This is a genomic window from Halomonas sp. hl-4 (assembly GCF_900215475.1).
GTDB lineage: Bacteria > Pseudomonadota > Gammaproteobacteria > Pseudomonadales > Halomonadaceae > Vreelandella.
Genome location: NZ_LT907845.1, coordinates 109,158 through 224,185 on the forward strand (window position 1 = coordinate 109,158; position 115,028 = coordinate 224,185).

The 115,028-nt window shown below is 56.4% G+C and carries 104 protein-coding genes, 3 rRNA genes and 1 pseudogene (2 of these 108 cut by a window edge); 58 read left to right on the forward strand and 50 right to left on the reverse strand.

Annotated features, from left to right (window positions below; all coding sequences use genetic code 11):
* From CPH17_RS00635 to rlmM, 4 genes are all read left to right on the forward strand, one after another.
* A 16S ribosomal RNA gene (locus tag CPH17_RS00635) occupies positions 1-701 on the forward strand; it begins 832 nt to the left of the window's first position.
* A gap of 310 nt (positions 702-1,011) precedes the next feature.
* Positions 1,012-3,903, forward strand: a 23S ribosomal RNA gene (locus tag CPH17_RS00640).
* A 136-nt stretch (positions 3,904-4,039) separates the two neighbouring features.
* Positions 4,040-4,155: ribosomal RNA gene (gene rrf / locus CPH17_RS00645) — 5S ribosomal RNA — on the forward strand.
* The 16S, 23S and 5S rRNA genes sit together here, the layout of an rRNA operon.
* Before the next feature lie 239 nt (positions 4,156-4,394).
* Complete coding sequence (gene rlmM, locus CPH17_RS00650; RefSeq protein WP_172822095.1) at positions 4,395-5,465, forward strand: 23S rRNA (cytidine(2498)-2'-O)-methyltransferase RlmM; 1,071 nt, start codon at positions 4,395-4,397, stop codon at positions 5,463-5,465.
* A gap of 2 nt (positions 5,466-5,467) precedes the next feature.
* Here the strand turns inward: rlmM and CPH17_RS00655 are convergent, their stop codons facing one another.
* Complete coding sequence (locus tag CPH17_RS00655; RefSeq protein ID WP_074395956.1) at positions 5,468-5,755, reverse strand: antibiotic biosynthesis monooxygenase family protein; 288 nt, start codon at positions 5,753-5,755, stop codon at positions 5,468-5,470.
* A gap of 28 nt (positions 5,756-5,783) precedes the next feature.
* On the opposite strand from CPH17_RS00655, the gene tusA reads away from it, so the two are divergent.
* On the forward strand, positions 5,784-6,035 hold the full coding sequence (gene tusA, locus CPH17_RS00660) for a sulfurtransferase TusA (RefSeq protein ID WP_096297817.1): 252 nt from the start codon (positions 5,784-5,786) through the stop codon (positions 6,033-6,035).
* Between the two features lie 46 nt (positions 6,036-6,081).
* On the opposite strand, the gene CPH17_RS00665 is transcribed toward tusA, so the two are convergent.
* The 3 genes from CPH17_RS00665 to CPH17_RS00675 all read right to left on the reverse strand — a co-directional run bounded on the left by CPH17_RS00665 (position 6,082) and on the right by CPH17_RS00675 (position 9,324).
* A complete protein-coding gene (locus CPH17_RS00665) occupies positions 6,082-6,777 on the reverse strand; it encodes a hypothetical protein (protein WP_074395958.1) in 696 nt (231 codons plus the stop codon).
* A 115-nt stretch (positions 6,778-6,892) separates the two neighbouring features.
* A complete protein-coding gene (locus CPH17_RS00670; RefSeq protein WP_074395959.1) occupies positions 6,893-7,888 on the reverse strand; it encodes a DUF3080 family protein in 996 nt (331 codons plus the stop codon).
* Positions 7,885-9,324, reverse strand: coding sequence for an MATE family efflux transporter (locus tag CPH17_RS00675; RefSeq protein ID WP_096297819.1), 1,440 nt, complete (start codon positions 9,322-9,324; stop codon positions 7,885-7,887). Before CPH17_RS00675 ends, CPH17_RS00670 begins: the two co-directional genes overlap by 4 nt.
* A gap of 85 nt (positions 9,325-9,409) precedes the next feature.
* Here CPH17_RS00675 and CPH17_RS00680 point away from each other — a divergent pair, with 85 nt between their 5' ends.
* Positions 9,410-9,985, forward strand: a complete 576-nt coding sequence (locus CPH17_RS00680) for an elongation factor P hydroxylase (RefSeq protein ID WP_074395961.1) — start codon at positions 9,410-9,412, stop codon at positions 9,983-9,985.
* Positions 9,986-10,101: 116 nt separating this feature from the next.
* On the opposite strand, the gene CPH17_RS00685 is transcribed toward CPH17_RS00680, so the two are convergent.
* From CPH17_RS00685 to CPH17_RS00695, 3 genes are all read right to left on the reverse strand, one after another.
* Complete coding sequence (locus CPH17_RS00685) at positions 10,102-11,097, reverse strand: DUF2795 domain-containing protein (RefSeq protein WP_082934212.1); 996 nt, start codon at positions 11,095-11,097, stop codon at positions 10,102-10,104.
* A gap of 148 nt (positions 11,098-11,245) precedes the next feature.
* Entirely contained in the window at positions 11,246-11,725 is a 480-nt protein-coding gene (locus CPH17_RS00690; RefSeq protein ID WP_074395962.1) for a hypothetical protein, read from the reverse strand.
* A 4-nt stretch (positions 11,726-11,729) separates the two neighbouring features.
* A complete protein-coding gene (locus CPH17_RS00695; RefSeq protein WP_096297821.1) occupies positions 11,730-12,590 on the reverse strand; it encodes a TatD family hydrolase in 861 nt (286 codons plus the stop codon).
* Positions 12,591-12,693: 103 nt separating this feature from the next.
* On the opposite strand from CPH17_RS00695, the gene bktB reads away from it, so the two are divergent.
* Complete coding sequence (bktB, locus tag CPH17_RS00700) at positions 12,694-13,881, forward strand: beta-ketothiolase BktB (RefSeq protein ID WP_096297823.1); 1,188 nt, start codon at positions 12,694-12,696, stop codon at positions 13,879-13,881.
* A gap of 170 nt (positions 13,882-14,051) precedes the next feature.
* On the forward strand, positions 14,052-15,971 hold the full coding sequence (locus CPH17_RS00705) for an ATP-binding cassette domain-containing protein (protein ID WP_096297825.1): 1,920 nt from the start codon (positions 14,052-14,054) through the stop codon (positions 15,969-15,971).
* 51 nt (positions 15,972-16,022) lie between these two features.
* Here the strand turns inward: CPH17_RS00705 and CPH17_RS00710 are convergent, their stop codons facing one another.
* On the reverse strand, positions 16,023-16,475 hold the full coding sequence (locus CPH17_RS00710) for a universal stress protein (protein WP_074395966.1): 453 nt from the start codon (positions 16,473-16,475) through the stop codon (positions 16,023-16,025).
* 146 nt (positions 16,476-16,621) lie between these two features.
* Here CPH17_RS00710 and CPH17_RS00715 point away from each other — a divergent pair, with 146 nt between their 5' ends.
* Positions 16,622-17,152 carry a preprotein translocase subunit YajC gene (locus tag CPH17_RS00715; RefSeq protein ID WP_096297828.1) on the forward strand — a complete coding sequence of 177 codons (531 nt, stop codon included), beginning with the start codon at positions 16,622-16,624 and terminating at the stop codon, positions 17,150-17,152.
* On the opposite strand, the gene slyA is transcribed toward CPH17_RS00715, so the two are convergent.
* Both slyA and CPH17_RS00725 read right to left on the reverse strand, forming a co-directional pair.
* A complete protein-coding gene (gene slyA, locus CPH17_RS00720; RefSeq protein ID WP_074395968.1) occupies positions 17,132-17,584 on the reverse strand; it encodes a transcriptional regulator SlyA in 453 nt (150 codons plus the stop codon). The two genes, CPH17_RS00715 and slyA, sit on opposite strands and share 21 nt — an antisense overlap.
* A 73-nt stretch (positions 17,585-17,657) precedes the next feature.
* Complete coding sequence (locus CPH17_RS00725) at positions 17,658-18,812, reverse strand: DUF5924 family protein (RefSeq protein WP_096297830.1); 1,155 nt, start codon at positions 18,810-18,812, stop codon at positions 17,658-17,660.
* 210 nt (positions 18,813-19,022) lie between these two features.
* On the opposite strand from CPH17_RS00725, the gene fadB reads away from it, so the two are divergent.
* Both fadB and fadA read left to right on the forward strand, forming a co-directional pair.
* On the forward strand, positions 19,023-21,200 hold the full coding sequence (fadB, locus tag CPH17_RS00730) for a fatty acid oxidation complex subunit alpha FadB (RefSeq protein WP_096297832.1): 2,178 nt from the start codon (positions 19,023-19,025) through the stop codon (positions 21,198-21,200).
* A 24-nt stretch (positions 21,201-21,224) separates the two neighbouring features.
* Complete coding sequence (gene fadA / locus CPH17_RS00735; protein ID WP_096297834.1) at positions 21,225-22,403, forward strand: acetyl-CoA C-acyltransferase FadA; 1,179 nt, start codon at positions 21,225-21,227, stop codon at positions 22,401-22,403.
* A gap of 80 nt (positions 22,404-22,483) precedes the next feature.
* Here the strand turns inward: fadA and CPH17_RS00740 are convergent, their stop codons facing one another.
* Both CPH17_RS00740 and CPH17_RS00745 read right to left on the reverse strand, forming a co-directional pair.
* Positions 22,484-23,572, reverse strand: coding sequence for a histone deacetylase family protein (locus tag CPH17_RS00740; protein WP_096297836.1), 1,089 nt, complete (start codon positions 23,570-23,572; stop codon positions 22,484-22,486).
* 111 nt (positions 23,573-23,683) lie between these two features.
* Positions 23,684-24,145 (reverse strand): flavodoxin family protein, encoded by a 462-nt coding sequence (locus CPH17_RS00745; RefSeq protein WP_096297839.1) that lies wholly within the window; start codon positions 24,143-24,145, stop codon positions 23,684-23,686.
* An 81-nt stretch (positions 24,146-24,226) separates the two neighbouring features.
* Here CPH17_RS00745 and CPH17_RS00750 point away from each other — a divergent pair, with 81 nt between their 5' ends.
* The 9 genes from CPH17_RS00750 (at position 24,227) to CPH17_RS00790 (ending at position 32,173) form a co-directional block, all read left to right on the forward strand.
* Positions 24,227-24,604, forward strand: coding sequence for a thiol-disulfide oxidoreductase DCC family protein (locus tag CPH17_RS00750; protein WP_074395974.1), 378 nt, complete (start codon positions 24,227-24,229; stop codon positions 24,602-24,604).
* 105 nt (positions 24,605-24,709) lie between these two features.
* Positions 24,710-25,186 carry a YbhB/YbcL family Raf kinase inhibitor-like protein gene (locus tag CPH17_RS00755; RefSeq protein WP_096297841.1) on the forward strand — a complete coding sequence of 159 codons (477 nt, stop codon included), beginning with the start codon at positions 24,710-24,712 and terminating at the stop codon, positions 25,184-25,186.
* Positions 25,187-25,466: 280 nt separating this feature from the next.
* The gene (locus CPH17_RS00760; RefSeq protein WP_074395976.1) at positions 25,467-25,931 is read left to right on the forward strand and encodes an SUF system Fe-S cluster assembly regulator; all 465 of its coding nucleotides are present in this window, start codon (positions 25,467-25,469) and stop codon (positions 25,929-25,931) included.
* An 80-nt stretch (positions 25,932-26,011) separates the two neighbouring features.
* Positions 26,012-27,454, forward strand: a complete 1,443-nt coding sequence (sufB, locus tag CPH17_RS00765; RefSeq protein ID WP_096300868.1) for a Fe-S cluster assembly protein SufB — start codon at positions 26,012-26,014, stop codon at positions 27,452-27,454.
* A gap of 74 nt (positions 27,455-27,528) precedes the next feature.
* A complete protein-coding gene (sufC, locus tag CPH17_RS00770) occupies positions 27,529-28,278 on the forward strand; it encodes a Fe-S cluster assembly ATPase SufC (protein ID WP_096297843.1) in 750 nt (249 codons plus the stop codon).
* Positions 28,275-29,615 carry a Fe-S cluster assembly protein SufD gene (gene sufD / locus CPH17_RS00775; RefSeq protein ID WP_074395978.1) on the forward strand — a complete coding sequence of 447 codons (1,341 nt, stop codon included), beginning with the start codon at positions 28,275-28,277 and terminating at the stop codon, positions 29,613-29,615. The genes sufC and sufD overlap by 4 nt, the downstream gene beginning before the upstream one ends.
* Before the next feature lie 14 nt (positions 29,616-29,629).
* Positions 29,630-30,895, forward strand: coding sequence for an aminotransferase class V-fold PLP-dependent enzyme (locus CPH17_RS00780; protein ID WP_074395979.1), 1,266 nt, complete (start codon positions 29,630-29,632; stop codon positions 30,893-30,895).
* 8 nt (positions 30,896-30,903) lie between these two features.
* Positions 30,904-31,473, forward strand: a complete 570-nt coding sequence (gene sufT / locus CPH17_RS00785; RefSeq protein WP_074395980.1) for a putative Fe-S cluster assembly protein SufT — start codon at positions 30,904-30,906, stop codon at positions 31,471-31,473.
* A gap of 19 nt (positions 31,474-31,492) precedes the next feature.
* The gene (locus tag CPH17_RS00790) at positions 31,493-32,173 is read left to right on the forward strand and encodes a SanA/YdcF family protein (protein WP_074395981.1); all 681 of its coding nucleotides are present in this window, start codon (positions 31,493-31,495) and stop codon (positions 32,171-32,173) included.
* Here CPH17_RS00790 and CPH17_RS00795 read toward each other — a convergent pair.
* From CPH17_RS00795 to CPH17_RS00810, 4 genes are all read right to left on the reverse strand, one after another.
* On the reverse strand, positions 32,170-32,616 hold the full coding sequence (locus tag CPH17_RS00795; RefSeq protein WP_074395982.1) for a hypothetical protein: 447 nt from the start codon (positions 32,614-32,616) through the stop codon (positions 32,170-32,172). The two genes, CPH17_RS00790 and CPH17_RS00795, sit on opposite strands and share 4 nt — an antisense overlap.
* An 88-nt stretch (positions 32,617-32,704) precedes the next feature.
* Positions 32,705-33,613 (reverse strand): 30S ribosomal protein S6--L-glutamate ligase, encoded by a 909-nt coding sequence (gene rimK, locus CPH17_RS00800; RefSeq protein WP_074395983.1) that lies wholly within the window; start codon positions 33,611-33,613, stop codon positions 32,705-32,707.
* Between the two features lie 63 nt (positions 33,614-33,676).
* Entirely contained in the window at positions 33,677-34,117 is a 441-nt protein-coding gene (locus CPH17_RS00805) for an ATP-dependent zinc protease family protein (protein ID WP_074395984.1), read from the reverse strand.
* Positions 34,118-34,193: 76 nt separating this feature from the next.
* Complete coding sequence (locus tag CPH17_RS00810) at positions 34,194-35,240, reverse strand: DUF3549 family protein (RefSeq protein ID WP_074395985.1); 1,047 nt, start codon at positions 35,238-35,240, stop codon at positions 34,194-34,196.
* Positions 35,241-35,529: 289 nt separating this feature from the next.
* On the opposite strand from CPH17_RS00810, the gene CPH17_RS00815 reads away from it, so the two are divergent.
* Entirely contained in the window at positions 35,530-35,862 is a 333-nt protein-coding gene (locus tag CPH17_RS00815; RefSeq protein WP_074395986.1) for a YqcC family protein, read from the forward strand.
* 64 nt (positions 35,863-35,926) lie between these two features.
* Here CPH17_RS00815 and CPH17_RS00820 read toward each other — a convergent pair whose 3' ends face one another.
* The 6 genes from CPH17_RS00820 to CPH17_RS00845 all read right to left on the reverse strand — a co-directional run bounded on the left by CPH17_RS00820 (position 35,927) and on the right by CPH17_RS00845 (position 43,894).
* Positions 35,927-36,553: an OmpW/AlkL family protein gene (locus CPH17_RS00820; RefSeq protein ID WP_074395987.1), complete on the reverse strand. Its 627-nt coding sequence runs from the start codon at positions 36,551-36,553 to the stop codon at positions 35,927-35,929.
* A 340-nt stretch (positions 36,554-36,893) separates the two neighbouring features.
* The gene (putP, locus tag CPH17_RS00825) at positions 36,894-38,384 is read right to left on the reverse strand and encodes a sodium/proline symporter PutP (RefSeq protein ID WP_074395988.1); all 1,491 of its coding nucleotides are present in this window, start codon (positions 38,382-38,384) and stop codon (positions 36,894-36,896) included.
* A 283-nt stretch (positions 38,385-38,667) separates the two neighbouring features.
* On the reverse strand, positions 38,668-41,859 hold the full coding sequence (gene putA / locus CPH17_RS00830; RefSeq protein ID WP_074395989.1) for a bifunctional proline dehydrogenase/L-glutamate gamma-semialdehyde dehydrogenase PutA: 3,192 nt from the start codon (positions 41,857-41,859) through the stop codon (positions 38,668-38,670).
* Between the two features lie 144 nt (positions 41,860-42,003).
* Positions 42,004-42,831, reverse strand: coding sequence for an AraC family transcriptional regulator (locus CPH17_RS00835; protein ID WP_074395990.1), 828 nt, complete (start codon positions 42,829-42,831; stop codon positions 42,004-42,006).
* A 23-nt stretch (positions 42,832-42,854) separates the two neighbouring features.
* Positions 42,855-43,214 carry a hypothetical protein gene (locus tag CPH17_RS00840; protein WP_074395991.1) on the reverse strand — a complete coding sequence of 120 codons (360 nt, stop codon included), beginning with the start codon at positions 43,212-43,214 and terminating at the stop codon, positions 42,855-42,857.
* A 272-nt stretch (positions 43,215-43,486) separates the two neighbouring features.
* A complete protein-coding gene (locus CPH17_RS00845; RefSeq protein ID WP_074395992.1) occupies positions 43,487-43,894 on the reverse strand; it encodes a CBS domain-containing protein in 408 nt (135 codons plus the stop codon).
* 203 nt (positions 43,895-44,097) lie between these two features.
* Between CPH17_RS00845 and CPH17_RS00850 the strand changes: the two genes are divergently transcribed.
* The 8 genes from CPH17_RS00850 to CPH17_RS00885 all read left to right on the forward strand — a co-directional run bounded on the left by CPH17_RS00850 (position 44,098) and on the right by CPH17_RS00885 (position 50,335).
* Positions 44,098-44,622, forward strand: coding sequence for a YqaE/Pmp3 family membrane protein (locus tag CPH17_RS00850; RefSeq protein ID WP_074395993.1), 525 nt, complete (start codon positions 44,098-44,100; stop codon positions 44,620-44,622).
* Between the two features lie 118 nt (positions 44,623-44,740).
* The gene (locus CPH17_RS00855) at positions 44,741-45,610 is read left to right on the forward strand and encodes a carboxylate/amino acid/amine transporter (RefSeq protein ID WP_096297845.1); all 870 of its coding nucleotides are present in this window, start codon (positions 44,741-44,743) and stop codon (positions 45,608-45,610) included.
* Positions 45,611-45,672: 62 nt separating this feature from the next.
* Entirely contained in the window at positions 45,673-46,608 is a 936-nt protein-coding gene (locus CPH17_RS00860; RefSeq protein ID WP_074395995.1) for an NAD(+) kinase, read from the forward strand.
* A gap of 2 nt (positions 46,609-46,610) precedes the next feature.
* A complete protein-coding gene (locus CPH17_RS00865; protein WP_096297847.1) occupies positions 46,611-47,627 on the forward strand; it encodes a metallophosphoesterase in 1,017 nt (338 codons plus the stop codon).
* 229 nt (positions 47,628-47,856) lie between these two features.
* Entirely contained in the window at positions 47,857-48,702 is an 846-nt protein-coding gene (locus CPH17_RS00870) for a rhomboid family intramembrane serine protease (RefSeq protein ID WP_096297849.1), read from the forward strand.
* A 14-nt stretch (positions 48,703-48,716) separates the two neighbouring features.
* Positions 48,717-49,001, forward strand: a complete 285-nt coding sequence (locus tag CPH17_RS00875; RefSeq protein ID WP_074395998.1) for a YeaC family protein — start codon at positions 48,717-48,719, stop codon at positions 48,999-49,001.
* Positions 48,985-49,830 (forward strand): DUF2797 domain-containing protein, encoded by an 846-nt coding sequence (locus tag CPH17_RS00880; RefSeq protein ID WP_096297851.1) that lies wholly within the window; start codon positions 48,985-48,987, stop codon positions 49,828-49,830. Before CPH17_RS00875 ends, CPH17_RS00880 begins: the two co-directional genes overlap by 17 nt.
* A gap of 79 nt (positions 49,831-49,909) precedes the next feature.
* Positions 49,910-50,335 (forward strand): CopD family protein, encoded by a 426-nt coding sequence (locus CPH17_RS00885; RefSeq protein ID WP_074396000.1) that lies wholly within the window; start codon positions 49,910-49,912, stop codon positions 50,333-50,335.
* A gap of 10 nt (positions 50,336-50,345) precedes the next feature.
* Here the strand turns inward: CPH17_RS00885 and CPH17_RS00890 are convergent, their stop codons facing one another.
* The gene (locus tag CPH17_RS00890) at positions 50,346-50,807 is read right to left on the reverse strand and encodes a DUF2231 domain-containing protein (RefSeq protein WP_074396001.1); all 462 of its coding nucleotides are present in this window, start codon (positions 50,805-50,807) and stop codon (positions 50,346-50,348) included.
* A gap of 105 nt (positions 50,808-50,912) precedes the next feature.
* Here CPH17_RS00890 and coxB point away from each other — a divergent pair, with 105 nt between their 5' ends.
* The 6 genes and pseudogenes from coxB to CPH17_RS20460 all read left to right on the forward strand — a co-directional run.
* Positions 50,913-51,887 carry a cytochrome c oxidase subunit II gene (gene coxB / locus CPH17_RS00895; protein WP_231898056.1) on the forward strand — a complete coding sequence of 325 codons (975 nt, stop codon included), beginning with the start codon at positions 50,913-50,915 and terminating at the stop codon, positions 51,885-51,887.
* Positions 51,884-54,424, forward strand: a complete 2,541-nt coding sequence (gene ctaD, locus CPH17_RS00900) for a cytochrome c oxidase subunit I (protein ID WP_096297855.1) — start codon at positions 51,884-51,886, stop codon at positions 54,422-54,424. Before coxB ends, ctaD begins: the two co-directional genes overlap by 4 nt.
* A 5-nt stretch (positions 54,425-54,429) precedes the next feature.
* Entirely contained in the window at positions 54,430-54,786 is a 357-nt protein-coding gene (locus CPH17_RS00905; protein WP_096297857.1) for a hypothetical protein, read from the forward strand.
* Positions 54,777-56,975 carry a heavy metal translocating P-type ATPase gene (locus tag CPH17_RS00910; RefSeq protein WP_172898681.1) on the forward strand — a complete coding sequence of 733 codons (2,199 nt, stop codon included), beginning with the start codon at positions 54,777-54,779 and terminating at the stop codon, positions 56,973-56,975. The genes CPH17_RS00905 and CPH17_RS00910 overlap by 10 nt, the downstream gene beginning before the upstream one ends.
* 181 nt (positions 56,976-57,156) lie before the next feature.
* Entirely contained in the window at positions 57,157-57,504 is a 348-nt protein-coding gene (locus tag CPH17_RS00915; RefSeq protein ID WP_096297859.1) for a hypothetical protein, read from the forward strand.
* A gap of 87 nt (positions 57,505-57,591) precedes the next feature.
* A pseudogene (locus CPH17_RS20460) lies at positions 57,592-57,696 on the forward strand (IS30 family transposase); the annotation flags it as partial.
* A 77-nt stretch (positions 57,697-57,773) separates the two neighbouring features.
* On the opposite strand, the gene CPH17_RS00925 reads toward CPH17_RS20460, so the two are convergent.
* Both CPH17_RS00925 and CPH17_RS00930 read right to left on the reverse strand, forming a co-directional pair.
* On the reverse strand, positions 57,774-58,073 hold the full coding sequence (locus CPH17_RS00925) for a winged helix-turn-helix domain-containing protein (RefSeq protein WP_096297861.1): 300 nt from the start codon (positions 58,071-58,073) through the stop codon (positions 57,774-57,776).
* 39 nt (positions 58,074-58,112) lie between these two features.
* Entirely contained in the window at positions 58,113-59,195 is a 1,083-nt protein-coding gene (locus CPH17_RS00930) for a PA0069 family radical SAM protein (protein ID WP_096297863.1), read from the reverse strand.
* A 171-nt stretch (positions 59,196-59,366) separates the two neighbouring features.
* Between CPH17_RS00930 and CPH17_RS00935 the strand changes: the two genes are divergently transcribed.
* Both CPH17_RS00935 and CPH17_RS00940 read left to right on the forward strand, forming a co-directional pair.
* Positions 59,367-60,098, forward strand: a complete 732-nt coding sequence (locus CPH17_RS00935) for an SDR family oxidoreductase (RefSeq protein ID WP_074396006.1) — start codon at positions 59,367-59,369, stop codon at positions 60,096-60,098.
* A gap of 68 nt (positions 60,099-60,166) precedes the next feature.
* The gene (locus tag CPH17_RS00940; protein ID WP_074396007.1) at positions 60,167-60,712 is read left to right on the forward strand and encodes a DinB family protein; all 546 of its coding nucleotides are present in this window, start codon (positions 60,167-60,169) and stop codon (positions 60,710-60,712) included.
* Between the two features lie 134 nt (positions 60,713-60,846).
* Here CPH17_RS00940 and pgi read toward each other — a convergent pair whose 3' ends face one another.
* The 4 genes from pgi to ptsP form a co-directional block, all read right to left on the reverse strand.
* Positions 60,847-62,514, reverse strand: a complete 1,668-nt coding sequence (pgi, locus tag CPH17_RS00945; RefSeq protein WP_074396008.1) for a glucose-6-phosphate isomerase — start codon at positions 62,512-62,514, stop codon at positions 60,847-60,849.
* A gap of 168 nt (positions 62,515-62,682) precedes the next feature.
* Positions 62,683-64,425: a PTS fructose-like transporter subunit IIB gene (locus tag CPH17_RS00950; RefSeq protein ID WP_074396009.1), complete on the reverse strand. Its 1,743-nt coding sequence runs from the start codon at positions 64,423-64,425 to the stop codon at positions 62,683-62,685.
* The gene (pfkB, locus tag CPH17_RS00955; protein WP_074396010.1) at positions 64,422-65,393 is read right to left on the reverse strand and encodes a 1-phosphofructokinase; all 972 of its coding nucleotides are present in this window, start codon (positions 65,391-65,393) and stop codon (positions 64,422-64,424) included. The genes CPH17_RS00950 and pfkB overlap by 4 nt, the downstream gene beginning before the upstream one ends.
* Entirely contained in the window at positions 65,393-68,266 is a 2,874-nt protein-coding gene (gene ptsP / locus CPH17_RS00960; protein ID WP_074396011.1) for a phosphoenolpyruvate--protein phosphotransferase, read from the reverse strand. The genes pfkB and ptsP overlap by 1 nt, the downstream gene beginning before the upstream one ends.
* 180 nt (positions 68,267-68,446) lie before the next feature.
* On the opposite strand from ptsP, the gene cra reads away from it, so the two are divergent.
* Positions 68,447-69,448 carry a catabolite repressor/activator gene (cra, locus tag CPH17_RS00965; protein ID WP_074396012.1) on the forward strand — a complete coding sequence of 334 codons (1,002 nt, stop codon included), beginning with the start codon at positions 68,447-68,449 and terminating at the stop codon, positions 69,446-69,448.
* Positions 69,449-69,470: 22 nt separating this feature from the next.
* Here the strand turns inward: cra and CPH17_RS00970 are convergent, their stop codons facing one another.
* Together CPH17_RS00970 and pyk are read right to left on the reverse strand one after the other, a co-directional pair.
* Positions 69,471-69,947: a methylglyoxal synthase gene (locus CPH17_RS00970; protein ID WP_074396013.1), complete on the reverse strand. Its 477-nt coding sequence runs from the start codon at positions 69,945-69,947 to the stop codon at positions 69,471-69,473.
* A 45-nt stretch (positions 69,948-69,992) separates the two neighbouring features.
* Entirely contained in the window at positions 69,993-71,459 is a 1,467-nt protein-coding gene (gene pyk / locus CPH17_RS00975) for a pyruvate kinase (protein ID WP_074396014.1), read from the reverse strand.
* A 266-nt stretch (positions 71,460-71,725) separates the two neighbouring features.
* Here pyk and gap point away from each other — a divergent pair, with 266 nt between their 5' ends.
* On the forward strand, positions 71,726-72,733 hold the full coding sequence (gene gap, locus CPH17_RS00980; protein ID WP_074396015.1) for a type I glyceraldehyde-3-phosphate dehydrogenase: 1,008 nt from the start codon (positions 71,726-71,728) through the stop codon (positions 72,731-72,733).
* Positions 72,734-72,742: 9 nt separating this feature from the next.
* Here the strand turns inward: gap and CPH17_RS00985 are convergent, their stop codons facing one another.
* The 6 genes from CPH17_RS00985 to CPH17_RS01010 form a co-directional block, all read right to left on the reverse strand.
* Positions 72,743-73,792 carry a LacI family DNA-binding transcriptional regulator gene (locus CPH17_RS00985; protein WP_231898057.1) on the reverse strand — a complete coding sequence of 350 codons (1,050 nt, stop codon included), beginning with the start codon at positions 73,790-73,792 and terminating at the stop codon, positions 72,743-72,745.
* Positions 73,793-73,925: 133 nt separating this feature from the next.
* Entirely contained in the window at positions 73,926-75,032 is a 1,107-nt protein-coding gene (locus CPH17_RS00990; protein WP_096297867.1) for an ABC transporter ATP-binding protein, read from the reverse strand.
* A 56-nt stretch (positions 75,033-75,088) separates the two neighbouring features.
* Positions 75,089-76,729 (reverse strand): alpha-glucosidase family protein, encoded by a 1,641-nt coding sequence (locus tag CPH17_RS00995; protein WP_096300870.1) that lies wholly within the window; start codon positions 76,727-76,729, stop codon positions 75,089-75,091.
* Positions 76,730-76,759: 30 nt separating this feature from the next.
* A complete protein-coding gene (locus tag CPH17_RS01000; RefSeq protein WP_096297869.1) occupies positions 76,760-77,602 on the reverse strand; it encodes a carbohydrate ABC transporter permease in 843 nt (280 codons plus the stop codon).
* On the reverse strand, positions 77,599-78,588 hold the full coding sequence (locus CPH17_RS01005; RefSeq protein ID WP_096297871.1) for a carbohydrate ABC transporter permease: 990 nt from the start codon (positions 78,586-78,588) through the stop codon (positions 77,599-77,601). Before CPH17_RS01005 ends, CPH17_RS01000 begins: the two co-directional genes overlap by 4 nt.
* Before the next feature lie 14 nt (positions 78,589-78,602).
* The gene (locus CPH17_RS01010; RefSeq protein WP_096297873.1) at positions 78,603-79,874 is read right to left on the reverse strand and encodes an ABC transporter substrate-binding protein; all 1,272 of its coding nucleotides are present in this window, start codon (positions 79,872-79,874) and stop codon (positions 78,603-78,605) included.
* A 389-nt stretch (positions 79,875-80,263) separates the two neighbouring features.
* Here CPH17_RS01010 and CPH17_RS01015 point away from each other — a divergent pair, with 389 nt between their 5' ends.
* From CPH17_RS01015 to CPH17_RS01030, 4 genes are all read left to right on the forward strand, one after another.
* Positions 80,264-81,775 (forward strand): carbohydrate porin, encoded by a 1,512-nt coding sequence (locus CPH17_RS01015; protein ID WP_096297875.1) that lies wholly within the window; start codon positions 80,264-80,266, stop codon positions 81,773-81,775.
* A 192-nt stretch (positions 81,776-81,967) separates the two neighbouring features.
* A complete protein-coding gene (locus CPH17_RS01020; RefSeq protein ID WP_074396022.1) occupies positions 81,968-82,489 on the forward strand; it encodes a DUF3455 domain-containing protein in 522 nt (173 codons plus the stop codon).
* Positions 82,490-82,505: 16 nt separating this feature from the next.
* Entirely contained in the window at positions 82,506-83,162 is a 657-nt protein-coding gene (locus CPH17_RS01025; protein ID WP_231898058.1) for a sigma-70 family RNA polymerase sigma factor, read from the forward strand.
* Positions 83,159-83,890 carry an anti-sigma factor gene (locus CPH17_RS01030; protein ID WP_074396024.1) on the forward strand — a complete coding sequence of 244 codons (732 nt, stop codon included), beginning with the start codon at positions 83,159-83,161 and terminating at the stop codon, positions 83,888-83,890. Before CPH17_RS01025 ends, CPH17_RS01030 begins: the two co-directional genes overlap by 4 nt.
* Positions 83,891-83,922: 32 nt before the next feature.
* Here CPH17_RS01030 and trkA read toward each other — a convergent pair whose 3' ends face one another.
* From trkA to CPH17_RS01050, 4 genes are read right to left on the reverse strand one after another with little or no spacing between them, the layout of a single operon-like run.
* Positions 83,923-85,296, reverse strand: coding sequence for a Trk system potassium transporter TrkA (gene trkA, locus CPH17_RS01035; RefSeq protein ID WP_074396025.1), 1,374 nt, complete (start codon positions 85,294-85,296; stop codon positions 83,923-83,925).
* On the reverse strand, positions 85,293-86,012 hold the full coding sequence (locus tag CPH17_RS01040) for a response regulator transcription factor (protein ID WP_096297877.1): 720 nt from the start codon (positions 86,010-86,012) through the stop codon (positions 85,293-85,295). Before CPH17_RS01040 ends, trkA begins: the two co-directional genes overlap by 4 nt.
* Entirely contained in the window at positions 86,002-87,132 is a 1,131-nt protein-coding gene (locus CPH17_RS01045) for a sensor histidine kinase (protein ID WP_096297879.1), read from the reverse strand. The genes CPH17_RS01040 and CPH17_RS01045 overlap by 11 nt, the downstream gene beginning before the upstream one ends.
* A gap of 23 nt (positions 87,133-87,155) precedes the next feature.
* Complete coding sequence (locus CPH17_RS01050; protein WP_074396028.1) at positions 87,156-88,646, reverse strand: TrkH family potassium uptake protein; 1,491 nt, start codon at positions 88,644-88,646, stop codon at positions 87,156-87,158.
* 457 nt (positions 88,647-89,103) lie between these two features.
* Here CPH17_RS01050 and zwf point away from each other — a divergent pair, with 457 nt between their 5' ends.
* From zwf to CPH17_RS01065, 3 genes are read left to right on the forward strand one after another with little or no spacing between them, the layout of a single operon-like run.
* Complete coding sequence (gene zwf, locus CPH17_RS01055; RefSeq protein ID WP_096297881.1) at positions 89,104-90,609, forward strand: glucose-6-phosphate dehydrogenase; 1,506 nt, start codon at positions 89,104-89,106, stop codon at positions 90,607-90,609.
* A 1-nt stretch (position 90,610) separates the two neighbouring features.
* Positions 90,611-91,276, forward strand: a complete 666-nt coding sequence (gene pgl, locus CPH17_RS01060; protein WP_096297883.1) for a 6-phosphogluconolactonase — start codon at positions 90,611-90,613, stop codon at positions 91,274-91,276.
* A 40-nt stretch (positions 91,277-91,316) separates the two neighbouring features.
* Positions 91,317-91,979 carry a bifunctional 4-hydroxy-2-oxoglutarate aldolase/2-dehydro-3-deoxy-phosphogluconate aldolase gene (locus CPH17_RS01065; protein WP_096297885.1) on the forward strand — a complete coding sequence of 221 codons (663 nt, stop codon included), beginning with the start codon at positions 91,317-91,319 and terminating at the stop codon, positions 91,977-91,979.
* Between the two features lie 106 nt (positions 91,980-92,085).
* Here the strand turns inward: CPH17_RS01065 and CPH17_RS01070 are convergent, their stop codons facing one another.
* The 9 genes from CPH17_RS01070 to edd all read right to left on the reverse strand — a co-directional run bounded on the left by CPH17_RS01070 (position 92,086) and on the right by edd (position 101,357).
* Entirely contained in the window at positions 92,086-92,958 is an 873-nt protein-coding gene (locus tag CPH17_RS01070) for an SMP-30/gluconolactonase/LRE family protein (RefSeq protein WP_096297888.1), read from the reverse strand.
* Between the two features lie 2 nt (positions 92,959-92,960).
* On the reverse strand, positions 92,961-93,566 hold the full coding sequence (locus CPH17_RS01075) for a 2-dehydro-3-deoxy-6-phosphogalactonate aldolase (RefSeq protein WP_096297890.1): 606 nt from the start codon (positions 93,564-93,566) through the stop codon (positions 92,961-92,963).
* Between the two features lie 28 nt (positions 93,567-93,594).
* Positions 93,595-94,554 (reverse strand): 2-dehydro-3-deoxygalactonokinase, encoded by a 960-nt coding sequence (locus CPH17_RS01080; RefSeq protein WP_231898059.1) that lies wholly within the window; start codon positions 94,552-94,554, stop codon positions 93,595-93,597.
* A 40-nt stretch (positions 94,555-94,594) separates the two neighbouring features.
* Positions 94,595-95,743: a galactonate dehydratase gene (gene dgoD, locus CPH17_RS01085; RefSeq protein ID WP_027336061.1), complete on the reverse strand. Its 1,149-nt coding sequence runs from the start codon at positions 95,741-95,743 to the stop codon at positions 94,595-94,597.
* Positions 95,744-95,758: 15 nt separating this feature from the next.
* Positions 95,759-96,478, reverse strand: coding sequence for a FadR/GntR family transcriptional regulator (locus CPH17_RS01090; RefSeq protein ID WP_096297894.1), 720 nt, complete (start codon positions 96,476-96,478; stop codon positions 95,759-95,761).
* 125 nt (positions 96,479-96,603) lie between these two features.
* The gene (locus CPH17_RS01095) at positions 96,604-97,569 is read right to left on the reverse strand and encodes a carbohydrate kinase family protein (RefSeq protein WP_096297896.1); all 966 of its coding nucleotides are present in this window, start codon (positions 97,567-97,569) and stop codon (positions 96,604-96,606) included.
* A 41-nt stretch (positions 97,570-97,610) separates the two neighbouring features.
* Complete coding sequence (locus CPH17_RS01100; protein ID WP_096297898.1) at positions 97,611-98,480, reverse strand: aldo/keto reductase; 870 nt, start codon at positions 98,478-98,480, stop codon at positions 97,611-97,613.
* A gap of 22 nt (positions 98,481-98,502) precedes the next feature.
* Complete coding sequence (gene glk, locus CPH17_RS01105) at positions 98,503-99,468, reverse strand: glucokinase (protein WP_074396037.1); 966 nt, start codon at positions 99,466-99,468, stop codon at positions 98,503-98,505.
* Complete coding sequence (gene edd, locus CPH17_RS01110) at positions 99,468-101,357, reverse strand: phosphogluconate dehydratase (protein ID WP_096297900.1); 1,890 nt, start codon at positions 101,355-101,357, stop codon at positions 99,468-99,470. Before edd ends, glk begins: the two co-directional genes overlap by 1 nt.
* 266 nt (positions 101,358-101,623) lie before the next feature.
* On the opposite strand from edd, the gene cobT reads away from it, so the two are divergent.
* From cobT to CPH17_RS01170, 12 genes are all read left to right on the forward strand, one after another.
* A complete protein-coding gene (cobT, locus tag CPH17_RS01115) occupies positions 101,624-102,688 on the forward strand; it encodes a nicotinate-nucleotide--dimethylbenzimidazole phosphoribosyltransferase (protein WP_096297902.1) in 1,065 nt (354 codons plus the stop codon).
* Complete coding sequence (gene cbiB, locus CPH17_RS01120) at positions 102,685-103,695, forward strand: adenosylcobinamide-phosphate synthase CbiB (protein ID WP_096297904.1); 1,011 nt, start codon at positions 102,685-102,687, stop codon at positions 103,693-103,695. The genes cobT and cbiB overlap by 4 nt, the downstream gene beginning before the upstream one ends.
* Complete coding sequence (cobD, locus tag CPH17_RS01125) at positions 103,692-104,810, forward strand: threonine-phosphate decarboxylase CobD (RefSeq protein WP_074396041.1); 1,119 nt, start codon at positions 103,692-103,694, stop codon at positions 104,808-104,810. The genes cbiB and cobD overlap by 4 nt, the downstream gene beginning before the upstream one ends.
* Positions 104,807-105,391 (forward strand): bifunctional adenosylcobinamide kinase/adenosylcobinamide-phosphate guanylyltransferase, encoded by a 585-nt coding sequence (locus CPH17_RS01130; protein WP_096297906.1) that lies wholly within the window; start codon positions 104,807-104,809, stop codon positions 105,389-105,391. The genes cobD and CPH17_RS01130 overlap by 4 nt, the downstream gene beginning before the upstream one ends.
* The gene (gene cobS / locus CPH17_RS01135; RefSeq protein ID WP_096297908.1) at positions 105,388-106,158 is read left to right on the forward strand and encodes an adenosylcobinamide-GDP ribazoletransferase; all 771 of its coding nucleotides are present in this window, start codon (positions 105,388-105,390) and stop codon (positions 106,156-106,158) included. Before CPH17_RS01130 ends, cobS begins: the two co-directional genes overlap by 4 nt.
* Complete coding sequence (locus CPH17_RS01140) at positions 106,095-106,748, forward strand: histidine phosphatase family protein (protein WP_096300871.1); 654 nt, start codon at positions 106,095-106,097, stop codon at positions 106,746-106,748. The genes cobS and CPH17_RS01140 overlap by 64 nt, the downstream gene beginning before the upstream one ends.
* Positions 106,700-107,125, forward strand: coding sequence for a bifunctional adenosylcobinamide kinase/adenosylcobinamide-phosphate guanylyltransferase (locus CPH17_RS01145; RefSeq protein ID WP_096297910.1), 426 nt, complete (start codon positions 106,700-106,702; stop codon positions 107,123-107,125). Before CPH17_RS01140 ends, CPH17_RS01145 begins: the two co-directional genes overlap by 49 nt.
* Before the next feature lie 171 nt (positions 107,126-107,296).
* Positions 107,297-109,408 carry a type VI secretion system Vgr family protein gene (locus CPH17_RS01150; protein WP_231898060.1) on the forward strand — a complete coding sequence of 704 codons (2,112 nt, stop codon included), beginning with the start codon at positions 107,297-107,299 and terminating at the stop codon, positions 109,406-109,408.
* Positions 109,408-110,166, forward strand: coding sequence for a DUF4123 domain-containing protein (locus CPH17_RS01155; RefSeq protein WP_096297912.1), 759 nt, complete (start codon positions 109,408-109,410; stop codon positions 110,164-110,166). Before CPH17_RS01150 ends, CPH17_RS01155 begins: the two co-directional genes overlap by 1 nt.
* Positions 110,163-113,708, forward strand: a complete 3,546-nt coding sequence (locus CPH17_RS20150; RefSeq protein WP_231898061.1) for a toxin VasX — start codon at positions 110,163-110,165, stop codon at positions 113,706-113,708. The genes CPH17_RS01155 and CPH17_RS20150 overlap by 4 nt, the downstream gene beginning before the upstream one ends.
* Positions 113,701-114,693: a hypothetical protein gene (locus tag CPH17_RS01165; protein ID WP_096297914.1), complete on the forward strand. Its 993-nt coding sequence runs from the start codon at positions 113,701-113,703 to the stop codon at positions 114,691-114,693. The genes CPH17_RS20150 and CPH17_RS01165 overlap by 8 nt, the downstream gene beginning before the upstream one ends.
* Positions 114,694-114,812: 119 nt before the next feature.
* A protein-coding gene (locus tag CPH17_RS01170) for a hypothetical protein (RefSeq protein WP_096297916.1) crosses the window boundary here: on the forward strand, positions 114,813-115,028 show its 5' portion. It continues 960 nt past the right edge of the window; the window shows 216 of its 1,176 coding nt (coding positions 1-216); the start codon lies at positions 114,813-114,815; its stop codon lies off the right edge, out of view.

Sequence of the window (115,028 nt, forward strand, 5' to 3'; positions counted from 1 at the left end):
CTAGCGCACTTTGTGGCGAAGTTAACGCGATAAGTCGACCGCCTGGGGAGTACGGCCGCAAGGTTAAAACTCAAATGAATTGACGGGGGCCCGCACAAGCGGTGGAGCATGTGGTTTAATTCGATGCAACGCGAAGAACCTTACCTACCCTTGACATCTACAGAAGCCGAGAGAGATCTTGGTGTGCCTTCGGGAACTGTAAGACAGGTGCTGCATGGCTGTCGTCAGCTCGTGTTGTGAAATGTTGGGTTAAGTCCCGTAACGAGCGCAACCCTTGTCCTTATTTGCCAGCGGGTAATGCCGGGAACTCTAAGGAGACTGCCGGTGACAAACCGGAGGAAGGTGGGGACGACGTCAAGTCATCATGGCCCTTACGGGTAGGGCTACACACGTGCTACAATGGCCGGTACAGAGGGCTGCGAGCTCGCGAGAGTCAGCGAATCCCTTAAAGCCGGTCTCAGTCCGGATCGGAGTCTGCAACTCGACTCCGTGAAGTCGGAATCGCTAGTAATCGTGAATCAGAATGTCACGGTGAATACGTTCCCGGGCCTTGTACACACCGCCCGTCACACCATGGGAGTGGACTGCACCAGAAGTGGTTAGCCTAACTTTGGAGGGCGATCACCACGGTGTGGTTCATGACTGGGGTGAAGTCGTAACAAGGTAGCCGTAGGGGAACCTGCGGCTGGATCACCTCCTTAAACGATGCATTATCCTCGCGGTAAGCGCTCACAATGAATTACCTGATCAAGAAACTGCCGATACGCAGTGATAAGCGTTGTCTTCACATTGAAAAAAGAAAAAAGACCTTTTTTTAAAGACCTTTCTTTTTCTTTTAAAGTGAAAAAAGCATCCGCTTATCACTGCGCATAGCAGTCGCTCTTTAACAATGTATATCATGCTGACAGGAACGTGTTTTGAACACGTTCCTACGTAATTGTTTTGTGATACGTCTCAAGCGTATCCGGCAATCGTTATCATTGCGAGATACCAGACTCCTTCGGGTTATAGGGTCAAGCAATGAAGCGCACACGGTGGATGCCTAGGCAGCCAGAGGCGATGAAAGACGTGGAAGCCTGCGATAAGGCTCGGCGAGGTGGCAAACAACCTGTGACCCGGGCATTTCTGAATGGGGAAACCCACCGATCACAAGATCGGTATCCTGTCCTGAATCTATAGGGCCAGGAGGCGAACCAGGGGAACTGAAACATCTAAGTACCCTGAGGAAAAGAAATCAACCGAGATTCCCCCAGTAGCGGCGAGCGAACGGGGACCAGCCCTTAAGCATGTGACTGATTAGGCGAATGCGTTGGGAAGCGCGGCCGTAGCGGGTGATAGCCCCGTAGTCGAAAATCTGATCATGTGAAATCGAGTAGGTCGGGGCACGAGAAACCTTGACTGAAGACGGGGGGACCATCCTCCAAGGCTAAATACTCCTGGCTGACCGATAGTGAACCAGTACCGTGAGGGAAAGGCGAAAAGAACCCCGGAGAGGGGAGTGAAATAGATCCTGAAACCGTGTGCGTACAAGCAGTAGGAGCCCACTTGTTGGGTGACTGCGTACCTTTTGTATAATGGGTCAGCGACTTATATTCAGTGGCGAGGTTAACCGTATAGGGGAGCCGTAGGGAAACCGAGTCTTAACTGGGCGACACAGTCGCTGGATATAGACCCGAAACCGAGCGATCTATCCATGAGCAGGGTGAAGATTGAGTAACATCAATTGGAGGCCCGAACCAGGATCTGTTGAAAAAGATTTGGATGACTTGTGGATCGGAGTGAAAGGCTAATCAAGCTCGGAGATAGCTGGTTCTCCTCGAAAGCTATTTAGGTAGCGCCTCACGTATCACCGCCGGGGGTAGAGCACTGTTTCGGCTAGGGGGTCATCCCGACTTACCAACCCGAGGCAAACTCCGAATACCGGTGAGTGCGAGCGTGGGAGACACACAGCGGGTGCTAACGTCCGTTGTGAAAAGGGAAACAACCCAGACCGTCAGCTAAGGTCCCGAAATCCTGGTTAAGTGGGAAACGATGTGGGAAGGCTCAGACAGCTAGGAGGTTGGCTTAGAAGCAGCCATCCTTTAAAGAAAGCGTAATAGCTCACTAGTCGAGTCGGCCTGCGCGGAAGATGTAACGGGGCTAAACCAGGTACCGAAGCTACGGGTGCGTTCTTAGGAATGCGCGGTAGAGGAGCGTCGTGTACGCCGATGAAGGTGGATTGAGAAGTCTGCTGGAGGTATCACGAGTGCGAATGCTGACATGAGTAACGATAAAGGGAGTGAAAAACTCCCTCGCCGGAAGACCAAGGGTTTCTGTTCGACGCTAATCGGAGCAGAGTGAGTCGGCCCCTAAGGCGAGGCCGAAAGGCGTAGTCGATGGGAAACGGGTCAATATTCCCGTACCGGACATGGTTGCGATGGGGGGACGAAGAAGGCTAGATGAGCCAGGCGTTGGTAGTCCTGGTGAAAGTCCGTAGGCTGAGGGTTTAGGTAAATCCGGACCCTTAAGGCCGAGAGACGAGACGAAGACACTAAGGTGTTGAAGTCATCGATGCCACGCTTCCAGGAAAAGCCTCTAAGCTTCAGATCATGTGCGACCGTACCCCAAACCGACACAGGTGGTCAGGGTGAGAATCCCAAGGCGCTTGAGAGAACTCGGGTGAAGGAACTAGGCAAAATGGTGCCGTAACTTCGGGAGAAGGCACGCCGGCGTATTGTGAGAGCCCTCGCGGCTTAAGCGAGAACCGGTCGAAGATACCAGGTGGCTGCAACTGTTTATTAAAAACACAGCACTCTGCTAACGCGCAAGCGGACGTATAGGGTGTGACGCCTGCCCGGTGCCGGAAGGTTAAATGATGGTGTTAGGATTCGTCCGAAGCTCTTGATTGAAGCCCCGGTAAACGGCGGCCGTAACTATAACGGTCCTAAGGTAGCGAAATTCCTTGTCGGGTAAGTTCCGACCTGCACGAATGGCGTAATGATGGCCACGCTGTCTCCACCCGAGACTCAGTGAAATTGAAATCGCCGTGAAGATGCGGTGTACCCGCGGCTAGACGGAAAGACCCCGTGAACCTTTACTATAGCTTCACACTGGACGCTGATGTTGCCTGTGTAGGATAGCTGGGAGGCTTTGAACTTTGGACGCCAGTTCGAAGGGAGCCAACCTTGAAATACCAGCCTGGCATCATTGGCGTTCTCACTCAGGTCCGTTATCCGGATCGAGGACAGTGTGTGGTGGGTAGTTTGACTGGGGCGGTCTCCTCCCAAAGCGTAACGGAGGAGCACGAAGGTACCCTCAGCACGGTCGGACATCGTGCAATGAGTGCAAGAGCATAAGGGTGCTTGACTGCGAGACAGACACGTCGAGCAGGTGCGAAAGCAGGTTCTAGTGATCCGGTGGTTCTGTATGGAAGGGCCATCGCTCAACGGATAAAAGGTACTCCGGGGATAACAGGCTGATACCGCCCAAGAGTTCACATCGACGGCGGTGTTTGGCACCTCGATGTCGGCTCATCACATCCTGGGGCTGAAGTCGGTCCCAAGGGTATGGCTGTTCGCCATTTAAAGTGGTACGCGAGCTGGGTTTAGAACGTCGTGAGACAGTTCGGTCCCTATCTGCCGTGGGCGTTGGATGTTTGAGAAGGGCTGCTCCTAGTACGAGAGGACCGGAGTGGACGCACCTCTGGTGTTCCGGTTGTCACGCCAGTGGCATTGCCGGGTAGCTATGTGCGGACGGGATAACCGCTGAAAGCATCTAAGCGGGAAGCCCCCTTCAAGATGAGACATCCCTGAGGCCACGAGCCTCCTGAAGGGCCCAGCGAGACCAGCTGGTTGATAGGCACGGTGTGGAAGCGCTGCAAGGTGTTGAGCTAACGTGTACTAATGGCCCGTGAGGCTTGACCCTATAACACCCAAGGGGTCTGGTCGTGATGATAACGAGAGAACCGGATACGCGCACTGAGCCGACTGTTGACGACACAGGGCTTGGTAAGAGAGACGCCACAAAACACCGTACAGCATGATAGACATTTAAAGTTACGCCTGACGACCATAGCAAGCGTGAACCACCTGATCCCATGCCGAACTCAGCAGTGAAACCGCTTCGCGCCGATGGTAGTGTGGGGTCTCCCCATGCGAGAGTAGGTCATCGTCAGGCACTTATTTAGCGAAGCCCCGGCCGTTTGGTCGGGGCTTTGTGTTTAGGGGTCTCCCCATGAAGAGTATCGGAGCGCCGACCGGGTAACCGTCAGGTACTTATTTAGAAAAGCCCCGAGCACAGTGTGTTCGGGGCTTTTTGTTGCGCGGAAGAAAATAAATAACGCAGCATAAGTGATATCATGCGGGCCAATTAATTAGGCGGCTATCACCGTTGGTGATGGACATAATCGAGGTGAAGTGGTGAGTGAAATAGTACCCACGTCGTGGCTAGTTTACTGCCGTCCAGGGTTCGAAAGCGATGCCCTGGCAGAAATGCAGTATCACGCAGCACTACATGACGTGATCTGTGAGCCGTCTTACGGCGAGGGTTGGGTAAGCTTAACGCGAGTCGATGGCGAGCCGGTGAATGATTTGCACCGCCACGCAGCGTTTAAGAAACTAATTTTCGCACGTCAAAGCCTGGCTGCTTTACCTGCCCTCACTCTGTCACGTGATGATCGCCTTACCGCTATATTGGAGCAGGTTAAAGCCAGCCGCTGGAATTTCGAACAGATTTGGCACGAAACGCCGGATACCAATGACGGTAAAGCGCTGGTCGGGCTGATCAAAGCGCTTACAAAACCGTTGGAAAGTATGCTGAAAAAGCGTGGGGCTTTAAGGCGTAGCGCGGGCGCACGACGCTTACATATTTTCTGGACTGACGGTGATAAAGTTCAGCTGGCGATGAGCTTCCCAGGCAATCGTAGCGATCTAATTAATGGCATTCGACGTCTTCGTTCCCCATCACGAGCTCCCAGCCGTTCAACGCTTAAGTTAGAAGAGGCGTGGCATGAGTTTATACCGCGAGAAGAATGGGACAAACGCCTAGCGGACAACATGCAGGCGGCTGACTTGGGGGCGGCACCCGGAGGCTGGACATGGCAGTTAGTCCAGCGAGGGATGTATGTATATGCGATCGACAATGGTCCCATGGATTCACAGCTGATGCGAACGGGGCAAATTGATCATCTAAAAGCAGATGGCTTCACTTGGGAGCCGCCGCAGCGTTTGGATTGGCTGGTCTGCGACATTGTTGATAAACCCGTGCGTGTGCTAGCCATGGTTGAGCGATGGTTGATTCGAAAGTGGTGCAGAGAAGCTATTTTTAACCTTAAGTTACCCATGAAAAAACGCTGGGAAGAGGTATCACGTTGTTTGGCAATGTTAGAGAGTTCGTTATCCGAAGCAAACGTGTCTGCAGACATTGCGTGTCGTCATCTTTATCATGATCGTGAAGAGGTGACCGTACATGTAAGATTGAAGCACTAAGCTTAATAGCTGGCTTCATAAATTCGGATTGTTTCTTCTTCTGTTAAAAGCGGTAGAATTTGCTGCATTGCGTTGGCCCGCGCTTCGCTATGATGCCATTCATTCCAAGCGCGTAGGTTGCGCCATTTGGTAATCATTAAACGACGGTCAGTGTGGCCAAGTTCAACAAGGCTCTCGCCGCCGACAAAGCCGCGAGCGCCTAATGAAACACGCATGGCTTCACGAGCGGCTTGTTCATATTCTTCTTCAAGACCGGGCATAATACGCCGTTCAATGATGATTTTGATCATAGATTAAGTCTCAGCTCTGAGGGTATCGATGTCTGACATTATAAAGGATGCGCCACACTATGATGTGCTACTGGATACCAGTGGCCTTTATTGTCCTGAACCGATTATGCTGATGCATAATAAAGTCCGTGATATGGCTTCTGGCGATGTACTAAAGGTCATTGCTACAGACCCTGCTACTACTCGCGATGTGCCTAAATTTTGCCAGTTTCTAGGCCATGAATTGCTGCAGCAATATTCAGAGTCTGACCAGTATTGGTATTTTATACGTTTGGCATAGATGTTGTTAAGTCAACACGGGTTACCTTGATAACCCGTGCGATTCCTTATTCCTGCGGCAAAACTACAATGGCTAGTGCGTCAAGAGTGGCTGGGTCTTCCTCTAAAATGCGATTGGCAATATGGCGCTGAAAAAAGTAGACGCTTTGATGTATCGACTTTGCGCTGTACAGGCAGTCATCTCCCAACAAGATAGGTGTCATTTTGGCTTTATCTTCATCAGCAAGCAGGGCATCAATGCTGCCATCGCTATACAACCGCCAGCCGTAAACAGGCTTCATCTGCCATGGGCTATCGGGCCGGTTCATGCATAACGCATGAGTGCCTAACGTATCGGGTAATTGCTGGATAAGTGTGATGCCACCAGAGGATTCGTATTCAAAATATTCAGCGGCGGAGGCAAGCTCATCGGCTTTATGGTCGGGTGGGACGTCGAAAATTTCTTCCGTTTCAGGATCTCTATAGCCAATAAATCGACCGTCTTCATAGCGGTGAAGCTCGTGACAATCGGTTAGCTGTTCCATCCAGGGCACTAACCCAACGACGTGGCCGTCTTCTCTAAGTCCCCATGCAAGCAGGGGCATCCCGTAGTAGCTGTCCGGATCCGACGCCAACTGATATACCATTTCCAATCCATCCAGCTCTGGCGCTAAACGCACAAGCGTTTTACGCGCCTGATGACGCTGACGTACAGAATCCAGGTCGATGACCTGGGCAGAGCGGGGTGACAGGGGTGCGCCCATAGTGTCCCTCCTTCATGCTGCGTGGCCACGACATTGGCAAATCAGTGAGTTTCTGTTTGCCGCATATCTCACCAATAGCACAGGTTGGCCTGAAGGTTAAGGGAAAATTAGCGTTTTAATCAGTCGCGCAATGGGCAAACCGGGATCTGGCACGGTCGTGGGTATCTATCGCCGCTTGAAACTGCTGCCAGGGTGAATTGCGCGCCGCCAATGATAGCCACGTTGACTGATACGCTTGCAGAGCCTCTGGCGCAACGATGGGGTGGCGATTGATTAAGTTATTAACGGCGGTTAACCAGCGTTTGGCGGAGTGAGAAAACGTGGTTAAGCGTTGCTGATCCCACATCGGTAAGCACGTCTCGTTCGGCGCGGCGTATTGATTTAGATATTCGCTAGCGTCGTTAAGCCGCTGAGTCGCTAGCATAAGCGTGCGCAGTATTTCGGCGGTTAAAGGGCGTGCCCGAAGCGTGTTTAGGTGTTGCTCCAGCCTCGATGAATCTTGGTGCCACGCAAGGCTGAATTGATGCTCAACCATTTGCTGTAAGTAATGCACTGCGTCTAGCTGAGACTCAATATCCGGCATAGCACCGATCTTCAAAGGGTGGCTGGCCCGAGCAAAACTGGCGATCCATTCATCTGAGTCAAATAGTGCATTCCAACTGACATAGGGCAGTTGAGACGTTTTAGTACCCGTTAAGCGTCGCAGTCGTTCGCGGCTTTCTTCACTTAATTCCTTGGGAACATTGCTTGTCCAGCAGAGCGTCAAGCGCTGCCAAAGTGTCCTTTCATATAGCCATTGCTGACTGGGCGGGGCCACTTTGCCTAGTTGATTATTGCGAGCAGCCACCAAGGATGTGATATCACATTCTCGCAATGCGTAGATGTTTAGTAGCGAGTCTCGTGTTTCGTCGATATCGAACAAGCGTGCTTTGCGAGCAGGGAATTCGCCAATGTTAGGCGGTGATTGTCTCTCAATACTTCCATCGTCTAACGCGTTTTCCAATTGTTGGTAGTAAGCCGACCAAGGCTCTTCTGCTTGGTGCTTATCACCGCAGCCCAGCAGTGTTAATGGCAATAGCCACTGAGCCAATACCCGAAAATATCGCTTCATCTTACATCCTGAGTACTGATGTACCGTCGACTGATAGCGTGCAGGCGCCAAGCCAGTAGTAAAGCGGCGGTGCTTAAACCGGCAATTAAGCCAATCCAATAACCATGAACGCCTAGTGGGCCGAAGGCACTTCCAGCGCCTCGTGAACCTAGCCAGTGGCCTCCTCCAAGGCCCACCAGCCAATAAGAGAGTACTGTAATCACCATTACGACACGGGTATCTTTATAGCCTCTAAGAGCGCCCGCCAAATTCACTTGAAGCGAATCGGAAAGTTGAAAAATCGCCGCTAGCGCCACAATCGAGAGTGCTAGGGTTTGTATGGCTTGATTAGATGTGTAGAGCGTGATGACTGGGGCTGCTGTTGTCCAAAGGAGTAGGCTATTAAATGCGGCGACAACGACACTAATCACAATACCGTTCCAGGCTACGCAGCGGGCCTGGCTCATGCGTTGTTGCCCGAGCGTATTACCTACACGCACAGTAAGCGCCATGCTAAGTGACATGGGCAGCATAAACAGGATGGAGGTATAACTAAGCGCCACTTGGTGCGCGCCGACGGTGACTTCGCCAAAGCTGGCGATAAATAACGCGATAAGTGTGAATAAAGTGACTTCAACGAAAATTGCCACGCCGATGGGTACACCAACAATCAGTAGCTCCTGTATGCCATGCCACTTGGGGAGCGTCAAACGTTGCCATAACGCAATGCCTTGATATTGGTGGGTACGGTGTGTGTAAAAAGCCATCGCGATCGCCATGACCCACATGGAAAGCGCGGTGGCGATGCCACACCCCAGCGCGCCCCAAGCAGGCAGCTGTTGCACTGCACTAGGTAGCCAGGGTCCCAGTAGACTGACCAAACCGTCGCCGCCGTAAATCAGCAGATAGTTGGCAGGTATGTTGACTGTTAAGCCGATTAGACTGATCCATAGGGCAGGTCGTGTATGGTTCATGCCATCCGAAAAAGCCCTAAGCGCCTGAAAAAGTGCAATGCCAGGCATGCCAAACGCCACTGCTGAAAGGTAGGCAGCGGACGAGTTGGCTACCTGACGGGGCACCTCCATTAAGTCAAAAATAGGCAGTACCGTTACCCAAAGCAGCAGTGCTGCCATCAGACCCAGTGCGATTGCCACCCAAAGCGCCTGATGCACGGCCGGGCGAATAGCGTTGTGGCGTTGCCCACCCAGCAGGTGCGCAACGATTGGGGTTAGCCCCATCAGCGTGCCGGTCATAAACAGCATTAACGGCATCCACAGGCTAGAGCCGACCGATACAGCCGCCAACGAGGTGGCGTTGTGGCGACCTGTCATCATCACATCCACCACGCTCATGCCCGCCTGGGCGAGCTGTGCACCACAGATAGGCAGGGCGAGACGGACAAGTTGGCGCGTTTCTAACCAGTAAATAGAATTGAATTTATCAAACACACGACCCACGCAGTAACTCCTGAGCAATGCGGCCCTCAAAGCACACTAGATTAGCAGGTATACTGAACCAAATTATGATGTTGATGAGGCTAATGTGAGTAACAGGCAACCGCAATGGACGCTCGAAGAGGTGACGGCATTATTCGACGGCGTTTTTTTCGAACGTTATCAAACCCGCTTAGTGAGAGGTGGTGATGAGCCGTTGTATCGCCCTGCCGATGATCAAACGCCTTATCATCAAATTATTTTTGCTCATGGCTTTTTCGCCAGTGCTTTACACGAAATTAGCCATTGGTGTATCGCAGGCGCGGAACGGCGGCGACAAGAAGACTATGGTTACTGGTACTTGCCTGATGGTCGGAATGCCGAACAGCAGCGAGCGTTTGAACAGTCAGAGATAGCCCCGCAAGCATTAGAGTCACTGTTTGCTGAGGCGTGTGGGCGTGAATTTCATGTCAGCGTTGATAACCTCGGCGGCGATGCGGCAGTTGATCGTGATGCCTTTCAAAAGCGAGTGATGGCCCGGGCAAAACGCTACGAACGTGAAGGCTTGCCTCTGCGGGCCAACGCCTTTCGTCATGTCTTACGCGCGTACTATCAACAGGGGCTAGCGCGTGAGGTTGCACTCGCTCAAGGGCTTGAAAAGTTGAAACGCAAACAACTATGTTGAGAGGTTGTGTTTATAGTAAGACCTGAAAAGCGAGCGACATGCTGTCTTTAGACTGCATGGCCGGGACTAGCGCTTCGAACTCAGCACCCGCATATATCGCAAATTGAACTGTGTCATCAGCGTATCTCCCCGAGCGCTTTTTGAATATCCGCCATCGTCTCGTACTTTCGGCTGGGTAAGTCGTTTACTACGTCGATAATTTCATCCGCTGCATGGTTGGCCTTGGTTTGCTTTATCAAGTCGGCTTTGCGGCAGGGAAAATCGACCCCCTTGAGTGCCTTGGCGATGCCAGCCGCTGATGCTGTGCCCGAGGCCGCCTTACCGCCGCGCACACCGCCCTTGCTGCGATCGCTTGCCGGCTCCTTGGCCTCTGGCTGCATCTCAGGCTCTGTGAGCTTTCCATCCTTTAAGGCTTCGGTAGGCCACTCGCGTTCTTTCAAGCCTAGCGTTTTAAATAGGGCCGGCTTGCCAGAAATGGAGCATTGCTCTTCGCTTAGGTCGTCATGCGCACCGATAAGTAGAAGCTGGGCGTTCTCGTAGTCGAGCAGCTTGCTATCATCGATCTCTATCCAGCGTTTGTCGGCAAACTTCTCCTCCAGTCGCTTAGGGTAATCCGGCTTGGCATCGGGAAAACCGGGTACATCAAGGGAGGGGTTGCGTACCGATATGATATAGCTTGCCTCGGCAAGAATCCCTAGCGTTGACTGTGCTTTTCCTGGGCTTTTCGGATTAGAAAGCCGATACGCTAGGCGAGAGTTGCTGTCCCGCATGAAGAGTGCATAGCGACCCTCTCCGGCGGGAATAGCTTCGCCCTGCTCCTGTTCGCCTTCAGTCTTGGTTTCGTACTCGAGGGGAGCGAGTGCCTCGCCGATCTCTTTCGGCTTACCCGTCATATCGTTCATTATCCACTCGCGTGAGGTGGATTTGGGCTTGCCCTTAATGATCTCGGGCATGCGCTTTTTACCTACCAGAAACAGGCGAGCGGTAGCTTTGTCGTCCGGCGCCAGCACAACGTGAAGGCGCTGAACATCATCAAGGTTCTGGATCCTTTGCGTATTTACCTTGGGCCGATAAAAGAAATAGATATCGCCTTTCTCAACATAATCCGTCATTTGTCACCTCCTGTGTCAGCATGGCTATGTCGTTAAAACCGTGCCCTCAAAACTGTGCTCAAACACAAGCTACCTTGTTAATTAGCAGAGGTTTTTTTTGATAAGCAAATGTAGACGATTTGTTGCTAAAGCTGACCAATGATAAAACCTACGCGTCTTCTGACAGACGTTGATGCAAAGACAGCATGACTTCCAATTCATGCTCGGGGCGCATTGGCTCTAACCCTAATTCACCAAACGTTTCTCGACGTTGGCGATGCCATTCACTAGGCGTGATAGAGGGATAGAGAACCGATGCCGGGGCTAGCTCGACAAAAGGGTCCAGCCCATAGGTGTCAAAGAGGCGCGCCAATGCCGCTTCATCATCGCCGTTATCACTGGTATACAGCGTAGCGGAGAAGTGGTCGTTCTCAAGCTCTCGGATCACCTCGAGCGGGCTAACCCCCAAGCTCTCCAGTTCTTCGATACTGTAGGCACCCATCGCATTGGTATCTTCTTTGATCCAGCTATCGTCGGGCTGAATCAATGTTTGTTTAACACGCCCATCGGTTAGCGACCAGGCAATGGCTAGGGGTAGGCCATCATCTTCGCCTGTCTCAATGGCAATAAACCCTGGATAATCGGCCACGCTACTACTCCTTTACAGTTTCCGTGGGAAGACGGAAAAATCGTTGGGCGGTCTGTGTGGTTGCAGCCCCCATATCAGCTTCGCTGATGCCACGGCACTCGGCAATCTCTCTCACTATCCAAGGTAGCAGGGCGGGTTCGTGGCGCCGTCCTTTTAACTTTGCCGGTAGGTTACGCGGTAGCAGATAAGGGCAGTCGGTTTCTACCAACAGGCGGTCAAGCGGAATTTCACTGACCAGCGGGCGTAAATGATGCCCACGCCGTTCGTCACAGATCCAACCCGTCAAGCCTATATGCAAGTCTAGATCGAGATAACCAAATAGCGTATCCCGATCAGCGGTAAAACAATGCACGACCGCCTGGCTGATATCGTCCCGCCATGCATTCAGTATTTCGCGCATTCGTTGCCCGGCGTCGCGCTCATGAATAAATAGTGGTAAACCGCTTTCCGACGCCAGGAGGAGCTGGGCTTCAAAGGCCTTTTCCTGTTCCTGGGGTGTCGAGAAGTTACGATTAAAATCCAAACCACACTCGCCTACGGCGACGACCTCTGGCCTTGCATGCAGCGTGGCCAGCTTGCCTGCCACATTGTCGTTCCACTGACGCGCATCATGAGGGTGTATCCCGGCGGTGGCGTAGAGGCCTGGGTAGCGCTGTGCGAGCAAAATTGCTTGCTCAGCGTGCGCAATGTCGGTGCCGGTGACGATCATCGTTGACACCTGCGCTGCCTGAGCCCGCTGAATAACCGCTTCAAGGTCGCGGCCAAAGCTGTCGTGCGTCAAGTTCGCGCCGATGTCGACCAACGGCACGTTTGGGCGAAACTGTAAGGCCTCGGGTAAAAACTCGTCCACGTAAGCGCTAGCCAAAGGTCACTCCCTTCCAAAATCGTAAAGCGGTATTGTAACGGTCTGCGTAGATATCGACTAATTGTGTGGGATGAGAAATGGTGATCGACAACAGGAGATAAGCATGCGATTGGATAACGTGGTGATTGTAGGTGGGGCGCGTACCCCAATCGGTGGTTTTGGTGGGTCGCTCTCCACACTGGCACCGTTTGAGCTAGGTGCGATTACCGCTAGAGAAGCCTTGCGGCGCGCGGGTGTTAACGGGGGGAATATTGATCACTCGGTCTATGGCCACATTATTACGACGGGCCCGCAGGATGCGTATTTGGCGCGGCACATCGCCCTGGAATCCGGTGTTCCTAACGAAGCAGGGGCGTTTAACGTCAATCGGTTGTGTGGTTCAGGCGTGCAGGCCGTGCTGTCGGCGGCCCAACAGATCGTGTTGGGTGATAGCCGCTTAGCCTTAGCGGGTGGGGCGGAATCCATGTCCCGGGGAGCTTACCTGCTGCCGCCTCAAGCGCGTAATGGCATGCGCATGGGCGACATGAGCGTTGATGACCTTACGCTGGGGATCCTCAGCGATCCGTTTGGCAGCGGCCATATGGGCTGCACCGCGGAGAACATCGCAAAGCAGTATGGCTTAACCCGTGAGCAGCTCGATCAATTCGCCTTGGGAAGCCACCAAAAGGCGGCCCGGGCAATTGCCGAGGGGCGTTTTGAGGCACAGATTGTGCCTGTCGAGGTCCGTCAGGGTAAGCAAACCAATATCGTCTCGCGGGATGAACACGTACGCGATGGCGTCCAGCTTAGCGACTTGACTCGGCTTAAGCCCGCGTTTCAAAAAGACGGTGTAGTGACGGCAGGTAATGCGTCGGGCATTAACGACGGGGCGGCGACGTTAGTGCTGGCGCATGCTGATGAGGCCAAGCAGCGTGGTTTATCTCCCCGGGCGCGGCTTCGCGTCGCCACCACGGCAGGGGTTGAACCGTCGCTGATGGGATTGGGGCCTATTCCTGCCGTTAAACGCTGTTTGCAACAGGCGGGGCTTAGCATCAACGACATCGATGTGATTGAATCAAATGAAGCCTTTGCGGCCCAAGCCATGGTTGTCGCGGCTTCTCTTGGCTTTCCGCTAGAAAAACTCAATCCTAACGGCGGTGCGGTGGCCTTGGGGCATCCAGTTGGGGCCACCGGGGCGATACTAATTCTTAAAGCGCTACATGAATTAGAACGCGTCAACGGTGGCTATGGATTGATCACGCTGTGCATCGGTGGTGGGCAGGGAATCGCCCTGCTTATCGAGCGCTGCTAGTCAGTTTGATTTCAATAAATCATGCTCAAAGTCAATCTGTCCCTGGCACTCATGCAGCAAGACGGTGCGGGCCATCATTGGCGACTCCTTTCAAGAGTGAATAATGAACGTTGCCCGCCGAGTACGCGCATGCGTTACACTGTGCGCCTCATCAAGAAGGAGGACACTGCGTGGCCCTGTTACGACTCGAACAGCTGCAACTTGCCTACGGCACCCAGGTATTGCTCGACCGCGCCGACCTCACGGTTGAGAGAGGCGAGCGGCTGGCGTTAGTCGGGCGCAATGGCACCGGTAAGTCCACTTTGCTGAAATTGGTCGCCGGTGAAATCCAGGCAGACGACGGTTCAATCTGGCGCGCGCCGGGTTTAAAGATTGGCGTGTTAGCCCAGGAGCTACCCGACTCCTCAGGGATGACAATTTTTGACATGGTAGCGCAAGGGTTGCCCGAGGCCGGGGAGCTACTTTCCGAATATCATCATTTGATTAACGATCCCGATCCGAACATGAACCGCATGGCGACCTTACAAACTCGCCTGGAAGCGATTGATGGCTGGTCATTCCATCATCGGATCGACGTTGTACTTACCCGGCTAGGGCTGCCTCCTGAAGCCGAAATGAGCGCGCTCTCCGGTGGTTGGCGCCGTCGCGTGGCGTTGGCCCGTGCGCTGGTCGCTGAGCCCGACCTGTTGCTTCTTGATGAGCCGACCAACCACCTGGACCTGGATACGATCGCCTGGCTTGAGGAACAGCTGCTGGCGTTTAACGGTGCGGTGTTATTGATTACCCACGACCGGGCATTCCTCTCTAAGCTGGCCACTAATATCTTGGAATTGGACCGGGGCAAGCTGGGTCGCTATCCCGGCAATTACATTGACTACCAGGCGCGTAAACAACATGAGCTGGAGGTGGAAGCCCGGGAAAACGCCGAGTTCGATAAAAAGCTGGCGCAGGAAGAAGTCTGGATTCGGCAGGGCATCAAAGCGCGCCGGACGCGTAACGAAGGCCGGGTCAGGGCGCTTGAGGCCATGCGTAATGAGCGCAGTCAGCGCCGCGAACGTCAGGGCACCGCTAATCTGGCGGTGGACAGCGGCGAACGTACTGGCAAGCGCGTCGTCAAGCTTAAAGGTGTGACCCAGCGATTCGGCAATGACACCATTATCCGTGACTTGAACCTTGAGGTGATGCGTGGCGACCGGATCGGCTTCCTGGGGCGTAACGGCGCAGGCAAAACAACGCTACTCAAGATATTGCTTGGTGAGATTGAGCCCACGGAAGGCACTGTCCAACTGGGCACCAACTTGAAGGTGGCTTACTTTGACCAGCTACGCGCGGGGCTTGAGTTAGAAAAAACCGTATACGATAACGTGGCGCAGGGGAGTGACCGCGTCAGCGTGGGCGGCAAAGATCGTCACGTGATGAGTTATCTACAAGATTTTCTGTTTACACCTGACCGCGTACGCCAGCCCGTGAAAGCGCTTTCGGGCGGGGAGTCCAATCGACTGTTGTTGGCTAAACTCTTTACCCAGCCGGCCAATGTGCTGGTGCTTGACGAGCCAACCAATGATTTGGACATGGAAACTCTGGAGCTGCTTGAAGAGCTACTGCTCAACTTTGAGGGCACGCTGCTGCTGGTATCTCACGACCGGACGTTCATGGATAACGTGGTCACCAGTATGCTGGCGTTTGAAGGTGAGGGCGTGGTGCGCGAATACGTGGGCGGCTATACCGACTGGATTCGTCAGGGAGGAAAGCTGCCACCAGCGCCCTGGGAAGGAGCTGCTAGGCAAAATACTGAGCCAACTTCAGATGCACCTAAAGAAAAGCAAAGCTCCACCTCGGTGGCCTCGGCAAATAAGCCGGTAAAATTATCCTATAAGCTGCAGCGTGAGCTGGATGCGCTACCCGCTGAGATAGAGCAACTGGAAAGCGACGTCGAGGCACTGGAGCAGGAAGCTGCCGATCCGGCGTTCTATCAGCAGGAAGCCAGTGCTGTGACGGCCAAGCTGCAAGCGTTAGAGCAGGCACAGGAGGCTTTGGAAGTGGCCATGGAGCGTTGGATGGCGCTTGAAGCCATGGCCAGCGGTGAGTAAGCGTCATATTGAAGGTGCCGGCGTTACTGGCACCTTCAATGTCATCGGGAATTATTCGTCGCTTTTTTCGCCTTTCTTGCCTACGCGAACCGCCAGCACGTCGCACTGCGCGCCGTGCAGTACACCGGTCGAGGTAGAGCCTAACAGCAAGGCAAACCCATGACGCCCGTGAGAGCCTACGACAATCAAGTCGACTCCATGCTCCTCGGCAAAGCGGTGGATTTCTGTATCCGGCATGCCCACCACCACGTGTTGATCTGCCTCAGCAACGTGGGGAGCCGCGATGTCGGCTAGACGTTTCTTGGCGTGATCATCCAGCTGGTCCTGAATGCTGGTCAAATCCATCGGTATATCGCCGCCGTAGGCGAAACCGAGCGGTTCAAGCGTATGCATAATGGAAATTTTGGCACGGTCATTGCGTTCAGCAATTGCAACGGCGCGCTCCAAAATTTTATGAGAATCCTTGGTCAAGTCGACGGCAACCAAAATATGGTGATAGCTCATGGCGTATCTCCTCAGTGAGTAACAAGCAGTATTCTCTGTCTAATGCCCTCTACTTTAAGTGGCGTGCCTTATCTTAACAACGACCTAGGTCATGGTTTTTATGCGCTCTGGATTCAAGTGTGGCTTAGTTTGAAGGAAATGTAGAAATGGAATGGTTAATTATTGTCTTTATTATGCTGTTTGTGTTGGCGCCGGTTATGTGGCTTAAGCCAAGCTCACGGCAAAAAAGAACCATGGCAATGCGCCTGCATGCCAGTCGTAAAGGGGTAACGATAAAAGAGGAAAAACCGCCGCTTCATGCGTTTAGAGGCACCATGCCCGCTTATCGTTGGCTCTATCCCCAGCAGCAGCCTGGGCCTGATTTTGTGCTTGTCCGCGACCAGCATGCCAGCCAGGAACTCGAACCCTATTATGCTGGCTGGCGTTGGCGCATCGCGCCGCTAAGGCCTATTCCGACCAACGCTGAAGCGCCACTTAAGGCGCTGTTAGAACGTTTGCCGCTGGATGCGTTGGTGCTTGAGTCGACGCCTAATTCACTGACTCTTTGGTGGTGGGAATCGCAGAATGCGACGCGCTTTGATACCTATCTGAATGATTTTAATCAATTGCGCGATCAACTGTCAGGGCAGGCGGATCGACTTCCTCATGACCCCATGTCAGGAAACCGCCTCCTGTAAATCCCGTGCTTGAATGGCGAGGCCATTTTTTTCAATGCGTTCTAGCCATTCGCCTAGTTGGTCTAAATCCGCCTCTGAAAGGCCCTCAAACATTTCTTTTCGGGCTTCCTTGGCCACACTGTCGATTTGCTCAAGCAATGGCATAGCGGCTGCCGTCAGGTAGATACGTTTACTGCGGCGGTCGCTATCACAAGCGCGACGCTCCACCAGCCCTTGTTCTTCCAGTTGGCTAAGGGTGCGTACCAGCGAAGGGGCTTCGACGCCTATTGCACGGGCTAGATCGCACTGAGGTTGGCCGTCGCCCAGACGCCAGAGATGATAAAGCGTCACCCAACGCGTTTGCGTGAGCCCCAGGGGGGCTAAACGTCGGTCCAATATCGAACGCCACAGATGAGGCAGGCGAGCAATGCGAAAACCAATTGATGATGCCATGATCAGCTAGTTACCAGTCAAAATGAATAGATGGATTGTCATAATCTCGAGCGCTGAATGCAAGACACGATGATCATTCCTCGTCGTTTTGGTCAGCGTCGCGATCACGACCGGCAATAAAACGTTGAAGATTCAGCCGACTTAAGCCTGCTGGGCGAATTTGACTGTCGGCTATTGTTGCCTTCTCGGCGTCTTCGCTAACGGTAAAGCGAATCAGGCCTAACCGCTGGCCACTATCCGTCATAATATCCACGCGCCATTGACCGCTTGGATCGTCGGGAAAGTTCAGCTTGTGACTCCATGCGCGGTAGCCCTCTTCCCGGCCTCCGTTAATATCCAGGTCGACGACGTCCAAAGGCTCGCCATTGTGATGCCAAACATGAGAAATCGTTTCACTCAGGCCCCGTGGCGCGCGAATGGCCGTGTAGGCATATAGGCCATCCTCTTTGATTGCCTGAGGGGTTAAGGCGCTTGATCCGCTGGGCGCTCGCTGTTGAATATTCAATGCGGGTGAAAGCGCACTACCGGTCATCCACAAGCTGGCCGGTGGCACCCAAACGCGACCAAACCAAGCCAAACCCGCCAATAACAACATCATCGCTAGTAACGAGAACCAGCCACTAAACGAATGTTGCTTTAGCAAGTGCCAAAAGCTTGGTAATGCTACGACCACTGTCGTCGCAATGGCCAACAATAAGCTCTGTCCAGTGGTTAGATGCAGCATGATAGGCAGCGTGACAAGCACCACCAAAAATACGCACAGCGCATGGAACAGAAAGTAGAGGCTGCGCCAGCGATCGGCAATCTTGAAGTAGATGGGGTCGATAATCGATAGCACCGCCATCGCCACCACTAATAGGGCAAATAGGCTTTGTCCACTGTTCCAAACGGTGGTGATTAAAATAAATGGCAGTGTAAAAAACAACGTTTCCTGGTGGATCATTTGGGCAATAAACGCGGCGACCCCTTTGGGGAGCGTTGGATATCCGCGGTTAGCGAGCCAGCGGCCCACTAAACTTTCTGAGAGTAGCAATAGCCAAGCAAACACCAGTCCCAGCGCTAGCGCTGCGCCTAACCATTGCTGCCGATCCACGAGAAAGAAGCTACCTAAGCCTGCCGAAAACGCCAGGGGAGGCCATAGCCAAGTCCAAGGTTTTAAACGAATGACGAGTCGTTCAACGAACGATTGCAGCTTGGCGATGCGCGCCTGTGTGAGCAGCGTGCCCATAACAAAATAACCCAGGTGATCAAGGAGCCATGATCCTAACAGTCTGAACGCATAGCGGGGAGCACTGGTCGAAGAAGTTTACATAATTAGCCGAAAGTCAGGGCTTGACGTTCTTGGGTAACTCAACCAAGCTTACGCAATCAAACGACCGTATGAAATGCGTGGCGTGTCCCAGTCATGGGCCAGCCCGAACTTGTGGAGAGAGCGCGGATGATCTATCAAGGCAACGCCATCACGGTGGAGCGTCGTGACACCCAAGGTGGCAATGACATCGCAATGCTCACTTTCGATTTGAAAGATGAGTCCGTCAATAAACTGTCCAGCGCCGTAATAACAGAGCTGGCAGACGCGGTAAAAGCACTTCAAGCCGAAAGCGGTTTGCAAGGGTTAGTGATTGGCAGTGCCAAAGAGGCCTTTATCGTCGGTGCCGACATTACCGAATTTCACAGCCTGTTTGATAAAGGTGAAGAGTACCTAGTGGAAATGAACCTCAAGGTACACGATATTTTTAATGCCATCGAAGACCTGCCTTTCCCCACCGTAGCGGCGATTAACGGCTTGGCGCTGGGCGGCGGCTGTGAAGTGCTGCTGACCACCGATTTCCGCGTGATGAGCGAAAAGGCCAAGATTGGCCTGCCGGAAACCAAGCTGGGCATTCTGCCGGGCTGGGGCGGCTGCGTGCGCCTGCCGCGGCTGATCGGCGCCGACAACGCGATCGAATGGATCGCCGGCGGTACGGAAAACCGAGCCGACGCTGCGCTCAAAATGGGGGCGGTCGATGCCGTCGTCGCCCATGAACTGCTTGAAAGCGCTGCTCTGGATATACTTGATCGCGCCAACAGCGGTGAACTTGACTATCAAACGCGGCGTGAGGAAAAGACAAGCCCGCTAAAGCTCAACGCCATTGAGCAGATGATGGCGTTTGAAACCGCCAAGGGCTATGTGGCGGGAAAGGCAGGGCCGCATTACCCCGCGCCTGTTGAAGCCATCAAAGTGATTCAGAAGGGCGCGGGCGAGACCCGTAGCCGGGCTCAAGCAATCGAAGCGAAGGCCTTTGCCAAGCTGGCACTCAGCAGCGTAGCGTTTAATCTTGTCGGTCTTTTCTTGAATGACCAAGTGGTCAAGAAAAAAGGCAGCAAGTACGAAAAGCAGGCGCAGCCGGTCAACCAGACCGCGGTGCTGGGTGCGGGCATTATGGGCGGCGGTATCGCCTATCAGAGTGCTTCCAAAGGCACGCCCATCCTGATGAAAGATATCAAAGACGATGCCATTGAGCTGGGGCTCAAGGAGGCGCGTAAGCTATTTGCCAAGCAGGTAGAGCGTAACAAGCTGACCACCGAACAGATGGCTGAGAAGCTCACCAATATCCGCCCTACACTGTCTTACGGTGACTTCGGCAACGTCGACCTGGTGGTCGAGGCCGTGGTCGAAAATCCCAAGGTCAAAGATGCCGTACTCACCGAAGTTGAAGGTTTGGTGAGTGAAGACACCATTCTGACATCCAACACCTCGACGATTTCGATCAATCGTCTGGCGCAGAACCTCAAGCGTCCGGAAAACTTCTGCGGTATGCACTTCTTCAACCCCGTGCACCGCATGCCGCTGGTGGAAGTGATCCGCGGTGAGAAAACCTCGGATGCCGCGGTGGCTGCCACGGTCGCCTACGCGCGGGCCATGGGCAAAACGCCGATCGTGGTCAACGACTGCCCTGGGTTCCTGGTCAACCGAGTGCTGTTCCCGTACTTCGGTGGCTTTAGCTTCCTGGTCGAGCAGGGCGCCGACTTCCAGCACGTCGACAAGGTGATGGAGAAGTTTGGCTGGCCGATGGGCCCTGCGTACCTGCTGGATGTGGTCGGCATGGATACGGCGGTTCACGCCAATGAGGTCATGGCCGAAGGCTTCCCTGATCGTATGGCCCGGGATGGCAAGACCGCCATCCAGGTCATGTACGACAACGAGCGACTCGGCCAGAAGAATGACAAGGGCTTTTACGCCTACGAAGAAGATAAAAAGGGTAAGCCCAAGAAAGTCAGCGACGATCAGGCTTACGCATTGATCAAAGACGTCGTCAAAGAGCAGAAGGAGTTTTCCGACGAGGACATCATTGCCCGCATGATGGTGCCGTTGTGCCTGGAGACCGTTCGCTGCCTGGAAGACGGGATTGTCGAGACGCCCGCTGAAGCCGACATGGCGCTGATTTACGGTATCGGGTTCCCGCCGTTCCGCGGTGGCGCACTGCGCTACATCGACGCCATGGGCGTGGCCGAATTCGTCAAGCTGGCCGAAGGCTTGGCCGAGGAGCTGGGGCCGCTGTACGCGCCTACCGACAAGCTGCGTCAAATGGCTGAAAACAATGAATCTTTCTATGCCGCTGGCGCCCAGGCCTAAGTCACCACGTACAGGAGAAATATGATGAGTTTTAATCCGAGAGATATCGTGGTGGTCGACGCCGTACGCACCGCCATGGCAAAAGCCAAGAACGGCGCGTTTCGTCACGTGCGGGCAGAAAATCTATCAGCGGCCGCCATGCAGGCATTGTTTCAGCGCAATGCCAACCTGGATGCCTCAGAAGTCGACGATGTGATCTGGGGCTGTGTGAACCAGACGCTTGAGCAGTCGATGAACATTGCGCGCAACGCCGCCATCATGACCGGCATTCCTCGCTCGGTACCGGCACAGACCGTTAACCGTTTGTGCGGCTCTTCAATGAGCGCGCTGCACATCGCAGCGGCCAATATCAAAGCCGGTATGGGTGATTTCTACATCATCGGCGGCGTCGAGCATATGGAACACGTGCCGATGACCCACGGTGTTGATGTTAACCCCGCGGCCAGCAAGCACGCCGCGAAAGCTGCCATGATGATGGGCTTGACCGCAGAGCTGCTGGGCAAGATGCATGGTGTCTCCCGCGAGGATCAGGACAAGTTCGGCGTGCGCTCGCACCAGCGTGCCCAGGCGGCGATGGAAAAAGGCTATTTTGACAACGAGATCATCGGCGTTGAAGGTCACGACCAGCAAGGCTTTAAAGTCATGGTTAAAAACGACGAAGTGATTCGTCCGGATGCCAGCTTGGAGTCAATGGCTAACCTTAAGCCGGTGTTTGACCCGCGCAACGGTACCGTGACTGCAGGCACGTCTTCTGCGCTGTCGGTAGGCGCCTCGGCGATGGCGGTGATGAGCTATGAGCGTGCCCAGGCATTAGGGCTTGAACCCATCGCCAAAGTGCTGTCTACCGGCGTTGCCGGGTGCGATGCGTCGATTATGGGGTATGGCCCGGTGCCTGCTTCCAAAAAAGCCCTAAAAGCCGCTGGTCTATCCGCGACCGATATTCAGACAGTGGAACTGAATGAGGCGTTTGCTGCGCAGGGCATTCCCGTGCTGAAAGACCTCGGATTCCTGGACGCCATGGACGAGAAGGTCAACCTACACGGCGGCGCCATTGCGCTAGGCCACCCGCTGGGTTGCTCGGGGTCGCGTATCTGTACCACGCTGCTTAACGTCATGCAGCAGCGCGACACCACGCTGGGGCTTGCCACCATGTGTATTGGTATGGGGCAGGGGGTTGCGACGGTGTTTGAGCGTTTGAAGTAAGCATCGCTTAAGTAAGAAAGTAAAAACGGCACCTCTCGGGGTGCCGTTTTCATGTCCGCAGCGTTATTTGAGACGTGGCCTTACTCTGTTTGAAAAGCCGTGCGGTGGAAGTCCGCCGCCGCTTGGACTTCGGCAATACCGCAGGTATCGGGCACCGGCACCGTGTTGCCCGCCAATACCGCAAGGACAGCTCGCGTGCCGTTGGCCAGCGATTCCAGATTATAGCCGCCTTCTAGCACGAAGACCAAGCGGCCATCGCAGTGCTGTTCCGCAAGTTGTTGTAAAAAGCCGGTTAACGCGCCAAAGCCTTCATAGGAAACATTCAGCGCTAAATCGTGCCAGTGCGGGTCAAATCCGGCGGAGACGAGAATAATGTCCGGCTGAAACCACTCGGCCGCCGGTGCCAGGATGTCGCGAAATGCCTTGAGGAATGCCTCGTCGCCTGCACCCGCGGGCAGCGGGACATTGATGGTGGTGCCTTCACCCAGCCCAGCACCGACTTCTTCCAGATGTCCCGAGCCTGGATAAAAAGGTGCGGCGCGGTGTATATCGAAAAACATCACATTGGGTTCGGCCCAAAAAATATCCTGGGTGCCGTTGCCGTGGTGAGCATCCCAATCAACGATCAACACTTTCTCGCAGCCTAATGCGCTGCGCGCATGGGCTGCTGCGACGGCGACATTGTTAAATAAACAGAAGCCTCGTGCACGAACCGGTTCAGCATGATGGCCAGGCGGCCTTATGAGGGCAAATGCGCTCTTGGTGCGTTTTTCCATGACGGCTTCGACGGCGGCAATCGCCGTTCCGGCGGCGACTTCCGCTGCATCGACGCTGCCGGGTGAGACCGCTGTGGTATCCACATCCAGCCAGGCATTTTTACCCCTTAAGCTAAAAATGTCGCTCAGATAGGAGGTCGTGTGTACCCGGGCTAACTGTTCATGAGTGGCGGCTTTTCCGCCCTCGATGATGAGTCCTTCAATGGGTGATTTTTGAAGCAGCTGTTGAATAGCGCCTAGCCGCCCTGGATGTTCCGGGTATTTCCACGGAACGGGCAGTCCGTCGAGTAGGTGGCGTATCCGCTTATCGATCCGATCAGGTAAAAAATCGGCGTCGATGTTAGGTTCGTGGGCAAGAACGCGATCATCATAAAATGCGATGACGTTGTGCATAATAGCTACCTGAAATACATACGTTGGCTGATAGCAAGTGCACGAGTGGTATGAGGTGTTACCTCACACGACAGGCGCATGCTTTTTTACAGTAAGGCAGGCTTAGCGGCGTTATACAATGCCATTTTCCAGGCTAAGCGCTAAATACAGGCTCAACTCTTCCACCTGCGTTACAAAATCATCCTGCCAATCTCCTTGTAGAATAAGCGGCTCCTGGGCCCACCGCCAGCGCAGCCCGGTTACAATGCTTTCAACCGCTCGCCGCGTGCCGGTACCGTCGAGCCCGGCACGAATATAAAGCGCGCAAGGCAGGCCCTGTTTTTCCTCCAATACGCCGTAGTAGCTGCGGTCGAAAAAGTCTTTGAGTGCACCGCTCATGTACCCCAGGTTTTCTGTGGTGCCTAGTAAAATGCCATCACAGGCCATTACATCGTCTGGCCCGGCCTCAAAAGGTGTCTTGACCACGCAGCGCACGTTTTCAAGGTCGACATGCATCGCGCCACGGTAAGCCGCGTCGCAAAGCGTCTGTGTGTTGGGCGAAGGCGTATGAGCAACGATGAGCAGCTGTTTCATGAGAGATAGCCTGCGGGGTTGAGGTTTGCGTCGTATAAGTGACGTGCCACACTAGCTAATAGCTTAGCCAAGAGAGCCTATATGCCGACAAACGCCATGATCAACGTGTATTACGATGCGATTTGCCCAGGCTGTCGCAAAGATCGACGGCGTTTTGAGCGCTGGGCGGGCAAGCGTGCAAACGATATTGCTTGGTGTGATGTGACCGAGCACCAAGCGCAACTGCGGGAAAAGGGGATATCCCCCGAAGCCGCTTTACGCTCATTACATATCGAGCATGCCAATGGTCGTATTATTGAAGGTATTGATGCCTATCGATTACTCATGCAGCGTATACCGTTATTGTACCCCGCCGCGTGGCTAATCGGATTGCCGGGAGTTAAGCACGCACTACGTCGTTATTACGACCACTGGGTGAAGCAGCGTTTGAAGCGTGAAGGACGCTGGCCTCCTCAATAACTCAGTTCACCGCGTCGCTCGCCTGACTGTCAGGCCACATTGACAGCGCGGCACTTTTCTACAAGTCTTTTGACACCTCTTCACTAGATGATTAAGGAGAAAAATATGGCGTTTGCCCTATCCTCAATGCTCGTCACCAGTAGCGCCTTTGCCAACCATCAGGCGATCCCCGATAGGCATGCTGCCGAGCATGAAGACGTATCGCCGGCGCTTGCATGGCAGGGTGCTCCAGAAGGCACCAAAGGCTTTGCCGTTGTTTGCCACGACCCTGATGCACCGCTGGTCAAAGAAGGCACCTACGGGTTTGTTCACTGGGTACTTTACAATCTGCCGGGTGATCTCAACGAGCTAAGCGAAAATACCGCGCTAGGCACTGCGGGCGCCAATGATTTCGGTAAGCGAGGTTATGGTGGCCCCATGCCTCCGGAAGGCCACGGCAATCATTACTACTATTTTTGGGTGCTAGCGCTTGATCATCAAACGGCCCTACCCGAAGGGCTGACGCTGGCAGAGCTGCTACGCGAAGTTGAGCCGCACCTGCTAGGCATGAATCGCCTGGTTGGCACCTACCAACGCAACTAATACCCCCGCACGACTGGAGCATTTCATTCAGTCCGTGTAGGCTCCATTGCTGTCTTGTTTAAACCCGCGAACCCTCTCGCGGGTTTTTTGTGCTCAGCAACTTGATAGTTTTCTCAAATGATAATGATTGGCTTTTTTGATGTCATCGGCCGCGAACGTGCCACGAAATAACGCAATTTGATAAGGATTTTGCTTAAGGGCTTCACATCAATTTTATACAGGACTAAAATGGTCCCCAATTAAACGGATAGGCCAAATGCAACGGCTAATGGGAGTCGACATGCTTAAGCTTTCTCGGCTGACAGACTACGCCGCTGTGGTGATGGCGCAAATTGCCCGTCAGCCACAAGCATCGCATGCGGCGGCTGATCTGGCCGAAGCGGTTCAGTTGCCTCACCCCACGGTGAGCAAAACGCTCAAAATGCTCGTTAAAGCAGGACTTCTTGAGTCACAACGTGGCGCCCAGGGAGGCTACCGGCTTGCTCGGCCTGCCTCCCACATCACGGCGGCCGATATTATTTCAGCGATTGAAGGGCCTGTGGCAATGACCGAATGCAGCCAGGCGGAAGGTGACTGCGAGCTTGTTGCTACCTGTGGCGTGGCGGATAACTGGCAGCGAGTGTCTCTCGCGATTCGTACGCTGCTTGAAAGTGTGACGCTTGCACATTTGGCCGACACCACACCGATCAAGCTACCCGTACAGCTACCTATTCAAAGTATAAGTCTATCGGCAGTGACTGCATAACCAGCATGACCGATACAGGCACTTATCTCTTATTGACGGCGAGCTAACCTCGCCACCCAACTGCCCGGAGGGTAATGACCATGGCAAGCGAAGAAATGGAACAGTTGGTTCGTCGCGATTACAAAGAAGGCTTTGTAACAGATATTGAAAGCGACACCCTGCCACCTGGCCTGGATGAAAACACCATTGCCTTTATTTCCAAAAAGAAAGGCGAGCCGGAGTGGATGCTGGAGTGGCGTTTGGAGGCGTTCCACAAGTGGCAGGAAATGAAAGAGCCGTCCTGGGCGCATCTCGATTATCCGCCGATCGATTACCAGTCGATCTCCTACTTCAGTGCGCCCAAGCGTCCTGAGGACCGTCCTCAGAGCCTTGATGAGGTCGACCCCAAGCTGCTTGAAACCTACGAAAAGTTGGGTATTCCCTTGCATGAGCGCGCCGCCCTGGCAGGGGTTGCGGTGGACGCGGTCTTCGACTCGGTGTCGGTGGCCACCACCTTCAAGAAGCAGCTCGGCGAGGCTGGCGTTATTTTCTGTTCGATCTCCGAAGCGATCCGTGACTACCCGGAACTGGTCAAACAGTACCTGGGTACCGTGGTGCCACAGAACGATAACTATTTTGCGGCGTTGAACTCTGCGGTGTTTACCGATGGGTCGTTTGTCTTCGTTCCGGAAGGCGTGACCTGCCCGATGGAGCTTTCGACCTACTTCCGGATCAACGCCGCCAATACCGGTCAGTTCGAGCGCACCTTGATCATCTGTGAGAGCCGTGCCCAGGTGTCCTACCTGGAAGGCTGCACCGCGCCCATGCGTGATGAGAACCAACTGCACGCGGCGGTGGTTGAGCTTGTGGCGCTTGATGATGCCTATATCAAGTATTCCACGGTGCAGAACTGGTACCCAGGCGATGAAGACGGCAAGGGCGGTATCTACAACTTCGTGACCAAGCGTGGCGAGTGCCGCGGTGCGCGTTCGCGGATCAGTTGGACCCAGGTTGAAACCGGCTCGGCGATTACCTGGAAATACCCGTCCTGCATCCTGCGCGGCAAGGATAGTATCGGCGAGTTCTACTCGGTCGCCGTTACCAACGGTCGCCAGCAGGCCGACACCGGCACCAAGATGATCCACGTCGGTGAGGGCACGCGCTCGTATATCGTGGCCAAAGGCATCTCCGCTGGCAGGAGCGACCAGTCTTACCGCGGCTTGGTGAAGATCGGCCCCCGCGCCAAGGGTGCCCGCAATTTCACCCAGTGCGACTCGCTGCTGATCGGTGACAAGTGCGGCGCGCATACCTTCCCGTATCAGGAGATAGGTAATAGCACGGCCAAAATCGAGCACGAGGCGACCACGTCCAAAATTGGTGAAGATCAACTGTTCTACTGCCAGAGCCGGGGTATCACCGAGGAAGACGCGGTCAGCATGATCGTCAATGGCTTCTGTAAGGATGTATTCCAGGAGTTGCCAATGGAGTTCGCGGTCGAGGCTGAAGCGCTCCTGAACGTAACCTTGGAAGGCGCGGTGGGCTAATTGCTCCCGCACAACACCAGATAACTTTTATGAGTGTCGCGCAAGCGGCTCGCAAGCATTTGAAGGGTTTTACTATGTTGGAAGTCAACGATTTACACGTCACCGTCGAAGGCAACGAAATTCTTAAAGGCCTTTCTCTGACGATCAACGAGGGTGAAGTGCATGCCCTGATGGGTCCTAACGGCGCGGGTAAATCCACGTTGTCAGCAGTGATTGCCGGAAAAGATGGCTACGAAGTCACTCAGGGCAGCATTACCTTCAAAGGCCAGGACGTGCTGGAAATGGAAATTGAAGAGCGCGCCCAGGCAGGCCTGCTGCTGGGTTTCCAGTACCCGGTTGAAATCCCGGGGGTGAAAAATATCTATCTACTTAAAGCAGCGCTCAACGCGCAGCGCGCTGCGCGGGGTGAAGAGGAGCTGCCGGCGCCTGAGTTCATGAAGCTGGTAAAAGAGAAGCTTGGCTTGATGAAGATGGACGCCAGCTTTCTTCAGCGTGCAGTTAACGAAGGCTTTTCTGGCGGTGAGAAAAAGCGTAATGAAATTCTGCAAATGCTGGTGCTTCAACCCAAGCTCGCCATGCTCGATGAAATTGACTCAGGTCTCGATATCGACGCCATGAAAGTTGTTGCCGACGGGGTCAACAGCCTGCGCGCCCAAGATCGCGCGATTCTGCTAGTTACCCACTATCAGCGCCTGCTGGATTACATCGTACCGGATAAAGTGCATGTACTGGTCGATGGCCGCATTGTTAAATCCGGTGATGCGGAACTTGCCAAAGAACTGGAAGCCAATGGCTACGAAGGCATTGAGGAGTCTGCGGCATGAGCGATACGCAAACGTTCTTGGACACGCTAAAAGCGCGTAGCCAACAGCGCGAAGCAGAGCCAACCTGGATTGCCGCCCGCCGTCAAGCAGGCGCGGCTCGCTTCGAGGCCATTGGCTTTCCTACGCGCCGCGATGAAGAGTGGAAATATACCGATGTGCGCGCCATTGCTCAGGGTAACTTTGCTTTGGCGGAAAGCGCTGAGTTTTCCCAGGCCCAGGCAGCCGCGCTGACGCTGCCCCTGGATGCCTATCGCCTAACCTTTGTCGACGGCGTGTTTTCTGCCGCGCTTTCCGATCTGGAAGCCCTGCCCGATAGCGTGCAGGTTGTGCCGCTCTCTAAAGCGCTTAATGACAACCATGAAGCTGTTGGTGGTCCGCTTGGCCGCCTAACCAGCGTTGATTTTTCCGCCTTCGCGGCGCTCAATACGGCGTTTATGGAAGAAGGTGCCGTGGTGCGTATTGCACCGGGCACGGTGGTTGAAAAGCCCATCTTGCTGCAGTTTCTTTCCCGTGCGGGTTCGCCGGTCATGAGCCACCCACGCATCCTGGTGGAAGCGGGCGGTCGCAGCGAAGCAACGCTGATTGAGCATTACGCGGGTGAAGCCGATGCGGCTAATTTCACCAATGTGGTGGCTGAATTGATGCTGGATCGTGGGGCTATTTTAAACCACTACAAGCTTCAGGAAGCGCCGCTGGGCGATATGCACGTGGCCAGCATTCACGTGGAGCAAAACCGCGACACTCGTTATAGCTCCTACAACCTGAACCTGGGTGGGGCGCTGGTGCGCAACGACCTGATCAGTGATTTAAATGGCCAGGGTGCAGAAACCAACTTCCTGGGTCTTTTCTTTGGTCAGGGCCGTCAGCACGTGGATAACCACACCAAGGTTAACCATAATGCGCCGCTGACGTTCTCCAACGAGAACTACAAGGGCATTCTGGATGACCGTGCCCATGGCGTGTTTAACGGCAAGGTGTATGTGAAGCGCGACAGCCAGAAGATAGAAGGCTTCCAAAGCAACCAAAACCTGCTGCTTTCCGACCGCGCTCACATCGATGCCAAGCCCGAGCTTGAGATCTATGCAGACGACGTCAAATGTTCGCATGGCACGACCACCGGCCAGCTCGATGAAGAAGCGATTTATGCGCTACGTACCCGTGGCATCGACGAGGCCACGGCCCGCGGTTTGTTGACGCTGGCGTTTGCCGGTGAAGTGCTGGATCAGGTAGCGCTGGATGCCGTGGCCGAGCGCGTAGAGCTTGCCGTCGCCGGTAAATTGCCAGAGCGCTTTAACCTTGCCGGGTTGGTAGAAGCAGCGGTTGCGCTCAACGACTAATCAAGGAGCTATCGATGCCCCATACCGTGATTGAGACGCCCTTGGAGCAGGTTAGCGCACGCTATGACGTGGCCGCCCTGCGCCGGGAATTCCCGGTGCTTGGCCGGGAAGTTAACGGCAAGCCGCTGATCTACCTGGATAACGCGGCGACCAGCCAGACGCCACAGTCCGTAATTGAGGTGTTCAGCGATTATTATTCGCGCTACAACGCCAATATTCACCGTGGCTTGCACACCCTGGCAGATGAAGCCACCGCTGCGTTTGAGGGGACGCGTCAGCGAGTTAAAGGGTTTCTCAACGCGGAAGACGCACGCCAGATTATCTTTACGCGCGGGACTACCGAAGCGATTAATCTGGTAGCGCAAAGCTGGGGGCGTACCCAGTTGCATCCAGGGGATGAGGTGTTGATTTCGATGTTAGAGCATCACTCCAACATCGTCCCCTGGCAACTGTTGGCGGCCGAGCGTGGATTTACCATCAAGGTTATCCCTGTGGACGAGCGCGGTGCGCTGGACATGGGCGCCTACCAAGAGCTATTAAGTGAGCGCACCAAGCTGGTTGCCGTCAACCACGTGTCCAATGCTTTGGGCACGATCAATCCCGTTAAAGAGATGGCATCGCTGGCCCATCAGGCTGGCGCATTGATCCTCATCGATGGTGCTCAGGCCGCGCCGCATCAACCAGTGGATGTACAGGACATCGATGCTGATTTCTATGCCTTCTCGGGGCATAAGGTCTACGGGCCTACCGGCGTTGGTGTTCTGTATGGAAAAAAAGCCCTGCTGGAGGCGATGCCACCTTGGCAAGGCGGCGGTGAGATGATCGATACCGTCTCCTTTGACGTTGGCACTACCTTTGCTGCTATTCCACACAAATTCGAGGCAGGTACACCAGCGATTGCCGAAGTGATCGCTTTAGGCCGCGCCCTTGAGTGGATGGAAAGAGTCGGTGTTGAGGCCATAAGTGCCTGGGAAAGCGTATTGCTTAATCACGCCACCCAGGCAGTCAGCCAAGTCGAAGGGCTGCGTATCCTGGGCACTGCGCCAAACAAAGCGGGAGTGCTGTCTTTCGTGGTAGACGGGGTCCATGCTCAGGATATTGGACTGTTGATCGACCAGTTGGGCGTGGCGATCCGTACGGGGCATCACTGTGCTCAGCCGCTCCTGCATCATTTTGGGGTAGAGGCAACGTGCCGGGCGTCGTTTGCCGCGTATAATACTCTGGAAGAGGTAGATACGTTTGTGGCGGCGCTAAATCGCGTCATCGGTATGGTGCGCTAAGGGAGCTTATGGATATCGAGCAAGTAGCCAGTCTGCAGCGTGGGCAAAGCTTACCGCTTCAACGCGATGTGGAGGCGATCGCAATTCCGTTTGGCAGCACTGAACAGCTTGCGGAAGACAGCGTTGTCAGCGTCATGCAAGCGAAGGGCAGTACGGTCAGTGTTGGCTTTGAAGGGCGGTTGTTTTTAATTGAGGGCAGTAACCTTGATGCGTTAGGGCTCCCGCCGCTGCCTCGGCCGACGCTGCACGAGAACGCTACGGAAGACGAAATCGAACAGTTCGTCTGGGATCAGCTGCGGACGTGCTTCGACCCGGAAATACCGGTCAATATTGTCGATCTGGGGCTGGTTTACGGCTGCCGAATTGAGCGGCTGATCAGCGGAGAGCGTATGGTGACCATTCGCATGACGCTCACCGCCCCCGGCTGCGGCATGGGCGATGTTATCGCCGCCGATGCGCGTAATAAGATTCTAGGCGCGCCGCAAATCAGCAAGGTGCATACCGAGATTGTCTTCAGCCCGCCCTGGAGCCGTGACATGATGAGCGAAGAGGCGAAGCTTGAGCTGGGTATGTTTTAACCGCGGGACGGTACGCTAGATGCGTACACCGCTGATCAAATGGGTGTCGCGCATGTTAATGTCGCTAGGAGCGTTACTGCTGCTGGCGACTTTGCTATTTGTGGGTGGCAATCTGTGGGTGTTGGGACGAACGGCCCCTTACATCCATGAGCAGCTTTCCCAGTGTGTACCCGCCGAGGTGGGGGTGGTGTTTGGTACATCGCACTGGACGCGCAGCGGCATGCGAAATCCTCACTTCCATGCAAGAATGCGCACCGCCGCTCGCTTGGTTGACCAGCAAAAAGTACAACACCTGCTGCTTTCTGGCGACAACCGCACTCAGGCCTACAATGAACCGCGCGCCATGTGGCGTGACTTATCCCGCCGCGGCGTTGCCCCCGAGCAGTTGACCATGGATTTTGCGGGTTTCAGCACCTACGACACCCTGTCGAGAGCGCGCGATGTTTTTCAGTTAGACAAAGCGGTATTGATTACGCAGGACTGGCATTTGCCCAGAGCGATATATATCGCCCAGGCTTTGGGCATGCAAGTCACTGGCTGCGTCGCGGCAGAGCACGACGGAGCGGGTGGCTGGCACGTGCTAATGCGTGAGTGGGCAGCTAGGGTGGCAACGCTCGGTGATTTATATATCTGGGATCGTGAGCCTTACTTTTTAGGCCCACCTGAACCTATTCAAAGCTTGCCCGCCCGCACTGATTAGCTGCGAGTCTTGCGCTTTTGTAGCTCGTATAGCTCGCGGATAAGCTTACGACAGCCTTTCATGCACTCTTCTACAACTGGTTCAATGGGGGCCGGTAATGGATGGGTAAAGAGCGTTGATAGAGCCTGCATTAAGACACGTTCCTGCTCTAATAACTCATTGATCAGCACCTGGCTGTCGTTACCGACAAAGCTTTTTAAGCGACTCCACAGCCATAAAAAATCATCCCGCTCGACGTCGGCGTCGCGGGGCAGCATCTTTAGATGTGTCCGTGCCAGCTCTTGTAGCTGATGCATGGTTTCCAAGCGTGCGGTGTAATGCGGCTTCAATGCCTCGCGCAGGGAAGGGCGCAGGCGTTCGATATTGTCCTGAAAATAATCAATACTGTCGGCGAGCGCTTCCAGTGCGCTGTCCATCGCCACTTGGCGATTGTCGAGAAACATGAGCGTCTACCTCCTTCGGTGACGCAGATTGTGGCGGGGGCGCGTTGGATTTGCCACCCCCCTGGCGAATTATTTTTACGATGACCGATTAACCTTTAGGCTTAGGCGGTGCCTTGCGCGCCGGCATGGCATTTTTTTCAATATGCTCAATAATCATGCTGGCAATGTCTTTGCCTGTAGCGCGCTCTATGCCCTGCAAGCCGGGTGAGGAATTAACCTCCATGATCACTGGGCCATGGTTAGAGCGCAGCAAATCAACACCGGCAACCCGCAACCCCATGGCCTTAGCCGCACGGATGGCCGTCGAGCGTTCTTCCGGTGTGATCCGAATCAAGCTGGCCGTTCCCCCGCGATGTAGGTTCGAGCGAAACTCGCCATCGGCCGCCTGACGCTTCATGGAGGCGACCACTTTATCGCCGATCACGAAACAACGAATATCGGCGCCGCGTGCTTCTTTAATGTATTCCTGAACCATGATGTTGGCCTTCATGCCCATAAAAGCCTGAATGACCGATTCAGCCGCTTGGTTGGTTTCGGCTAATACCACGCCAATCCCTTGGGTGCCTTCCAGCAGCTTGATAACCAGCGGTGCACCTTTCACCATGGTGATGAGATCGGGAATATCGTCGGGGGAGTGAGCAAAGCCGGTAATCGGTAGGCCCAGCCCTTTACGCGACAGCAGTTGCAGGGAGCGCAGTTTATCCCGCGAACGCGTAATCGAGACGTTATCATTAATAACGTAGGTGCCCATCATTTCAAATTGGCGAAGTACCGCACAGCCATAAAAGGTGACGGATGAGCCAATACGCGGAATAACCGCGTCGAAAGGCTCGATCTCTTCGCCCTTATAGTGAATCGACGGGTGGTGGGAGGCAATGCTCATATAGCAGCGCAGCGTGTCGACTACCCGCGCGGTGTGTCCACGACCTTCAGCCGCTTCCACTAGGCGGCGAGTAGAGTAGAGATTGCGATTACGAGAAAGCAAAGCGATGTGCATGCGAAACTCCAGGCCTAGTCGAAGGGGTTAGTGGAAACATTGGTGAAAAAACAGCGTGGTACCTTAGGGTTCGCCGTGTAAAAACGCAGCGCCCGGCGCCACCAGTAAACGCCGCATCGCGCGGCGTCCTAGCAGCATGGGGTGGCGCATATTACTGCGGTCGGTCAGGCTTAACTCAACCGGAAAATTAAGCTCGCCCATGCGCATGGGGGTACGGATAATATAACGCCACTCAGCGTGCCCGTTCGAGCTGGTCACCCGGCGACGATCATGTAAATGCACCTTCAATCGGTGAGCGGGGGTGTCAGGCCCGCCACTATGGGTGGTAAAACTGACCCATAGCTGCCCATGCTCATCTTCATGCGCCTCAATCTCCTCAGCATGAAGTGCTGAGGTACGCGCACCGGTGTCTGCTTTGCAGCATAGATGAAGCGCCAAGTCAGGCAAATAAACCATTTCACGGCGGCCAATTACCGCTTTGGCCAGGTATGGGAGTTCTTTCAAAACCACTCCTTAGGAAGCCGATAATTAACGATCGTGCCCTTCACGTTAATCGGACGTTCCATTGCATCATCAATAATCAACCCAAGGGTTGGCCGCTTCGAGCCGAAAGGTCGGCCACGCGGGCGTGGATCGTTGAGCCGTCGGGCGCGTCACGCAGGGCCATCAGTATTGGTAAGCGTAGCCGGGGAATTAGCGCCAAGTCTCTCACCACGGCAATAAAATCGGTACGCTCGTCATCCGCCAGACGCGACAGAAAAAGCGGCAACCGTTCGCCGTCTTCCAGATGTGGCCAGCCTCGCCCTGCCATCGCGGCCAGCACGTCGGGACCACTGGTCGTCTCATCGCGAAGTAACTGGGTATACCAATTACCTGCCTCGTGAGTGACGGTAGCACCTACTGCGCGCACGCAGGCGCATAGCATTTCAAGGTCACCTGCGATGATGGCCTGTTCGCCCCTTCGACGCAATGCGGCGACCAAACCGCTGGTGAGTGCCTGATGCTCCAGACAGAGACAAAATGCCTGAGCAACCTCTGTGGGTAAATAAGCCAATTGGGTGGCCAGCCGTTCAGCAATGTCGTTATCCATACGGATAACCACGTCGGCGATGCCCTGTAACCCCAACTGCTGCCAGTCTAGCGTCTCTGGGTCGCGTAGGTAGGCGACGACGGGTTCAAAATGTTGGCTCGCAGGCAGCTTAAGGTCATAGGTTGCACGGGCATTGAGCATCGCCTGAAAATGAGCGCTCGGCGTAAAAGCGAGCGGGTTGTCCTTCATCAGGTTATCAACCTCAGGGGCTCGTTCTTGGCCTAGCTGCGAGACATTGCGGCCAAGGGTTTCGATCAACCGGTTTAAAAACGCATCGCGCTGGGCGGGCACCAGATGGCCTTCCTCGTCCAGCGGCAGGGCCAGGAACCAGATCGCCGGCTCCGGCATATCCCCAAGCCGAAACACAATGGCCACGCGCGCTTGGCTTTGCCAAGGGGCGGGCCAAGGGCTCTGCGCGTTTTCTAACTGGCGCAGCGCGTTATCTGAGCACGCCGTTACACGGCGACCCATATGATAAAACGACACGCTGGCCCCGCTGCGCTGAAAGAACTCGTCTAGGGTGCGAATTGGTTGCATAACGTCCTTTCCTGTTGCAAGCCTGCACTCTACCTTGCGGATAGCAGCCTGTCAGCCGTAGGCATTGATAATATCACGCCTTTTTTACTATCTGGTTAAAAATTAGACAGTCACCCGTAACCCGCATGAGAACCGCGGATGCGACACATTTCCATAGCTTATCCACAGTCTCTTGCAAGTTTTCTGTGAGTCTGTGAATAACGGGGGCCGTCGGTGGGTGAGTGGCAACTCGGGGACAGAGTTGGGATAATATATTTAACCCATACGACAGATTTAACTTAGGTGGTTTATGAGCGTCCATCAACAGCTTCACACTGCGCTTCTTGAGCTTGAAGCTACCTTAAAAGCCGCCAATCTATGGCGCATGCCGGCACCAGAGGCTGCGGCCTTTTCCAGCCAGCAGCCGTTCTGTATCGATACGATGTCGCTGCTCCAATGGCTGCGTTTTGTGTTTATTGCTCGGTTAAACACGTTAGCTGAAGCAGGTGGGCCAATGCCGGCCAAATGTGATGTGGCGCCGGCTATAGCGGCGCATCTTAAGCAGGAGAACGTACGAGCCAGCGATTATTTGTTGGTGGTTAGGGCCGTTGAGCGCATTGATCAGCTGGTTACCGATAACTAATGAAATCGCCCCTGACCACTTATCAGAGGGCGATGGCCGTTAGATGTACTGTCTGTCTGCCTATTTAAAAACGATAGCTGATGCCTCCCATTACCACCACGGGATCAATGTCTACGCTACCGGCTGACTCTCCGTTGATGGTGGCATCGCTGTCGATATCGATGTACCAGGCGGCTGCGTTCAACGCCCAGTGATCATCAATCAGCAAGTCAACGCCCACTTGGCCTGCAACTCCCCATGAATCCTCCAAGGACAGCGAAGCTCCGATATCGGTCTTTTCGTCAGAGAAATGTGTGTAATTGACGCCAACTCCCAGGTAGGGCTGAACGCGGGCATTGCTGCCGCCTAATGGGTAATATTGGAAGGTCAGCGTAGGCGGAAGGTGCTTGGTCGACCCGTCTGTAACGCCATCGACCTGTAAGTCGTGCTTAAAGGGCAGGGCAGCTAGCAGCTCGACACCTAAGGTGTCGTGAAAGCGGTAGCCCAGCGTAAAGGCGGGCCCGCTTTCCGAGTCTACGTGTACATCAGCGCCGCCTAGCAGCTCGCCATTATCGCTGGTGGGGGCAACCTTGGCGATGCCAAGGCGGGTGAAAAAATCGCCTTCCCCATAAGCAAAGCTGGCGCCGCTGAAGGTAAGTGTGGCGGTCGATAGGCTGATTGCGACAATGTGACGAGGTTTGATGTTGCGCATGGAGTCACTCCTGATTGCAAGGCGGGCGGCCATTCATTGGCTGCTTAACGGTGCAAACAGTTTATCGAGACGCTGCGAGTGGATTATTGATCTATGGCAAGAGTTATTAGACAACTGTGCTTAGAGTGATTCGGTATCGCTCATGGGTAGACTTTTAAGCAGTTATTGAGGCAGACCAGAGTCGCGCTGAAGGGCTTTAGATATCACCAAGAGTTTTACCGTGTGATGTAAGCTAATGGCGTCACTGAAGTGAATGAGGCCTTCCCGTGACGGTGTACCTGACACGGGAAGGCCTCATGATCAACCTATTGGCTAGGTTGAGTGCGCGGTTCGCACTCGTCTAGCGATCGATATGCTGATATTCACCGGCATCGGCAGTAGCGCTGCTTACTGCCAAAATGGCGATAAACGAAGCGATGAAGCCAGGAATGATCTCGTACACGCCAGGGCCACCCATGAATTCAGCGTTCCAGCCCAATGCAATCCAGATCATAACGGTGGCGGCACCCACCACCATGCCTGCGATGGCACCGGCGCCGTTCGTGCGCGACCACATCAGCGACAGGATAATCAGCGGCCCGAATGCTGCACCGAAGCCTGCCCAGGCGTTGCTAACTAGACCCAGAACCTGAGAGTCTTCATCAGATGCAATGAAAGCGGCAACAATGCCGACTAGTACCACGCAGACACGGCCTACGGCGACACTTTGTTGCTCAGATGCCTTCTTATTCAGGAACAGACGATAGAAGTCTTCAGTCAACGATGAAGATGCCACTAGAAGCTGGCTGGAAACGGTGCTCATGATCGCAGCAAGCAGCGCTGCATAGAGGAAACCGGTGATCAGCGGATGGAACAGTAGATCTGCCAGGACAATAAAGATGGTTTCCGGATCCTCGACATCCATGCCGTTACGGAGCGCATAGGCCCGACCGAAAATGCCCAAAGAAACAGCGCCAATCAGCGAGATAAGCATCCAGCCCATGCCAATGTTACGGGCAATCGGTACATCCTTGAGTGTCCGGATGGCCATGAAGCGCACAATGATGTGCGGCTGGCCGAAATAGCCAAGCCCCCAGGTCACCGCCGACAGCCACCCGATAAAGGTCAATCCGGACGTCCAGGACAGTAGCGTGGGGTCGGCTTCATTTAAGGTTTGTGTTGCCTGGCCGAAACCGCCCCCACCTTCGCCGAATAGCACCACCGCAGGCATGATGATCAGCGCCAGCATCATGATGCAGCCTTGCACGAAGTCGGTCATGCTCACCGCAAGGAAGCCGCCAACCACGGTATAAATAAGCACCACGCCCAGTGTAATAATGACCCCCATGGCATAGTTGCTCATATCACCGACGTTGAAAACGCCAGAGAACGCGCTTTCAAACAGCTTGCCGCCAGCCACCAGTCCCGATGCGGTATAGACCGCAAAGAAGACGACGATCACGATGGCAGACACTGTGCGCAGGGAAAGCGCCCGTGTCGGGAACCGGTTTGCCAGGAACGCCGGAATGGTAATCGCGTTGCCATAGTGAACGGTTTGTTCACGTAGGCGCGGAGCGACCAGAATCCAGTTGAATAACGCCCCCACAAGCAAACCAATCCCGATCCAGGCCGAGCCCAAACCTGAAGCGAACAACGCCCCAGGCAAACCCAGCAGCAACCAGCCACTCATGTCCGATGCGCCGGCCGATAGAGCCGCCACTTTTGGGCTGAGGGTTCGGCCCCCGAGCATATAATCTTCAGATGAAGAAGTGGCTTTGCGCATCGCGTAAATACCGATGGCGATCATTAGCGCAAAGTACGCAATGAGACTTATCCAAACACCGATGGCCATAAAAACGTCTCCTGTTTCTTAGTTATTAAGTCGGGCGTAGTGCCGACAGGTTGGTGCGCTTGCCAACAAGGCGTTGGCAGCGGTGCAGTTTTGTTTTTTTAAACCCCATTCGTATTCACGTGAGGGGCCCCTAGGTCGTCTGGCCGCGATGTCCTCAGTGAGGTTGTTGGAACGGTTGTACGTAGCTTCTCTATATCGAGAACATAACCGGCGATCCCTTTGTTATTTTTCCCCATGAGACGCTTCCTTTTAAGACGTTCAGTTTATTAGTGTGACGAGCGGCTTACTCATCGCCCAGTGCCAATAGCGACGCATTGCCCCCTAGGGCAGCGGTGTTATTGGTAATGGTTTTTTCGGTAACAAAACGCTGTAGGTAATTCGGCCCACCGGCTTTCGGGCCCGTGCCTGACAGCCCTTGGCCACCAAAGGGTTGTACACCCACCACAGCACCGATGATATTGCGGTTGATGTAAACGTTGCCGACTCGCATTTTCTGAGCTATTTCAGCGGCAAAGGATTCATTGCGGCTATGTACCCCAAACGTCAGGCCATATCCCCGTCCGTTGATGTGGTTAATGACTTGGTCGAGTTCACTGGCCTTGTAACGCACGATGTGTAGGATTGGGCCAAACTGTTCGCGGGTGAGTGAGTCGATGCTGTCGATGACGAAGGCAGCGGGGGCCACAAAGGTGCCATTGCGGGTATGCTCAGACGCCATCGGCGTTTCCGCCACAAGGCGGTTCTCAGCCTTGAGTTTTTCGATGTGCTCAAGCAAACCTTTGCGGGCGTCTTCGTCGATGACCGGCCCGACATCGGTACCAAGGTCTCGAGGGTCGCCAATATGCAGTTCGCTCATTGCCCCTTTAAGAATCTCGATAACTCGATCGGCCACATCGTCCTGCAAATATAAAACGCGTAGCGCCGAGCAACGCTGCCCCGCACTCTGGAATGCCGACTGAATCACGTCTACCACGACTTGCTCGGGCAGGGCGGTCGAGTCGACGATCATGGCATTCATTCCGCCGGTTTCAGCGATCAAGGTCGGCAGTGGTGCGTTCTCCCGCGCTGCCAGGGCACGGTTGATGATCTGTGCAGTATCCGTCCCGCCGGTGAATACCACGCCGGTAATCCGTGGGTCAGACGTCAGCACGCTGCCTACTGTTGGGCCATCACCTGGTAGTAGCTGCACCACGTCGCGGGGCATGCCGGCTTCATGCAGTAACTCGATGACACGGTGGGCCACAATGGAGGTTTGTTCGGCGGGCTTGGCCAGTACGGTGTTGCCCGCTACCGCGGCGGCCACAACCTGACCGCAGAAAATAGCCACCGGGAAGTTCCAGGGGCTAATCGCCGCAAACACACCCTTGCCCCCCATCAATAACTGATTAGATTCTCCCGTCGGGCCGGGTAATTCGATTGGCTCGCCAAACGATTCTTCTGCACGCATGGCGTAGTAGCGGCAAAAGTCCACGGCTTCCTTGATTTCATCAACACCGTCGGTCAGCAGTTTGCCGCCTTCCCGGGAACACAGCGTCATAAGTTCCGGCATGTGTTCTTCCATCAAGTCGCCCAGCCGCCGGATAATGGCGGCGCGTTCGACAACCGGTGTGGCGTCCCAACGGGGAAAGGCATTCCAGGCGGCGTCCACTGCCTTGGCGGCTTGCTCTTTACTGGTCCATTGCACGCTGCCTACGGTTTGGCGGCGATCATAGGGCGATGTGACCTTATGCGTGTTGGCGGCGTCATCGCCGACGTCAAACGCCAGCAGCGGTTTGGTCGGGTACTGTTTGTCCATGAAGGTAGCCATTTCCTCCATGAGCGGATAATAGTGACTGCGAATATTCAAATTAACGCCACGAGAGTTAAGCCGTTTTGGGCCGTAGATATCTTTAGGCAGGGGGATAAGCGGGTTGACTAACGACGGTTGCTGGCGAAGCGTATCTACCGGATGTTGGCAGAGGGATTCAACCGGCACGTCGGGGTCGACCAGTTGGTGTACGAACGAGGAGTTAGCGCCATTCTCAAGCAAGCGACGTACTAGATAAGGTAACAAGTCTTTATGGGCCCCCACCGGTGCATAAATGCGGCAGTAGGTCCCTTTGGGAGCGCGCTCAAGAGCAGCCTCGTAAAGCGCTTCACCCATGCCATGTAGGCGCTGGAATTCAAATGGGCGACTGGTGCGATGCGCCAACTCCAAGATGGTGGTGATGGTATGCGCATTGTGAGTGGCAAACTGTGGGAAAATACGCCCTGCGGTGTCATTGGATAGCAAGAACTGGGCGCAGGCCAGGTAAGCCACATCGGTGGCCGCCTTGCGGGTAAAAACCGGGTAGCCTTCCACACCCAACTGCTGGGATTCTTTGATTTCTGTATCCCAGTAGGCGCCTTTCACCAAACGCAACGGAATTTCGTCCCCTTGCTGCTCAGCAAGTCGGTTAATGTAATGCAGCACCGGTAGCGCGCGCTTGGAGTATGCCTGAACCACTAGACCAAAGTGGCCCCAGCCTTTGACGGCGTCGCTTTCATATACCGCGCGAAATACTTCAAGTGACAGTTCTAGACGGTCGATCTCTTCGGCGTCGATGGTAACAGCCACGTTTAGCTCGCGAGCTTTAGAGACCAGCTTTATTACGCTATCGACAAGCTCGACTAAAATCTGCTCACGGCGGCCGAATTCATAGCGAGGGTGAAGCGCTGAAAGCTTAATCGAGACCGATGGGGCCGGGGTTTTGTCGCCTAGGCTTTTACATGTTTTGCCCACTTGCGCAATCGCGCGGGCGTAATCGTCAAAGTAGCGCTGGGCATCATCCCGTGTGCGGGCAGCTTCGCCCAGCATATCGTAGGAATACGTATAGCCTTTATTAAACAATGGTTTCGAACGTTTTAGGGCTTCGTCAATGTCGCGCCCCAGGACAAACTGCTTGCCCATGATCTTCATGGCTTCGTACATCGCACGGCGAATAACGGGTTCGCCCATACGATTAACCATGCGGTTGATGAAGTTGGCTGGCTGTCCTTCCCGAGGATGATCCATATTGAGGACACGGCCGGTCATTAATAAGCCCCAGGTGGAGGCATTGACCATCCAGGATTCGCTTTTACCAATATGCGACTGCCAGTCGGCAGGGCCAAGCTTGTCCTCAATCAGCGCATCAGCGGTGGCTTTATCGGGAATACGCAGCATGGCTTCCGCCAGGCACATGAGCATCAGGCCTTCATGGGTATCCAAACTGTATTGCTGCAGTAACTCATCAATCGTATCAACCGCCGTATCCATTTTACGTACGTCGCGGACGAGCGCAGCAGTGTTGGCTTCGATTCGGGTAAAGTCGTCGCGGTCAACGTCGAGCAGAGTCATCAATTCGCCAACAAAGCTTTCTTCATCCACCACGTAATGGTCGCTGATACGATCCATTAAGGTAGCGAGGTCGGTTTGCCAGATGGCCGGGTCACGCAGTGTCTTGGCGTTGAGCATCGAAGCCCCCAAAGTCGGAACAGATGGGTAACAGGACGTAAAGCCTGAGATAACGCTCGAATGTAGAGCGCACTAGCCGTCGGTGTATGCCGTTTTCGCGGGAAAACGTGTCAAATTCGTGGCAAGTTCACTGTTTTTACGACTTTAGTTGAGTTTGGCAGGCTCTGCCAGCGTCCCAGAGGCGCGTCCTTTTAACGAGCCGAAGGACGAATGGGTTTGGCGAAGCTGGCGGGGAGAGAGACCATAGCCACGGCGAAACGCATGTGACAACGCACTTTGGTTGGCAAAGCCGGTTTGCAGCGCTATGTCGGTCAGCGATAAATGGCTTTGCACCACAAGCTGGTGGGCAGCATGCAACCGTTGGCGCTTGACGTATTGCCAGGGCGAGAGGCCTGTCTGTTGACGAAACCGTTCCGAAAAATGCGCTTCGCTTAAGCACACCAGTTTGGCAAGATCGGCGACGCGCAGGTCATCGGCCATATGTTGCTGAATGAAGCGGTCAAGGTGTCGCATGTTAAGGCGGCGCGAGGGGGGGCTGGGATCATTACCTAAACGCGCCTTAAGCGCGCCTAAAAACGTGGCCGCCAGACGGTCGTGTTGGAAAGGTGTAATAGTGGGAGAGGCGGTTTGGCCCAGTTCACTTTCCATGAACGCAAGGTAATGGCGTAGCGAGTCATCCAGGGCAAAAAAGCGAGGTGCATCGAACAGTGCCACCAGCTCGCGCTGCTCACCGGTTAGCGCGGGGGCATCTTCGGGTAAATCCAAAATCAGCTGTCGGTTATAGCCGCTGCCTGAATAGTAGTGCTCATGATTGGCGGGCACAATACAGCCCGAAAATGCGTTGACCCGGCCGCCTAATCCCTCGATCTCAAACTCCGAGGCACCACACAGGGTAATAACGATCTGATGAAAATCATGGGAATGGTGGCGCGTAGCGCTTTCCAAAGGAATTCGACGAATTGTACTGGGCATAGGAACCTCCGTCGCCACCTGCGTTAATGTGCATGGAGTGCGGTATGGGCGGCTAAGTGATCGCGTAAGGCTTGTAGCTCTGCTTGCCCCTCGTCGTTGAGCAAGGGTTTGCCTTGAGCCAGCTGCCAACGTCTGCCATGTTCTTCCATTAAATGGGATGCCCGTCGCCGCACCCCTTCTAAATAGTCGCTATGTCGGATTGGGTAACCGATTAGTGCGTTCCATTCCGTTTCGCTAACCTGGCTGGCCAGCGCTTTGTCAAACAGCGCTAGCAGATCTTTCGGTTCAGTGCGGTATCTGGGCGTGCGCGAGGTCATCAATACAGCGACGACACTGCCAATCACCACGAAACACACCCCAAAGACCAAAAGATAAAGTGCCATGCAGAGCTCCCTTGGGGTTGAGCGACAAATCACCGGGCGTTAAGTATACCGTTCAGACCTTTCTAAACGAAAATTTTACTTATTTTCGAACTTTTCCAGCACAGCGTGTCATAGAGTGTACAAGCAATGCAGCGATAGCAGTCGTTAATGGTGTTGCTTAGCTTATTGTTTTGATCCCTTGCTTCCGCTGCTCCATGAGTAGCGGTTTTTTTTGCCTCGATTTTATGACGTGACGACGTTGAACCGCCTAGCACATCGCCACGATAGTTGGTTTAGTGGCGGCGAATGGTCAGTAGCGCGACAAGGATATCTCGTCGTGTGACAATTCCCACTAGGCGTCGTTGTTCGACCACTGGGTAGATTTTGGGTTTCGCCCCAAGCATCTCTTGGGCTAAATCGGTAATACTTTTTGCCGGGGTAACGCTGAGCACTTCATTGCGCATCATCTCTCTGACCAAGGGCGCCTCATCGTCATGATAAATGCTGTCGAGAACCCGGCCCAATACATCCTGCTCTGAGATAAATCCGATTAAATTGTCGTGACGATCGACTACTGGCGCACCCGGCAAACGGTGCAACGCAAGCCCCTGGGCCAACGTGGTAATCGACATCTCGGGTGAGACACGGTAGCAATCGCGGGACATGATATCGCGCACGGTGTGAGGCGTAGGTTTTGGCATAGTGACTCTCCTTAAGCGTGAGCGTGACGATTGTTTAACTAGCCGTCGCACTATTTACTCTAGGTGATTCACGTGCAGATGCGATGATCATCCAACTGTATAATTCAACGCTATAAAAGCGCTTGTTAAAGAACAGCGGACGCCGCAATTGTCATATTGAATAGGACGAATGGCCGAGTGGCGTAGCGTAAGGAGGAGAGAATATGGACGCACGTGAATATTTGAACCGCAAAGGCGTACCGTTAGATCGAGATGCCGACCGTCCCAACACGCTGGAAGAAAAAGCCTGGGAGCGCGCGCGCGGGGCTGGGCAAAAACGGCCTAAGTCGGGTACGCCCCATGACTGGGAAGAATGGGAGCGCTATCACGATGATTTGGCACACGATGCTGATACCTTGGCGCAAAAAATCGACAAGGACGCCCATCGCAAAGCGACAGCGAACGATCAGGTCAAAGCAGAAACAGTGCCGTCTGGCGATAACAGCGTTGAATTTTTTACCCCTGAAAACACCGGTGGCAACGAACCCAGCATTCAGCCTCCCCCGGCCAAGGCGCTGCCTGGATCGGTTAAAGCCGCTTATTTTGCGCTGGCCGTGCTATTACCACCGTTAGCAGTGGCCTTGACGGAAGGGGGAGGGCGGCGCGTGTCCATCGCAACGTTACTGACACTGTGTGTATGGGTGCCGGGGGTTGTGTACGCGCTGGCCTGGTTGCGTCGAGAGATTTAAGACCAGCTTTTAAACGTTGCCCCTCTGGCGATCCCACAGTTTTTTGCTTAAAGGTCATTGGCAACGGCGATACGGTACGTATAATTCGCGTCAACTTTTATAAAAGCTGGGGTTTACCATGGCGTATCTCGTCGGTGTCACCGTACTGTGGGCGTTTTCTTTTTCACTGATAGGCGTTTACTTGGCGGGTCAGGTCGACAGCTATTTTGCAGTACTACTCCGGGTAGGGCTTGCCGCCTTGGTTTTTTTACCGTTCTTACGGCCGCGTCTTTTGAAGGGTAAGCAACGTTTGGCGCTTATGGCGTTGGGCGCCATTCAGCTGGGCATTATGTACACGTTCTTTTATCAGTCGTTCCTATTGTTGTCGGTGCCTGAAGTTCTGCTGTTTACCATTTTTACGCCTATCTATATCGCACTGCTTGACGACCTGATGTTTGGTCGTTTCACACCGATCTATCTGTTAAGCGCTGTCCTGGCGGTGATTGGCGCGGCGGTTATTCGCTACGACGGGGTTGATGGTGGTTTTTGGATGGGTTTTTTGGTCGTTCAAGGAGCTAATCTGTGCTTTGCCATTGGCCAGGTTGGTTACCGGCGCCTGGCCGCTGAGTTGCCCGCCGATTTACCCTGGCATAATGTGTTTGGCTGGTTTTTTATCGGTGCCATGGTGATTGCGCTACCGGCCTTCTTGCTGTTTGGCAATGGCGCTGCTTTACCCACCACGGGCGTGCAGTGGAGCGTATTGGCCTGGCTAGGCCTAGTGGCGTCAGGCGTGGGTTACTTTGCCTGGAATCAAGGGGCCACCCGGGTAGACGCGGGTAGCTTGGCGGTTATGAATAACGCGTTGATTCCCGCAGGGCTAGCCGTCAATCTATTGATCTGGAACCGCGAGGCTGACATGTCTCGGTTACTACTCGGGGCGGGTATTTTGGCCGCTTCTTTATGGCTGAATCACTGGTGGCGGCAACGCCAGCGGGTGCACCCTGCCTAAGGCCATTTGCCCGCGCTGCTTCCCCTCGCCATAATGGGGGCTGATCTTATCCGAGTCGGCCCATGACCCATCATGTTCAGGAAGCTGCTGTGCCATCGAATATACCAAAGGAGTCGGGTCGGCCATTTAACACCATCGGGTTAATTGGCCGACTGGGCAGCGATAAAGTCATCGACTCGCTGCAGCGCTTAGTCAATTACCTGGTTGAGCATCGCTACCGCGTACTGGTCGAGGATCGTACAGCAACGGTGATCCCGCACCATGGTCAGCCCGAGGCCAGTCGCCGTGCTCTGGGTGAGATGTGTGACCTGGTGATTGTGGTCGGCGGCGATGGCAGTCTGCTGGGCGCGGCCCGAACGCTTTGCCATAGCGGTACGCTGATTTTAGGCGTCAATCGAGGGCGGTTGGGCTTTTTGACCGACATCTCACCGGCCGAACTGGAAACCCGCGTTGGTGAAGTGCTGGCCGGTGAGTTCGAGTTGGAAGAGCGGTTCCTGCTAGACATGGCGCTTTACCGCAATGGCGTGATGGTGGGCTCTGGCGAGGCGCTCAATGAAGTTGTTGTTCACCCTGGCAAAGCGGTGCGTATGATTGAATTTGAGCTGTTCATCGACGGACAGTTCGTCTACAGCCAGCGTAGTGATGGTTTGATTATTGCTACCCCCACGGGCTCGACGGCCTACGCGTTATCCGGCGGCGGGCCAATCATGCATCCCAAGCTGGATGTGGTTACCTTGGTGCCGATGTTTCCCCACACCCTCTCAAGCCGGCCCATCGTGATTGATGCGGCTAGCGAAATTCGCCTGCACATCGGCGAGACCAATCAATCTTATCCCCATGTAAGCTGCGATGGGCAAACGCGGTCGGTCGCCAAGCCAGATGACGTAGTGGTGATTACCCGGAAGCCAGAACGAGTTCAGTTGGTGCATCCCATTGGGCACAATTTTTATGAGGTGCTGCGCAGTAAGCTTGGCTGGAGCAATCGGTTGGGAGACTGAGTATGGTCAACCAAATCGCCGCCAAGCCGGGGTTTGAAGGCTACGACCTGATTGGGGATGTGCATGGCTGCGGGGCAACGCTTGCGGCGCTGCTCGAAAAGCTTGGTTATCGCCAACGCAGCGGAGTATATCGCCACCCGCGTCGGCGGGTTATCTTCTTAGGGGACCTCATTGATCGTGGACCGCGCATCCGGTTGGCCGTGACTATCGCTCGACGTATGGTCGAGGCGGGCGAAGCCCAGATCGTCATGGGCAATCATGAATACAATGCGCTGGCGTATACCCACCCCGCGCCTCCAGGTAGCCATAAACGCTGGCTACGCGAGCATACGCCGCGCCACAACCGCATTATTCAAGACACGCTGGCGCAGTACCGCGACCACACCAACGAATGGGAAGATACGCTTGCGTGGTTCAAAACGATCCCGCTGTTCATTGAGCAGGATGGCATGCGGGTGGTGCACGCCTGCTGGGACAACCAATTGATCGCCAACTTTAAACGGGATCACCCGGACGGCTGCCTGGATGATGCCTTTCTTGTGGCATCTACCGATCCTTCGACCCAGGCGTTTCGCATTTTGGATCGCTTGACGCGGGGCAGCCATCTCCCGCTGCCAGACAACATCGCGATTCACTCGGGAGACGGATTTACGCGGCGTAGCTTCCGCACGCATTTTTGGGCGGCGTCGCCACAATGCTGGGGGGATGTCGCTTTCCAGCCCGATAACTTACCCGGTGATTTAGAGCAGCGACCGCTGACTCAAGAAGAGCGCAGCACGCTGAGTTATTACGGCCCAGACGAGCCGCCGTTATTCATTGGACACTATTGGTGTGAGGGCATCCCCGCGCTTCCTACTGCGAATATTGCCTGTTTAGATTACAGCGCCGTGAAGTATGGCCGATTGGTTGCCTATCGTTGGCAAGGCGAAGAAAAGTTAAATGCCGATCATTTCGCTTGGATTCAAGTAGATAGAGAAGAGCAGAGCGTTTTAAATACGGTAGTGGATGACGATGATTAACTTGAATTATTATTAGATACATTACGTTACATAATTTTTGCAAAACATATGAACTAACCCTATCGCCGCCCGTCTGAATAGGTGTTCCCTTGAATGATCCCTTGCTATTTACCCGGCGGCCCCCTCCGCCGGTTTTTTTTGGTGGAAATGATAGCCACCGCGTAGGCATGCTAAGACGTGCTCTATCAAGTTGGCCGCGAGGCCTACGCTATTATTACGAAGGAAGCCTATGCACCCAGTGATGCGTTTACCCCCCAACGCGGATACTCAGGCATTACGCAAAGCGCTTTGGCGTTATCGCATTGGGCACCGCATAACCGCTGAAGACAATGCCCAGGTGCTTTGGGTCGCCGATCCAGGTCAACGTGAAGCGCTGCTTGCGCTGGTTGCCCGTTGGCAGCAGGGCGAACCTCTTGAGTTAGCTGAGCAGGCTTCAACGGAACGTTCCCCCGCGCTGCTATCAATCCTCAAGCGTCTACCGGTCACCGTGGCCATGGTGGCGGTGAGTTTGGTCGTCTTTGCGCTGATAGGGGTTTTTGGTGACCTGTTTATCGTGGCCCTTACCATCGTGCCGATTGGTATTGCCAACGGTGAGCTAGCTTACGGTTCGCTCTCGGATACACTCTCTAGCTTCCAGATATGGCGCCTGCTTTCGCCAGCATTTCTGCATTTTGGCTGGATGCATCTGATCTTCAACCTGATGTGGGTATGGTATTTCGGCCGTCAGGTCGAAGCCTTGCAAGGTGGACGTACGCTGCTCTTGCTGTTGGTAGTGGCGGGCGTGTTGGCGAACCTGGCCCAGTACGCTACAGGCACGGTACTGTTTGGCGGTATGTCGGGGGTGGTTTATGCCTTGCTGGGGCACGTTTGGCTAATGTCGCGCCGGGTGCCGCGAAGCGGTTTTTTTGTCCCGCAAATGCTGGTTGTGTTCATGCTGGGCTGGATGGTGTTTACCATGACCGATATGGCTGGTTTGGTAGGCTTTGGCAACGTTGCCAACGAGGCACATCTTGGCGGATTGATCGTCGGTCTGCTAACGGGCTGGTATTATAGCGCGCGGCGTTTACGGTCTTAACTGAGGAGTTTGGCATGAGTGATATGACCTTCGACAAAATGATCAACCAGATGACCCCGGCCATTTACCAGAGCCTTAAACAAGCGGTGGAGTTGCGCAAGTGGCCAGATGGCCGCTACCTCACTGCCGAGCAAACCGAGCTGTGTTTGGAAGCCGTGATGCGCTTTGAGGTGGAGAACAACGTGCCCGAAGCCAACCGTGTCGGTTACCTGGAACAGCGCACCTGCGGCGCAGGCGCCACGGGGCAGGGTGTCTCGCCAGAGATGGCAGGCCTTGCCAAGGATGCTTCGCGTGACTGATGCGCTAGCACAGGGTTGCCTACGCAAAATGGCGGTAGCACCTGGCTCATCACAGGCTCGGCCTGTCAGCTACCAGCTGCGTGCGGGCGAATATCACATTGATCTGAATGAGCGGATTGGGTCACCGCTAGTGCTGCGCTGGAGTGGCGCTATTGCCTGCACCCATTGCGGTCGGGCGACCAAAAAGAGCTTTGCCCAAGGTTATTGTTACCCCTGTTTTAAGCGACTGGCCCAGTGTGATACCTGCATCGTCAAACCTGAGACTTGCCATTACTTTCAGGGCACCTGCCGTGAACCCGAGTGGGCCCAGCAGCATTGCTTTCAACCGCATATCGTTTACTTGGCTAACTCGTCGGGTTTGAAAGTGGGCATTACGCGTAAAACACAGATGCCAACGCGATGGCTGGACCAGGGCGCTATACAGGCATTGCCAATTCTGGAAGTCGATACTCGCCAGCAGGCAGGCTTTGTCGAGATGCTTTTCAAGGACCACGTAGGCGACCGGACCAACTGGCGGGCCATGCTCAAAGGCGACGTGGTGGAACTTGATCTAAAAGCCGAACGTGATCGTCTCATGGCCGCAACGGCCAGTGGCCTTGGGCAACTGAAAAGCGAGCACGGAGCCGATGCCATTCGCGAGTTGGACGCGCAGCATTATGCATTCCAATATCCGGTCGCGACCTTTCCCAGCAAAATCGTCTCACACAATTTTGATAAGCAGCCCGAGGTAAGCGGCATACTACAGGGCATCAAAGGCCAGTATTTAATGTTGGATACAGGGGTGATTAATCTGCGTAAATTTACGGGGTATGAAGTACAAGTAATTTAAAATGGTTAGCCAAGGTACGTTTGCTTGACTAAGTTTAGGAAACTATTGCTCCTGACTTAAGTAATGCAAGGAAGCTTTGATGCCCTGGCTTAAACTGCTTCATATTGCCGCGCTAGTGATTTGGTGCGGCTCGCTGCTTTATCTACCTGCCTTGCTTAGTCAAGCCCTGCAGCTACCCAAGGGCTCGGGGTTTGCTAAGGGCACGCCGCCTATGCCCCGATTCTTTTATAACTCGATTGCGACCCCGGCCGCGCTAGTGGCTATCGCCTCTGGAACGCTATTATTTCTGGTTAACGGTTTACTGGGGGGATGGTTAGTCTTAAAACTGGGCTCGGTGGTGGCCATGGTCGCCGCCCACGGCTGTTTTGGCTGGTTAATACTGCGTCTTGAAAGGGGGCATTATCGCTGGGTAAAGCCCGCCAACTGGTCCGCGCTGTGCGTGGCATTGGCGGGTATTCTAAGCGTGCTAGCATTTGTGTTAGCCAAACCGATGGATTGGAGCTAACACCATGGCGCTAATCCTCAACGTCGACCCCCACCGCGTGTTCATACACCAGTTGCCCACCCAGAAGACCCGCCACGGCGATCAAACCAGCGGTGATCAGCGATATGGCCAGCCCCCACGGCCAAACCGCGTTGAGGTCGTTAAAGCGCAACAGCCAGTTCAGCGACGCCAGCGAAAGCATTACTACCGCTACAATGGCATGGCTCCAGCCGGTAATCAGGCGGCGAATACGCGGCACGGTGACCAAGTCAATAATACCTGCCGTACTGGCTATCCAGCCACCAAAAGCGCCCACGCCCGCCAGCCACAAACTGGCGCGCAACCAAAAGGGATCGCCGCTCAGCAAAAAGCCAATGTCGCTGGCGACCAGACCCAACAATGCTGCAACGGGAAAATGAATCATCACGGGATGCAGTGGGTGCCCGGCGATAGCCGCGCGGCTAGTGATCGAGCGTTGGCGAGTTTTTGCCATAGTCACTTCCTTTGTGCACGAAAAGCAATTCAAGGGGTAACGCTAAGTATCCAACGCTTAATCCCGCAGCGGGTCAACCGGCTTACCACACCGTTAGCAGCATTGATGGGGATGCTGTTGGTCGGTTGCGCTGGCGATAACTCTATTCTAGACCCTGCAGGCCAGGCAGCGCGAGATGTGGCGCTGGTCTGGTGGGTGATGCTGGGTTTTGGCACCGCTGTATTGATCACGGTCACCAGCTTTTGGCTTTATGCTTTCAAACGCAAAGAGACAATACGCACGCCTGCTCAGGAGCGCCGTATAGCGCGATGCTGGATCATTGGCGGCGGGATTATACTGCCGGTAGCCAGTATTACCGCGCTGTTAACCTTTGGGGTCCCAACTGGGCAGCGAATGTTAACGCAGCCATTGAGCGATCCACCGGAAGTGATTGAGGTGATGGGTCATCAATGGTGGTGGGAGGTGCGCTATCCCGGGGCGGAAGGAGGCGAGGTGGTGACCTCTAACCAACTGATCATGCCAGCGGGTGAGCCAGTTGATTTTCACGTCACCGGTGCCGATGTGATACACGCCTTCTGGGTTCCACGGCTGGGCGGCAAAATCGATATGATCCCTGGGCGCGTTAATAAAATCCGCTTGCAAGCAGATGAACCAGCGGTATTTGGTGCTCAGTGCGCCGAGCTTTGTGGCGTAGGCCACGCTCACATGCATCTTCATGTAGAAGCCGTTGAACGCGAAGAATACGAAGCGTGGTTGGCGGCTCGTCAAACGGATGAATTGACATCGTTAGCGGCAAATGGCCAATCGCATGAATCTGCCAGGGAGGCTTTTACGACCCATTGCGCCAGCTGCCACCGGGTGGCGGGGCTCTCAAACGCTGGAGAAGGGCCTGATCTTTCTGACCTGGGCAGTCGAACTAACTTGGGGGCTGGCGTTATGCCCATGGAAGAAGGCGCGGTGGCCCACTGGCTACAGCATCATCAACGCCTAAAGCCGGGAAATAAAATGCCACCTCAGGATGATATTGAAACGGACACCTTGGAAAACCTGGGTGATTGGCTGGAGACGCTAACCCCATGACGCCTATCAACCGAGACGTTACTCCGCCAGGGGATGTACCTGAAGACCCGCAGGGCTTGCACAATGATTTGCATGAAATATGGGGCAATCCGCGTGGTTTGAAAGCGCTGACTATCGTCAACCACACCACCCTCGGCCTGCGGTTTATGGTTACCGGAATGGTGTTCTTTTTGTTCGGTGGCATGTTGGCCATGCTAGTGCGCGCTCAGTTGTCGCTACCTGGCCAGGGTTTCATGACGCCGGATATTTATAACCAAGTTACCACCATGCATGGCACGGTGATGATGTTCCTGTTTGCTATCCCGGTACTTGAAGGGTTAGCGATTTATATGATCCCTAAGATGATCGGTGCACGTGACCTGGTTTGTCCACGGCTAACCTCACTCGGCTACTGGTGCTATTTGTTTGGCGGCATCATTGTAACGTTTAGTTTGGTGCTGGAAATGGCGCCTGATAGCGGCTGGTTTATGTATACGCCACTGAGTAGCAGTGAGTATTCACCTGGTTTGGGCTCAGATTTCTGGCTATTAGGCATCACCTTTGTAGAAATCTCGGCGCTTTCTGCGGGGGTCGAGCTTGTGGTTTCGATTCTACGCACGCGGACCCAAGGAATGGCGTTGCATAAAATGCCGCTATTTGCGTGGTACATCCTCGCCATGGCGCTGATGATTGTCGTCGGTTTTCCACCCTTGATCCTTGGCAGTATTCTTTTAGAGCTTGAGCGTGCAGTAGGAATGCCGTTTTTCGATGTCGCCGGGGGGGGTGACCCGATTCTTTGGCAGCACCTTTTTTGGCTATTTGGTCACCCTGAGGTTTACATTATTTTCCTACCTGCGGCGGGTATTGTCTCCACGCTAATTCCGGTCTTTGCCGGTCGTCCTATTGTCGGCTACGGCTGGGTGGTCTTTGCCATTCTCGTCACCGGCTTTATTAGTTTTGGGCTGTGGGTTCACCACATGTTCACGGTAGGCATCCCTCAGTTGGCTCAAGCGTTCTTTTCTGCAGCCAGTATGTTGGTCGCAGTACCCACAGCGATTCAGGTGTTTGTGTGGTTGGCTACGCTGTGGCTGGGTAAGCCCAAAATGAAGCTGCCGATGCTTTGGATTGTAGGGTTCCTGGTGATTTTTGTTTGCGGTGGTTTAACCGGCGTGATGCTGGCGCTAGTACCGTTTAACTGGCAGGTACACGATACCCACTTTGTGGTGGCGCACATGCACTACGTTTTGGTCGGGGGGATGTTCTTTCCGCTGATTGCTGGCCTGTACTACTGGCTACCCCTGTTTTCTGGTCGCATGCCGTCTGAAGCACTCGGCAAATGGGGGTTTTGGCTCACTTTTATCGGTTTTAATACCACCTTTTTGATTATGCACTGGACCGGCCTAAAGGGCATGCCGCGCCGGGTTTATGCTTATGATACGGGTATGGGTTGGGATGTTTTCAATCTTATATCGTCAGTGGGTGGCTTCATTTTGTCTGTCGGTATTGCCATGGTGCTGTTGGATATTGCGCTGCACTTCCGTTTTGGCAAACCTGCAAAACATAACCCATGGAATGCCGATACCTTGGAGTGGGCCAATACTATGCCGCCGAGCGCCTATAACTTTGTCAGCCTGCCCAACGTCGATACGCGCCATCCGCTATGGGATGATCCTGATTTGCCACGCACTATGATGGAGGGTAAGCATGGGTTGGCAGTGGCTAGCCATGGCCGGCGCGAAATGTGGGGTAGCGACCCTCTGACGGGTAAGGTGCGAGAAACCGTCCACCTGCCAGGTAATTCTTGGTGGCCCTTATTCGCTGCGATGGCGCTGGCCGTGGTGTGTTTAAGCTTGCTGACAAAGTTCTATCCATTGGCGGGTTTCGCGGTGGTGGTGGCCGGGGTATTTCTGCTGCGTTGGTCGTGGGAGAACGGGGCGCACCCTAAAGCGGCGCCAGATGCGAAGGTTAACCGTGGTGACCCACCGCTACATTCGCGCACCATGGACGGCCCAGGGCTGTGGGCCATGTCGGTGACGTTGCTCGCTAATGGCTCGTTCTTCCTTGCCTATCTATTTGGCTGGTTTTACCTGTGGACGGTATCACCTGAATGGCGAATGCCTGAGTCATCGCCGCTCTCATTGGTGTGGTTAATCGTTGCCGGATTGGCGCTGACTGTTGGTGCTGGGTTACTGGAAAAGCATGTACGTGGTTTACGTCAGCAGCGCGATGTAGGGCTGGCAGTCGGTATGTATTGCATTAGCGCCCTGGGAGCTTTGCAGGTAACGCTCACGCTATGGGTACTGCTAGCGGCAGATCTCGCGGTTACTGAGACCACCCACGATGCGGTGGTAATGGTGGGGCTGGTTTATGTGTTGCTGCACGGTGGCTTGGGTGCCGTTCTTACGCTGCTTCAGGGGTTACGTGTGGGGTATGGTTATGTAGGGGCTCATGTTCCTTTCGAGCCTATGGTGGTCGCGCAGTGGTGGCGTTATAACGTGGTGACCTTCTGGGTCATCGTGGGCGCGCTTGCCGTGTTGCCACGTGTGATAGGGGGCTAAGCCCGATGACAACCACGATGAAGCGTCTGCATTTAACCCATCCGATACATTTCATTATCGGCTTAACGCTATGGAGCGCTTGGTTTGTGACTGTTTACGGGGGGCATGCGGTGGCCTGCGCTGCCATGCCTCCTGACCCAGAGCAGGGCGTTTTTACGTTAGTTAACGCTATGCTGCTGGTCGTTAGTTTGATGGCAGTTGGTTTCTTGGCGGTACTCGCCTTGGGGTGCTGCCGCATCGCCCAGCACCATCAGGGGCGCTTGCGCTTTAATGCTGTGGTTTCCGCCGGGCTCTATCTTTTCTCTGCCTTGGGCGTTGTTTTTACGGCGATGCCGATTGTAGGTATACCGCCATGCTTGTGAGTGGTGCGGCTCAAGAGGACGAACATCTCTATACCCTTCAAGGTATGTGGTGCACCAGTTGTGCTCAGGCGGTAGAAGGCTTCCTCAAACAGCTTGACGGTGTACACGACGTTAGCGTGCATTACCCAAGCGCCACGCTTTGCATTATCGGCACGCCTGCCGCGACCCAGCTTTCAGCACTCGCCCCACAAGTAAAACGCTTAGGCTACCGCCTCAAATCTCTGGAGCCGGTGGTGGATGCGCACGTGCGATTGGAACAGGAGAGCCGCCATCTTACCCTCAGGCTCATGGTCGGCTCGCTGTTTGGCATGTGGACCATGCTCGCCTCAGTGTTGATTTATGCCGGTGCCTTGCCTAGTGAGCGAGTTGAAGTGGTGGTGGCATGGATAGCGGGGGCCTTTTCACTGCCCGTTGTGTTGTTTGCCGGCGTGCCTTTTTATCGCGCGGGGTGGCGTACGGTGCTCGCCAAACGTCCCGGCATGGATGTGCTCGTCAGCCTTGGCGTGTTTAGCGCAGTGATCGTCTCGATATGGCTTTTATGGCGCGGCTCTGTTGAGGTGTATTTCGATACGGCGGTGATGCTGGTCGTGCTTCTATTAACCGGGCGGCTGGTGGAAACCCTTTGTCGGCACCGGGGACTAAAAGCGTTGGATGCGCTGGCACTGCCCGACGTGAACATAAGGGTTTGGCAAGATGAAACCTGGAAATCGCTACCCGTTGGTGACGTGTCCACGGAAATGCGTATTGAACTATCGCCGGGCGAGCTAGTAGCACTGGATGGCACCCTTGAAACATCAGGTTGGATAGATACGGCTTCGCTCACCGGTGAAAGTTTGCCGCGCCACTTCAGTGCAGGGCAAACGGTATACGCTGGCTGCCGCTACCTTGGCACAACCCCTATTGTGATGCGGGTAAGTGCTCGAGTGGGCAAGCGCCGATTGGATCGACTGGGTGACGAGATGCGGCGCTATCAAGCGAGAAAAGGCGAACTACAGAAGCTCGCCGACCGCTTTGCTGCCTGGCTAAGCCCGCTAGCGCTGTTGCTCGCAATGCTTACGCTGCCTGGAGCGCTTTTACTGGGGTTGGGCTGGGAAGAGGCGTTCGCGCGGGCACTTTCGGTGTTGGTCGTGGCATGCCCCTGCGCGGTCGGTCTTGCGGTGCCGCTAGCAAGCCTTGCGGGTAGTGGCCAAGCCATGCAGCAAGGCATCGCGCTGCGTGACCCCGTGGCGCTTGAAACCTTGGCGCGGATTCGCTCGGTAGCATTGGATAAAACCGGTACATTGACGACCGGCAGCCATGCGGTGCTGCACTGGCAGGCACGAGATGACGTTGATGAGCTTACCTTGAAGAAGAAGCTTAGCGCCGCGGTGAGTGGAAGCGAACACCCATTGGCACAGGCGTTAGCGCGCTGGTCAGACAGCCAACGTGGACAGTACGATCAACAGACTATTGAAGTAAAAGAGTCACCTGGTGAAGGGCGGCATGTGCAACTCAGTAGCGGTAAGTGGTTAACGGTAGGCAGTGCTCGGTGGTTTGCCAGCCAACACATAAAGCTTCCTGCCCAAGCAGAAACCGCCACTATGGCTTTTGCTTCCCAAGTGATGATAGCCGATGAGGCGGGCTGGTTAGCGACGTTTTATTTAACCGACCAACCTGTGCAAGATGCTGAACCTAGCGTGAAACGCCTGCTAGCGTCAGGCTATGTGGTGGCCATGATCAGCGGCGATCGGCAGGGCGCGGTTAGTTGGCTAGGTCAACAGGTAGGGCTTACGCGTGAAACTTGCTACGCGCAGTGCTCGCCTGAAGCCAAAGCGCGATTATTGCAGGGGTTGCCATCACCAACGCTGTATGTGGGTGACGGCTTAAACGATACCTTGAGCTTGGCCGCGGCAGATGTCGGTATTGCACCACTCAGCGCCAGCGAGGCAGCCCGAGAGGGAGCTTCTGCTCAGCTAATGACCACAGGTATTGGTGGCGTAGCGAAGCTGCTAAGTATTGCCAAACGCACGCGGCGGATCATGGTTCAGAATCTGTTCTTTTCAGCGTTCTATAATACGCTGGCGCTGGGTCTAGTGTTGATTATGGCCATACCACCGTTGGTGGCGGTACTCGCCATGGCGGCAAGTTCGCTAAGCGTTACGCTCAATGCCGCGCGGCTGGCATGGGCCGAGCCGGAGGAAATTAGCTAAACGAAATAATCAAGTGCTTACTTTAGTTGTCGTTTTTGAATAGACCATTGATATTTATTGTTTTTTTAATGCTTAAAAATTATTTTAAATAACTGTGTGTATTTTGACTTTCTTATATTGCATGATCTAATATTGCAAGCGATTGCTAACTAAAACTACTTAAAAAGTGAAAGAGTAGCGCATGAGCGACGATAACCATAGTCAGAAAGAAAGCGACCTAAATTATTCGGTCGAAAGGAAATCGGGAGTAATATGGAATTGCTTTCTTGGTATCATTCTACCGGTATTGCCGCATCTGCTTATCATTTTATGGCTTTATAACGATTCTTCTCGTTCAGGATCCTGGGCGGGAATGTTGATTTTCCCCTTTATACTTATTGGACTGATGCCAACGTTGGTGATCAACATTATCTGGACGGCTGCCACTTTTGAAAAAAAGCATTCGGAAGGCATGATTTTTCTTAGAGGTATTCTTGTCTCCATGTTAGTTCCATTTTTGCTGTCGCCATTTCTGTTCGGGTTAGGCTGAGAAATTGACGAGTACTTGTAGCATCATGAGAAAAAGGACGGTCTCAATGACAAAGTGTAACACCTGACCCATCAGGTATCGTGTTCCTTGCCACATTGCTACCGCCGCTTCACTGCTGAAGACCGAGCCGCCACGATGATGATGCGAACCAGCCACCTGATCCGGGCTATTGCCACGCACTTGGGGCGAGCGAATTGGTCATAAGTAAGGTAGGGCTACACAATAGATTTAAACGGCTTTTTAAATCGACCTTATTGCGGATAGCTGATTTATAAATAGCCGAGTAATTGCTTAAGCCGTTCGGCGTGGCTAGCCACCCATTGAGGGTCAATCGCGCCCCAGTTTTGAATGCGATAGCGGCCAATGTTGTGTCGCTCGCCTTTGTCTTTCTCGAAAACGCACTCTATGTCGAGCTCGGCAAGCGAGGTGATGGTGTCTTGCGCGGTGCGACGAGGCATGCCGGTGGCCTCTATCAGGGCCGGCACGCTGGCAACCCCCTGGTCAATCAAATATGCCACGTAAAGACGGCGGTAAAAACTCGATTTTGTTTTGCTCAGCGGCGCGGACATTTTGCATCCTTCTACACAGTGAAAATATTGCCCGCCAGTCTAAATGAATAAATCCCCCTGCGCGCGCGGTGGGCGAAAGTCGCGGGTGTTCAAGCCCTGCTCGGTGCGTGACTGCATGTTCCACTGGCGGCTGGCGCGATTAAACCGCTGGCCAATCATCTCGGCAAACACTCCTTCTCCGCGAAAGCGCTTACCAAAGCGCGCGTCGTAATCTTTCCCACCCCGGCACTGACGAATCAAGCTCATGACCTTTGCCGCCCGCTCGGGGTAGTGGGCTTCCAGCCACGCTTCGAACAACGGGGCGACTTCATGGGGCAGGCGCAACAGCATCCAGGAGGCGGTGCGAGCTCCCGCTCGGCTTGCGGCTTCCAAAATACGCTCGATTTCATGGTCGGTGAGCCCTGGAATAATCGGCGAGACCAGCGTGCCCACGGGAACACCCGCGGTATTTAGCTCGCGGATCACCTTTAAGCGCGCCTGGGGCGACGCCGTACGCGGCTCCAGCGTGCGTTTTAGATTGGCATCCAGGCTGGTAAGGCTGACAAACACCCGCACCAACCGATGCTCAGCCATTTCTGATAGAAGCTCTAAGTCACGCAGTATCAAGCTGCTCTTGGTCACAATGGTGACCGGGTGTCGGCATTCTAGTAACAGCTCAAGCAAGCGGCGGGTGGTTTGGTGTTTAGCCTCTAACGGCTGATAGCAATCGGTATTGCCCGAGAGATTAATCGGCCGACAGACATAGTTCGGATGGCACAGTTCTTCGGATAATCGCTCCACCAAGCCGCTGCGGGCAATCAGTTTGGTTTCAAAATCCAGCCCTGGTGATAAATCCCAATAGGCATGAGAAGGGCGCGCGTAGCAATAAACACAGCCATGTTCACAGCCGCGATACGGATTCAGCGAGCGGTCAAACGGTAAATCCGGTGAGTTATTCCAGGACAGCGCGCTTTTGCTCACTTCCTCGCGCACTTCGGTGGCGATAGTCGTCGATGATTCCTCCCGCCACCAGCCGTCGTCTTCCACAACGCTGTGGGTGGGCGCAAAACGGTTATGCGGGTCATACGTCGCCCCGCGCCCTTTATAGGGAGATAGCTGGGAAGGGTGGCCAAGAGATGCCATGGGTTCACCTCTTTAATATGGTTTTATATACAGTAGTGGTGAAATAAACAGAAATCAATAGTAAGTAAATTACGTAATCTGGTAGCAGGCTAAAAGGACGCTACCCAAAGAACTATGGTGGGTTTAATGTGCTAGGTGGGTTTGTGACCAAAGAGTCAGCGAGGAGGCGCTATGTCAAAAGTAGTCATTGTGACAGGAGGAAGCCGGGGTATTGGGGCCGCAACGTCAATGTTGCTTGGTGCCCAAGGCTATGCGGTGTGTGTTAACTATCTTGCTAACAGAGAACGAGCGGATAGCGTGGTGGATTCTGTTGTCCGTGATGGTGGCCAAGCCTTTGCCTGTCAAGCGGATGTCAGCAAAGAGGCTGACGTCATCCGTCTGTTTGATGCAGCAGAAGAGCGCTTTGGCAGTGTCACTCACTTGGTCAACAATGCAGGCATACTGTTTACTCAATCCAAGCTGGCGGATATCGACCTTGCGCGCTTTAACCAAGTGCTGAATAGCAACGTGGTCAGCTGTTTTCTGTGTTCGAGAGAAGCCGTGAGACGTTTTCAACAGGGTAGTGCAATCGTCAATGTCTCGTCGCTTGCCTCGCAAACAGGCTCGCCCTTTGAATATGTTGACTACGCTGCATCGAAAGGTGCCATGGACACCCTAACAAAGGGGTTGTCTCGCGAAGTTGCTGGCTCTGGGATTCGGGTTAACGCCGTTCGTCCCGGTTTTATCTACACTGATATGCATGCCGATGGTGGAGAACCAGGGCGGGTTGACCGTTTAGCTCCCCAGATTCCTATGCAGCGTGGCGGTAGCGCCGAAGAAGTGGCTAATACCATCGCTTGGTTGCTCTCGGACGAAGCCTCTTATGTCACGGGATCATTTATTGATGTGGCAGGCGGGCGGTAATGCTGTTCTTCGCCCATATTCAAACGTTCTAAATGGATGCTGCTTTTGATAAGGAAAGGTCTTAACTCATGACACTTCAACAACACTTCGAGCAGTTAGCCACTTATAACCAGTGGATGAACGCTAAACTCTATGATGCCGCCGGTACGCTGAGCGACTCTGAACTGACGGAAGAGCGTGGCGCGTTCTTCGGCTCGATTTTTGGCACACTAAACCACATCGCGGTAGCCGACACGATTTGGCTCAAGCGGTTTGCAACACACGCCTCCTCTTCCGAAAGAACGCTTGAGGTAATGGGGGCACTACCTACGCCAGCTCGTCTTGATCAGACTCTCTTTGATGGCTTGGAGGGGTTGAAAGCGCATCGCCAATGGCTCGATACCGTGATTATTAACTGGGTAGCGGCGCTGACAGACGACGAGTTGAGTACCACGCTGAGTTATCACAACACAAAAGGAGTGGCATCAAAACGGCGCTACTCAAGCCTGGTCGTTCACTTCTTCAATCACCAAACCCATCACCGCGGGCAGACAACAACGCTGCTCTCCCAAGCCGGTGTGGATGTTGGCGTCACCGATCTGCTGGCGTTGATTCCGGAGGAGGTGGAAATATGATGCTTAACCACCTTTTTAACTTTCTAGTTCGTTGATGTTATGTAGCTGACCGTATATAGGGGCTAGGGGCAGGAATAAACGCCTTGGTTTTCTCAAGCCAAGGCGTTCGTTTTTCTCCCGTTTACCAGACTAGCCTAGCGCTTCTTCTTGGCAGGTTTCTTATCGGCAGCGGCTTGGACGCTCTCCTTCTCGTCGCTGCCGCCATCGGGGAAGTGGGCACGTACCAGTTCCAGCAGGCCCTGGGTGGAGGCGTCGAAATCGGCGGCGTTGGTGTCAATGCGCTCGCTGATTTCGCCGGCGATACGCTTGCCAAGCTGCACGCCCCATTGATCGAAGGAGTTGATGTTCCAGATCACCCCTTGCACGAACACTTTGTGCTCGTATAGCGCGATCAACGCTCCCAGGTTTTTCGGCGTTAGCTCATCCAGCAGTAGGGTGCTGGAAGGGCGATTGCCGGGGCAACTGTAGGGGTCGTGCTGGCTGAGTTCTTTACTATCGCCCTGACTACCTTCCATAAAGGCGTTGGCCTGGGCGAGCATGTTGGTCAGCAGAGCGAAATGATGGTCTTCCACGCCCGGCTCGGGCTTGAGCGAGGCGATAAAGTCGATGGGCACATAGCGGGTGCCCTGGTGCAGTAGCTGGAAGAAGGCGTGCTGACCGTTGGAGCCGGTTTGGCCCCACACAATCGGGCCGGTTTTGTAGTTCACCGGGTGGCCGAAGATATCCACCGACTTGCCGTTGGATTCCATATCCAACTGCTGCAGGAATGAGGGTAACTGGTGCAGGGCCTGGTCGTAAGGCACCACCGCCTGGGTTTCAGCGCCGATGAAATTGATGTACCAGATGCCGATCAGCGCCATCAGCACCGGCATGTTCTCTGAGAAGGGCGCTTCAATGAAGTGATTGTCCATCTCATGCGCGCCTTCCAGCAGCTCGATAAACCCTTCAAAGCCGATGGAAAGGGCGATGGGCAGGCCGATCGACGACCACATGGAGTAGCGCCCGCCGACCCAGGCCCAGAATTCGAATACGTTCTCTTCGCGGATGCCGAACTCCATCGCCGCCTTGCGGTTGGTAGAGGCGGCGATAAAGTGCGCGCCTACGTCGGCATCGTCACCGGCGTTTTCCAGGAACCAGCGCCGCGCCGTTTTGGCGTTGAGCAGCGTTTCCTGAGTAGAGAAGGTTTTGGTTGAGACGATAAACAGCGTGGTGGCCGGGTCGAGCCGGGATAGCACCTTTTGGATATGGGTGCCATCCACGTTGGAAACAAAGTGGAAGTGCAACTCCGGGTGGCGGTATTTGAGCAGCGCGCGAACCGCCATATTGGGGCCAAGATCGGAGCCGCCAATGCCGATGTTGACCACGTCTTTGATGCGTTTGCCGCTGTAGCCTTTCCACTCGCCGCTGCGCACCGCCTCGGAAAACAGCTTGATCTGCTCGCGGGTGCGGGTGATTTCCGGCATGACGTCCTTGCCGTCGACAAACACCGGTTCGTCGCCCAGGTGGCGCAGTGCGGTGTGCAAGACCGGACGGTCTTCGGTGACGTTGATGATATCGCCGGAGAACATCTGCGCGCGCCGCTGTACAAGCGCGGAGTGGTCGGCTAACTCAATCAGCTTGGCCAGCACTTCATCGGAGACATGATGCTTGGAGTAGTCGAGGAAAAGACCGCCCACCCGCAGGCTCATTTTGTCAAAGCGCTGCGGGTCATTGGTGAAATAGTCACGAATGCGGTCGTTAGCGGTTTTGTCGCGCAGGCGTTCAAGTGCCTGCCACGTCACACTGCGGGTTAGCTGGAACATAGAGAGGTCCGTTGTTGTAGGTCGGCGAGTTGCCTTGAGGTTATGTATGTAAAAATACTACATAAAACCCACGCTGTGGCAACCTTACGCGGATAAAAGCATGGCACAAGGTAATAAAACCAATAATACGCCAATGAAAAGGCGGGCAATGGCCCGCCTGACATCCGCTTAGCTGGCAACCGCCACCTGTGCGGCGCCGCGTTTTATCATGGCGTAGCCCAGTCCGGTAATCAGCGAGCCGATCACAATGGCACCCAGGTAGAGAATAACCGGCGTGATGGCGTTGGGAATCAGCAGGACAAAAATGCCGCCATGCGGTGCCATCAGTTTAGCGCCTACCAGCATGGAAAGCGCACCGGTAACCGCACCGCCCAGAATACAGGCGGGAATCACGCGTAGTGGGTCTTTGGCTGCAAACGGAATTGCCCCCTCGCTGATAAAGCACATGCCCAGCACAAATGACGCCTTGCCCGCTTCTCGCTCGGGCGCCGAGAACTTGTGGCGTGCCACGAAGCTGGCAATCCCCATGCCGATAGCAGGCACCATGCCCGCGGCCATAATCGCGGCCATAGGGCCGTAAGTCTCGGATGCCAGCAGGCCTACGCCAAAGGTATAGGCGGCTTTATTGACCGGGCCACCCAGGTCGAAACACATCATCGCGCCTAGCAGAACGCCCAGCAGCACGGCGTTGGTGGAACCCATGGTCTCGAGAAAGCTGGTCAGCGCGTTGAGGATGCCTGCAACAGGTTCGCCGACGATATAGATCATCACCAGGCCGGTGACCAAGCTGGCGATTAGCGGAATAATCAGAATCGGCTTAAGCGATTCGATACTCGAAGGTAGCTTGACGTAGCGAATAACGGCCAAGGCTACGTAACCTGCTAAAAAGCCCGCCAGAATGCCGCCGATAAAGCCGGAACCAATGCTAGAGGCCAACATGCCGCCAATCATCCCCGGCGCGATACCGGGGCGGTCGGCAATCGAGTAAGCGATATAACCTGCGAGCACAGGAATCATCAACGCGAAGGCGGTGCCACCACCAATTTCCATTAGCGCAGCAGGCAGCGAGCCTTCCTCCTCGGCGGCGTTAATGCCAAATACAAACGATAGCGCGATCAATAAGCCACCAGCCACGACCATCGGTAGCATAAACGAGACGCCGGTTAGTAGGTGCTTGTAAACGCCTTTTTCCTTGGCACTTTTGCCTTCACCGCCAGTGCTGGGCTGGTTGCTGTCTTCAACGCTTGCGTAGGTAAGGGCGGCTTCCAGGGTCGGACGCGGTTTTTTCAGTGCATTACCGGTAGACGTGCGATAAATGCGTTTGCCCGCAAAGCGGCTGGGATCAACGTCGATATCGCAGGCGAGTACCACCACATCGGCGTCGGCAATTTCCTGTTCGGTCAGTTGGTCCTGCGCGCCGACGGAGCCCTGGGTTTCCACGCGAATGGCGTGGCCCATGGCCTTGCCCGCTTCGGCCAGCGCTTCGGCAGCCATAAAAGTATGCGCAACGCCCGTCGGGCAGGCCGTCACGGCAACAATCTTTTGGCCTCCAGTGGCCGCTGGCACAGCGGTGCTGGCAGTGGGCCCACTAGCGGGCGTCTGATAAAGCGGCGCATCACGTTTTGCCGTGGTCAAGAAGGTGCTGGGATCGGCGAGCGCCTCGGCAATCGGCGCTCGATACAGGCGCTTACCTTCAAAACGCTCGGGCGCGGGAACATGCTCGGCTGCGACGACAATCAAGTCGGCGTTGGCAATCTGCTCGGCGGTGGCGGCTTCTAGCGGCGCGAGTTCGCCGTGCATTTCCACGTGAACATGCCAGCCCATTCGCTCGGCTGCCTGTTCCAGCCGCTTGGCCGCGAGGAAGGTGGTCGCCATGCCGCTGGGGCAGGCGGTAATCAGGATCAGGTTCATAGCGTAGCTCCCTCGGTGATGGTGTCGTCAAGACGCCGTACCCGGGTCTGTTGTTGGAGTGAATCGAAGTCTGGGGCTTGGGGATTGCCCACGCCCACATGGCGAACGGCCTCGGCTGACAACGCCGTGGCGAAACGAAGGGTGTGCTCGGGGTCGTGGCCGCTAAGCAGGCCGTGGAGCATGGCCGCGACGAAGGTGTCACCGGCGCACACGGTGTTGACAGCAGTGACGGTCGGCGGGGTTGAATGCCAACTGCCCTGGGCGTTAACCCACAGCACGCCATCGACACCTGCAGAGACCAGCGCGTGTTCCACGCCGCTTTGATGTAGGCGGCGCGCCGCCTGGGTGAGCGCGGGACTTGTGTCAAGCGCTGCGCCTGCCCACTCGGCAAGTTCAAGCTCATTGGGTTTGACGGCAGTGGGCTTTGCCTCAATAGCGGCGTTAAGCGCCTCGCCGCTGGTATCCACCCACAGCGGCACGCCGCTGGCCTTCAGGTGTTGGAGGAGGGTGCGAAAGTCATCCAGATTGAGCCCCGGCGGTAAGCTGCCGGCCACCACAACCGCGTGTGGCGGCGTGGTGCTGTGTAGTTGCGTATCCAGCCGCACCGTTAAGCGCTCTAGATCGTCTTGAGTGACCGGCATGCCCGGGCCGTTGATGTCAGTGACGCGGCCGCTGTGTTCGGCCAGCTTGGCATTGATGCGCGTTTCACCCGCTACGCGCACAAAATCGTCACGCAGCGCGGAATGCTGAAAGGCCAGCGCGAAAGGTGCGTCATTATCGGCGCCGAGAAAGCCGCTGACGGTGACCTCGTGGCCTAACCTCGCCAGTACCCGTGCGACGTTGACGCCTTTACCCGCGGCTTCAAGCTGTGCGTGATGGGGGCGGTTTACCGCGCCTAAAGTGAGCTGGTCAAGGCTGAATGCCAGGTCCAGCGCCGGATTGAGGGTAATACATAGCACGCGGGCCATCAGTAAGCCTCCAGCGCGTCGCGCACGTCATCGCTGGTGGCTTGAGCCAGGGCCAACTGAGCGCGGGCTTGGGCATCCGCCAGGTCAAACTCGCGCAGTCGCGCCTTGACCAGCGGGATCTGCCGGGCGCTGACGGAAAGCTCGTCTACGCCCAGGCCGACCAGCACCGGTACTGCCATGGCGTCGGAGGCCAGCTCGCCACATACGCCCACCCATTTTCCCTGGGCGTGGGCCGCATCGACGGTCATCTGAATCAAGCGCAGCACTGCGGGATGTAGGCCGTCAGCCTGGGCGGATAGCTCCGGGTGGCCGCGGTCGATGGCCAGGGTGTACTGGGTTAAATCGTTGGTGCCCACCGAGAAAAAGTCCACTTCGGCGGCAAGCGACGGAGCCAGCAGGGCACTGGAAGGCACTTCGATCATCACGCCGAGCTGCACGTCGGTGGCGCGCTGAGACGGCGAAATTTCACTCAGTAGCCGGTCATAAATCGCCTTGGCGGCGCGGAATTCGGCGATGTCTTTGACCATCGGTAGCATGATACGCAGTGGCTGATGGGCACTGGCCATCAGCAAGGCGCGTAGCTGCGTTTCCAGCACTTGTGGCTGGGTCAGCGCCAGGCGGATGCCGCGCAGGCCGAGGAAGGGGTTGTCTTCCTGAGGCACCGGCCAGTAGGGCAACGGTTTGTCGCCACCGACATCCAGCGTGCGCGCCACCAGCGGGCGGCCATCCAGCGCATCCACTGCTTGGCGGTACTCGGCAATTTGGGTCGCCAGATCCGGCGCGCTGGCGTGCGCCATAAACAGAAACTCGGTGCGCAGCAGGCCAACGCCCTCGGCGCCGCGCTCAACGGCATCTTCGGCGTGGGCGGTGTTGCCCAGGTTGGCCGCCACTTCAACCCGATGACCATCGCGGGTCTGGGCGGTTGCAAAGCGGCTTTCCCAGGCGTCGGCCTCACGTTGCTGCTGGTCAAGCAACTGCTGCTCGGCGCGTTGCAGGCGGTCTTCCGAAGGTTGGTAGGTGACCCGGCCGCGTTCGCCGTCAAGAATCAGCATGCCGCCGTCAGGTAGGGCCATGACCGCTTCACCGGCACCCACCACCGCCGGGATGCCCAGCGCACGGGCCAAAATTGCGCTATGTGCGGTGGCGCCGCCACGAACGGTAAGCAGGCCGTGTACCCGAGTAGTGTCCAGCCGCGCGACGTCGGATGGGCCGATATCGTCCATCACCAAAATATACGGATGGTCGGGAGGCGTCGGCAGTTTGACATCGCAAAGCACGCCCAGCACCCGGCGACCAACGTCGCGCAAGTCGGCGGCGCGTTCGGCCAGTAGCCGGTCGGCGAGCATTTCCTGGGCGTGGGCGGCCGTGTCGATAGCTTCCCACCAGCCGGCTTCCGCAGACGCCCCGTCGCGGATGGCGTCGATGGCAGCCTGGAGTAGCTCCGGGTCGTCGAGCATTTCTTCGTGCATGGAAAGAATATCGGCGACTTCACCGCCCGGTGCATTATGTACCAGCGCTTCCAACTGGGCGGCGCCTTCTTTCAGCGCCTCGCGCAAGCGAGCAACTTCTCGTTCAGGGTCATCGGCGTGCTGCGGGTACTTAAAGATCGGCGGGCGAATGACAAATACCGGGGCAATGGCTAGCCCTGGAGAGGCGGCCACGCCGGTATGCGGCGTATCATTGGCCAATGGCTCAACGGTTGCTTTGGCAGTGCTGTTGGCCGCTGAGATGCTCTCACGCCCGCCGTCAAACGGGGCAACCTTTTCGCCCAGGCCAGACTCAACGGCCTCGCTGACGGCGGCGAGTGCCTGGCTTGCCTGCTCGCCCTCGGCGGAAAATATCAGCCATTGGCCGCGCCGTGCGCCCAAACCAATCACCTTGGTCAGGCTGGCGGCAGAAACCGGCGTGGCGCTGCCTTCCTCAAGGCGGACGTTGATCGGAATACCCTGAGCACGGGCGATTTGTACCAGCTGCTTGACCGGGCGGGCGTGCAGGCCGTGAGGGTTCAATACCCGAGCGCGTTGGGTTTGCGTGCTGGCGGTTTCACCCGCCAAGGTGGCCAGCCACTGCGCGCTGGTGTTGTTCACCAGGCTCTCGCTTTCGTTTCGTGCCAGCAGCGGCAGCAATTGTTCAAGCAGCGGGAGGTGGTTCTCGCCGCTGGCCGCCAGGCAGAACAAGGCGTGAACGGGGTGGTCGCGATGTTTGAGCGATGCATCAGACGGTGTGGCGACGCCAAGAGCGGGCTGGACGACACCGTGAGGGTGACTTGCCAGCCACAGGCCGTTACCCAGCCAGGTGGGTTCAGCAGACGCAATAGCGGTTATGAAGGCATTATCCACGCAGCCGCTTTGGCGCAGTCGCGCGGCGGCGGCCAGGGTTAATTCCTGGAGGTCTTTGGCGGGGAAGCTAACGCACAGCGTGTCGTTATCCAGGCGAGGCATCACGGCCGGCTTAGAGAGCAAGCGGGCAACGTCGGCGGCGGATGCCGCCGTTGCCAACTGTTCAGCAACGCCTTCGCGGTCGAGCACATGGGTCAGTTGGCGTAAAATGTCGAGGTGTTCGTCGTTTTGCGCGGCAATGGTGACCAGCACATGCACCTGCTGGCCATCGTGCCATTTCACACCGTCAGGAAACTGTAAAACACGAACCCCGGTTTGCTTGACGTGCTGGCGGCTTTCCGGCGTGCCGTGGGGAATAGCAATAGCATTGCCCAAAAACGTCGATGATTGCGCTTCCCGGGCGTGGAGGCCGTCGCGGTAGCCGGGCTCGACGAAGCCTGCCTTCACCAGCGCGTCGGCAGCGCCGTCCAGTGCCGCTTGCCAGTCGTCTGCGTGGCAGTCGAGCAAGATGTCATCAGAGCCAAGCGTCAGCATAGGTGTCTCCTGTAGAACGATGGTCGTAGCGCACCGAAGTGAGCTGGATGAATCGTGTCATCTCTGTATAGTTGCTATGCTGAATCGATTCACTTTAGGACACAAGGGCTCTGCGCCTAGACTTTGGTCTGATAGGTGTCTGCTGGCTGTTAAACTGGCGTTAATCAGAGGGGGAATTGCATGACACTTGCCGATATTGCCCGGCTTGCCGGAGTATCACGCACCACCGCCAGCTATGTGATTAATGGCCAGGCTGAAAAACGCCGCATAAGCGAAGCAACCATTGAAAAAGTCATGGCGGTAGTTCGCCAGCACCGTTATCACATCGACCCCCAGGCTGCCGCGCTGCGCCGGGGTGCGAGCCGGTTGCTTGGGCTGATCGTCCCTGACCTGGAAAACATCAGCTACGCCCGGCTCGCCAAACGCATAGAGCGGGGCGCTCGTGAGCGCGGCTATCAGCTGCTCATCGTGAGTTCCGACGATTGCCCGGAGAGCGAGCGGGGCTTGGCGCTGGCGCTGCGCGCCCAGCGCTGTGAAGTGCTTATCACGGCGAGTTGCTTAGCAAGCGACGACCCTTTTTACGCGGATTTGGTAAAAGAAGGCTGGCGTGTGGTGGGGATGGACCGGGGGCTGGACCCTGCGCTCTTCGCCAGCGTGGTCAGCAACGATCGACAAGCGGCGTTAACGTTGACCCAGTCGGTGATTCATCCCGCTACTCAGCGGGTGGCTTGGCTCGAGGCGATGCCCGATTTGTCTATCAGCCGTGAGCGTCGGGCCGGGTTTCAGCAAGCGCTTGCGGGCACGTCGATCACGCCGCTGTATTTGAGTGGTACGCATTACGAACGCAGCGAAGGCGCGCGGTTGGCAGTCAAGTTGCTGGATGAAGAAGGTGGGGCGGATGCGATGGTAACGGCGTCCTATACGCTGTTGGAAGGCGTGTTTGACGTGTTTCTGGAGCGTGGAGGCCTACCCGATGGCTTGAGGCTGGCAACGTTCGGCGACCACCGTCTGCTGGACTTTTTACCTCAGCCGATCAATTCGGCTCTGCAGGATTATGACCGCATCGCCGAATTAACCTTGCGCTGTGCCTTGGCTGCCACGGAGGGTGAGTACGTATGTGGTCAACAGGAAGTCGCACGGCATTTGCGCACCCGCCATGCCGGTGCGCAAATGATTGTTTAACGCCACGTTCGAGCCAGGCAAATTAAACGGTGCGTGCTTCGGCCCAGGCGTTGGCGTCGGGAATCGACATCTCGTAGCGTTCGCCAAGGTAGGGCGAGGAAAGCACAAAGTCGGCGCTGGCTGCATTGCACGCTACCGGTACGTTCCATAGTGCGGCGAGGCGCAGTAGCGCTTTGACATCTGGGTCGTGGGGCTGGGGGGCAAACGGGTCCCAGAAAAAAATCAACACGTCGAGTGCCTGCTCGGCGATACGCGCGCCAATTTGCTGGTCGCCGCCAAGCGGGCCGCTCATCAAGCCTTCCACCGGCAGCCCCAGCTCGCTGCGCAAGCGATTCGCTGTGGTGCCGGTGCCAAGCAGTTCGTGCTGGCTCAACGTGTCCTTCCAGCGCGTCGCCCACTCGAGCATTTCGGTTTTCTTGCCATCGTGGGCGATTAACGCAATTCGCTTGCGGGCCTGAAGCGTACGAAGTGCCTGACGAGGTGGTCGCGCATCATTCATGGCATGGCTCTCCAAGGCATGGTCATTATCACGGCATGAGGGTGTTTACTCGGCCGCAACGGCTAACACCTTCATGGTATTGGTACCGCCATGGGCGTTCATGTGGTCGCCCCGGGTGAGAATGACATGCTCGCCGGGCTCCGCCAAGCCGTGGGCCTTTAGCAGCTTCAGCGCCTCGCCGTTGACCTCTTCTGCCTGCATATGGGTGGTATCAAATGGAATTGACACTACGCCCCGATACAGTGCCATACGGCGTTGCGCGATAGGGCTATGGGCTAGGCCGACAATGGGTAGTTTGGAGCGAATCCGCGAAGCAATCAGCGGGGTGTAGCCCGTAGCGGTCATGCAGGCAATCACGCTTACACCCTCAAGATGGTTGGCCGCGTACATCGCAGATAGCGCGATGGTTTCATCAACGCGCTCAAAGCCTTCGTGGATGCGATGTCCCGATTCCTGTGCAATGCGTTCCCGCTCAGCACCCAGGCACACGCGATTCATGGCTTCAATGGTTTCGACCGGATAATCCCCCGCGGCGGTTTCGGCTGAGAGCATCACCGCATCGGTAGCATCCAGCACCGCATTGGCTACATCAAATACCTCGGCGCGGGTGGGTAGCGGCGACTCGATCATCGATTCCATCATCTGGGTGGCGGTAATCACCGCGCGATTCAGCGTGCGGGCGTGCTTGATGATACGTTTTTGGGTGCCAATCAGCGCTTCGTCGCCAATCTCAACGCCCAGGTCGCCGCGGGCTACCATGACTGCTTCCGAGGCCTGGATGATGCCATCCAGGGTCGCGTCGTCGGCCACGGCTTCCGCGCGCTCGAGTTTGGCGACCAGGCCGATCTCTTTGCCAGCATCGCCCAGCAGTGTACGTGCCTCTTGCATGTCGGCAGCGCTACGCGGGAAGGAAACCGCCAGGTAGTCCACGCCGATGTCCACGGCGGTGATCAGGTCGGCCTTGTCCTTTTCGGTCAGCGCTGGGGCTGATAGGCCGCCGCCTTGCTTGTTGATGCCTTTGTTGTTGGACAGCTTGCCACCCACGTGAACCCGGGTATGTACCTCCTGGTCTACCACTTGGGTGACATCCAGCACCACGCGGCCATCGTCGAGCAGTAAGCGGTCGTCGACGGTGACGTCGTCAATCAACGATTTATAGTCACAGCCGACCCGTTCCTGGTTGCCTTGGTTGGCATCCATCGCCATGTCGAGGATAAACGGCTGGCCTTGAGTGAGATGGATAGCCCCATCCTGGAAGCGCGAAATGCGAATCTTGGGTCCCTGGAGGTCACCCAATGCCGCGACGCTGCGGCCCAGTCGCTGAGCGATCTCGCGTACGTCTTGTAGGCGGCGTCGATGGTCATCGGCAGCGCCATGGGAAAAATTCAGCCGAACGACGTCGACGCCCGCTTTAAGCATTGCCTCCAGCACGCCGGGGCGGTCGCTGGCGGGGCCTAACGTGGCCACAATCTTAGTGCGGCGTAAAGGGAGCGAGAGGGTCTGGCTCGTCATTGCACATTCTCCTGGGTCGGCCATGGTTATTGTTAGCGCCTCGTTGGGCGTTGAAATTGCGGGCAATTAAGTTGTGGACTACGATAGCGTTTATATAGTAATTTTACTACATATTGCTTGATTGACAGCCTTTTTGAAGACTTAAAACACGCCATTAGTCCCAATAAGACGCTTAAGTACGTATTTTTAGTAATTTTATTGATGCGGGCGTAGATGTTTTGCAAACGTTCGCTACCAACAGTTCTCTGCAAAGGTGAGGTGCTTCCATGACAATAAGAGTAGCTATTAACGGCTTTGGTCGCATTGGCCGCAACGTACTTCGCGCCCTGTACGAAAACGGTTACCGCGATCGCCTGCAGGTAGTGGCGATTAACGACCTTGGCGACCCATCGCTGAACTCCCATCTGCTTCGCCATGACACCGTTCACGGCCACTTTCCGTTTGCGGTAGAGCATGATGCCGAGAGTATTAAAGTCGACGGTGACCGCATTGCCATCTCTTCGGAGCGCGATCCTTCCCGGCTGCCCTGGGCGTCGATGAACATCGACATTGTGATGGAGTGCACCGGCCTGTTCACTAAGCGCGAAGCGGCAGCCCAGCATATTGCGGCGGGCGCAAAGCGGGTGCTGATTTCAGCGCCTAGCCCGGATGCCGATGCGACGATTGTGTATGGTGTTAACGACGATGTGCTGACCGCTGAACATACCGTGGTGTCCAATGCCTCCTGCACCACCAACTGCCTGGCGCCGGTGGCAAAAGCATTGAACGATGCAGTGGGTATTGAAAACGGTCTGATGACCACTGTGCATGCTTACACCAACGACCAGAATTTGTCGGATGTTTACCACTCCGACCCCTACCGGGCGCGCAGTGCAACGCACTCGATGATTCCAACCAAAACCGGTGCGGCGGCTGCGGTTGGGCTGGTGCTCCCCGAGTTGGCCGGTAAGTTTGACGGGCTGGCGGTGCGGGTCCCGGTCATCAACGTCTCGCTGGTGGATCTAACGTTTAACGCTGGGCGCGATACCACCAAGGAAGAGATCAACGAGATCGTCGAGAAAGCCGCTGCCAACTCACCGATATTGGCAGTTAATGCCCAGCCCTTGGTGTCCATCGATTTTAACCACGATGCTCACTCGTCCACCTTCGATGCCAATCACACCCGTGTTAATGGCCGCCTGGTGAAAGTTATGGCCTGGTATGACAACGAGTGGGGTTTCTCCAACCGTATGCTGGATACTGCCGAGGCGATGCAGGCAGCGTCCGCCAAGTAATACCCTCCCTCAAGGGCAGGTATCGCCGAGCAGCAGCTCTGTTTTCAGCAGCTGCTGCTCGGCGGGCAGCAGGCCAAGAATCATCTGCGCGGCTACCCGGCCTTTGCCCACGCTATCCTGGCGAACAGTGGTTAATCGAGGGGCACGGTATTGGCCCTCTGCAATGCCGTCAAAGCCGGTAATTCGCAAATCCTCAGGCACGCGTATGCCGCGCTGTTCAGCAAGTGTCACGGCGGTCAGGGCTATACGGTCCGACATGCAAAGCAGCAAGTCTGGTCGCAGGTGTTCGGGTTGGTCGAATAGTTCTACCAATACCGGGCGACACACGTCGAACGTATTCTCCTCAATGTTCCATAGCGGCACCTGCTGTGTGTCGACGCCGTGCTCGCTGAGTGCGGCATGGAAACCTTCCAGACGGGCGCGGCTGATCGTGCTGGTATTGGGCAGTAGGGTGTGCTCGGGCGTAACGCGCCCGTTGCAGGGTTCTTTGGTCAAGCGCAGGTTAATAATCGCTGGGCGCTTTGGCAGCTGCTTCAGGGCATGGCAGGCGATGTGATAGCTGGCCTCGGTATCGTCGATATGGACGGTGGGGCAGCCCTCAATGTCAAAATCCACCGAGACGAGCGGGCGCTGGGCAGGCAGCCGCTGCAATAGCTGATTGTTGGGCATCAAGCCATAGACGATAAAGCCGTCGGCGATGTTGGCCGAGCCCGCCGGTTGAGAATCATGCCCGCGTCCTGGCAGCAGCAACAATGTATGACCATGAGCGTCGAGTACTTCGGCGACGCCGGACAGAAATTCGCTGGCCACTGCATCATTCAGACTGTAGGTGAGGCTTTCCGCCAACACCACGGCGACAATCCGTGAGCGCCCGGTGCGCAGGCTGCGCGCTTTGGCATCCGGGCCGCTGTAGCCCAAGCGTGAGGCTTCGCTTAAGATGCGCTCGCGAAGCGTAGGCGACAGTTGATCTGGCCGGTTGAAGGCGTTGGAAATGGTGGCAGTCGAGACGCCGAGTTCACGGGCAAGGTCCTTGAGCGTCATTCGGCGTGATAATGTCACGGTGATTCCTATGCAGGCTAATTATTTGGCTCTCTCGCAAGAATACCGACCCTCGCGGGACCCCGACAAGTCCTTAAAGCGCAAGTCGCGGCCCACGAGTGCCAGTAAGTGGCCGATGGTTAAGGCTCGTCGCTTAAGCTGCATTCCTGTGGTCAGGCAAGTTCAGCGCTGCCCCGCTTTCGTCGAACAAGTGTACGTGATGGGTGTCGGGCACGAGTGCCACGTGCTGGCCTTCCACCCATTGGCTCGGGGCTTCGCTGCGATGAATTAGTAGCGTATCGCCCTCTTTGGGGTCGAGGTAAACATATACCTCGTTGCCCAAATATTCCACATTGACGATCTCGAAGCGGTTGTCGCCAGACGGCTCTGCCAGACGAAGATGTTCCGGACGTACGCCAAGCGTTAATGCGGCACTTGACGGTAGTCCTTGGGCTTCCTGTGGCAAAGCAAGCTCTCCTATGCCTGCTGCGTTTACCCGGCAACCCTGGGCATCGCTGCCCTGCAGTTGAGCGGGCATAAAGTTCATCGTCGGCGAGCCCATAAAGCCAGCGACAAACTTGGTGGCAGGGCGCTGGTAAAGCTGGTGGGGGCTGCCGACCTGCTCGACGCGGCCACCGTTGAGCACCACGATCTTGTCCGCGAGCGTCATGGCTTCCACCTGATCGTGGGTCACGTAGATCATGGTGGAGCCCAAGCGATTATGCAGGCGGGCGATTTCGTTGCGCATTTGCACGCGTAGCGAGGCGTCCAGGTTGGAAAGCGGCTCATCAAACAGCAGTATGCGCGGCTCACGTGCCATGGCGCGCCCCATGGCCACCCGCTGGCGCTGGCCACCGGAAAGCGCCTTGGGCTTGCGATGTAGCAGCTCTTCCAACTGAAGAATTTTGGCGGTGCTCATCACACGCTCGTTAACCGTTTCATCCGTCTCTTTGGCAAGCTTCAAACCAAATGCCATATTGTCGTACACGGTCATATGCGGGTAGAGCGCGTAGGACTGGAATACCATCCCCACACCGCGTTCACGTGGCGGTAAGTCGTTGACCACGGTGTCGCCGATGCGCAAATCGCCATCGGTGATCGACTCAAGACCCGCAATCAGGCGAAGCAGGGTGGATTTACCGCAGCCCGACGGACCGACGAAAACGACGAACTCTCCATCGCCCACCTCTAAGTCAACATCGACGATAATGTGGTCGCGGCCAAACACTTTGTTGATTTTTTCAAGTGTAACACTTGCCATGGATGACTCCTTGCCAACCTCAAGGCCCTATTGCCGTGGGTTGGCCTGTTGTTGTGTTAAAGCGGTGTTGTCTGGGCGATGCGCATAAAGGCCGCCTGGTACGCGGGTAGCGTCAGCTGGTCGCCGTCACGCTGATAGTTAAAACCGTGACCATCAAGGTCGGCCGTTACCGGCACAGGTAGCGCGATATGGTGCGCTTGGTCGGTCAGGTTAAAGACACACAGCAGGGTGTCGTCGCCACGTTGGCGGGTGAAGCCCAGTAGGTCGTCGCCCACGTTAACCAATGTCAAATCACCATCAAGCAGCGCGGCGTGATCGCGTCGAAACGCCAATAGCCGACGTGTGGCATTGAGCGTTGACATGGGATCGTCCTGTTGCTGGCTGACGGCAAGCTCGCGGTGGCGCGGAGCAACCGGCAGCCAGGGCTCAATGCTTGAGAAGCCCGCCTGGGCCGAGTCATCCCAGGGCATCGGCGTGCGGCAGCCGTCGCGTCCCTTGAACTCGGGCCATAGTACTTTGCCGTAGGGGTCCTGAATGCGCTCAAAAGGCACCTCGGCCTCGGGCAGTCCTAGCTCTTCCCCCTGGTACAGGCAGACGCTGCCGCGCAGTGAAAAGAGCATCGCCAGGGCGACTTTCGGGTAGGCCTCCGGGTCCTCATCAGCACCCCAGCGCGTGGCGCTGCGCACCACATCGTGATTCGACGTGGCCCAGCACGGCCAGGCATCGCCGGCCAGCCGCTGGAAGCGCTCGATCACTTCGCGCAGATACTGGGCGGAATGCGGCTTGTTGAGCAGGTCAAAGGTGTAGGCCATATGCAGCTTGTCGCCCCCGGCGGTGTACTCGGCCATGCGTTCCAGCGGGTTGTCATCGCCGATTTCGCCCACTGTGGTGGTGCCGGGGTATTCGTCCATCAGCGCGCGCAGGTCTTTGAGAAAGTCGAGATTTTCCGGACGGCTGAGGTCGTAGACGTGGCGCTGCCAGGTATAGGGATTGCTGTCAGGCGCGCCCAAGGTCTTGGCTTCCCCTTTGGGCACCGGCGGATTATCGCGCAGCTTAGCGTCGTGAAAGTAGAAGTTGACGGTATCCAGACGGAAGCCGTCGACGCCCAGGTCGAGCCAGAAGCGCATATTGTCGAGCTGCGCCTGGCGGGCGTCCGGGTGATGAAAGTTGATATCCGGCTGGCTGGTCAGAAAGTTGTGCATGTAGTACTGCTGACGGCGAGAATCAAAGGTCCACGCCGGGCCGCCAAAGATCGACAGCCAGTTGTTGGGCGGCGTGCCGTCGGGCTTGGGGTCGGCCCAGACGAACCAGTCGGCTTTCGGGTTGGTGCGATCCTGGCGACTTTCCTGAAACCAGGGGTGCTGGTCCGAGGTATGGCTGATGACCTGGTCGATCATCACCTTCAGACCCAGCTGGTGGGCGCGGGCGAGCAGCGTCTTGAAGTCGTCCAGGGTGCCGAACATCGGATCAACATCGCAGTAGTTGCTGATGTCGTACCCAAAATCGAGCATGGGCGAGGTGAAAAACGGCGACAGCCAGATACCGTCGACGCCCAATGAGGCGACATAGTCGAGCTTTTCGGTGATGCCACGCAAATCGCCAATGCCGTCGCCGCGGCTATCCATAAAGCTACGCGGGTAAATCTGATAGATAACGCCGCCGCGCCACCAGGCGTTTGTGTCTTGCGTGTCTTGCATGAGTGAGTCCGTAGATAACATGAAAAGTCCTTAGCCTTTGACTGCGCCGGCGGTAAGCCCCGAAACGATGCGCCGCTGGAAGATAATCACCAGCACCACTAGGGGCACGGTGACCACCACAGAGGCCGCCATGATGGGCCCCCAGGGCAACTCGTGGGCGCTGCCGCCGGACAGCAGCGCAATCGCCACCGGCACCGTGCGCTGGGTGTCGCTGAGGGTGAAGGTGAGCGCGAACAAAAACTCGTTCCAGGCGGCAATAAACGCCAGCAGCCCGGTGGTTGCCATGGCAGGCCACATCAGTGGTAGAAACACCTTGGTAATGGTGATCCACGGCGTTGCGCCGTCCATGATCGCGGCTTCCTCAAGCTCCATCGGCAACTGCTTCATAAAGGTAGTGAGCACCCATACCGTGAAGGGCAGCGTGAAGATGGTGTAGCTCAGGATCAACGCGGCGGGGTTGTTGTATAAATTCAGCGTGCGGATTACCTCAAACAGCCCCGAGAGCACTGCTACCTGGGGAAACATCGACACGCCAAGAATGATCAGCAGCACCGTTGAGCGACCGCGAAAGCGCACCCGCCCCAGCGCGTAAGAGGCCGTAATGCCCAGCAGCAGAGCGATAAATACCACGCTGATCGACACGACAATCGAGTTAAGGATGGCGCGTAAAAAGCTGGCCTCGGTCAGTATTTGCACGTAATTGCTTACGTCCCAGGTAGAGGGCCAAAGCTCAATACGGAACAGGTCGCTTGACGGCTTGAACGAGGTGATCACCGCGTAATAAAACGGAAAGACGGCGTAGACCATGATCAGCGCGACTAGCGCCCAAAAACCAACCCGCTTGGCAATTTTGCCCAGCTGACGTGTGGTCATGAATCACCTCCCAGTTGCAGTTGCTTGCGGCCGACATACAGGTAGGCAACGGTCGCCAGGGCGATAATCAGGAACAGCAGGGTAGACGCTGCACTGCCATAGCCAACGTCCTGGAATTCCACCAGTTGCTGGCGTGCATATACCGACATGGACATGGTGCTGGTGGAGTTGGAGGTCAGCACGTAGATGACATCGAACACCCGCAGGGCATCGAGTAGGCGGAAAATCACCGCTACCATCAGCGCGGGTGTGATTAGCGGGAGCGTCACCTTGAAAAACACCCGCACCGGATGAATGCCGTCCACCTCGGCGGCCTCATAGCAATCCTTGGGCAGCATCTGTAGAGCGGCGAGCACCAGCAGGGCGACGAAGGGAATGGTTTTCCAGACGTCGACCATGATCACCGCCCACATGGAGTAGGTGGCGCTGGCGGTCCAGGCGATGGGGTCGTCGATCACGCCAATGCCCATCAGCATGTGGTTGATGATGCCGAACTGGTCGTTGAGCATCCATGCCCACATTTGCGCCGAGACAATGGTCGGAATGGCCCATGGAATCAGCACCGCGGCGCGCACGATGGTGCGGCCTTTAAACTCGGCGTTGAGAATCAGCGCGACGATAACGCCGAAAATCACTTCAAGCGATACCGATACCACCGAGAAGTAGACCGTGTTCCAGACAGAGCGCCACCATACGGGGTCGGCAAGCACGCCAAACCAACGGCCATCTTCATAGACCAAATAGTTCTCGATGCCGATCAGGTTGGCTGCACTAAGATTAGTGAGCGATGCATCGGTAAAACTTAGAAAGAAGGTACGAAATAACGGCCAGCCAGCCACTAACGTCAGTGCGACCAACATGGGGGTTAAAAACAGCCAAGCCGCTTTAACACGCTGGCGGCGCACCTTGGTACCGCGTGGGCGCCGCGCCGTTAACGTGACCGAACGCGCCCCTTCGGGCGCGCTTTGGTGGGAAGAAGTCGTCATGAAGCTCTCCAGCGTTACCAGTTACGACGCTTCAAACGCACGAGTTCGTTTTCCAGGTCTTCAACGGCCTGTGCGCCGTCCTTGGTGCCCGACAGCACATCGTGGGAAGCACTGAAGAACGCGTTGCTGACCCGGCCGTAGGCGTCGCCAGTTGGCGCTGAGGGGCGTGCTACTGCGTTGGTGAAAGTGTCGTAAAGGGTGCCGAAGAAGGGCACGGCTTCGAGAACCTCGTCATCCTGATAGAGCGCGTCAATGGTCGGGTTGTAAGAGGCTTCGATGGCACGGCGTTTCTGCTCTTCTTCTCCGGTCAGGAAGGCCACCAGGTCAGCGGCAAGCTCGGGGTTTTCGGTGTAGCGGGATACCGCGAGGTTCCAGCCGCCAAGCCCTGCAGCACTTTCGCCGTCTTCGCCGCCCGCCGGTAATTGGGTGACACCGACCTTATCGCGGACGTCGCTATCATCACTCTGCGCCAGCGCCCAGGCATAGGGCCAGTTACGCATGAACACCGCATTGCCTCCCTGGAACACCCCACGGGCTTCTTCTTCGGTGTAGTTCAAGACGCCGTCGGGTGAAATATCGCCGATCCATGAAGCGGCCAGATCAAGCGCTTGCGCGGCTTGTTCGTTATTGATGCTCACCTCACCGTCTTCCTCAACAATGTTGCCGCCACCGTGGCTGGCAACCCACTCAAGGGCATTCACCGTCAACCCTTCGTAGGCACGGCCTTGGAATACATAGCCCTGCATGCGGTCGTTGCCGTCATCGCGCTCGGCCTGTTTGATCTCACGGGCAGTCTCGGTCAACTCCTGCCAGGTGGTGGGCACGTCAAAGCCATGTTTTTCAAGCAGATCTTCGCGATAGTAGAGCACGCCCGCGTCGGTAAACCACGGCATCGCGACCAGCCGATCATCGATGGTGTTGTTGGTCACGATGGTGTCGAAATGGCCATCGGCCGCGTCATCGCCAAGCACCTCACTCAAATCGAGCAGGTGGTTGGCAAGCAGTCCCGGCCAGACAACGTCAATTTGCATAACGTCGATGTCGCTAGAGTTAGCGGACAGTATCTGCTGATAAAGCGAGAGTCGTTCGGTAGACGAGTTGGGCGTCGATACCACGTCGACCTCATGGCCGGTTTTCTCTTCCCAGGCTTCAACGCCTTGCTCGCAAAGCTCAAGTTCGGCACCTACGGCTCCGCATGAAATGGTCAGTTCAGCCGCTTGGGCTTGGCTAATGCCCCCAGCAGCGCTGGCGAGCGCGATGGCCGTTGTCAGCAGTGTCTTTTTCATGGTGATTCCTCGGTGTTTGTTGTTGTCGATGGTGAGTTGTTGAATAGCAATTCTTGTTAACTTAATCGATTAAGTTAATGCGCCCAGTTAGCCGCTTTACGCAAATAAGTTCAATAGAGACTTTTGTCTAATTATTCATTCAGCTTTTGCTAACACGGCGGCTGACATTTAGACATTGGTCGATAATTAGTGATTGCTTGTTGGTTTACGTAGGCTTAATCGATTAAGTTCTGCGTGTCTCAGCAAATTGGTAACCAACGTTGGTTGCTTTACCAATAGTTGAGGTGGGTAGGTTTAACAATAATCGATTCAAGCGATCCCGTTTTTCATACGCATCGGCTCAACAAGCAATGACAGCGGGGCGTCGAACAACAACAGGGTTTAAAACAATGGATAAAATGACTTTCAAAACACCGTTGGCGATTGCCATTGCCGCCGCCAGCTTGGGCGTCAGCGGTGTATCTATGGCCGATACGACCATGGAAGAACGGCTTGCTGAGTTGGAGGCGCGGATTGCTGCTGCTGAACAGCGAGCCGATGCCGCTGAGCAACGCGCCGACCAAGCTGAACAGCAGCGAGGGGGAAGCAGCGAGGTTGAAAGCGATGCCGAGATCGAAGAACGTCTGGCCCGTGTCGAGCGTTATGCCGACGGCGAAGAAGGTTTCTCTTTCAACGCCTATGCGCGGTCAGGCCTGTTGATTGGTGAAGATGGCAAAAGCGCCGAAGGCGGCCCCTACGTGACACCCGCCGGGCCGGAAGGCGGTGCCGTAGGTCGTTTGGGTAACGAGCCGGACACCTACGCCGAAGCGATTCTTAATTATCGGATGCGCTTTGATAACGGCGCCAAGGCGCTGTATCGCACCATGATTGCCGATGGCACTACCTCCAGCAATGACTGGACCGGCGGTGATTCGGATATCAACGTTCGTCAGGTATTTGCCGAATTTAGCGATTTGCCGAGCTTCACCGGTGCATTTGAAGACGCCTCCATCTGGGCCGGTAAGCGCTTCGACCGTGATAACTTTGATATCCACTGGCTGGATAGCGATGTGGTGTTCCTCGCCGGTACCGGCGGCGGTATCTACGACATGCAGTTGGCCGATAATTGGAAATCGAACTTGTCGATCTACGGCCGCAGCTTCGCCGACTTTGACGTGGTCAGCAGCGAAGATCCCGGCCTCGAAGACGATACCGATAATCTGATCCTGACCTCCAACAACTACTTTGGTAACTGGCAGTGGATGGTTAACGGCATGTCGGCTGCCGATAACGATACACGCGATATTGGAGCAGACCAGGAAGCAGCAGAAAATGGCTTCCATACCATGGTGGCCTACCACGGCGACAGTTTCTTCGGGTTGGGCGAGGGCAGCTATAAAGCCGCCGTGTTGCATGGTCAGGGCCTGGGCGCTGAAACCAAGAATATTGGCGCGAACGGTGATCTGACCGATGATGCGACCTCAACGCGTCTAGCGCTTTATGGCACCACCTATCTTGCCCCCAAATGGCGTATAGCGCCCTCTGTGTTGGCCGAAACCAGCGAAGATCGTTTTGCGGAAGGTGATTCATACGACTGGGCCACGCTTAACGTGCGCTTGGCCAATGAGCTGACCGAAAATTTTGAAATGCAGTATGAAGCCAGTTACCAGATGATCGATATCGATCCTCAGGGCTATTCGGATCGCAACGAGGTTGACGGGGATTACACCAAGTTCACCGTCGCGCCAACCTTCAAGCCGGACGTCGGTGGCTTCTGGAAGCGGCCAGAAATTCGCTTGTTCGCCACCTGGAGCGATTGGGATGATGAATTGAATAATTACTCAACGGAAGATTCCTTTGGGACTGACGAATTTACCGGCAGTCAGTGGACCTTTGGCATCCAAAGCGAAGTATGGTTCTAAGCAAGTCAGGCCCTGCATAAGACCGGGCCGCTCATTGTTTCTCCGTTTCTGCTTGCCCGCGATGCCTCGCGGGCTTTTTTACGTTATCTAAAAATATTTGTCACTGGCTGCATCCAATCGGTCTCCTCGCGGGTATTCCCTATACAGCCGTCTTTTTGCAGCGGCTGGTTATCTCACTCAAGGAGACTGAACATGACCACTCATCACCTAACGCGCGCTGCTTTGGCCGCTGCTCTGATCACCTCTTTCAGTCACGCCGCCCTGGCCGAAACGCCGGCGGACGTCCAGGTACCGGACGGTAACAACATTGTGCTCGAGACCGTCGGTGTCGGCGCGATTACCTACATGTGTGAAGCCAATGATGACGGCGACATGGGTTGGGTTTTCAAGGGCCCGCACGCCGCCCTTAACGACGGTGAAGGCAGCCAGGTCGGCAGCTACTACGGCCCGCCTGCAACCTGGGAAGCATTGGATGGTTCTAAAGTCACCGGTACCCAGTTGGCAACCGCCGCCAACGGTGATGGCAACATTCCGCTGCAGCTTGTGGCAGCCAACCCCGCTGAGGGCGAAGGCGCCATGACCGGCGTCAGCTACATTCAGCGCCTGAACACCCAGGGCGGTGTTGCGCCGGATGTGGCCTGCGATATGGATCATGAAGGCGCGACCGCCGTGGTCACCTATCAGGCGGACTACATCTTCTGGACGGCTGAGTAAGTCAACGAGAGCGCTTATGCCGCAGGGGGCTCGTTTGTCGGGTCCCTTGCGGCTATGCTGTCTGTGGAAACGACGACCGGCGTCGGTGCCGTCACCTGGGAGCCAGGGTTTGACTGACGTGTCTTCAGAATTTGATCATGCGGATGCATTGTTGAGATGCGCCCGTGGCGAGCATGACGCCTTGCACCAGCTCTACGTGTACGAAGGGGCCAGGCTTCTTGGTGTGGTGTTAAGAATCGTCAAGGACCGGGGCATGGCTGAGGATATCGTTCACGATGCCTGTCTCAATATTTGGCAACGCGCCAGTAGTTTCGACCCTGATAAAGGATCCGCACGAACATGGATATTTAGCGTGGCGCGCCACCTAGCGTTAAACGCTATTCGTTACCGTAATCGTGAAGTCACCTTTGATAGTCACGACCCGGAAGACGACGACCAAGACGAGCGCTTCCAGCATGCATCAGTGGCTGAAGACGCCTTTGATTGGCAAACCGGCCAGCGTATCGATGAATGCCTTCGGCAGTTAGAAACCGAGCGCCGCAATTGCGTGCTGCATGCCTATGTTGATGGCTTGAGCCACGCTGAAATTGCCGCGCATACCGGCACGCCGCTGGGCACCGTCAAAGCCTGGATTAAACGCAGTCTGCTGCGCCTACGGGAGTGCATGGCATGACCCGCCCCAGTCAGCACGCACACGAAGACGACCATGCCTTGGCGGGTGAATACGTACTGGGCACGCTGTCGTCAGAGCAGCGCAAAGCCTTAGAAGCGCGGTTACCCAACGACCCGGCATTGCAAAAAGCCGTGATGGCTTGGGAAGAGCGTTTCTTTCCCTATACCGCTATCACCGACCCGGTAACGCCTTCCGATTATTTATGGCCACGTATTGAACGCAGCATTGCGTCACGTGAAGCGTTTGCTAAGCGTACCCATCCTGTCGTACCGCCAAAACCCCGCCGCATGCTGCATAGCTTAACGCTTTGGCGCGGCGCTGCCGGGTTTGGCTTAGCGGCGGCGTTGGTGATGGGTGTGATGCTGGCAAATGAACAGACTACATCGACGACGCCCGAGTACATGGTGGTGTTGCTGGCGCCCCAAAGCCAGTCCGCCGGGTGGGTGGTCCAGGCCTCAACCCGCCAGGAAATTGAGCTGATTCCGCTGGGCACCTTTGAAGTGCCGGAGGGCAAAGCGCTGGAGTTCTGGACCAAAGCCGATGAGTGGCAGGCGCCGGTGTCGCTTGGACTGGTGGAGCCCGGGGAGCCGATCCGTGTGCGCCTGGATGAGCTGCCGCCGCTTGAGGATAACCAACTCTTCGAGCTCACTCTGGAAGACGAGAGTGGCTCGCCCACAGGATTGCCGACGGGCCCCATTCAGTTCATTGGCCGTGCGGTAGAAATCTAGCGTTACGCGCCGAATCAAGTTGTCGCGGAAACCTAGAAGAACGTCAGCCCCACCTGGAAGAGGCGCTCCACATCGCGGATGCGCCGCTTGTCGATGACGAACAGAATCACGTGGTCGCCGCTTTCGATGACGATGTGGTCGTGGGCGATCATGACCTCCTTGCCGCGCACGATCGCCCCGATGGTGGTGCCGTCGGGCAGGTCGATCTCGCGAATGGGGCGGCCGACCACCTTGGACGACTGCTTGTCGCCGTGGGCGATGGCTTCAATGGCCTCCGCCGCGCCCCGGCGCAGCGAGTGGACGTTGACGATATCGCCACGCCGCACGTGGGTCAGCAGGCTGCCGATGGTCGCCTGCTGGGGCGAAATGGCGATGTCGATCTCGCCGCCCTGGACCAGGTCCACGTAGGCGGCGTTGTTGATCAGCGTCAGTACCTTTTTGGCGCCCAGGCGCTTGGCCAGCAGCGACGACATGATGTTGACCTCGTCGTCGTTGGTCAGCGCGCAGAAAATATCGCAGTCTTCGATGTTCTCTTCTTCCAGCAGCCGCTTGCTGGTGGCGCTGCCGTGGAGCACCACGGTGCGATCGAGCCGCTCGGACAGCGTGGTGCAGCGCTCCAGGCTGTGCTCGATGATCTTGACCTGGTGGCTGTGCTCTAGGTGCTCGGCCAGCCGCTCGCCGATATTGCCGCCCCCGGCGATCACTACCCGGCGGAAGTCCCGCTCGACCCGGCGCAGTTCGCTCATCACCGCGCGGATATCGCGCCGGGCGGCGAGGAAAAATACCTCGTCGTCGGCTTCGATGACGGTATCGCCGCGCGGAATGATCGGCCGGTTGCGGCGGTAGATCGCCGCCACTCGGGTGTCCACGTTGGGCATGTGGCGGCGTAGAAAGGCCAGGTCCTGGCCGACCAGCGGGCCGCCGTAAAACGCTTTCACCGCCACCAATTGGACGAGCCCACCGGCAAACTCCAGCACCTGCAGCGCGCCGGGGTGTTCGATCAGCCGGCGCACGTGGTCGGTGACCACCTGCTCGGGGCTGATCAGCACGTCGATGGGAATCGCCTCGTGGGCGAACAGCCCCTTGCGGGTCAGGTATGCCGAGGAGCGCACCCGGGCGATCTTGGTCGGGGTGCGAAACAGGGTGTGCGCGACCTGGCAGGCGATCATGTTGATTTCATCGCTGCTGGTCACGGCAATCAGCATGTCGGCGTCTTCCCCGCCCGCCTGGCGCAGCACGATGGGGTAAGAGCCCGCGCCGGTGACCGTGCGGATGTCGAGCTTGGTGTGCAGCTCGCGCAGTTTCTTGGCATCGGTATCGACGACGGTGATGTCGTTTTCCTCACGGGCGAGATATTCCGCAAGGGTGCCGCCGACCTGGCCGGCGCCGAGAATGATGATTTTCATGTGGTGTATTCCTCTCGGTCTGGCTCAAAGGCCAAGCGGTAGCCAATCCCCGGTTCGGTCTGCAAAATGCTGGGGGACTGGGGGTCGTCGCCTAATTTTTGACGTAGTTTGCTGATGATAATGCGCAGGTAGTGGGTATCGTCCTGGTGGCTGGGCCCCCAAATATCACGCAGCAGCTGGGTTTGCGTAATCACGCGGCCGGCCTGGGAGACGAGTGGTGCGAGCACCGCAAATTCCTTCGGTGTGAGGTGTACGGACGTTCCATTGACGCTGACCTGATAGGTCGTCAAATCAATCCTCAGGCCGCCGTGTTGGTAACGCCCTTCGCGACTGCCCTGTGTCTGGCGGCGCAACAGCGCGCGAATACGTGCCAGCAGTTCCTGAATGCCAAACGGCTTGGTGACATAGTCATTGGCGCCGCTGTCGAGGGCGCGTACTTTTTCAGCCTCATGCCCGCGAACCGATACGACAATGATGGGCACCTGGTGATGTTTACGTATGGCATTGAGTACCTGCTGACCGTCCATGTCCGGTAAGCCAAGGTCGAGCAGGACAAGGTCATAGCGCGTGGGGCCGGCGCCAAGTCGTGCCAGCCCTTCATGACCGGTTGCCGCTTCGGTCACCGCAAAATTCTGCGATGTCAGGCTGATGCGTAAAAAATGACGGATCTGGGGTTCATCATCGATCACCAGTATCCGGTGATGGTCAGTCGTCATGGGGTGGCTCCTGATGGGGCGGCGGCAGCGGAAGCGATATCTTCATGCAGGTGCCCTGGCCATCGGGGCCGTCGCAGGCACTAATGCGTCCGCCGTGGGCGCCTAGCATTGCCTGGCAAATGGCCAGGCCCAGTCCGCTGCCATGGGGGCCACGATCACCGTCGCTGCCGGTCACGAACATATCAAAGACACGCTCGCGCAGGTCAGCGGCAATGCCTGGTCCCTGGTCGGTGATGGAAAATATCAGCTGTGACGAATCGGGCGGCACCTCGGCACGTATGGCGATCTGCCCGCCAGGCGGGGAGAATCGCGCCGCGTTGTCGAGGACGTTGACCAGCGCCTGCTCGATGAGTGCCGGATGGACGTAGAGCAGCGGTAAGTCGCCAGGCCATTGCTGAACGATATGGCAATGCGCGAGGGCACTGCCGAGACGTTTGCGGGCCGACACCACCAGGTCGTCGAAGGCGATCCAGTCACGCTCGATTTTTAAATCGCCGTGGCCCAGGCGGGTCATGTCCAGCAGGTTCTGGATATAGCGGTTTAGCCGCTCGCTTTCGCTCAATACACTGTCCAGCAGCGCGAAACGATCTTCCTGGCTAAGTTGAGCGTCCAGCGTGCGTAAGGAGCTGGTGGCGCCAATAATAGACGCCAGCGGCGTACGAAAATCATGGGAGACCGATGACAGCAGCGCCGAACGTAAACGCTCGCGGTCTTCGGCCAGGCGCGCTGCATTCAGGTCCAGCAACCGCTGGCGACTGTCCCCTGCAAGCTTACCGACCACCAACGCGACCAGGAGAAAAAACAATAGCGTGACGAGCTGTTCCCTTTCTTCGACGGCCAGGGAAAAGTGCGGCACCGTGAAGCAGAAGTTAAAGGTCAGAAAGCCCAGCACGGCGCTGATCAGCGCTGCCGAACTGCCCGCCATGACGGCGCTTGCCAGCACCGCCGTCAAAAAAATCAGTGAAAGATTGGCCAGCGCCATCCAGGCGTATAGACCCCAGGCGACAAGCAGCGCGACAAGGGTTGTGATCAGTGCTGTGGCTACCTCGCGCAGAGTTGGCCAACGCAAGCGTTGCGCAAACCGTGGGAGGCGATAAAGCAGGAGAGTCATCAATGACATGGGTGACCTATCGTTGGCTTACGCTAGCGTCGCCAGAACATCGGCGTCAGCAGCACAATGACGGTAAGAATTTCTAACCGACCCATTAACATGCCGATACACAGTAGCCATTTGGCAGCGTCGGGCAGGGAAGCAAAATTACCGGCGGGGCCGATAATGTCGCCAAGACCGGGCCCCACATTGGTCACCGCCGTAGCGGCACCGGATAGGGACGTCACAAGATCAAGGCCCAGGGCTGATAAGCCCAGTGCCAATGCTGCGATGGTGATAAAAAAGAAGAATGAAAAGGCAACCACGCTGCGGGATATGTCGCTGGTCACTATCTGTTCGTTATAGCGAGTAGTGAAGACCCCGTTGGCATGAATCAGGTAGCGGAGCTGGTCACGCAGCATCAGCATGGCAATCTGGAAACGAAAAATTTTCATGCCGCCGCTGGTGGAGCCGCTGCATCCGCCCACAAAGGTCAGGTAGAAAAACGCGACAATGGCCAGTGCGCCCCATTGCGTGTAATCATCCGAGGCATAACCGGTGGTCGTGACAATGGATACGACGTTGAACGTGACGTGGGTAAGCGATTCGAACCCCGCGGCGCCATTCATGATCCGCCAAAGGGTGAGCAGACCAATCGCTATGCATAGCACGCCCAATAGCCCACGAACCTGCTGATCTTTCCATAGGCTGCTGCGAGAACCGCGCAGAAAGCGGATATAAAGCACGAACGGCAACGCCCCGCTGAGCATAAACAGACTGGCCATCCAGAGTATCCACGGCTGATCGGCATAGGCACCAAACGAAGCGTCTGAATTCGCGAAACCGCCGGTTGAAAGCGACGTCATGCCGTGAACGATGGCATCTAATGGATCCATGCCGCCTAGCCAATAGCTCAGCATGGCAATTAGCGTCATCACCACATAGATACTCAGCGTTGCCTTGGCGATCCCCCCGGTACGCGGCATGACCTTGTCCGACCAGTCGGACGATTCCGTATGGAAAAGCCGCATCCCGCCGACTTTCAGAAACGGCAGGATGGCGATCCCCATGACGATAATGCCGATACCCCCCATCCATTGCATGATCCCCCGCCAGAGCTTGAGCCCGTCGGAAAGATCCTCAATGCCCACCAGTATCGTCGAGCCGGTCGTGGTGATGGCAGACACTGACTCAAAGACGGCGTTGGTAAAGGTGAGTTGTGGGGCGCCAAGCACCAGCGGAAGGCTGGCAAAGCCACTGATGCTGACCCAGCTCGCAGCCGTGAGGATAAACATTTGCCAGGGTTTCAGTTCGAGGGTGGCGCGATAGGTAAGCAGCCAGGCGGTTGCCACAGCGGCAAGCACCAGCAGTACCGACACCCCAAAGGCCAATGCATCAGGGTCGCGTTCGGCCAACAGCACCGTTAGCGGTACCATCATGAATAACGCAAGGATAAGCCAAAGCACCGATAGCACTTTGACTACGGGCGCCCACTGACGGTAGGCGTATCGGCTGCGGTAAACCCATGGCGTTAGGTAATGCATTGCTTAGCTCGCTAGTTAATCGTTTTTAGCATGGCTCATCACATCACGAACGCGTATAAAAAGTCCGTAAAAAAACGTCATGTATTTCTATTGTTTCGTCGTGACACGAGCCAGCTTTAACTGTCACTTTTGGATGATGTAAAGGCTGCCTGCGTCGCGAGTTTCATCGCGGTGGATCATGGAGGCGAATTGCAGACCCGGGATACGTAGGTCGGTGCGATCTGGCATCTTCAGGCGTGTTGCTTGGCATGTTTCGAGGAGCTAAATCGCCTCGCGCATACAAAGCGCAGCCGCGGCTAGTCGTTATGCAACCGTGCAGAACCATAATAGAGTTAAGGTAACGCTCGAAGAATTTTTGTAGTAAAATTACACGCAATATTGCGTATAATGCCTTTTTTCAGATAGATTTTAGGTAATCTAACAACATTAGATCATCTAATGATCCACAGGAGCTGAGATGAGCCCGTCACCTGCTTCCCAGGGTGCCCCGCTGGGCGATCCGAATCACGCCATCGATTTAGCGCTGTTTGGCGCGCTGGGCGACTTGGCACTGCGCAAGCTGTTCCCTGCGCTTTACCACCTTGACCGCGAAGGCCTGATGCCCGAGAGCACGCGCATTCTGGGGTTGGCGCGCCAGGAGCACGATACCGCCGCGTTTCGTCAGCTGGTCAGCGGTGCTTTGCAGAAGCGCCTCAAGAAGGACGAGCAAGACAAGGAAAGCCTCACGCGCTTTCTCGATCGCCTGGATTACCTGCAGCTGAACTTTACCAGCGTCGACGGTTTTTCCGCCGTTCGCCAGTGGCGCGAGGGTTCACCGCGTCCCATGGTGGTCTATTTATCGGTCGGGGCGAAAATCTACGGCGATATCTGTCGCAACCTGCAGGCCAGCGACAGCCTGGATGACGAGACCCGGGTGGTGGTCGAAAAGCCGATCGGGTTTGACCTGGCGTCTTCTGAAGAAATCAATGACGCGATTGGCGAGGTCTTCCCCGAGTCGCGGGTTTACCGCATCGATCACTATCTGGGCAAGGAAACCGTTCAGAACCTGATCGCGCTGCGCTTTGCCAACCCGCTGTTCGGTACCCAGTGGAATCAAAACCATATTTCGCACGTGGAAATCACCGTCGCCGAAAAAGTCGGCATCGAGGGCCGCTGGGGCTATTTTGATGAAGCGGGCCAGCTACGCGATATGGTGCAAAACCATCTGCTGCAACTGCTTTGCCTGATTGCCATGGACCCGCCGTCCAACCTTGACGCCGACGCCATTCGCGACGAAAAGGTCAAGGTGCTCAAAGCACTCAAGCCGTTTACCGGTGAGGCGTTGGGCAGAGACGTGGTGCGCGGCCAGTACACGGCGGGCACCAGCGACGGCCAGCAAGTGCCGGGCTACCTGGAAGAAGAGGGCGCCAACACCGAAAGCCAGACGGAAACCTTTGTGGCCATGAAAACCGAGGTGGCCAACTGGCGCTGGGCGGGGGTGCCGTTCTACTTACGTACCGGCAAGCGGATGCCGGAGAAACTGTCACAGATCGTGATTCACTTCCGCCAGCAGCCCCACTATATCTTTGACCCAGACCAGCGAAACATTGCGGCCAACAAGCTGATTATTCGCCTGCAGCCGGAAGAGGGCATCGCGCTCCAGGTGCTCACCAAAGATAGTGGCCTGGACAAAGGCATGCGCCTGCGCCCCGGCCCGCTGCACCTGGATTTCAACAACGCCTTTCCCAAATCGCGCATCCCCGATGCCTATGAGCGTTTGCTGCTGGAAGTCATGAAAGGTCAGCAGTACCTGTTCGTGCGTCGTGATGAAGTCGAGCACGCCTGGCGCTGGTGCGATCAGTTGATCGACGGTTGGAAAACGCGGGAAACCCCGCCGCGCCGTTATCCGGCGGGGTCCTGGGGGCCGGTGGCCTCTATTGCCATGATTACCCAGGATGGTCGTAGCTGGTACGAGGATTATTAAGATGAGCGACGCACGCATTCAATTGGCCGAACAACTGGCTGAAGCCATCTTTCAGGCGCTAAACGACGACCTGGAGCACCAGGAGCGCGTGTTGCTGGTGGTCTCTGGTGGCTCAACGCCGGTACCGTTTTTTAAGGCGCTAGCGGCCAAGCCGCTGGCTTGGGAGCGGGTGGACATCACGCTGGCGGACGAACGCTGGGTCGAGGAACACAGCCAGGACAGCAACGCCAAACTGGTGCGCGAGCACTTGCTCCAGGGCGCGGCAGCGGCGGCTAACTTTGTACCCTTGACCTCTTCAGCGGGCACGCCTGAGGAAGGCGTGGCCGAGGTCAGTGAGCGAATGCTTGCGCTTAGCTGGCCAGCGAGCGTGGTGATTTTGGGCATGGGTGGCGATGGCCACACCGCCTCGCTATTTCCTGACAGCATGGAGCTGGGCCTGGCGCTCTCCACTGAGGAGCCGCTGGTGGCTGTGCGAACGCCCAGCCAGCCGCAGCCACGCATTACGTTTTCGGCGGACCGTCTGCATCAGGCGCGCCGCCACATATTACATATTACCGGCGACGATAAGCGAGCGGTGTTGGCCAAGGCGCTGAGTGGGGACGACGTGCGTCAACTGCCCATCCGCGCCTTCTTATCCTGCCCCTTGGCGATTTATTGGGCGCCTTAACGCCGCTTTCGCCAACAATAATTTGCTTGGAGACTCACACATGACCATTGATAAACAGCTACCGTCGACGCGCACCGCGGAGCTAGACAGCATTTGTCTGAAGGCCGAAGTGATTCCGGTGATTACCATTGATCGCCTGGAAGACGCCGTGCCGATGGGCCGCGCGCTGGTGGAAGGCGGCTTGACCGTGCTGGAAATTACCCTGCGTACCGAGTGCGCGCTGGAAGCCATCAAGCGCATGAAAGAAGCGCTACCGGGGGCGAGTATCGGCGTGGGCACGGTACTAACGCCTGCCCAGTATCGCCAGGCCGAGCAGGTTGGTGCTGATTTTGTGGTCACCCCAGGGGCGACCGACGCTCTGTACCGCTATGGTGTTGAAAGCCCGGTACCGATGTTGCCCGGCGTGTCGACTATCTCGGAACTGATGACCGGCTGGCAGTACGGCTATCGTCGGTTCAAGTTCTTCCCGGCGGAATCCAGCGGCGGTGCCAAGGCGATCAAGGCGTTTGGCGCACCAATTCCGGAAGCGCGTTTCTGCCCCACAGGCGGGATTACCGTTGATAACGCCGAATCCTACCTGTCGCTGCCCAACGTAATGTGCGTGGGCGGTTCGTGGCTGACGCCGAAGACAATGGTCGAGGCGGAAGACTGGGATGGTATTCGCGAGCTGGCCCGCCAGGCCGCCGAGCGCTTCCATCACTGAGCGGAAGCTAAGCGATAACGAGCACTCACGCCACTTGCCTCACGAAAACAGGTTCGTTTGAGCAAGTGGATTGCCCCGGACATGGTCCGGGGTTTTTTTGCTGTGGCTAAGCCAGACGCAACAGCGGGTCAGCAAGCCCGCGCACGCCAACGTTGGCGACGAACAGCCCCCCCGCTTGCGGCTGCTCGCGGCGCTGGTCGGCAGTAAACCCTTCCTGGGCGGTAGTGATGTAAAGCCGATCCAGATTCTCGCCCGCAAATGCCGGGCAGGAGGGCTGGCTAACCGGTAGCTCTACGTCGCCGATGACCTGGCCGTCGTGGTTCAGCCGCACCACTTTACCCGCCCCCCATAGGGCAAGCCACAGGCAGCCTTCGCTGTCGACCACCGCACCGTCCGGGTTGCCTTCAACCGCCGTGAAATCTGCCCAGGCAAGCGGTTCGCCTACAGGCCAACCTTGGCTATCCAACGCCCAGCGCATCACGATCCCGGTCGGCGTGTCGGTAAAATACGCCGCATCGCCTTGAGGCGAAAAGCAAATCGCGTTGGGAATGCTCAGCCCGCTGCGCATCTGGATAAGTTCTCCGCGATGTAAGCGGTAAAGGCTGCCCGCACCAGGTTCGGCGGTTTTGCCCATGGTGGAAAGCCATAAGCTGCCGTGGCGGTCCACGCGGGCATCGTTGCTGCGCGTAATGGGGTTATCGGCCTCAAAATCCGCAAAATGCGCAAGGTGCTGCGTGGTCGGATGAAACAGGCTCATGCTGTGCTCACCTACAAGCATCAGGCGGCCGTCGTCCAGTGGGGTGGCCAGCGAGACCATGTGCTCAAGCGGATAATCGCCATGCTCCCCGCTCTCCGTTGACAGCCAGTGCAGGCGTTTATTTAGAATATCGCACCAATAGAGTCGCTGGTTTGCGGCGTGCCACTGCGGGCCTTCGCCAAGCTCGCAGCGGCAGTCAACCGCCAGTGTCGCAACAGTCATTATTAGCCTCCGGCTTTTTGCCAAGCATCAACCAATATAGTGGCTTGCGCGCTAACCTGCTGGGGCGTTTGCCCCGGCTTATAAAGCGCGCTACCCAGCCCCGCGCCATCGACGCCAGCGGCCCGCCAGGCGGCGAAGTTATCGACGCCAATACCGCCCACGGCGTAAAGCAGCGTGCTCTCGGGCAGTACGGCTCTAACGGCTTTCATGCCGTCTAAACCGACCTGCACCGCAGGGAAGAGCTTTAGCCCGGTCGCCCCTGCGTCCAACGCATCAAACGCTTCGGAGGGAGTGACAATACCCGGCCAGCTATACATGGCCAAGCGATGGGATTCTTCGATAACGGCAGGGCGGCAGTTGGGCGAAACGATCAATCGGCCACCTGCGGCATAGACGTCGCGTACCTGCGCGGCGCTTAACACCGTTCCCGCACCGATCAGCGCTTGCTCACCAAAGGCGTCGGCCAAGCGTTGGATACTGGTCAGCGGGTCGGGGGAGTTAAGCGGCACCTCGATTTGCGTGATGCCTGCGTCAAGCAGGGCTTTAGCCACAGCCACCGCGTCATCGGGCGTCACCCCACGTAAAATGCCAATTAAAGGCAGTGTCATAGCGCTCTCCTTGGTTAGCTGGTGCTTATTACCGTGTGCTTTGATAAGCGAGCGTTAGCCCCGCCAATACCGCGTTATCGCCGTCAACGCGCTGGGTTTCGATGCCGAGGGCATGCAGGGCGAGTGCATAGCGGCGGCTGAGTGCTTCGTTGCCAATTAGCGTCACGCTTTCACCCGGCGATAGCTCGCGGCAGGCACCTGCCAGCTCCATGCCGATCGCCAAACCCGAGAGATGCGCAGCCAACACGGCACCTCGGGCATCGCCGCTGGGCAAGGAGTTATCCAGCAGGTCCTTGGCGCGCACGCCGAACAGCCGCTGGCTGAAGTGCTCGGGTGCCTGATAGGTGGCGTTGACCGCTTGGGTAAATGCTTGGCGACAGCCGTCGTGATGCAGGTCATCCTGCCCTACGGAGTGCTTCAAAACGGATTGCTGAGCGAGCAGTTGATACAGCTCGCCGGTTAAGTAGGTCGCAAACTCGGACACGGCACCATCGGTTAAGCGCGCCCATTTGGCGTGGGTGCCGGGCAGGCAAACATGGCCGCTAAAGTGCGGTGACTTGGCCACCAAACCCGCTAACTGGGTTTCTTCACCGCGCATGACATCAAAGGCGTGGCTTTGGCTGCCGGTCTGGCTTAGCCCGGGCAGCAAATGTACCCGAAGGCGCGTGTCGGCGAGGGGCGGCATCACCGCGCCGCGGGAGAGTTGATCAAGGCGCGTGGGGGTTGCCAGGTAGGCGGCTTCCTGCCAGCCCTGGCGCGCCCCGGCCATGCCGCACACCATCACCGGCGTTACGCCACTCGAGGGCAGCCAGTCGTCGACTACCTCAAGCAGGGTCGTTTCGTAGTCAGCAGGGGTTAGCGACAGCATGCCGCGCTCGCGGGAGGCGCTGTCCAACACATTACCTTGAGCGTCCATTGCCCAGGCCCGGAGGTTGCTGGAGCCCCAATCTACCGCAATCCAAGCTAGAGCATGTGTCAATTCACTCATATTGGCACTCATAGAGCTGTCTCCCGGTTCATTGCCTGGTTTACCACTCGGCAATCGAGCCGTCTTCGTGGGTCCATACCGGGTTGCGCCAGCGGTGGCCGACCTTGGCGCGTTCTTCAACGAAGGCTTCGTCAATCTCGACGCCAAGCCCTGGCCCTTGGGGAATCGCGCAGAAGCCGTCTTCAATGCTGAGCGCTGTTTTATCGACCAGGTAATCCAGCACGTCGTTGCCCTGATTGTAGTGGATGCCCATGCTCTGCTCTTGAATAAAGGCGTTATGGCTAACGGCATCCAACTGAAGCGAAGTGGCCAGGGTGAGCGGGCCAAGCGGGCAGTGGGGCGCAAGGGCCACGTCATAGGCAGATGCCAGCGCGGCGATTTTTAGCCCCTCGCTGATGCCGCCGCAGTGGGAAAGATCGGGCTGGACGATATCGATCATGCCGTCTTTCAACAGGTCGCGGAACTCAAAGCGGGTATGCAAACGCTCGCCGGTGGCCAGCGGGTAGCCAAGCCCGCTGGCAATATCGCGCAGGCAAGGCAGGTGTTCCGGGGCGACGGGCTCTTCCACGAACATCGGATGGAAGGGTTCCAGCTCGCGCAGCAGCGCTTTGGCCATGGGGCGGTGAACGCGGCCATGAAAATCGATGCCGATGCCCACGTCCGGGCCGACCGCAATGCGTGCTTCGGCCACCCGGGCGACCGCTTCATCCACTTTGCGGTGTGAGTCGACGATTTGCAGTTCGGGCGTGCCGTTCATCTTGAAGGCGGTGAAGCCCTTGTCGACCAGCGCCTTGGCGCCTGCGCCCACGTCGCTCGGCCGGTCGCCGCCGGTCCAGGCGTACATGCGCATTTTGTCGCGCACCGCGCCGCCCAATAGCTGGTGGACGGGCACCCCCAGATCGCGGCCCTTTAAATCCCATAGCGCCTGGTCGATACCGGCAATGGCGCTCATCAAAATCGGCCCGCCGCGATAGAACCCAGCGCGATACATGGTGTTCCACAAATGCTCGATACGGTGCGGATCCTGGCCTACCAGGTAGTCGGAAAGCTCATGAACAGCGGCCTCGACGGTCGCCGCGCGGCCTTCGATGACCGGCTCACCCCAGCCGTAGCAGCCCTCGTCCGTTTCAATTTTAAGAAACAGCCAGCGAGGGGGTACTTGCCAGGTTTTTAGTCGGGTAATTTTCATCAGGTCAGATCCTTGTTAATTGACAATGCCCAGGTCGATGGCCGTGCGGCGTAGCACTTCCCGCGCGGCGAACGATGCCGCGTCGACATCCCCACACACAATGGCTTCAAGGACGTGGCGGTGGCGGGTCAGGCTATCGTCAAAGGTGTCGGTGCGGTGCTGGGAGCTGTGAACCAGGGCCATGATCGAAGGACGTAGCAGATGGCCCATTTGCCGCCACACCAGGTTATGGCTGGCTTGGTAGGTGGCGTCGTGAAACATCACGTCGTACTCGGCGTGTTGGGCGCGAGCATTGGGGGACCGAGCCGTTTTCTGCATGCCTTCAAAGGCCGCTTCAAGCCGTGCGATATCGTCCGCGTCGGCGGCCTCAGCCGCCAGGCCCGCCACGACAGGCTCGGCCGAAAAGCGAAACGCATAGATGGCACGAATCAGCTGCGGGTCGAGGTTGATAAGCCCGGTCATCCATTCGCTCATCAGCGGGTCGAGCAGATGCCAATCGCTCATTTCACGCACCTGCGTGCCCCGCCCGGCGGTGCGGGTAAGAAGCCCGGCAGAGGTTAAGCGGGTCAGCGCATTGCGCACCTGGTTACGGCTCACATCAAAATGCGTGCCGATGTCCAGTTCCTTGGGAAAGGCATCACCGGGTTGCCAGTGGCCTGCCAATAATGCCCTGGCTAGCAAGCGAGCTAATCCAGCGGCATCGCCTTGGTGGTGGGGGAGCGTTTCCAGCGTCATAGCGGTCACGTGTTAAATAGTAGTGACGCCATGGTAGTAAATGTCAGACATTTAGACAAGCTCAGCGCTATTCGACCATCGTCTGCAATGTAGGGCGCTTGATAGCGCGCCCTGACGAGAAACGACTAGGTGGCGCTGCGCAATGCGTCAATATCGGCATGGGTAGGCAGCGCTGCGTAAGCGCCTGGGCGCGTCACTGCGTGCGCGCCGCAGCGGCAGGCGGTATTCACCGCACGGGTGAGAAAGTCAGCGTCCTGGTGCCAGGCTTCCTCGATGCCGTGACGCGAAAGCTCGGCCAGCAGCCCGCCGATAAACGCGTCGCCGCCTGCGGTGGTGTCCACAGCGTCAACCTTGGGCGGCGCGATGGTTTGATCGATACCCACGCCCTTGATCGCCACGCTATTGGGGCCGTCGGTAATCAGCATGACTTTCACGCCCGCGGCAAGGCGTTCCGCCACCCACGCCTCTTGCGGATGGTCGCCGCGCAGGTAATCAAGCTCGTCGAGCGATACCTTCACAAGCTCCGCACTATCCAGTAGCTGCGTCACCAGGCCAATATCCGCCGCTCCATCGATCCATAGATTATGCCGCAGATTGGCATCCACGCTGACCAGGCAGCCTGCGCGTTTGGCCATGGTGGCAATCGCCAAGGTGGTGTCGGCGATCTCGGGGTCGGTCAGGCTATTGCTGCACAAGTGCAGGATCGCGGGCTGTTCAAATACCCCCTGGGGCAGATCATCCAGGCGGTAAAGCAGATCAGCGGCCGGTGGGCGGTAAAAGTCGAAGGTGCGCTCGCCCTGGCTATCCCGGGAAACAAACGCCAGCGCCGTGCGCGCTTCTTTGGTAAGCACCACGCCCTGGGTATCCACGCCGTGGTGTTGTAGTTCACGGATTAAAAAATGCCCGAAGGTATCGTCACCCACCATGCCTAAAAACTGGCTGGGCACGCCGAGCCGTGCGCAGGCAACCGCCACATTGGCGGGCGCGCCGCCGGCGTAGGGGGTAAAGGTCTCGGGTCCTGTATCGTCGTTACCCAGACGGCTTGAGAGCATGTCGACGAGGGCTTCGCCAAAGGCAATGATCGGCGTCATCATGGGTCCTTGTGATTATTGGTCTGATGGAGAGACATAACCTACGCGACACAGTGGCCGCGTGCGGCTTCCAGTAATTCGTACCAGGCTTCTCTGGGAAGCGTATCGGGGCCTTCGAGCATAGCGGCAATGCGCTCGGGTTTCACGCTGCCCACCACGGGCGCAGGGCGATTGGGTAGCGTGCGTAGCCATGCCAGGGCAATTGCTCCGGGCGTGCTGTTGTGTTCGCTCGCCAGACGGAGCAGCACGTGGCTCACTTCGCCTTCCATCAGTGCGCCGCCCGCCAACGGTGACCAGGCCATCGGCGCGTGGCCGTCGGCGCACAGGTCGTCGAAGCTGCCGTCAAACAGCGGTGTGCTATGGGCGATGGAAAGCTCGATCTGATTGGCGCGCAACGCATGGTGCATGGCGTTTTGCAGGCGGCGCCACTGGCTGGGCAGGTGGTTGGAAACGCCTGCGGCGCCAATTTTTCCCGCGTTAATGGCGTCATCCAGCGCGCGACCGGTGGCCTCGGCGTCCATTAACAGGTCGGGGCGGTGAATCAGAAAGTGGTCGATTCGCTCGACGCTCAAGCGGTTAAGTGAATCATCAATCGCTCGGTTCAGGTACGCCGGGCTTGCGTTGTAGTGCTTGACCTTGCCCGAGCCAGGGGCGGGGTTGTCGTTGGCAATGCTGGCTTTCGTCACCACCTTGAGCCGCTTGGCAAGCGCCGGGCGGGCGCGCAGCGCCTGGCCAAATAGCGTCTCACCGGCACCGTTGCCGTAGATGTCGGCGTGGTCAAACCAGTGCAGGCCCTGCTCGAGTCGCGCCTCGATCCAGTCAGCCAGGTGATTTGCCTGGTGCATATCGGTGGCCTCGTGAAGACGCATCATGCCGAGTACGAACGGCACGTCGAAGGTTGGCGCGGGCATAAGGAGCTTCCTGTTGGTTGGCTTAAAACACTTCTTCGTTATGCAGTGCCTCGGCGGCGCCCAGCAGCCCCGTCCATGGATGGGTGACCACCCAAATGGGAATGTCGGCGTTGTACGCGCCCATGCGGCCTTTGTTGACGAAGCTGTCGCGCAGTTGGCTTTTCGGCAGCCAGTCAAGCAGGCGCGGCAGGATACCGCCGCACAGATAAACCCCGCCACGGGCGCCCATGGTCAGCGTGGCGTCGCCGCACACGTCGCCAAGGATTTTCAGGAACCGCAGCAGGCTGGTGGTGGCGGTGGGGTCGCCTGTGTTGGCGGCTTGGGTCACCTCTGCCGGGGTAGTGCAGCGCGGCGCCTGATCGTCAAGCGCGCAGTGGGCCTGATAAAGCTCGAGTAACCCTTGGCCGCACAGAATGCGCTCCACGCTCACCCGCTTGTGGCGCTGTAGAAACACGTCAAGCAACGCGCGCTCGGTGTCATCGGTGGGCGCGAAGGTAATGTGTCCGCCCTCGGTGGGCAGTGGTATCCAGGCGTGCTGGCCGGGGAAAACACCGGCCACGCCGAGCCCCGTGCCGGGGCCAATGACCAGCCGCGTAGAATGAGACTGAACGCTGCCGGGCTGTACTTCCACCAGGTTGTCTGCGCCAACGTGGGGCACGCCCAGTGCCTGGGCGGTGAAGTCGTTGATGATCTTGAACAGCGATAGGTTCAGCGTTTCGCGAACCTCGCTTTTCATGAAGTCCCAGTGGTTGTTGGTCATCTTGACCCGCTCGGCATGAACCGGGCAGGCAAACGCCAGACAAGCCTCGCGCGGGGCATTTTCACCCGTTGCGCCTACCCGGCTCAGGTAGTCCTGAATCGCCTCAATAACGCCTGGGTAGTCCGCGCAGGGGAGATTGATAATATCGTGCGGGGTAATGTCGCCTGGTGTCACCAGCGCCAGGCGTGCATTGGTCCCGCCGATATCGCCGATCAAGGCCGGTCGCATCAGGCATCCTCTTGGAGAATCTGTCCTTCCTGGCGGGCCAGGTCGTCGGCCTCAAAGCCGCCGAACACCCCGGCGCCTTCCTCGCCGCGCATGGCCAGGTGGCGGAAGCCAGAGAATAGCTCACGGCCAAGACCAACGTGGTAGTGATCCAGGTTGCCGATGGTCAGTTCGCGCTCGGCCCAGTTGGCGGGGTCTACCTTGGCGTTGAGGGTCCCGGCGTTGGCGTCCAGGCGTACGATATCGCCATCGCGCAGTTTCGCCAGTGGGCCGCCGTCCAGGGCTTCCGGACTCATATGGATAGAAGCCGGCACCTTGCCTGAGGCGCCCGACATGCGGCCGTCGGTGACCAGCGCCACTTTATAGCCACGGTCTTGCAGCACACCCAGGAAGGGCGTCAGCTTGTGCAGCTCCGGCATGCCGTTGGCCTTGGGCCCCTGGAAGCGAACCACCACGATCACGTCGCGATCCAAATCACCGGACTCGAAGGCGGCCTTCATCTCGTTCTGATCTTCAAAAATCTTCACCGGCGCTTCGACGATGCGGTGCTCTTCGGTGACCGCCGATACCTTGATGACCCCGCGGCCCAGGTTGCCTTTCATCACCGTCAGGCCGCCGGTGGGCGCGAACGGGTTGGCAACGGTGCTTAGCACGGCTTCGTCGAGGCTTTTCTCAGGACCTTCGTGCCAGACCACCTTGCCGTCTTCCAGGAAAGGCTCCTGGGTATAGGCGGTCAGGTCGGTACCGAACACGGTGGGAATATCGCCGTGGAGCAGGCCTGCGCCCAGCAGCTCGCGGAACAGGAAGCTCATGCCGCCCGCCGCCTGGAAGTGGTTGATATCCGCCTGGCCGTTGGGGTAGACCCGCATTAGGCTTGGGGTGACCGCGGAGAGGTCAGTGAAGTCATCCCAGTTGAGGGTGATGCCCGCCGCTGCCGCCATGGCAATCAGGTGGAGCGTGTGGTTGGTCGAGCCACCGGATGCCAGCAGCCCAACCACCGCATTGACGATCGCGCGCTCGTCAATCTGCTTGTAGAACGGACGGTACTCGCCACCGGGTTCGGTATTGCGAATGGCCTGTTCGGTGGCGTAGCGGGTCAGGGCCTCGCGCATCTCTGTGCCGGGGTTGACGAACGAGGTGCCCGGCAGGTGCAGGCCCATCACTTCCATCATCAACTGGTTGGAGTTGGCAGTGCCGTAGAAGGTGCAGGTGCCGGGGCTGTGGTACGACTCGGATTCGGCCTCCAGCAGGGCATCGCGGCCGACCTTGCCTTCGGCGTACAGCTGGCGGATGCGGGCCTTTTCCTTGTTGGGCAGGCCGCTGGGCATCGGGCCGGCCGGCACGAACATCGCGGGCAGGTGGCCAAAGCGTGCCGCGGCAATGAATAGCCCCGGCACGATCTTGTCGCACACGCCGAGATACAAGGCTGCGTCGAACATGTTGTGGGAAAGGCCCACGGCGGTGGCCATGGCTATTACATCCCGAGAGAACAGCGACAGCTCCATGCCAGGCTGGCCCTGGGTCACACCATCGCACATCGCCGGTACGCCACCGGCAAACTGGGCCGTTGAGCCCATCGCGTTGGCAGCGGCTTTAATAGTGGCCGGGAAGGTTTCAAACGGCTGGTGAGCCGAGAGCATGTCGTTGTAGGCCGAAATGATCCCCAGGTTGGCGCTGTTCATCAGCTTGAGGGAATCTTTTTCCTGCGGGCTGCAGGCCGCAAACCCATGGGCGAGGTTACCGCATGAGAGCTCGCCGCGATGCACGCCGCGTTTATGTTGGTCGGCCATGCGACGCTCGTAAAGCGCGCGCCGCTCGGCAGACCGCTCACGTATGCGTTGGGTAACCTCGGCAACGGTGGAATTTAAAGTGGCGTGTATTGAGCTCGGCATAGGGACCTCTGCGTGGTAGAGACGGTGAGTCAAACCTGTAGTTATTTTACATTTTTTGGGGGCGATAGGAGAGACCTTACGGCAATAAAAGCGCTAATTGTAGTTTTATTACCCTAATTGATGACAACTATCGCCCTAGGTATTCAGGGCTAACGACGGATTGCGATAGCGGTAATTGCCCGCTTGATAAGCGTAAATCGCAAGTATAGCAGGCCTGCTTTTGCTACCATCCCCTCTCTCGTGATGCTGAACGCTTTGGAGCCACCATGCCCACCGATGTTGCCCCGTCTATTATCGAGCGTATCGCGCCGGTAGACGCAGACGCAGGCGAACGCACCCGCGCCTATCTCGATACGTTGACCAAACCGCCGGGCAGCCTGGGTGAGCTGGAAGCGCTGGCCATACAGCTGAGCGCCATCACCGGAGGGCAAACGCCCAATGTGACGCCAGCCAGCGTGCTGGTATTCGCCGCGGATCACGGTGTAGCCGAAGAGGGCGTGTCCGCGTTTCCCCAGGCCGTAACGGCGCAAATGGTCGCCAATTTCGCCAGCGGCGGTGCGGCCATCAATGTCTTTGCCCGGCAGATTGGCGCGAATATCGACGTCATCGATGTGGGGGTGGCAACACCCTTGGCCGTGGCGGGCGTGACGCATGCCAAGGTACGCCCAGGCACAGCCAATATGGTGGTTGAAGACGCCATGCAATCCGATGAAGCCCAGGCAGCGATTAACGTAGGCGTGGCCGCCGTGGAACGTGCCAGCCACGCCGGGGCCAGGTGCATCATCGTCGGCGAAATGGGGATCGCCAATACCACCGCCAGCAGCGCTATGCTGGCGGTGTTGACCGCTACCCCAGTGGCTCAGGTGGTTGGCGCCGGGACCGGTATCGATAGCGCCCGGCAAGCCCATAAGGTGGCGGTGATCGAACAGGCGATTGACGCGCGTCGGGCGGACCCGGAGGACCCGCTAGCGGTGCTCGCCAAGCTGGGCGGGCTGGAAATCGCTGCGATGACAGGCGCTTATCTGGCTGCGGCCGCGTATCGCTTGCCCGTTGTCGTCGATGGTTTTATTGCCACCGTGGCCGCGCTTACCGCCTGCCGGTTATGCCCAGACGTACGCGGTTACCTGGTATTTGGCCATCAGTCAGAAGAACCTGGCCACTCAACCGCATTGGAAGCCCTTAAGGCCAAGCCCCTGCTTAATCTGGGCATGCGCCTGGGCGAGGGCAGCGGGGCGGCGCTGGCATTTCCACTCCTGCAAGCGGCAGTCGCCATGCTAAATGAAATGGCGACCTTTGCCGATGCGGGCGTTAGCGGCAACACCGGCCAATGACAGTATTCAGCGATTATCTACCCGCGACGCTGGTATTGGTCATCGTGGCTATTATGGTGGATCTGGTCATCGGCGATCCGCGCTCGCTGCCGCACCCGGTGGTGGTGATTGGGCGTGCGATCAGCGTGCTGGAAACACGCTGGAATCAGGGCAGCGACAAGCAGCGCCGGCGGTCGGGCGTTATGCTTACCGCCACGATAGTGCTGGCGACGTTCGCGAGCGCTTGGTTGGTACTCAGGCTGCTTAGCGCTTTGCATCCCTGGCTGGGAATTGTTGCTGAGGTATGGTTACTTGCCACCACGCTTGCTATCAAAGGCTTGGCTGATGCAGGGCGCGCCATTGCGGTGCCGCTTGCAAAGGGTGACTTGCCCGCCGCACGGCAAGCGCTGTCCATGATTGTCGGGCGCGACACGCAAGGCCTTGACGAAGCCGGCATCACCCGAGGGGCAGTTGAAACCGTGGCGGAAAATACCGTGGATGGCATTACCGCGCCGCTATTTTTTGCGTTGATAGGGGGCGCACCGCTGGCGCTGGCCTACAAGGCAGTCAATACCTTGGATTCCATGGTGGGGTATCGCAACCAGCGCTATGCCGATTTCGGATACGCTTCCGCCAAGCTGGATGATATAGCCAACTGGATACCTGCTCGTTTAACTGCGCTATGTCTATGGTTGGCGGGCCTGATAATGAGCGTTCCAAGGGCGTATGCCTTGCATTGGAAGGGCGCCTTGCGGGGCACCTGGCGCGATGCACCGCGTCACCCAAGCCCCAACGCTGGCTGGCCGGAAGCCATGGTGGCGAGGTTGCTCGGCGTGCAACTGGGCGGCACCAACTACTATGAGGGGGTGGCTTCCTGTCGTGCGACGCTAGGCAAGCCGCTGGAGCCGCTCAGAGTTGCCCATATCGACGCAACGATTCGTTTAATGCACGGTGCCTGGGTGCTATTTATGCTGCTGTCCGCTGTCTTGATGGTTGCGCTGAGCCTGTTTCCCCCGAGGTTTTTATGAGCACATTTACATGGCCCAGCCACGGCGGCCAAGCCGAAGCGCTATTGGCCCACTTTGGCTTGCCCGCCACTCATCGGCTGGACGATTTTAGCGCCAACCTTAATCCCTTGGGGCCACCCGCCTGGGTGCGCGACTGGTTAACCCAACAGTTGGCAGGCCTTGAGCGCTATCCGGCGCCGGATTATTCCGCAGCCCGCCACGCCATCGCAAGCTATCACCAACTGCGCCCCGAGCAGGTGCTGCTGACAAACGGCGGCGCCGAGGCGATTTTTCTTGCCGCTGCGCTACATGCCTGGCAGCGCGCGGCAATTATAACACCAAGCTTTGGTGAATATGCCCGTGCTTGCTGCGCCCACCGGCTCTCAATCGTTGAGATCGCGCTGCCCGTGCCGGACTTTGACCTGGATGTTGATACGCTGTTGGCAAGGCTTAATGATATCGATGTGCTGTTTCTGTGTCGGCCCAATAATCCCACAGCGACACTTATCGATACCTCGACCATGGAGATACTGCTGGATTACACGGCTTGGGCGGGCTGCCGGGTGGTGGTGGATGAGGCTTTTGTGGACATGGTCGGCGATACGCATGATGCGGTGTCGCTGGTACCGCTGCTGGATCGCTATCCGCATCTAATTCTGCTGCGCTCGATGACCAAGTTTTATACGCTGCCGGGGCTACGGTTAGGCTATATGCTGGCGGATGAAGCCACTATTCAGGCGGCACAGGCCCACCAGCCGCCCTGGAGCGTGAATCACCTGGCGGCGGAGTTGGTAGCGCCGCTGCTGGCGGACGGTGCCTTTACCCGCCGCACCCAGCGCTGGTTAGCCAGCGAGCGGCGCCCTATGGAGCAAGTGCTTGCCCAATTGGGGCTGGAGGTGGTGCCAAGCCAGGCGTGCTTCTTTCTTCTCCGCCCTGGCGTCGAGCTACGCGCCGCAGGTATCTCCAGCGACGTGCTATTTGAGCGGCTGCTGCGCCAGGGTGTATTGGTGCGCCATACGCATAACTTTACCGGACTCGATGGCGACTGGCTGCGTGTAGCCCTGCGCGATGCACCTGCTAATCATCGGCTAGTGAGCGTGCTTAAAACAGTAACTGCCAAAACAGGTGCTGCATGATTGTCTTTATAAGCGGCGGGGCACGCTCCGGCAAAAGTGATGTAGCCGAGCAGCAGGTGGTGGATGCCGCGGGCAGCGCAGCTTGCTACTACCTGGCCACTGCCAAGGTCACGGATGACGAAATGGCCGAGCGAGTGGCCCGCCATCGCCAGTCCAGAGACGAGCAGAGGCAAACCGCTCAGTGGAAGACTATCGAAGCGCCGCTGGCGATTGATCAGGCGCTCTCTGACGTGCCCGATGGCTGCGCCGTGCTACTGGACTGCCTGACGCTCTGGGCCAGCCAGGTGCTGTACGCCAGCGAGCTTAGCGAAGATCAGGGCCTGGCGCTGCTGGCCGACACCATAAAGGATGCCCGAGCGCGTAACGTGCACCTAGTAATTGTGTCAAACGATATCAACGAATCGCTGCCGCCCACCGATGCTGAGACCTGGCGTTATCTCGCCTTTCTCCAGCGCGCCCACCGCTGGCTGGCCACCGAGGCCGACGCCGTTGTTGAGGTAATCGCGGGCTGCGCCCTGAACTGGAAACCTGAGCAGTGGAAGCATGAGCAGGGGAAACCCCAAAAGGAGCGGTTGCTGTGAAAAACGCTCTGTTTGGGCTCGTGCTGGCGCTGCAATTTCTGACCCGAATCCCCATTCCCATCGCCAGCCCCTGGACGCCTGTAACCCGGCGCTGGGCGGTGCGTGCCTACCCGCTTGTCGGTCTGCTGATCGGCAGCATCTTGGTGCTGGTGGCATTTGCCATGCACAACGTCCCCACGCCGATCACCGCGCTGGCGCTGCTTAGCCTTTGGGTCGCGCTTTCCGGTGGGCTGCACCTGGATGGCGTCATGGATATCGCCGATGCGCTGGGCAGCAATCAGCTGCTGACGCGCCGTTGGGAAATCATCAAAGACCCGCAGATCGGCAGTTTCGGCATGCTGGCGCTGGTGTTTCTGCTTGCCTGGAAGGGCGTATTGGTTTGGGCACTGCTTGCCTACCAGGCGCCGCTCTGGTGGCTGCTGGTGGTGCCCGCACTCGGGCGCTGGACGGGCGTTGCCTTGCTTGTCCTGACGCCCTGCTCCCAGCAAAAGGGTTTGGCGTGGAGTTGGCAGCAGTCGCTTAGCGGCCCGGATGTGGCCCTGGCGCTGGTGCCGCTCGCGTTGATGGCGTTGCTGGCACCCTCGCTTGTGCTGATTGGGCTCGCGACGGCGGTCTTTGTGGCGCTTTCACGCGTGTTTATGTTGCGACTGTTTAACGGCATCAACGGCGATATGGTCGGTGCCACCATTGAAGGAGGAGAGCTTTGGCTACTGATCTTACTGTGGAGCTGGTGGCAGTTCGCCACGGTATCACCGCCTGGAATCTAGCTCGCCGCTACCAGGGCCAGCGCGATATCCCGCTGCTGTTTCCCGATGCCGAGGCGGGCCTGCTGGCGCTGCGCGAAGCGCTGGCGGACGAGCGTTTCGATGCCATTTATTCAAGCGACTTGAACCGCTGCCAGCAGACGCTTGAGTGGATTCAGGCCGCGAAAGAGGGTGTGCACGTTGCGCTGGAGCCGCGTCTGCGCGAACTCGACTTTGGCGAGTACGAAGGCAAGGTGTATGACGAACTCAAAGACCTGCCGCACTATCGCGCCTGGATTGACAGTGTCGGCGAGCGGCAGATTCCCGGCGGTGAATCCGCCGCCCAATTGCGCGCACGTCTGGAGGCCTGGCTGCATGCTGTGGCCGCGAATGCCCAGCAAAGCGAGCACCGCAAAATTCTGGCCGTCACCCACGGCGGCGTGATCCGTGAACTGCGCCGTCGTTTTGAAACCCTTCATTTCTGGGATGGTTCGGTGAGTCAGGCCCAGGGCAGGCGCTGGACACTTACTTATCACACCGATGCGAATGGCAAAGGAGATTGGCAATGCAGCTCTTCATCGGCGGTGCCTGCGCAGGTAAACGCGACGTCGTAACGGCTCGCTTTCCCGATGCCGTATGGTATCGGCTTGCGCCGGAGCAGCGGCTGGATGCGTGTCAACAAACGCTGCTTGCCGATACGCCGTTGGTGATCACTGGCGTGTTGGAGTGGCTCGAAGCCGCATCAGGAAGTATGCAAAACGATGCGTTCCGTGAGCAATGGCAGAGGGATATGACCTGCCTCTACCAGCGCGCCAGCCAGATAAACGCACCGTTGATTATCATCGCCCACGAAGTCGGCTGTGGCATCGTGCCCATGCAGCCCGAACAACGCCGCCTGCGCGATCTCAATGGCTGGTTCGTACAAGACGCTACCCGTCAAGCCGACCAGGTTTGGTATGTGCGGCATGGGTTGGTGCAGTTGATTAAGTAGTTTGCCCGGCTTTTTATCACGATAGCGCGGGCGAATTTTTGCCTGTTTTGTAAGCGATTTCTTACGCCGTGTAAGAGATCGCTGTGACTTGTCCTAAATGGGTTGTGCTTCGCTTCTAGCTCGCTATTCTGATCGTTTTTATTAGCAGTTGACGATCCAGGGAGCGGGATTATGTCTGACAGGATGGGGGCGCATAAGACAGGCCTGCAATTCACACTAACACTACCTGGCGTTGACGATATCGCGGTGATCGACTTCACCCACCGCGAAGCGCTCTCCCAACCCTTCGAGCTGGCGCTGAACATTGCCAGCCGCGACGGCAGCCTGGACGCCGCCGAACTGCTGGATCGTGAAGCGTCATTGACCATCTGGCAGGACGGCGAACCGCTGCGCCGGGTGCACGGCATTGTCAGCGAATTTGGCCGGGGCGACCGCGGCCACCGCCGCACCTTCTACTCGCTGGTGTTACGTCCCGCTTTGTGGCGGCTTTCCCTGCGCCACAACTCGCGGATCTTCCAGAAGACCGACCCGCTCACCATCATCAATACCCTGTGCGATGAGCGCGGCATTCGCGACGTGGCCTTTGCGGTCACACGTGAGCTCCCCGAGCGCGAATACTGCGTGCAGTACCGCGAGACCGACCTTGCCTTTATCGAACGCCTAGCCGCCGAAGAGGGGCTGTTCTATTTCCATGAGTTCGAGGATAGTGACAACGGCGCCCATCGGCTGATCTTCGCCGACGACCCACAGCTACTCACTAGCCTAGGCGAGCGCAGCTACCATAGTCGCGCGGGTGGTACCGCTCCCATGCGCCATGTGCGCAAGCTCAGCCATACCGCCCGAGTGGCGAGTTCATCCGCCACGCTGAAAGACTACAGCTTTAAAAATCCCGCCTATGCGCAACTCCACGACCACCTGGGCCGCGACGTTGAGCAGCACGGCCAGCAAGTGGACTACGAACACTACGACTACCCCGGCCGCTACAAGCAGGACGCCTCCGGCGAGCCCTTTACCCGCATCCGCCTGGAACAACTGCGCCGCGAGGCGATTACTGCCAGCGCGGAAAGCGACCTGCCAGAACTGGCCCCCGGCCTGCGCTTTAGCCTGACCGACCACGACACCGACAGCCTCAACCGCGATTGGCAGGCCATCGAAGTACGTCATGTCGGCGAGCAGCCCCAGGCGCTGGAAGAAGACGGCATCACTCAAAGTGATTCTGCCGGGATGACCCGCTACCACAATCAGGTCACGCTGATCCCCGGTGATGCCCCCTGGCGAGCAACGCCTAATCCCAAACCCCGCGTCGATGGCCCCCAGGTTGCCTTTGTGGTTGGCCCGGAAGGCGAAGAGATTCACTGCGACGAGCACGGCCGGGTCAAGGTCCAGTTCCCCTGGGATCGCTACGCAGAGCCAAATGACACGGCTAGCTGCTGGGTACGCGTCGCCCAGGGCTGGGCGGGCGGCGGCTATGGCAGCATCGCCATTCCGCGCATTGGCCACGAAGTGATTGTCTCGTTTCTGGAGGGTGACCCAGATCAGCCGCTGGTTACCGGGCGTACCTATCACGCCGTCAACACCGCGCCTTACCCGCTGCCCGAGCACAAAACCCGCACGGTGCTGCGCACCCAGAGCCACAAGGCCGAAGGCTTCAACGAACTGCGCTTTGAAGACGAAGCGGGCGAAGAACAGATCTGGCTCCACGCCCAGAAAGACCTTGAGCTACTGACGCTCAACGACCGTGTTGAAGATATCCGCAACGACAGCTTCTTGAAGGTCAATAACGACCGCATCAGTGAAATCGACAACGACGATCACCACACGGTGCACGGCAATCGCTTCGAGCACACCGAAGGCCAGCAGCACCTCAGCATTGACGGTACCCTGCACATCAACACAGGCCAGGCCTGGCTCAGCGAAAGCGGCCGCGAGCTGCACATCAAAGCGGGCCACAAGGTGGTGCTGGAAGCGGATAGCGAATTAACCCTCAACGCCGGGGGAAGTTTCCTCAAGGTGGACGGCAGCGGCGTCACCATGGTGGGCCCCAACGTCAAAGTAAACGCAGGCGGCAGCCCCGGCAATGGCAGTGGTCAGGCAGTGGAAGGCCCACTGCTGCCAGGGCATGCGATGGCGGAGATGCATGAAGATGTCACCATGGGGCCAGTTTTCGGTAAGCGACTTGAACAAGCCATGGTTGATGATATTCCTTTGGTTGAGCTTTGCCAGTTACAGCGTGATGGAAGCTGCCCGCTAGCTGACTGTCCTTGTAGAAATAAGGTGACGTGATGAGAGTCATTCAAGCAAGCACGTTATCGCAACTGCTAAATCAGAATAACGGACTGCAGCATTGGCTTGTGCTGGAAGAAAACGGAAAAACGTTATCGTCTCTTTATCGGCAACTGCAAAGTGTCGATTTTGATTGGTTGTTTCTCCAGACTCGCTATAAAGATTTTTTGAAGCGAAGCCCTATTGTGATGCCTTTGAACCAAGCTACTGGAGGCATTCTAGAAATGTTTTCTGCAGATCCCAGAAGGGGCATTGCACCTGGTATCGTTATAGCAAGTCGCGCGCCGAGAAACGAAGTGTTAGCGCACTTGCGAAGCTGTCTGGAAGTAGCATTTTACGGCAACCGAAAAGGGATGTTGCGCTTCTATCACCCAGATATTGCTGCTGCGCTTTTTAGTCAGCCTGAAGGGGTTAGTGGACAGTGGTTTGGGCCAATAGACCAGTGGATATGGCAAGGTCACGAGATGGGCGTTAAACCCACGGCATCCCCTCTGTGGCAAGCACTGGAAGCAGGTGGTCAAAAGGATGAAAGCGTGTCTGCTGCCCGCCAGGTGCTACGGCTGACTAGGCACCAGGAGCATGCGCTTGAACGTTATATTCGATTAACAAGGGCATTTAAACAGAATAGAAACCCTGGAGAGTCGTTGGACGATATGGAAATACGACGACATTTCTTGGGCACCGATATAGCACGGCAAGCGTTATTCCCAACTGAAAATCATAACCCGGTTAGCGCCACGGCAGAGAGCAGCGTATGAGCCAGGAACTGAGCCAACATAAGGCATGTGAAGAGCCCAAACTGTTTATCCAGGTACTTGGTAAAGACCACCCTGAAGGTCATCGGTTCTTATTTTATGATGAACATGACGAGCAAGAGCAGCCTGCGTTAACAGATGCTGTTGAAGAAGAAGACCTGCCGGAACCGATAAGCCGTATCCATAGTTGGGAGTGGGAGGCAGAACCAAACCGCAATGTCTGGTTAGAGATTGCCAGCGATGAAGGGGCCCCGATACGTGTACCGCTGTTTGCTGGTGTGGGTAAAACCCCCTGGCAAGAGCATGAACGCGATACGATTTACCAGCAGTATGTTGTTCAGCCCATTGTGCCGCTCGCCTTTTGGCAATCCCTGGTGGAGGACACCTCCCATGCCCTGCCGAGCCGTAATGGCTACTTATATATTTGCTATCGTGGTGCACTATGGCGTGAAATTGAAGTGTCAGTTTCTGAAGCAGATGAATGGCAATTCAAGGATGTAGACCTGGCAAAGCACCGCGATGAAAGCGATGGCTTTGTTGATGACCGACGTTCAGCAACTGGCCAATCCCTTACAGAAATATGGTTGCCTGCCCGTCGTGCCTCAAAATGGCTAAGCGGCGAGCTCAAGGTAGCATTTTCAGATGTTCAATGGTCAGCTGCCCGGCTAAACTGCCTAGAAACAGACACGGCGGAGGTTAACCAGCGTTTCCAACCAGTCTCCCTGCAAAACCCATCTGATCGCATTGTGAGCGGTCAGCTACTTGATGCTGAGCAATTGGTGCCCCAGCGCCAACGTACTCCCTGCCTAGAGTTGCAAATTGCTCACCCGCCACTTTGGGTAGAGGATCTTTCAGGCAACGCTGTTTCTTCACTCTATCAGCAAGCTTTAAGCGAACAGCAAAGCTTCGACAGAGGAGGCTCAGAAGCGGTTAATGGGGCTTGGAACGAAGCCAATCGAGACACCTCACCTTTAAAGCATGAAGTGGGCCTGCGGGCTGCCGCTGCAGATGTGGTGTGCCATTCATACCGCCGCAGTTCTACATCGACTCAAAAAGAAGAAGAAAACGAGCCACCCAATTGGGAGGAATTGCCTGATGGCGGTGATGTTTTAGAAGATGCGCGCCAACGTCATATCCCCGGGCTAATTATCAACGACCCACTGTTCGAGCTTCGCCACGCGCTGAGCCAGATGCAATTATCCCAAAACTACTTATCGATACTGCTTGAGCGCTGCGCGGCTCAGCCCCACTACCGAAGTGCCATTATGGTACAAAAGCGCATCATGCCCGAACACATTGGTGGTCAGAGCAACCCTTTACGACGCTTAGCATCGGAGCCAGCGCTTGACTACCTTGGCGGAGAGTTTCACACCAGTGTGGCCACGCTGGCCCGGGATATTGCTCATCGGCTTTGGGAATTTCACCAGACACGCCTAGCCGAGCTAATAGGAACTTCAAGCTATCAGCGAGCGTTGATAGATTACTTTAGCCTGGAGGAAAGCGATTATTTAAGTGGCTTCTGCCTGGTAGAGCAGTGCTTCACCGCCCTAAGTCTCGATCCAAAGCGCGCCGACATTTTAGTGAATGAAGATACTCCAACCCAGCTCCATACCGCTAACAATCGAGCCGCCCAGCGCACTTTGCTTAGTCTATTTGAAGAAGGTAGCACTGCACCGCTGCATGCCATGTGCTTCCCCGACAGCGAAACCCACCCAGTTGACCAGCCTTTTGTGCTCCCGGAAGAGGAAAGCAATGATGGTACAGGCCGCTTTCGTGCTAAAGCCTTGACAGACGAAAGTAAGCGAGGGGATCCGCCAGATAAAGAAAACCTGCAAACCGTAGAAGTCTCACTGCTTGCCGCCGCCGCCCGCCTAAATACAATTGGCGAGCTCAACCGCTGGTCAGGGGCAATGGATAATGTCTTCGGCCGCATAGCGGAAAGCGGTAAAAGCTTACTAAGCCAAGTAGCGGAACCTAGTGAAAGAGTAGCGATGGCTGCAAGAATCTATATGCCTGCCTTTAACGCATCACGTGGTGCGTTGCATACTCTACTGGGCGACTTAACTTTCCAGCCGTTGGGCAATGTCGATATGAGCCGTGTCGCATTGCTAGGTGTGGAAGATATCCAATCAGGTATGACATTTGGGCTAGACAGTGCTGATCGCAACTACATTGCGCGCAATAACCATCGCCAATTTTATGGGGAGATCTATCGCACATCCAATGGTGAATTGCTAGGAGGCACTAACCAAAGCCGTTTACGCTCGATGAGCGATATCGGCGAAGCCCGTGCGGTGCGCTTTATTTTTGCCCCTATTGATTCTGAAGCAGCGCAGTTAGTTAGGCGTGGGGGCGAACGAATTGGCTTCACTGAGCGAGCGATTAGTGCCACCCGGCTGCCTTATATAATGGTTGTCATTCAGGGGATGAACTTGGGACAGAGTCTCGCTACAATTTCTAACTCCAAGAAAGCAGCATTTGCCACAATTTCTGCTGGCGTCGATATGGCTCTATCTATATTAAATTTAAGCGACTACATATCACGCCGTAATAATGCTCCGCAGTCCATTGTTAAAACAAGTAATATTAGTCAGAAAATACTCATCCGGAATGGTCAAACTAACGTTGTCAGCCGCCTTTTTCCTAGCTTAATCCGTGTTAATTGGATGTTTTCAAAAGCGGCAGGGCTTTTAGCAGCAGTTACAATGACCTGGGAGGCAATGGAACGATTTAAAGAAGGTGATATGGATGCTGCGGTAGCATATGGCATGGCTGCGGTAGGCGCTACGATGCTAATGGTGTTTAGTGGGCCCGTCGGTTGGATAGGGCTGGCACTATTGGTGGGCGGTGCGGTTACTGGCATTCTGCTAACCGATGGCCCGCTGGAACAGTGGATTAAGCATGGCCCCTTCGGCGATCAGCGTGGTGTAGCCCCATGGTTGGAAGAGCCAGATGAGGCCTACTACCGCCTGCAAAGCCTGTTGGCTAACATTACTATTACCGCCCGCAGAGTGCCTCCACATGAGAGTGATGCATTAATGGCCCAACTGGGCAATACCCATAATCGCCCCACGCCTGCATCATTTTTAACCGGGAAAATGTGGCAAGAGCATCTTCAGCGGACACCTATCAATACGGCAATTGAAGTAAAAAGCGGTCTACCCGGCATGGGGGTTGAATTACAGGATGTAGCGATCATTAGGCGCCTAGAAGGAAAAACCTACAATACGCCGGCATTTAGCGGTTGGATTAAAGAATCTGAAACGCAGATTACGCCACTGTTGACTCAGCTTTCTGCGCACTCCATTCGTTACTATGTTTATACGCCGGATGGTGAACCTGCGTTGGGACATCAAACGGGCATTGACTACCGCTGGGAAGCGCGAATACAGTTTCGGGAGGCAACACAAGTGCCTCTTTTGCCCACTAATCGTTTCTATCCTGCACCGGAACCGCTAAACGCAACGCCCAGCGATATAGCAGATGTCTTTGATAGCACATCGTCTGATAATGATTACTGGGTAAAGGAAACATTGAATGTCTGACCAACCTAACCCCAGCTACTATTATGCTGACACGGCTTACAAACCGGCTAAACGGGTAGCATGGGAGGAGGCTAACCCAGATCGTCAGTGCACCAGCGGCTCGCGTTTAACGTGGTATCGTCGCACTCAGGATAATGGCTCGAAGGATGAATATGGATACGATAATTTGGCTATATCTGCAAACTGGGAATCTGATAAAAATAAGCTAGGACCAGAAGAAAATATTTTTAGTGTTATTAAGGTTAAATATGACCATCAATCTATCATGCCCCCGCATTATAGTTTTTTATCAAAGTGCATGTATATTTTAATGGCATTTGGTATGTTCTTTTTCTTTTTGTTTTTTTGTGGTTTTTTCTTTCTTTCTATTGTCGCCTTAGGACATTGGGTTGTAGGTGGTGAAAGTTATGGTGACTTCAAGTCGTCTTTGTCGATAGCTGCTAGCCTCTGTTTTCCTGTTGCTTTAATTTCACTTTTTTTTTGGAAGGCAGGACGTTTTTTAGAAAAAAAATTTCCTCGTTTTTTTTATGGAATGCGAAAAGCTCCCCTATGGCAACTCAATAGGCAGAATGGTTTTTTCACGATTTATAACCCCAAAAAAGCCTGGGAAGAACGTCTTTCGGCTCCCTTCTATGAATTCGATGCCTACCTTGAAAGCTCGCCGGATACTCAGGGTAGTCCTACTTATTCGCTGATGCTTTACCACCCCGAAACGGGGCTTCGGCAGAAGCTAGATGCTCAGTTCCCGCCTACCAATATGCCTGGCGAACTTGTGGCTGCGTGGCAGTTTATCCAGCGCTATATGGATGTTTCCCAGCCGCTACCGGACGTTCCCGCTCTGGAAATACACCGCTACAAAGACCCTGCCACGGCAGCCGCTGATCAGCGCAAAGGCCGTAACCCACGCTACTGGCGGGACATGAGCGAGGAAGACGTAGAGAAAATCCAGGAAGAGAAGTACCGCAAAAATATTCGCCTACGTTAAGGCCCTCGGAAGCAGTAGCCAGTCATTGAATTAAACAACATTCTCAAGGCAGCCGCTACTAAGCGCTTGCCTTGGCGGTAGCGTGGCTAAGCGGCTGTGGAACAAGCAATGAGTGAGAGATGAGCCCGATGGAACCGCAAGACCACTATGCCGAGACCGCCTTTCGAGCCGATGACATTCCGCGCCAAGCAACGCCGCCAGTCAAAAGTACATGGGAAAAACTAGGCAGTAATTTGGACGTGGCCCGGCTACCTTGGGGAAATTATATCGGGATCAATCCTACCCTCTATGAGTATGACAATGAGTGGTTTGAGGATTACCAGTACATGAAAGAC

Excerpts from the sequence above, each read along its gene's own strand:
- CPH17_RS00655 (WP_074395956.1), bottom strand. The coding sequence starts at position 5,755 with ATGATCAAAATCATCATTGAACGGCGTATTATGCCCGGTCTTGAAGAA.
- tusA (WP_096297817.1), top strand. The coding sequence starts at position 5,784 with ATGTCTGACATTATAAAGGATGCGCCACACTATGATGTGCTACTGGAT.
- CPH17_RS00665 (WP_074395958.1), bottom strand. The coding sequence starts at position 6,777 with ATGGGCGCACCCCTGTCACCCCGCTCTGCCCAGGTCATCGACCTGGAT.
- CPH17_RS00670 (WP_074395959.1), bottom strand. The coding sequence starts at position 7,888 with ATGAAGCGATATTTTCGGGTATTGGCTCAGTGGCTATTGCCATTAACA.
- CPH17_RS00685 (WP_082934212.1), bottom strand. The coding sequence starts at position 11,097 with ATGACGGATTATGTTGAGAAAGGCGATATCTATTTCTTTTATCGGCCC.
- bktB (WP_096297823.1), top strand. The coding sequence starts at position 12,694 with ATGCGATTGGATAACGTGGTGATTGTAGGTGGGGCGCGTACCCCAATC.
- CPH17_RS00710 (WP_074395966.1), bottom strand. The coding sequence starts at position 16,475 with ATGAGCTATCACCATATTTTGGTTGCCGTCGACTTGACCAAGGATTCT.
- CPH17_RS00715 (WP_096297828.1), top strand. The coding sequence starts at position 16,622 with ATGGAATGGTTAATTATTGTCTTTATTATGCTGTTTGTGTTGGCGCCG.
- slyA (WP_074395968.1), bottom strand. The coding sequence starts at position 17,584 with ATGGCATCATCAATTGGTTTTCGCATTGCTCGCCTGCCTCATCTGTGG.
- CPH17_RS00725 (WP_096297830.1), bottom strand. The coding sequence starts at position 18,812 with ATGGGCACGCTGCTCACACAGGCGCGCATCGCCAAGCTGCAATCGTTC.
- fadB (WP_096297832.1), top strand. The coding sequence starts at position 19,023 with ATGATCTATCAAGGCAACGCCATCACGGTGGAGCGTCGTGACACCCAA.
- fadA (WP_096297834.1), top strand. The coding sequence starts at position 21,225 with ATGAGTTTTAATCCGAGAGATATCGTGGTGGTCGACGCCGTACGCACC.
- CPH17_RS00740 (WP_096297836.1), bottom strand. The coding sequence starts at position 23,572 with ATGCACAACGTCATCGCATTTTATGATGATCGCGTTCTTGCCCACGAA.
- CPH17_RS00745 (WP_096297839.1), bottom strand. The coding sequence starts at position 24,145 with ATGAAACAGCTGCTCATCGTTGCTCATACGCCTTCGCCCAACACACAG.
- CPH17_RS00750 (WP_074395974.1), top strand. The coding sequence starts at position 24,227 with ATGCCGACAAACGCCATGATCAACGTGTATTACGATGCGATTTGCCCA.
- CPH17_RS00755 (WP_096297841.1), top strand. The coding sequence starts at position 24,710 with ATGGCGTTTGCCCTATCCTCAATGCTCGTCACCAGTAGCGCCTTTGCC.
- CPH17_RS00760 (WP_074395976.1), top strand. The coding sequence starts at position 25,467 with ATGCTTAAGCTTTCTCGGCTGACAGACTACGCCGCTGTGGTGATGGCG.
- sufB (WP_096300868.1), top strand. The coding sequence starts at position 26,012 with ATGGCAAGCGAAGAAATGGAACAGTTGGTTCGTCGCGATTACAAAGAA.
- sufC (WP_096297843.1), top strand. The coding sequence starts at position 27,529 with ATGTTGGAAGTCAACGATTTACACGTCACCGTCGAAGGCAACGAAATT.
- sufD (WP_074395978.1), top strand. The coding sequence starts at position 28,275 with ATGAGCGATACGCAAACGTTCTTGGACACGCTAAAAGCGCGTAGCCAA.
- CPH17_RS00780 (WP_074395979.1), top strand. The coding sequence starts at position 29,630 with ATGCCCCATACCGTGATTGAGACGCCCTTGGAGCAGGTTAGCGCACGC.
- sufT (WP_074395980.1), top strand. The coding sequence starts at position 30,904 with ATGGATATCGAGCAAGTAGCCAGTCTGCAGCGTGGGCAAAGCTTACCG.
- CPH17_RS00790 (WP_074395981.1), top strand. The coding sequence starts at position 31,493 with ATGCGTACACCGCTGATCAAATGGGTGTCGCGCATGTTAATGTCGCTA.
- CPH17_RS00795 (WP_074395982.1), bottom strand. The coding sequence starts at position 32,616 with ATGTTTCTCGACAATCGCCAAGTGGCGATGGACAGCGCACTGGAAGCG.
- rimK (WP_074395983.1), bottom strand. The coding sequence starts at position 33,613 with ATGCACATCGCTTTGCTTTCTCGTAATCGCAATCTCTACTCTACTCGC.
- CPH17_RS00810 (WP_074395985.1), bottom strand. The coding sequence starts at position 35,240 with ATGCAACCAATTCGCACCCTAGACGAGTTCTTTCAGCGCAGCGGGGCC.
- CPH17_RS00815 (WP_074395986.1), top strand. The coding sequence starts at position 35,530 with ATGAGCGTCCATCAACAGCTTCACACTGCGCTTCTTGAGCTTGAAGCT.
- CPH17_RS00820 (WP_074395987.1), bottom strand. The coding sequence starts at position 36,553 with ATGCGCAACATCAAACCTCGTCACATTGTCGCAATCAGCCTATCGACC.
- putP (WP_074395988.1), bottom strand. The coding sequence starts at position 38,384 with ATGGCCATCGGTGTTTGGATAAGTCTCATTGCGTACTTTGCGCTAATG.
- putA (WP_074395989.1), bottom strand. The coding sequence starts at position 41,859 with ATGCTCAACGCCAAGACACTGCGTGACCCGGCCATCTGGCAAACCGAC.
- CPH17_RS00835 (WP_074395990.1), bottom strand. The coding sequence starts at position 42,831 with ATGCCCAGTACAATTCGTCGAATTCCTTTGGAAAGCGCTACGCGCCAC.
- CPH17_RS00840 (WP_074395991.1), bottom strand. The coding sequence starts at position 43,214 with ATGGCACTTTATCTTTTGGTCTTTGGGGTGTGTTTCGTGGTGATTGGC.
- CPH17_RS00845 (WP_074395992.1), bottom strand. The coding sequence starts at position 43,894 with ATGCCAAAACCTACGCCTCACACCGTGCGCGATATCATGTCCCGCGAT.
- CPH17_RS00850 (WP_074395993.1), top strand. The coding sequence starts at position 44,098 with ATGGACGCACGTGAATATTTGAACCGCAAAGGCGTACCGTTAGATCGA.
- CPH17_RS00855 (WP_096297845.1), top strand. The coding sequence starts at position 44,741 with ATGGCGTATCTCGTCGGTGTCACCGTACTGTGGGCGTTTTCTTTTTCA.
- CPH17_RS00860 (WP_074395995.1), top strand. The coding sequence starts at position 45,673 with ATGACCCATCATGTTCAGGAAGCTGCTGTGCCATCGAATATACCAAAG.
- CPH17_RS00865 (WP_096297847.1), top strand. The coding sequence starts at position 46,611 with ATGGTCAACCAAATCGCCGCCAAGCCGGGGTTTGAAGGCTACGACCTG.
- CPH17_RS00870 (WP_096297849.1), top strand. The coding sequence starts at position 47,857 with ATGCACCCAGTGATGCGTTTACCCCCCAACGCGGATACTCAGGCATTA.
- CPH17_RS00875 (WP_074395998.1), top strand. The coding sequence starts at position 48,717 with ATGAGTGATATGACCTTCGACAAAATGATCAACCAGATGACCCCGGCC.
- CPH17_RS00880 (WP_096297851.1), top strand. The coding sequence starts at position 48,985 with ATGCTTCGCGTGACTGATGCGCTAGCACAGGGTTGCCTACGCAAAATG.
- CPH17_RS00885 (WP_074396000.1), top strand. The coding sequence starts at position 49,910 with ATGCCCTGGCTTAAACTGCTTCATATTGCCGCGCTAGTGATTTGGTGC.
- CPH17_RS00890 (WP_074396001.1), bottom strand. The coding sequence starts at position 50,807 with ATGGCAAAAACTCGCCAACGCTCGATCACTAGCCGCGCGGCTATCGCC.
- coxB (WP_231898056.1), top strand. The coding sequence starts at position 50,913 with ATGGGGATGCTGTTGGTCGGTTGCGCTGGCGATAACTCTATTCTAGAC.
- ctaD (WP_096297855.1), top strand. The coding sequence starts at position 51,884 with ATGACGCCTATCAACCGAGACGTTACTCCGCCAGGGGATGTACCTGAA.
- CPH17_RS00905 (WP_096297857.1), top strand. The coding sequence starts at position 54,430 with ATGACAACCACGATGAAGCGTCTGCATTTAACCCATCCGATACATTTC.
- CPH17_RS00910 (WP_172898681.1), top strand. The coding sequence starts at position 54,777 with ATGCTTGTGAGTGGTGCGGCTCAAGAGGACGAACATCTCTATACCCTT.
- CPH17_RS00915 (WP_096297859.1), top strand. The coding sequence starts at position 57,157 with ATGAGCGACGATAACCATAGTCAGAAAGAAAGCGACCTAAATTATTCG.
- CPH17_RS00925 (WP_096297861.1), bottom strand. The coding sequence starts at position 58,073 with ATGTCCGCGCCGCTGAGCAAAACAAAATCGAGTTTTTACCGCCGTCTT.
- CPH17_RS00930 (WP_096297863.1), bottom strand. The coding sequence starts at position 59,195 with ATGGCATCTCTTGGCCACCCTTCCCAGCTATCTCCCTATAAAGGGCGC.
- CPH17_RS00935 (WP_074396006.1), top strand. The coding sequence starts at position 59,367 with ATGTCAAAAGTAGTCATTGTGACAGGAGGAAGCCGGGGTATTGGGGCC.
- CPH17_RS00940 (WP_074396007.1), top strand. The coding sequence starts at position 60,167 with ATGACACTTCAACAACACTTCGAGCAGTTAGCCACTTATAACCAGTGG.
- pgi (WP_074396008.1), bottom strand. The coding sequence starts at position 62,514 with ATGTTCCAGCTAACCCGCAGTGTGACGTGGCAGGCACTTGAACGCCTG.
- CPH17_RS00950 (WP_074396009.1), bottom strand. The coding sequence starts at position 64,425 with ATGAACCTGATCCTGATTACCGCCTGCCCCAGCGGCATGGCGACCACC.
- pfkB (WP_074396010.1), bottom strand. The coding sequence starts at position 65,393 with ATGGCCCGCGTGCTATGTATTACCCTCAATCCGGCGCTGGACCTGGCA.
- ptsP (WP_074396011.1), bottom strand. The coding sequence starts at position 68,266 with ATGCTGACGCTTGGCTCTGATGACATCTTGCTCGACTGCCACGCAGAC.
- cra (WP_074396012.1), top strand. The coding sequence starts at position 68,447 with ATGACACTTGCCGATATTGCCCGGCTTGCCGGAGTATCACGCACCACC.
- CPH17_RS00970 (WP_074396013.1), bottom strand. The coding sequence starts at position 69,947 with ATGAATGATGCGCGACCACCTCGTCAGGCACTTCGTACGCTTCAGGCC.
- pyk (WP_074396014.1), bottom strand. The coding sequence starts at position 71,459 with ATGACGAGCCAGACCCTCTCGCTCCCTTTACGCCGCACTAAGATTGTG.
- gap (WP_074396015.1), top strand. The coding sequence starts at position 71,726 with ATGACAATAAGAGTAGCTATTAACGGCTTTGGTCGCATTGGCCGCAAC.
- CPH17_RS00990 (WP_096297867.1), bottom strand. The coding sequence starts at position 75,032 with ATGGCAAGTGTTACACTTGAAAAAATCAACAAAGTGTTTGGCCGCGAC.
- CPH17_RS00995 (WP_096300870.1), bottom strand. The coding sequence starts at position 76,729 with ATGCAAGACACGCAAGACACAAACGCCTGGTGGCGCGGCGGCGTTATC.
- CPH17_RS01000 (WP_096297869.1), bottom strand. The coding sequence starts at position 77,602 with ATGACCACACGTCAGCTGGGCAAAATTGCCAAGCGGGTTGGTTTTTGG.
- CPH17_RS01005 (WP_096297871.1), bottom strand. The coding sequence starts at position 78,588 with ATGACGACTTCTTCCCACCAAAGCGCGCCCGAAGGGGCGCGTTCGGTC.
- CPH17_RS01010 (WP_096297873.1), bottom strand. The coding sequence starts at position 79,874 with ATGAAAAAGACACTGCTGACAACGGCCATCGCGCTCGCCAGCGCTGCT.
- CPH17_RS01015 (WP_096297875.1), top strand. The coding sequence starts at position 80,264 with ATGGATAAAATGACTTTCAAAACACCGTTGGCGATTGCCATTGCCGCC.
- CPH17_RS01020 (WP_074396022.1), top strand. The coding sequence starts at position 81,968 with ATGACCACTCATCACCTAACGCGCGCTGCTTTGGCCGCTGCTCTGATC.
- CPH17_RS01025 (WP_231898058.1), top strand. The coding sequence starts at position 82,506 with ATGCCGCAGGGGGCTCGTTTGTCGGGTCCCTTGCGGCTATGCTGTCTG.
- CPH17_RS01030 (WP_074396024.1), top strand. The coding sequence starts at position 83,159 with ATGACCCGCCCCAGTCAGCACGCACACGAAGACGACCATGCCTTGGCG.
- trkA (WP_074396025.1), bottom strand. The coding sequence starts at position 85,296 with ATGAAAATCATCATTCTCGGCGCCGGCCAGGTCGGCGGCACCCTTGCG.
- CPH17_RS01040 (WP_096297877.1), bottom strand. The coding sequence starts at position 86,012 with ATGACGACTGACCATCACCGGATACTGGTGATCGATGATGAACCCCAG.
- CPH17_RS01045 (WP_096297879.1), bottom strand. The coding sequence starts at position 87,132 with ATGTCATTGATGACTCTCCTGCTTTATCGCCTCCCACGGTTTGCGCAA.
- CPH17_RS01050 (WP_074396028.1), bottom strand. The coding sequence starts at position 88,646 with ATGCATTACCTAACGCCATGGGTTTACCGCAGCCGATACGCCTACCGT.
- zwf (WP_096297881.1), top strand. The coding sequence starts at position 89,104 with ATGAGCCCGTCACCTGCTTCCCAGGGTGCCCCGCTGGGCGATCCGAAT.
- pgl (WP_096297883.1), top strand. The coding sequence starts at position 90,611 with ATGAGCGACGCACGCATTCAATTGGCCGAACAACTGGCTGAAGCCATC.
- CPH17_RS01065 (WP_096297885.1), top strand. The coding sequence starts at position 91,317 with ATGACCATTGATAAACAGCTACCGTCGACGCGCACCGCGGAGCTAGAC.
- CPH17_RS01070 (WP_096297888.1), bottom strand. The coding sequence starts at position 92,958 with ATGACTGTTGCGACACTGGCGGTTGACTGCCGCTGCGAGCTTGGCGAA.
- CPH17_RS01075 (WP_096297890.1), bottom strand. The coding sequence starts at position 93,566 with ATGACACTGCCTTTAATTGGCATTTTACGTGGGGTGACGCCCGATGAC.
- CPH17_RS01080 (WP_231898059.1), bottom strand. The coding sequence starts at position 94,554 with ATGAGTGAATTGACACATGCTCTAGCTTGGATTGCGGTAGATTGGGGC.
- dgoD (WP_027336061.1), bottom strand. The coding sequence starts at position 95,743 with ATGAAAATTACCCGACTAAAAACCTGGCAAGTACCCCCTCGCTGGCTG.
- CPH17_RS01090 (WP_096297894.1), bottom strand. The coding sequence starts at position 96,478 with ATGACGCTGGAAACGCTCCCCCACCACCAAGGCGATGCCGCTGGATTA.
- CPH17_RS01095 (WP_096297896.1), bottom strand. The coding sequence starts at position 97,569 with ATGACGCCGATCATTGCCTTTGGCGAAGCCCTCGTCGACATGCTCTCA.
- CPH17_RS01100 (WP_096297898.1), bottom strand. The coding sequence starts at position 98,480 with ATGCCCGCGCCAACCTTCGACGTGCCGTTCGTACTCGGCATGATGCGT.
- glk (WP_074396037.1), bottom strand. The coding sequence starts at position 99,468 with ATGCGACCGGCCTTGATCGGCGATATCGGCGGGACCAATGCACGCCTG.
- edd (WP_096297900.1), bottom strand. The coding sequence starts at position 101,357 with ATGCCGAGCTCAATACACGCCACTTTAAATTCCACCGTTGCCGAGGTT.
- cobT (WP_096297902.1), top strand. The coding sequence starts at position 101,624 with ATGCCCACCGATGTTGCCCCGTCTATTATCGAGCGTATCGCGCCGGTA.
- cbiB (WP_096297904.1), top strand. The coding sequence starts at position 102,685 with ATGACAGTATTCAGCGATTATCTACCCGCGACGCTGGTATTGGTCATC.
- cobD (WP_074396041.1), top strand. The coding sequence starts at position 103,692 with ATGAGCACATTTACATGGCCCAGCCACGGCGGCCAAGCCGAAGCGCTA.
- CPH17_RS01130 (WP_096297906.1), top strand. The coding sequence starts at position 104,807 with ATGATTGTCTTTATAAGCGGCGGGGCACGCTCCGGCAAAAGTGATGTA.
- CPH17_RS01145 (WP_096297910.1), top strand. The coding sequence starts at position 106,700 with ATGCAGCTCTTCATCGGCGGTGCCTGCGCAGGTAAACGCGACGTCGTA.
- CPH17_RS01150 (WP_231898060.1), top strand. The coding sequence starts at position 107,297 with ATGTCTGACAGGATGGGGGCGCATAAGACAGGCCTGCAATTCACACTA.
- CPH17_RS01155 (WP_096297912.1), top strand. The coding sequence starts at position 109,408 with ATGAGAGTCATTCAAGCAAGCACGTTATCGCAACTGCTAAATCAGAAT.
- CPH17_RS20150 (WP_231898061.1), top strand. The coding sequence starts at position 110,163 with ATGAGCCAGGAACTGAGCCAACATAAGGCATGTGAAGAGCCCAAACTG.
- CPH17_RS01165 (WP_096297914.1), top strand. The coding sequence starts at position 113,701 with ATGTCTGACCAACCTAACCCCAGCTACTATTATGCTGACACGGCTTAC.